Origin of the sequence: Pseudomonas sp. BN415, from assembly GCF_029871195.1 — a bacterium.
In the GTDB taxonomy this organism is placed as follows: domain Bacteria; phylum Pseudomonadota; class Gammaproteobacteria; order Pseudomonadales; family Pseudomonadaceae; genus Metapseudomonas; species Metapseudomonas resinovorans.
In genome coordinates this window covers 1-112,605 of record NZ_SSOK01000057.1, presented here as the reverse complement: position 1 = coordinate 112,605, position 112,605 = coordinate 1, and the positions used below count along the sequence as shown (strand labels likewise).

Below are 112,605 nucleotides of genomic sequence, written 5' to 3'. Positions count from 1 at the left end.
GCCTGAGCATGGCCATTTATCCGGCCGGGCTCTGCAAACGCCTGTGGACGCCCAGAATTTGAGGAATGCCGCCGGAGGTGAGGGCTGATGGATGCTCTATCGGAAACCCTGCGCGTCGTGCGCCTGGTCGGCGCCATTTTCATCAACGCCAGGTTCAGTGCGCCCTGGTGCTACCAGTCGCCGCGTGCCGACTCGGTAGCGCCTTTGCTGGAGCCTGGCGCCGAGCGGGTGGTGATCTTCCATATGATTACCGCGGGTGAATGCTTCGTCGAGCTCGGCCACGCCTCCCCTGTGCACCTGGTGGCGGGTGATGTGGTGCTCTTTCCCCAGGGCCATGCCCATCGCATGACGTCACAGCCCGGACTGCCGCCGGCCACGGGGGGGCGCCTGGACGAGGTGCTGGCCCGCCGGCCGCGACAACTGGCCTATGGCGGGGGTGGCGCGATTACTCGCCTGGTGTGTGGCTACCTGGCGTGCGATGCACGGCTGGCGGACATGCTGCTGGCCGGGCTGCCCCCGCTGGTGCGCGTGAATGTACGGGAATCCAGTGCCGGCCCCTGGCTGGAGGCTTCGGTGCGCTATGCCCTGTCCGAGGCCAAGTCGCCGCGGCCGGGCGGCGAGGGGGTGCTGGCCAAGCTGGCGGAGGTGCTGTTCATCGAGGTGTTGCGCCTGTACATGAACGAACAGGCTGAAGGGCGCACCGGTTGGTTGGTGGGACTGGGCGACCGCATCGTCGGCACGGCGCTCAATGCCCTGCACAGGTGCCCGGCCCAGGCCTGGACTCTGGAAGATCTGGCGCGCACTGCCGGCACGTCGCGTTCGGTCCTGGCAGAGCGCTTCCAGCAGATGGTGGGCAGCTCGCCCATGCAGTACCTGACCCAATGGCGGATGCTGCTGGCCGCCAACCTGCTGCGCCGCAGCAACGCCCCCTTGGCGCGCATCGCCGAGGATGTCGGCTACCAGACCGACACAGCGTTCAGCCGCGCCTTTCGCCGCGAGTTCGGCGCGCCACCCGCGGCCTGGCGGCGCAATCAGCTACGTCGCCAGCCTGCGGGTTAGCTCACTCAATAATTGCTTGGGTGTCCGGCGTGGCGAACGCTTGCGATAGCTTGGGGTAGCGCTGGGAATCAACGGGAGGATAGGTTCTCGCGCATCTTGCGCAGCGCAATGGCGAGTGCATCGGCTTCAGCCCCGGAGAGATTGCGCAGTGCCTCGGCGTGCGTGGCGGCGGCGACCTCGCGAATATCCAGCAGGGCCTGCTCGGCCTTGTCCCTCAGGTAGAGGCGGTAGGCGCGGCGGTCCGCGGGATCGGGCCGGCGCTCCACGAGTCCGGCCTGTTCCAACTGGTCGAGCAGCCGGGCGAGGGTGATGGGCTTGACCTCCAACTGGTCAGCCAGCTCCACCTGGCGGCAGCCCTCGTAGCGCGAAATATGGGCCAGGGCGCGGGCCTGGCTGAGCGTCAGCGTGCTGCCGGTGAGGCGCCGCTCGAAGGACCTGCGCATCAGCCGGGAGACATCGGCGAGGAGAAAGCCGAAGTTCTCTTCACGAGGGGGCATTGGAAGGTCTCCATACGATAAGCGGTGCTGACTATAGGAGCGTGCTCGTGAGGCCGTCAAAAGTCCGAGAACGACGTGATTGCATCACTTACCCGAATGCCGTGCGCGGCTGGCCTGCACTGCCCGATGGGCTGGCACTCGCAACTGCGCCAGCAGGTAGTCGGCGAACGCCGGTGAGTAGGGCTGCAAGGCGATGGCGCGTTCCATGCAGCCCAGCCAGGCAGCGCTGAGGGACTCGTCGATCGGCCATTGGGCGTGAAAGGACGGAATGGAGATGGAACCGTACTTCTCGCTGAACAGCTTCGGCCCGCCCAGCCAGCCGCTGAGAAAGCAGGCCAGTTTGTCGCGGGACAGTTCCAGGCTTTCCGGGTGCAGGCGACGCAGGTCGGCGGCTTCGGGCAGTTCGTCCATCAGGCGGTAGAAGTCGTCGACCAGCCGGCGCAGGCCGTCGATGCTACCGGCAGCCTGGTAGGAGGCGTCGCCGGTGCCAAAGGGGGAGTCGTACTCATGGAAGGGCCGTCAGAAGAGCGAGGCGGGCATCATACTCGCCGGGCCACGGGATGTTCATCCGCCTCGTCGGCGCGCTCTTCGAGGAATTCGGTGGGCTCGGTGCCGTTGGCGTTGAGCTGGAAGATGTGCGACGGCCGGCCCTCCAGATCGAAGAACACCTGGCCGAGGCCGGCGGAATTCCACAGCCGTTCACCGGCCTTGCTGTGTTCTGGCGTGCGCGGCACCACCTTCATCGGGCGGCGCTTGGTGAACCAGTTCAGCGGCGAGCGCGGCGAGTAGAGCCAGCGGTTGAGGCGGTCGAACACATCGAGCAGGCGGCGCGGGAATTCGTTCTTGATGCCGCTGCTGGTGATCTGCCAGATCTTAGGCCCCCGCTGGCGATGGCGGATCAGCACTTCGTAGACAAAGGAATAGTGCACGTCGCCGGAGAGAATCACGTAGGAGCCCGGCGTGCGCGAGTGGCGGAAGATGTTGAGGATCACCTGGGCCGCACCGCGATGGGCCATCCAGTTCTCCGCGTCCACCAGCAGCGGGTGGCCCAGCCAGCTGAACACCCGCTGTACCGTCTCGATCAGCTTGACCCCGAAAACCGGGGCCGGGGACACGATGATGGCCGAGGGGTGGTCCAGCAGTTCCTGCTGCAGCTCGCTCAGTGCTTCCCAGTCCAGCAGGCCGGAGGGGCGCTTGAGGTTGATTTCGCTGCGCCAGCGGCGGGTGCGGGTGTCCAGCACCACCAGCGCCGGTGTAGTGGGCAGCACGTATTGCCAGCGGTTGAAGGTGATCAGGCGGTCGATCAGTCCGTCCAGGGGCGTGCTGTTCAGGGTGTTGTCATCAGCGGCCTTGGCGGCTAGCGACTCGGTGCGGTCCAGCAGTTCGGCGAAGGCGGCCGGATCGTTGCCCCAGCCCTGGCAGAGCATATAGGCCAGCAGTGCATTGCCGATGATGCGCTTGGAGAACGGATGGCCGTAAGCGGTCTGCTCCCACTGGGCGGAGAGGTTCCAGTCGTCGGTGATGTCATGGTCGTCGAAGATCATCAGCGTCGGCAGGTGGGCGAACACGCGCGCGGCACCGGGAAGCCCCGCTCGGAATCCTTCCAGGCGCGACTCTTCCAGGCGGTAGCGCTCGGCTTCCCTGGGCGCCAGGACGGGCATCTGCGGGTCGATCAGCGTCCAGGGCACAGGCGACCAGACCAGCAGGTACATGGCCAGCACTTCGGCCAGGGTCACCAGATGGTTTTCGGCGTTGCTGCTGGTGAAGATGGGTTTTCGCGCACCACCAAAGAAGCGCTCGCGCAGGGTTTCGTTACTTTCCAGCGCGGGCAGCAGGTCGGCCCGGTGGTAGTAGCCGGCAGGGTGCGCATACAGCGCCGTGCTGTCGCTCACCACGGCGCCGTCCAGGCGTTCATCGAACAGCCCGAGTCGTGCAATCAACTGATGGATGGCCCGCAGCATGGGGCCGGCGACGTCGTCGGTGTAAACCTGGTCGCCGCTCAGCATCAGCAGGGCGGGTCGCTGTTCAGGTGCGGGGCCGGCTGCCAGCAGACGATCGGCGCAGAGCAGGCCATCATCCGCTGGGTAGTGCGGCTTGCGGCAGGAGCCATGAAGCAGCTGGTCGATGCGCGAGCGCAGGACGAAACTCGGCTGCCTCGCCTCGCCGTAAATCAGGTGAGGCGCCCACTGGGCAATACCGGCGCCGTCGATCAACAGGTCGTAGTCGATCTGCTGGTCCAGGGGCAGCGAGGTCTCCAGCCGCAGGTCGATCAGGTGCAGGAAGGCGTGCTGGCCAAAAGGAATCACCCGGCAGCAGTCCGCGCCCAGCGAATACGCGACGCCCCCCTCCAGGGAAAGGCGCAGCGTTGGCGCCAGCCGGCGCGAGCCGACCAGCCAGAACACCAGGCGACGGGCCTCGATCCGGCGCAGCATGGGACCGGCGAGAACGGGAGGGAGGTTTTCCTGGGAGAGGGCAGCGGACATTGGAACATCGGGCCTGTGCGAGCGAGCGCTACAGGATACCGCGAGTGGCATCGGGGCTTCGAAAAGGCTTGAAAAAAACTCACCCGAGTAGTGCGTTTAAATCGTTTGGCAGGTTCCGCCTGCGCTTCTAGTATGTTCCGAATACCCCGCGCTGGCGCCTCGGAGCCGCCAGCCACCCAGCCCTGATGGAACGGCCTACCTACGGAGGCACCCCATGCTTCAGGTTCTGCTTGTCGGCTACCCAGGCACGCCACCCGAAGCCCACTCAGGCGCTCCTTGATCAATCCCTTCCCCTGCCTTTGCCTCCGGGGCCGCCGTATCGCCCTGGTGAACCGTGCAATGTCCGTGCAGACGGGCTCCTGATGAAAACCAACAGGAGGCGATATGGCCCTCACCTTGAAAATCAATGGCGCCGAGCACAGCGTCGATGTCGATCCTGATACGCCGCTGTTGTGGGTGCTGCGTGACGTGCTGGGTATGACCGGCACCAAGTTCGGCTGTGGCATGGCCCTGTGCGGCGCCTGCACCGTGCATATGAATGGTGCGGCGGTGCGCTCCTGCCTGATGCCGGTGAGCAGCATGGTGGGTGCCGAAATCACCACCATCGAAGGCATCGGCGACACCGAAGTAGGCAAGCGTGTGCAGGACGCCTGGCTGGCCCAGGAAGTGGTGCAGTGTGGCTACTGCCAGTCGGGGCAGATCATGTCCGCCGCTGCGTTGCTGGCAAGCAACCCCAATCCCGGCGATGCGGAAATCGACGGCGCCATGTCCGGCAACATCTGCCGCTGCGGCACCTACCTGCGCATCCGCGAGGCCATCAAGGTGGCGGCGGGTCCGCAGCCGGCCAAAGGGGAGGGCGCAGCATGAACGACATCCGCGCAATCACCGACCTCGGCCTCAGCCGTCGGGGCTTTCTCAAGGCCAGTGCCGCGGTGGGTGGCGGCCTGCTGATCAGCTTCACCGTGCCGGGCCTGATGGGCGATGCACGGGCTGCAGAGGGTGAATTCAGTCCGAACGCCTACATCCGCATCGATCGCAGTGGCAAGGTGTTCTTCATCATCCAGCCCGTAGAAATGGGCCAGGCCACCTACACCTCGATGCCCGCGCTGATCGCCGAAGAGCTGGAAGTGGCCCTCGACCAGGTGGTGATCGAGCATGCTCCGGCGGACGACAAGCGCTACGCCAATCCCATGCTGGGCTTCCAGGTCACCGGTGGCTCGACATCGGTACCGGCGAACTGGGTCCCCTTGCGCCAGGCTGGCGCCACTGCACGCACCCTGCTGGTGACGGCGGCAGCGCAGCAGTGGTCGGTGCCGGTCGAGAGCTGCAAGGCTGAGAATGGCGTCGTGGTGCACACGGAAAGCGGGCGCAAGCTGGGCTACGGCGAGCTGGTGGACGCCGCCGCGAAGCTGCCGATGCCGGGCGAGGTTGCCCTGAAGGAGCCGGCCCAGTTCAAGCTGATCGGCACGCCGGCCAAGCGCACCGATGGCCCCGACAAGGTCCGGGGCAAGGCCATGTACGGCATCGACGCCCGCCCCGAGGGTGTGAAGGTCGCAGCGCTGACCATCTGCCCGGTCATGGGCGGCACCCTGGCCGAGGTGGACGAGGCGCCGGCCATGGCGGTCAAGGGTGTACACAAGGTGGTGCGGACGAACAATGCGGTGGCGGTGATTGCCGATCACACCGGCGCGGCACGCAAGGGCCTGGCAGCGTTGCAGATCAAGTGGAATGAGGGTGAAAACGCCAAGCTTTCCAGTGCCGACCTGCTGAAGAACATCGCGGAGGCGTCCAAGGCAGAGGGGGTGCAGGCCCGTGCCGAAGGCAATGTGCAGGAGGCCATGAGCAAGGCGGCGAAGAAGGTCGAGGTGACCTACCAGGTGCCGTTCCTCGCCCACGCCTGCATGGAGCCGGTCAACTGCACGGCCCACGTGCGCAAGGACGGTTGCGACCTCTGGCTTGGCATCCAGGTGCCGTCGAGGGCCAAGACCCTGGCGGCACAGCTCACCGGCCTGCCCGAAGAGTCGGTGCAGGTGCATAACCAGCTGCTGGGAGGAGGCTTCGGTCGACGCCTTGAAACCGACTTCGTCGGCCATGCGGTAGAGATTGCCAAGCAGGTGGATTACCCGGTGAAGGTCATCTACTCCCGCGAGGAAGACACCCGCCACAGCACCTTGCGGCCTTTCCACTACAACCACCTGTCCGCCGGCCTGGACGAGCAGGGCAGGCCTGTGGCCTGGACCCACAAAGTCACCGGCGGGTCCATCATTGCGCGCTGGGCGCCGGACCTATTCAAGAACGGGATCGATGGCGATGCCGTGCGCGATGCCTGTGGGCCCTACGGCTTTCCCAACCTCGCCGTGCATTACGTGCGCCACGATCCGCCGAAGGGCATCACGCCCGCCTTCTGGCGGGGCGTGGGGCACACCCAGAACGCCTTCATGGTGGAGGGTTTCATGGATGAGCTGGCGGCGATGAATAAGTCCGACCCCTTCACCTACCGTGCTCCGTTGCTGGAGAAACACCCGCGAGCCCTGAAGGTGCTGGAAACCCTGCGCGAGAAATCCGGCTGGGACTCACCCCTGCCAGCCGGGCACGGCCGTGGCGTTGCGCTGACCTACTGCTTCGGCACCTATGCCGCCCAGGTGGCGGAAGTGAGCGTGGATGCCGGCGGTGCGGTGAAGGTGCACAAGGTGATCGGCGTGGTGGATTGCGGCATTCCCATCAACCCCAACTCGGTGGTGGCGCAGATGCAGAGCGGCACCGTCTTCGGGTTGACGGCAACTCTGTTCGGCAACATCACCTTCAAGGACGGCAGGGTCGAGCAGGGCAACTTCGACAGTTACCGACTGCTGCGTATCAACGAGGTCCCACCCATAGAGACCCACATCATCAACAGCGGCGAGTCTCCCGGTGGGCTGGGCGAAGTGTCCACCGTGATCATCGCCCCGGCGGTGGTTAATGCCATTTACGCCGCGACCGGCAAGCGCCTGCGCAGCCTGCCGATCGACCCGGCGCAGTTGAAGCAGGCCTGAGGCGCAGGGCTCACCGATGCCTCTGGATCGGTGAGCCCGACGTCAAACAGGGAAGAGAATGCCCGTGCGCGACGCTGCGTTGCGGATGTGCTCCTGCATCGCTTTTTGTGCCGGACCGCAGGCGTGGCGGGCGAGGTGGCGGAGGATCTTGCGGTGCTCCTGCCAGGTTTCCATGGCCCGCTCGGGGCGGATGAAGGGGAGCTTCTGGCTCTCCAGGAAAATGTCGTGGCTGGCGGTGATGATCTGCAGCATGGCGCGGTTGCCGCTGGCTTCCAGCAAGCGCCTGTGAAACTCGAAATCGAGGCGTGCGGCTGCCTCGAAGTCGCCGGTACGAAGTTCCTGGCGCATGGCCGCCACATTGGCCTCGAGCTGGTCGATGTCTTCGGCGGTCAGGGAAATGGCGGCCTGGCCGGCGGAGAAGCCTTCCAGCACATAGCGCAGCTGGAAGGTATCCGCAGCCGAAACCTGCTCGGCATAAGGCCAGGAGAAACCCTGGGGCGCGCTGCGCACGGTCGGAGATGGCGTCTGTACAAACACGCCCTTGCCGGGCTGCACGCTGATCAGGCCCAGGGCGCTGAGGGAAGAGAGCGCTTCGCGCAGGGAGGCGCGGCTGACGCCAAGCTGCTCGGCCAGGTCGCGTTGCGAGGGCAGGGCGTCGCCCGCTTGATAACCCCCATCGCGAATCAGTTTCTGGATGGCCTGCAGGGCAATTTCGGGGACTGCGCGAGGGATGGTGTCGAGCATGCTGTTCAGACCAGTCGGTTCGTCGAATGGACACCTTTTACGGCTGGACAGGTGCACTTTGCAAGCCTTGCACCGGCCTGGCGCAAGGCTGAAAGCCGCTGCACAAAAGGGGAACACGGGGTCGATTGACCAAGTAGTCAGCAACTTCAACTGTTCAGACCAGTAAGACCTTGTGCCTGCTGGTTTTAACGATTCAGCCCGGTTTCCCGACCGCGTGCTGGCATGGGCTGTGCACTGGGGTCTGGCAGGAAAATCGTCCTGCCATCTACCCCGAGGTAAGCCCCCATGCGTAAATTCCGGAACCTTCTGCTGGCGACTCTTCTTTGCGGCGGCACGCTGGCCCAGCCCATCGCCCAGGCGGATGCACTGAGCGATATCAGCGAGCGCGGCGTGCTGAAGGTTGCGGTGCCCCAGGACTTCCCACCCTTCGGTTCCGTCGGGCCTGACCTCAAGCCACGCGGCCTGGATATCGACACTGCGCAACTGCTGGCCGACAAGCTGGGGGTGAAGCTGGCGCTGACGCCCGTCAATAGCACCAACCGCATTCCGTTCCTCACCACTGGCAAGGTGGACCTGGTGATCTCCAGCCTGGGCAAGAACCCCGAGCGCGAAGCGGTGATTGATTTCTCCACGCCTTACGCGCCTTTCTACCTGGCGGTGTTCGGTCCCGAAGACGTTGCCATCACCGCGCTCGATGCACTTTCTGGCAAGACCATCAGCGTTACCCGGGGCTCGATCGAGGATATGGAGTTGAGCGCCGTGGCACCCAAGGACGCCACCATCAAGCGCTTCGAGGACAACAACTCCACCATCGCGGCCTACCTGGCCGGGCAGGTTGATCTGATTGCCAGCGGCAGTGTGGTGATGGCGGCCATCGCCGCGAAGAACCCGGCCAAGGTGCCGGCGCTGAAGGTCAAGCTGAAGGACTCTCCGGTTTACATCGGCCTGGCCAAGAACGAGCCGGCGCTGCTGCAGAAGGTCAACGCGATCATCACCGAGGCCAAGGCCGATGGCAGCCTCAATCGCAATGCCGAGAAGTGGCTGAAACAGCCGCTGCCTGCCGACCTCTGAGCCATTGCTGCCGGAGGCCCATCCATGGCGTATCAATTCGATTTCTTGCCGGTGCTGCAGCAGGGTGACCTGCTGCTCAAGGGCGCAATATTCACCCTGGAGCTGACCGTCATCGGGACGTTGCTCGGCGTTGCCATCGGTGTGGTCGGGGCCGTGGTCAGGGCCTGGCGGCTGCGACCGTTCGACTGGGTGTTCGGTGCCTATGTGGAGCTGATCCGCAACACGCCTTTCATCGTGCAGTTGTTCTTCATCTTCTTCGGCCTGCCTTCGCTGGGCATTCGTCTGAGCGAATGGCAGGCGGCCGTGCTGGCGATGGTGATTAACCTCGGCGCCTACTCGACGGAGATCATTCGCGCCGGCATCCAGGCGATTCCCAAGGGTCAACTGGAGGCCGCGGCGGCACTGGCCATGAGCCGGTTCGAGGCATTTCGCTACGTGGTCATCCAGCCCGCGCTGGGCAAGGTCTGGCCAGCGCTGTCGAGCCAGATCGTGATCGTGATGCTGGGTTCGGCGGTGTGCTCGCAGATCGCCACGGAGGAACTGTCCTTCGCCGCCAACTTCATCCAGTCGCGCAACTTCCGCGCGTTCGAGACCTACCTGCTGACCACAGCCCTGTACCTGGTCATGGCCATCCTGTTGCGCCAGGTACTGGCCTGGGCCGGCAACCGCCTGATTATGGGGAGGCGCTGATGGACTTCACCCTTTGGGACATCGTCCGCAACCTGGTCACCGGGCTGCAGTGGACCCTGCTGCTGTCGCTGGTGGCCTTCGTCTGCGGCGGTATCGCTGGCCTGCTGGTGCTGCTGGCGCGCATTTCCGGGAACTTCACGCTGCGCACCCTGGCGCGTGGCTACATCGAGTTGTTCCAGGGCACGCCGCTGCTGATGCAGCTGTTCATGGTGTTCTTCGGCATCGCCTTGTTCGGCATTGACGTCTCTGCCTGGGCGGCGGCGGCGGTGGCACTGACGCTGTTCACCAGCGCTTTCCTCGCCGAAATCTGGCGTGGCTGCGTCGAGTCCATTCCGCGCGGCCAGTGGGAAGCGTCCGCAAGTCTGGCCATGAGCCGGCTGGAGCAATTGCGCCATGTGGTGCTGCCCCAGGCGCTGCGCATTGCCATCGCACCGACCGTGGGTTTCTCGGTGCAGGTGGTGAAAGGCACGGCGGTGACCTCCGTCATCGGCTTCACCGAACTGACCAAGACCGGCGGCATGCTCGCCAACGCCACCTTCGAACCCTTCCTGATCTACGGCCTGGTCTCCCTGGGTTATTTCATCCTTTGCTATCCGCTCTCGCTGAGCGCACGTCACCTGGAGAGGAGGCTGCATGTCCCTGCTTAAAGTTTCCGCACTGCACAAGTACTACGGCGACAACCACGTGCTGAAGGGTATCGACCTCAGCATCGAAGAGGGCGAGGTGGTCGCCATCATCGGTCGCAGCGGTTCCGGCAAGAGCACGCTGCTGCGCACGCTCAATGGCCTGGAATCCATCAACGACGGTGTGATCGAGGTGGACGGCGAGTACCTGGACGCCGGCAGGGCCGACCTGCGCTCGCTGCGCCAGAAGGTCGGTATGGTGTTCCAGCAGTTCAATCTCTTCCCCCACCTGACGGTAGGCGAGAACGTGATGCTCGCGCCCCAGGTGGTGAAGAAACTCGGCAAGGCGGAGGCACGCGCCCTCGCCGAAGAGATGCTGGCCAGGGTCGGCCTGGCGGAAAAGGTCGACGCCTACCCGGATCGTCTGTCTGGTGGGCAGCAACAGCGGGTGGCGATTGCGCGTGCGCTGGCGATGTCGCCCAAGGTGCTGCTTTGCGACGAGATCACCTCAGCCCTGGACCCGGAACTGGTCAATGAAGTGCTGGGTGTGGTCCGCCAACTGGCCAGCGAAGGCATGACCCTGATCATGGTGACCCACGAGATGCGCTTTGCCCGTGAAGTCGGTGACAAGCTGGTGTTCATGCACCACGGGAAAGTGCATGAGGTGGGAGATCCGCGAACCCTGTTCAGCGCCCCGCAGACGCCGGAGCTGGCCAACTTCATCGGCATGGTGGAGCAGTAACGCCCCAACCCCCCATCCGTCCTGCCGGCTGCAGGGTTGCCCGCGCCAGGCCTCTGTCCTGGCGCAGTCATTCGTTCACTCTTTGGTATGACTTTCAGAATCACTACTTCTCCGGTTACCGAGGGACGGGGTGATTGAATAGCGTTGGCCTCCTCGCAATGCCCATCTGGTAGAGGCCAATGAAAACAACAAGAAAGACCTGCACATCCTTCTATCCCCACGCGCTGGCTGCCGCCGTCGCAGCGAGCATCGCGTTTCCGGCGGGAGCGGTGAGCTTCAATGTCGGTGAAATCGAAGGTCAGTTCGACTCTTCCCTGTCCGTGGGGGCCAGCTGGTCCATGCGCGGGGCCGATCCGGATCTGATCGGTGTGAACAATGGTGGGGACGGCCTGTCCCAAACTTCCGACGACTCCCACCTCAACTTCAAGAAGGGCGAGACCTTCTCGAAGATCTTCAAGGGCATCCATGACCTCGAACTGAAATACGGCGATACCGGCGTCTTCGTTCGTGGCAAGTACTGGTACGACTTCGAGCTGAAAGATGAGGACCGTCCGTTCAAGGACATCGACGACAGTGACCGCAAGGAGGCCGCCAAGTCGTCCGGTGCGCAGTTGCTCGACGCCTTCGTCTACCACAACTACCAGATCGCCGAGACGCCGGGCAGCGTGCGCCTGGGCAAGCAGGTGGTGAGCTGGGGCGAGAGTACCTTCATCCAGAATGGCATCAACGCGATCAACCCGATCGACGTCTCCGCGTTCCGTCGTCCCGGCGCCGAGATCAAGGAGGGCCTGATCCCGGTCAACATGTTCTACGTGTCCCAGAGCCTGACCGACAACCTGTCCGCCGAAGCCTTCTACCAGTTGGAGTGGGACCAGACCGTCATCGACAACTGCGGGACCTTCTTCTCCCAGCCGGACGTAGCGGCTGATGGTTGTGACAACAACCTGCGTGTGCTGAGGCAGCGTTCGTCGCTTCCGGCTCCCGCACTGGCGGCTCTCAGCGCTCGTGGCGTGGACGTCGACCAGGAAGGCGTGCTGGTTCCCCGTGGCGCCGACCGCGATGCCGACGACAGCGGCCAATGGGGTGCCGCGCTGCGCTACTTCTTCGAACCGCTGGACACTGAATTCGGCGCCTACTTCATCAACTACCACAGCCGCGCTCCGATCTTCAGCGCATCGTCTCCGTCCCTTGCGGTGTTCGCCGACTCCGCAGGCCTGGGGGCCTTGGCTCCGCTTGCAGTGGCGGGCCGCTCCAACTACTTCATGGAGTATCCCGAGGATATCCGCCTCTACGGCCTGAGCTTCTCCACCACGCTGCCCACCGGCACCGCCTGGAGCGGGGAAATCAGCTATCGCCCGAATGCGCCGGTGCAACTGAACACCACGGACATTCTGTTCGCCGGCGTTGGCCCGCTGGCTTCGCTCAGCCCGGCATTCGCCGCCTTCGGCAATGCCTCGGTACTGGATGGCACGCCAGGCCAGGATCTGCACGGCTATCGGCGCAAGGAAATCACCCAGTTCCAGACCACCTTCGTGCAGTTCTTCGATCAGGTCATGGGCGCCGAGCGCCTGACCCTGGTGGGCGAGATCGGCGTCTCCCACGTCGGCGGCCTGGAAAGCACCCGCAAGGCCCGCTACGGGCGTGACCCTGTCTATGGTCCCGGTCCGCTGGCAGCCACTGGCCCGGTCAACACCTGTGTGGCGCTCAACACCAACACGCTGGGCAGTGCCACCGCCGAAAACGTCAGCAAGTACTGTGAGGACGATGGCTACGTCACCAGTACGGCCTGGGGTTATCGCATGCGTGCGGTGTGGGACTACAACGACGTGTTCGCCGGGGTGAACCTCAAGCCCAGTGTGGCCTGGTCCCACGATGTCGACGGCTACGGCGCCAATGGCGCCTTCAACGAAGGCAACAAGGCCGTCAGCCTGGGCCTGGATGCCGACTACCAGAACACCTACAGCGCCAGCCTTTCCTACACCGATTTCTTCGGTGGCACATACAACACCTCGATCGACCGCGATTTTCTTGCGCTCAGCGTCGGGATGAGCTTCTAAGCGCTGCACCAGAAGTAGAGGACAAAGACCAATGAACAAGAAAAGACTGATGCAATCCGGTGCCTTGGCACTGAGCCTGCTGGCGACCAGCGTCATGGCCAAGGTCTCCCCGGATGAGGCCGCGAAGCTCGGTACCAGCCTGACCCCGATTGGCGCAGAGAAGACCGCTAACGCCGACGGCAGCATTCCCGAGTGGACCGGCGGCTTGCCGCAGACTGCCGGCAGCGTCGATGCCAAGGGCTTCCTCTCCGACCCTTTCGCCGATGAGAAGCCGCTGTTCACCATCACCGCGAGCAACGCCGAGCAGTACAAGGACAAGCTATCGGCCGGTCAGATGGCGATGTTCAAGCGCTATCCGGACACCTACAAGATCCCGGTGTACAAGACCCACCGCAGTGCGGCGCTCCCGGACAACATCTACGCCGCGGCCAGGACCAGCGCGCTGAACACCGAAGGCGTGGATGGTGGTAACGGCCTGAAGGGCTTCAGTGACAGCCGTTACTATGCTTTCCCGATTCCCAAGAGCGGCGTCGAGGTGGTGTGGAACCACAGCACCCGTTACCGCGGCGGCAACATCAAGCGTTACATGACCCGTGTGCAGCCGCAGTCCAACGGCGCTTTCAGCATGGTTCAGTTCACCGACGAGGTGTCGTACCCCGCCAACCTGCCGGACATGGACAAGAACAAGGCCGAGAACGTCCTGTTCTTCTTCATTCAGAACGTCACCGCTCCAGCGCGCCTGGCCGGCAACGTGTTGCTGGTCCACGAGACCATCGACCAGGTCAAGGAACCACGCCTGGCGTGGCTCTACAACGCCGGTCAGCGCCGCGTGCGCCGTGCGCCGCAGGTGGCCTACGACGGCCCGGCGACCGCCGCCGACGGTCTGGCCACCTCGGACAACTACGACATGTTCAACGGCGCACCGGACCGTTACACCTGGGAGCTGGTCGGGAAGAAGGAGATGTACATCCCCTACAACGCCTACAAGCTGGATTCGCCGAGCCTCAAGTACAAGGACATCATCCGTCCGGGCCACATCAACCAGGACCTGACCCGCTACGAGCTGCATCGCGTGTGGGAAGTGGTGGCCAAGCTCAAGACGGGCGAGCGCCATATCTATGCCACCCGCCACATGTACTTCGACGAAGACAGCTGGCAGCTGGCGCTGGTCGATCACTATGACGGCCGCGGCCAGCTGTGGCGCGTCGGTGAAGGCCATGTCCAGCAGTACTACCACAAGCAGGTACCGGGCTATACCGCCGAGACTCTGTACGACCTGATCTCCGGTCGCTACTCGGTACTGGGCCTGAAGAACGAAGAGAAGCAGAGCTACGAATTCGGTGCCACGGCCTCCGCGTCTGCCTACACGCCGGCCGCCCTGCGCCAGGCCGGCATCCGCTGATTCGCAACTGAACGCTACACCCGTGTGACTTGCGGCCCTCCTGGGCCGCTTTTTCGTTAGCACGAGCGGGCATTGCGCAATCTCCTCATGCTCTGCAAGGATGGTCCAATCATCGATCTGGAAGCGCATGTGTCCATGGCACAACCGCCGCTCAATGCCGACCTGCCTCGGCTACCGCCGCTCCATATTCCCCGCCCACGCCTGCGCGATGCCCTGCTGGAGGCCGATTGCCGGTTGCGCCTGCTGTGCGCCACGGCCGGCAGCGGCAAGAGCGTCCTGCTTGGCGAGTGCATGCGTCGGTGTCCGGCCGATACCCGACTGGTCTACCTCGACCTGCGCGGCCAACGCCTGGGCGCGAAGGCTTTTCTGCAGCGCCTGGCGGGCGCGCTGGGCCTGGCGACCGCCGACCTCGACGCGATCCTGCAGCACTTGCATGCGCAGGAACATCCCTGCTGGCTGGTGTTGGATGACTATCCGCGCCTGACCGACAGCGAGCTGGATCGGGCGCTCAACGAACTCATCCTCGGTTCGTCGAATCGCACGCGCTGGTGGGTTGCCGGTCGCCGCCGCCCGCTACTGCAACTGGCTCGTCTGCTGCTGGATGGCGAACTGTTCGAGCTGGGCGGCCATGAGTTGGCGTTCTGCGAAGGCGAGCTGGCCGAGTTGCTGCAACGGATCGGCCATCACTGGCCACGCCCGGCGGTCCTGGGACTGATGGAGCAATCCCAGGGCTGGTGTGCCGGGAGCTGCCTGCGCCTGCTCGGGCTCAAGCCCGGCCAGCAGGCCGCGCTGGATGGCGGCAATGCCCTGGTGCTGGAGTACCTCAGGCGCGAAGTGCTTGATGAACTCCCCGCCGACTGGCTGCAGGCGTTGTTCAGCCTGGCGCAATTTCCGCAGTTCGACCGGGGCCTGTGCGAGCAACTGCTGGGCATGGGCGAGGGCGCAGAATTGCTCGACCGTCTGCTCGAATGTGGCCTGTTCATCGAGCCTGTCGACCAGGAGGGAAAGCTGCTGCGAGTGCAGCGGGCGTTCGCGCCGCTGCTGGCCGAGCAGCTACCCGGCAACCTGGCCAAGTCGCTGTTCCGCAAGGCCTGCCAGTGGTACATCGGCCTGGAGCAGATAGGCCCGGCGCTGGAATATGCGTTCAAGGCTGAACAGCCGGAAGTGGCCGCGAGCCTGATGGAGCGCTATACCCAGGACCGCATGCTGCAGGGGAGCGACTTCGCCTTGCTGCTGGAGTGGCGCCGTGAGTTGCCGCTGTCGATGTTGACCAGCACGCCCCGACTGACTCTGATCAATGCCTGGCTGCTGCTGCTCAGCGGACGACTCGAAGAAGCCCAGTACTTCATCGACGCGCTCGGTCGCTTCCTGCCGCAACCGGATGCGCGCCGGCAGTTCGAGCTGATCGCCCAATGGAAGGCCCTGACTGGCAAGCTGGCGTTTCACCGCGGGGATGCCGAGCAGGCGCGGCCATTTGTGGTTGAGGCGATTGCCGAACTGCCGGAGCAAGCCTGGTGCCAGCGCCTTCTGTGCGAGGTGCTGCAAGTTGAGCAAGCGCTGATCGAAGGTGATTTTCCGCGGGCCCAGTCGCTCAACCGGCAGGCCATCATGCAGGCCCGTGAGCACGGCAGCCTGGCCATCGAAAGCGTGCTCGCCCTGGAGTACGTGAAGCTATTGGAAGTCCGTGGCGAGCTGCTGCGAGCGGAAACCCTGCTGACCCGTCTGCACCAGGAGTTGATCAGCGCCTGGGGTGCCGAGGACAGCCCCATCAAGGGACGCGTGCAATTGCTTCGCGCCAGCCTGCTGTTGCAGCGTGGCTGCTATGCGGAGGCCGAAGCCACTTTCGAATCCGGCGTTCGAGAGTGCCAGGCCTGCGCAGATCCGGCCGCCACCTGGGGCTACCTGGGGTTGGCTGAACTGGATGCATTGCACAGCGACGTCGCGGGCGCCTTTGCGCGCATTGCGGAAGCCGAGCGCCTGATGCAGTACGGCCGCATCAGCGTGCAGCTCTACCAGGGCTTGATTGTGCTGACCAAGGCGCGGCTCTGGCTGCACCAGGGCAATCACGTTCAGGCCGAAAAGGCGTTGCGCATTCAATTGGCCGTAGCCACGCAACTGCCGCCATTTGGCGCGCCAGAGCTGAATGTACGTCTGCGCCTGCTGCTGGCGCGCGCCATGCTGGCTGGCGAAGCAGCAGAGGCTGCAGTGGACAGCCTCGTGACCATCCACAGCTCGGCACTTGCCGAAGGACGGCGTCCGCTGGCGTGCGAAGCCGGGTTCAGCCTGGCGGAGGCGTTGCACCGCTGCAACAGGCCGGCCCAGGCCCGACAGGTGCTGCTGGATGCCCTGGCCATGGCCCGGCAGCTGGGGCTTTCCAGCCTTGAACGGGCATTCAGTCAGCGCAATGCTGCGATGATGCGCTGGGCCGGCAAGGGCGCCGGCAGCGTGGTCGAATGCGAGCCAGTCGCCTTGTTGAGCCGGCGCGAACTGGATGTGCTCAAGCTGATCGCGCAGGGCCATTCCAACCAGCAGATTGCCGAATCCCTGTTCATTTCCCTGCATACGGTCAAGACCCACGCACAGCGCATCAACCACAAACTCGGGGTGGAGCGGCGCACGCAGGCCGTGGTCCGCGCCAAGGAGCTGGGGCTGACCCCATGAGAGGCTCCGAGCTCGTCACACGACTGAGTACCTAGGGCCTGCACCGACTCTTCCTTGTTCCTGGCGCCACGGCGACCCCTGGCGGCCGGGGCTTTTTCGTTTGATAAAACCTCAATCCAAGCCGGTCTTTATATCGTTTGTCGGGCCTTCGTCCGATGTCGACCATAGCGCCTGTCCAGAGCCGTTTGCGCGGCTGAAAACAACAGGAGGTCGACATGAACCCGCTGCCATCCCTCTGGGGGGCCGATAGCCCCTCGCGCCTGCTTGGCTCCCGCCATATCGCCACCGGTGAACGGGTGTTCCCGATGCTGCCCAGTCACTCGCCACTGGCCGATCACTACCAGGTCGAGCTGCTGGCCAGTGAGGGCAGCCTGTACAGCTTCACCATCATCAACCCAAGCCCGAAGAGTGGCCTGGCGCCATTCGCCCTGGGTTACCTGGACCTGGAAGGGCCGGTGCGCCTGTTCGGGCGCATCACCGGCAACGAGCGCCCGGTGATCGGTGGCAGCTATCGCGTCCTGCCCGATGAAACCTATGGCTATGTGTTCGAATCCGTGGAGGCCCGCTCATGAGCCAGATGCACGTAATGGGCGGTGCCATGACCCGCTTTGGCCGCCACCAGGGTGTGATGGCGCCGGAACTGGCGCAGCAGGCGATCATCAAAGCAGTGGTCGACTCGGGCCTCGCACTGAAGGACATCCAGGCGATCTACTGCGCCAACGTTCTCGGCGGCATGATCCTCGGCCAGGTGATCCTGCGTGATCTCGGCCTGGACGGGATTCCTGTCTACAACATCGAAAACGCCTGCGCCAGCGGCGCCACTGCGGTGCACCTGGCGCGCCACGCGCTGCTCGCCGGGCAGTACGAGCGGGTGCTGGTATTCGGTATCGAGCAGCTGACCCAACTGGGTGGCGGCACCATTCCGATGCAACGCAACGATGAGAAGACCGACCTGTTCGCCAAGGCCGGCATGGTGTTGCCAGCGGTTTATGCCATGCGCGCGACTCGCTTCATTCACGAGCGCGGTGCCAGCCCGGCTGACCTGGCCGGTATCGCGGTGAAGAACCGCTACCACGGCTCCCTGAACGAGTACGCCCAGCAGCGCGCCGAAGTGACCCTGGAAGAGGTGCTGGGTTCGCGCATGATCGCCGACCCGCTGACCCTGCTGCAGTGCTGCCCGTCCCAGGTGGATGGCGCCGCCGCCCTGGTGCTGGGTACCACGCCTGGCCCCCATGCGAAGGATGTCCGCGTACTGGGTTCGATCGTGGTTTCCGGCCTGCGTGAAGGTGCCCGCGACGACATCCTCGATGCCGAGATCACTGCCCGCGCCGCGCGCCTGGCCTATGAGCAGGCGGGCGTCGACCCGCGTGAGGTGGGTGTGGTCGAGCTGCACGACGCTTTCACCATCGCTGAGCTTCTTTATTACGAGGCCCTGGGCCTGGCGCCGCATGGCGAAGCCGTCGCTTTGCTGCATTCCGGTGCCACTCGCCTGGGCGGCCGGGTGCCGGTGAACCCCAGCGGCGGCCTGCTTGCCAAGGGGCACCCGCTGGGGGCTACCGGCGTGGCACAGATGGTCGAGCTGATGTGGCAGTTGCAGGGGCGCGCAACAGGCCGTCAGGCGGACAACACGCCCACCATCGGCGTTGCCCAATGCACCGGTGGCGGCATCGCCGGTGTCGATCACGCCGCGTCTTCCGTTCACGTGCTGGGGGTGTGAGATGAGTGCACAACGCTTCCATGAAGGGCAGGTGGCGGCTGTGACCGGTGCCGCCCGTGGTATCGGCCTTGGTATCGCCACGCGCCTGGCGCGCCAGGGCGTGACCGTCTACCTGCTGGACCGCGACGAGGCTGTGCTGACCGAAGCGGTCGCCCAGCTTCGCAGCGAGGGGATGAACGTCCATGGCCTGGCCCTGGACCTCACCGAGGGTGCTGCGGTGGAGCGCGCTTTCGGCCGTATCGCCGAAGCCGGCGCTGGCCTGGACTTCCTCGTGAACAATGCCGGCGTGGTCCGCGACAAGCGCTTCCTGAAGATGACCGAGGACGACTGGGACCTGGTGGTGGATACCAACCTGCGGGCGCAGTTCCTTTGCTGCAAGGCGGCGCTGCCGCTGATGCTGGAACGCAGCTTCGGACGCATTGTCAACCTGTCGTCGCGTGCCTGGCTGGGCGGTTTCGGCCAGGCCAACTACTCCGCAGCCAAGGGCGGGGTGGTGAGCCTCAGCCGCAGCCTGGCCATCGAGTTCGCGGCCAAGGGCATCACGGTCAACACCATTGCCCCCGGCATCGTCGACACACCCCTGTTCCAGGCTTTCGAGCCCGAGGTGAAGGCGCGCCTGAAGGACACGGTGCCGGTCAAACGTATCGGCACGCCGGAGGATATCGCCAACGCGGTGGAGTTCTTCCTCGACCCGGCAAGTGCCTACATCACCGGACAGACCCTCTATGTCTGCGGCGGGCGCAGCCTGTCGTCGGCCAGCGTCTGAGGAGACCGCCATGCCTGTACATCTGCAGATCCTGGGCGCGGTGGGGTTGATCAGCCTCGACCGCCCGGATGCCCTCAACGCCCTGGATATCGAATCCCTGCGCACCCTGCGTGCGCACCTGGAGGAAGTCCGTGACCGCCGCGAAATTCGTGCGGCGATTCTCGCCGGCTCCGGTGAACGCGCCTTCTGCGTCGGCGCCGACCTGAAGAGCACGCGGGTGTCCAACGCGTCCTATGCCGAGGCGCTGTTTCTCGACAAGGAACCGGCGGCCGATGCTGGCTTGTATATCCGCCTGATGGACCTGGCCGACCTCGACCTGCGCAAGCCGCTGATTGCCGCCATCAATGGGCACTGCCTGGGCGGAGGCCTGGAACTGGCGCTGCAGTGCGACCTGCGCATTGCATCCGCCAACGCCGGTTTCGGCCTGCCGGAAGCGGTGGTGGGGTCGATTCCAGCAGTGTCCGGCCTGCATCGTCTACTCAAGGCCGTGCCGCCGGCCCATGCCATGCAGATGGCGCTGACCGGCCAGCGCATCGATGCCGCCCAGGCATTGGCCATCGGTCTGGTGTCAGAGGTTTCGGCCAGTCCGGCAGCACTGCTGGAACGGGCCTTCGCCCTGGCCGAGCGTATCGCCGCCCAGGCGCCGCTTGCGATTCAGGCGCTGCAATCCCTGGCGCGGCAGACGGCGCACCTGTCGGATGCCGACGCCCAACGTCTCACCGAGCTGTACTGGGGCGTGCTGCGGGATACCGAGGACCGCCTGGAAGGGCGCACGGCGTTCGCCGAGAAGCGCGCACCTCAGTACAAGGGCCGTTAGGTCCGGGGAGAGCCGTCATGCATCTGAGCAATCCTTTCTTGCAAAGCCTGGGTGTCGAATTGGTCCACTGGGCCGTTGGCGAGGCCGAGTTCCACATGCCCATCGAGGCGCGTCACCTGAACCGCCAGGGCATGCTGCACGGCGGGCTGATCGCCACCTTGCTGGATGCCGCCTGTGGCTACGCGGGCCTGCACTCGGCCGATGGCGAGGAAGAGGTCCACGGCGTCACGGTGATGCTGAACATCGCCTACCTGAAAGCGGCCCGCTCCGGACGCGTGATCGCCCGGGGCAGGGTCAGCCGCAGTGGCCGCAGCCTTTACTTCGCCGAGGCATCCCTGATGGACGACGAAGGCGAGGTGCTCGCCACGGCCCAGGGCACTTTCAAGCAAGGAGACCGCCGTTATGCTGCGTAATGCCTTGCAAGGCCTGACCGTGCTGGACTTCACCCAGATCGCCGCCGGCCCCACCTGCACCATGCTGCTCGCCGACATGGGCGCGCGGGTGATCAAGATCGAACCGCCGGAAGGCGACCTCGGCCGCACGCTGGGACCGGCCTGGGTGGGGGATTCCAGTGCCCTCTACCATGGCTTCAACCGGGGCAAGCAAGGCCTCTGCCTCGACCTGAAGAATCCCCAGGGATTGGCCGTCGCCAAGCGCCTGGTGGCTGGAGCGGACGTAGTGATCGAAAGCATGCGCCCCGGTGTGATGGCGCGGCTCGGGTTGGGTTTCGAAGCGCTGTCGGCGCTCGATCCAGCGTTGATCTACTGCTCCATTTCCGCTTATGGCCAGCAGGGGCCCTATGCAGACCGCGCCGGCGTGGATGGCATCCTCCAGGCGGACTCGGGGCTCATGAGCCTGATCGGCATCCCCGACGCGCCGCCCTGCAAGGTGCAGGCGCCCGTGGTGGATGTGGTCACCGGCTACATGGCCTGCATGGCCATCCTGGCCAAGCTGCAGGCGCGGCATCAGGGCGGGCAGGGCGGGCATCTGGATGTGAGCCTGATGAACTCCGCCCTGGCATTGCAGCAGTCCTCCATCAGCAGCTACCTGCGTGACGGCGAGCTGCCCACTCCGATCGGCAGCGCTGCGCCTTACTCGGCACCCAACGAAGCCTTCCGGACCGAAGACGGCTGGATGATGGTCGCCGCCTACAACGGCAACCGCTGGGAGCGGCTGTGCACGGTGCTCGGTCACCCGGAATGGGCCGCCGATCCACGCTTCCTCACCTCCGCCCAACGCGTGGTGCATCGGGCCGAGATGCAGGACGCCCTCAATGGCGTGTTCGGCACCCGGGGCACCGAGCATTGGCTGACGCGCCTGCGTGCAGCGGACATCCTTTGCGCCAAGGTGGCCGACTACGGCGACCTGCTGAACCATCCTCAGCTTGCACAGAACGGCATGCTCGCCGAGATCGAGCATCCGCGGCATGGCGTGCTGCGGGTACCCGGTTTCCCGGTGAACAGCGCCGAGGCCGCCAAGCAGCCCTACAAGCCAGCACCGGACAAGGGCGAGCACTCGCGCGAGCTGCTGGCCGAGGTGGGCTTCAGCGAGCTGGAAATAGTACAGATGCTCGAGGCCGGAGCGGTGGTCAACGCGTAGGACGGAAATCGCGCTTCATTTCCACCATTCGGGGCCAGGGTGGGCGCCAACTTATGAAGGGCCATGTCGCGTCTGGCGCGCCTGTTCCAGCAGCCATTGGCGGAAGATGCTCATGTCCTCGCTCTCTGCCCGGTGCCTGGGGGTGAGCAGGTAATAGGTGTAGGCACCCATGTCCACGGTCTGCGGGAACGGGCGCACCAGGGTGCCTTCGCGCAGCTCCTTTTCCACCAGGAACAACTGGGCGATGGCGATGCCCTGGCCGCCGGAAGCCGCTGCATAGGCCATGGAAGAGCTCTGGTAAGTCATGCCGGCGCGGGCGTCCACGGCGCTGCCCACGCCTGCGGCCTGCAGCCAATGGCTCCAGTCGTCCGGTCGGGCGATGGAGTGCAGCATGGTGTAATCGGCCACGTCCGCCGGCTCGTGCAGGCCTGGTCCGATGTCGAGCAGGCTGGGGCTGCACACGGGGGCCAGCACGTTGTCGCTGAGCACGTAGCAGTTGCAGTTGGGCCAGTCTCCCGAGCCGAGTCGGATCGCTGCGTCCAGGTCATCCTTCTGAAAGTCCACCGTGTCCAGCGAGGCGGTCAGCAGCACCTCGATCTTGGGGTTCTCCTGATGGAAACTGGCCAGTCGCGGAATCAGCCATTGCATGGCGAAGGTGGTGTAGGCGCGCACCTTGATCTGCCGGCGCTTGGCGGGGCGCTTGAGCTTGCGGGTGGCGCTGCGAAGTTCTTCGATGATGCGTGCCACTGCCTTGAAGTACTGCTCGCCGGCCGGGGTGAGGGTGATCTGCCGGTGCCCGCGGAGGAACAGCGGCTGTTCCATGTAGTCCTCAAGGGCGCGGATCTGCCGGGAAACAGCCCCTGGTGTGACGTTCAGCTCATCGGCGGCGAGGGTGATGCTGAGGTGCCGGGCAACGGCTTCGAAAGCCCTTACGGCGTTGAGCGGCGGCAGTCTGTCCATCATCGGTTCTTCTTCTTGGACGCGTGGAATGGCGCGGAATCTTACTCTAGTTATGGTTGAGTAAATCTCAAGCGAAAGCCCTGTTTTAATCGTTTGTCGCGGCCTCTGGCGGGTTCCTAGGATCGGCTCCGGACGTATCACAACAACAAGAGAGAGCCGCTCCATGATCACTCCCAACCGGGCCTGCTGCTTTGGCCCGCACACCCTGTTTGCGCTCTTCGGCCTGACCTGTGGTGCCAGCGGCACCGCCAGTGCCGATTTCATCAATGGCTCCAGGGCCAGCCTGGAAATGCGCAACTTCTACCTCAACCGCGATTTCCGCCAGGACGGCGCTGCACAGAGCAAGGCCGAGGAGTGGGCCCAGGGTTTTCTGCTGCGGTACGAGTCGGGTTTCACCGAGGGGCCAGTCGGCGTCGGCGTCGATGCCCTTGGCCTGCTCGGGGTGAAGCTGGATTCCAGCCCGGATCGCACCGGAACGGGCCTGCTGCAATCCGACCGGGAAAGGCCCAAGCGTGCCCAGGACGATTACGGCGAACTGGGGCTCACGGCCAAGCTGCGAGCCTCCAGCAGCCTGCTGAAGATCGGCACTCTGCAGCCCAAGCTACCTGTTGCCCTGTCAAACGACAGTCGGCTGCTGCCGCAGACCTTTCGCGGTACCTGGCTCAGCAGTGCCGAGGTGAAGGACCTGGCCCTGGACCTGGGACGCTTCGAGCGGGTGAACCTGCGCAACTCTTCGGATAACGAGGCGATGCAGGTGTTCAACGGCGGGGCGCGCAACATCGTCCTGGGCCGCAACAAGACCAGCGATGCGCTTGACTTCGCCGGTGCCAGCTACAAGTGGACGCCAGCCCTCACCACTGCGTACCACTACGGCGGACTGGACGGAATCTACCGCCAGCACTACCTCACCCTGGGCCACAGCCTGGACCTGGGCGATGCCGGCTCCATCAAGTCCGACCTGCGCTGGGCGCGGAGCCTCGACGATGGCGGCAGCAATGTCGATAACCGCGCGCTGGGGGCGATTTTCACTTACAAACGAGGCCCCCACGCCCTCGGGATGGGCTACCAGCATATGGCCGGCGATACCGGTTTCGCCTATGCCAGCGGGGCGGATGGATACCTGGTGAACCTGGTGCAGATCAACGACTTCGGCAATGCGGACGAACGCTCCTGGCAGGCGCGCTACGACTTCGATTTCGCCGCGCTGGGCATTCCCGGCCTGACCGTCATGACGCGCTACCTGTCGGGCGACAATGTGCAAGTCACGGGCAGGGCGGAGGAGGGCAAGGAGTGGGAGCGAGATATCGACATCGCGTATGTGGTGCCGAACGGGCCACTGAAGAATCTCGGCATCAAATGGCGCAATGCTAGCGTGCGCAGCAACTTCGGTCCCGATATCGATGAGAGCCGCTTGATCGTCACCTACACCCTGCCGCTCTGGTAATCCGTATCTGCGCAAAGGAACCGGCCCCAGAAGGGGCCGGTTTTTTGCATTTTGTGTAGGGGGTACCGCGTCTCGCTCAATTCGAGGCCGTAGGATGGGTGGAGCTTGCGATACCCATCGATACGAGGTGATGGGTACCGCCGCGCTCGAGCGGAGCGCCGCCCGCCACATCCTGCATGGGCAGTCCCTGGCGCAGGATCAGAGGCGGATGATCACCGACTTCAGCTGGGTGTAGTGGGAGAGGGCGTCGATGCCTTGCTCGCGACCGTAGCCGCTCTGCTTGAAGCCACCACACGGCGTCTGGACGAATCCGCCGCTGTACTCGTTGACCACGATGCGCCCGGCTTCCAGGCCGGCGGCCACCCGGTGCACGCGGCCGATATCGCGGCTCCAGATGCCGGCTCCCAGGCCGAACTCGCTGTCGTTGGCGATGCGCAGGGCATCGGCTTCGTCCTTGAAGGGGATGACGCAGAGGATGGGACCGAAGATTTCTTCCCGGGCCAGGGTCATGTCATTGGTCACGCCGGTATAGACGGTGGGTTCGATGTACCAGCCTTTACCGAGATGTTCGCCGCTGGCCACCTTGCCGCCGATGGCCGGTTTGAGGCCTTCGCGTTCAGCGATTGCGAAGTAACTCTGGATCTTCTCGAATTGCGCCTGGGTGGTGATGGGGCCGGAGGTGGAGTCGAAGTCCGGGCCGACGCGCAAGGCCGCGACCTCGGCCACCAGCTTCTCGACGAAGCGGTCGTGGACGTTCTCCTGCACCAGCAGACGGGTGCCGGCGCAGCACCACTGGCCGCTGTTCCAGGTGAAGGCCGTGGTGGCGCCCTTGGCGGCGGCGTCGAGGTCGGCGTCATCGAAGACGATATTCGCCGACTTGCCGCCCAGCTCCAGGGTCAGCGGCAGGATGCGCTCGGCAGCGATGCGGCCCAGTTCCTGACCCGCGGTAATGCCACCGGTGAAGGAAATCTTGCGCATCAGCGGATGGCGCGCCATCACCGGGCCGATGACGCTGCCCTTGCCGACGACCACGTTGAACACACCGGCAGGCAGGCCGGCTTCTTCAACGGCGATGCGGGCCAGTTCCACCAACGAGGCGGAGGTGTGCTCGGAAGGTTTGGCAACGACCGTGTTTCCGGTGGCCAGGGCCGGTGCAATGGCGCGGGCGGCCTGATGCAGCGGGGCATTCCATGGCAGGATCGCACCGATCACGCCGAAGGGATCGCGGCGGGTGTAGACGTGGTAGTTGGGGCCCTGGTTGATCACTTCGCCGTCCATCACGTTGACCAGGCCGGCGTAGAACTCGAAGTACTGGGCGGTGAGGTCCATCAGCGTGGCCATCTCGCGGCCGGGTTTGCCGGTCTCGGCGCTTTCCAGCTTGCCCAGGCGGTCTTCGCTGCGACGCACGATACGCGCCAGCTCCACCAGGATGCGGCCACGCTCGGAAGGCCGCATGTCACGCCAGGCCGGCAGGGCGTCCTGGGCGGACTGGATGGCGAGCTCCACTTCCTGCGGGCCGCTGTTGGCGACCTCGCCGAGCTTTTCGCCGGTGCGCGGATCGAACTTGTCGACGTAGCGGCCTTCGACAGGCGCCAGGCTGCGCCCGCCGATGTAGCTCTCAACTTTCAAGAACATGCTTCGAGACTCCTCAATTCAAGGCCCGGATCATGATCGGGTGCCATTCTTGTTCGTCGACCCGGGCGCAGGGGGCAGGTTCGGCCTTCGGCTGTGTGCCTTCAAAGGAATTTTCAGCCATCAAGACTTGAGAAAACCTCAAGCGATAGAGTGCCTGGGACGCACGCATTTCCTGGGCTATCGCTTGATTTAAAGTCAAGTGTACTGGGCGGAAATCTCGCTTCACCGCCCCTGCGTGACACTGCATCTTGCTCGCTAACCAGAAGAGAACGCCTTCGGGCGATCAACAACAAAAAGTGTGCTCACGGGAGCGATGCAATGACTAACGACAATAGTGCGATTGGCGGCCTCATGCCGGATTCCATGTCTGCCACGGGCCAGGCTGATACCGGCCGCAAGCTGAACCGGACCGAGAAAAAGGCCATCGTGGCCGCGACCCTGGGCACCATAGTCGAGTACACCGACTGGGTGATCTACGCCACGTTCTCGTCCATCCTCGCCAAGCAGTTCTTCCCGGCCGGCAACAGCCTTACCGCGCTGCTCTCGGTACTGGCGGTGTTCGCCGTGGGCTTCCTCATGCGCCCCATCGGCGGTGCGGTGCTCGGTGTGTTCGCCGACCGCTATGGCCGCAAGAAGGGCCTGACCCTGTCGATCCTGCTGATGTCGCTGGCCTCGCTGGTGATCGGTATCTGCCCCAACTACGAGAGCATCGGCATCGCCGCCCCCATCATCCTGGTCCTGGCACGCCTGACCCAGGGCTTCTCGGCCGGTGGGGAATTCGGTTCCGCCTCGGCCTTCCTGATCGAATCGGCACCGTCTGATCGGCGTGCCTTCGCCGGCTCCTGGCAGTGGTTCGCGATCAACGCCGGCACGCTGGTGTCCTTCCTGCTCGGCTTCGTGCTGGCCTCGGTGGGTAGCGACACGGCCCTGGAAGACTGGGGCTGGCGTGTGGCGTTCATCATCGCTGCGCTGATGGGCGTGCTCACCCTGTGGATCCGGCTGTCGGTGAAGGAAACCGAGGTGTTCAAGTCCCGCGTGGCCAAGAAGGCGGTCGAGAAGCGCCCGATCCGCGACATCTTCACCACACACCGCAAAGACGTGTTGCGGGTCATCGGCGTCGCCATGGCGGGCAACCTGCTGAACTACGTGTGGATGGTGAGCTACCCGTCCCAGGTTCACCTGGTGACCGGCATGTCGATCCGCGAGACTTTGCTGGCCGGGGCCATCGCCGTGAGCGTGTCGCTGCTGCTGATGCCGCTGGTCGGCATGCTGGCCGATCGCATTGGCCGCCGCCCGGTGCTGATCGCCTTTGCCGCCGCGTCCATCCTCTGGGCCTGGCCAAGCTTCGGGCTGCTTTACCAGGGCATCAGCCTGGCCGAGGTGGTGCTGCTACAAACCGTCTCCATGGTTATCCTCACCGGCTTCGGCGCTGCCTCGGCCGTAACCATGGCCGAGCAGTTCCCGGCCGAGGTGCGGGTCACGGGCATCGCCTTGCCCTATGCGCTGTCGGTCACCCTGTTCGGCGGGACTTCGCCCTACATCATGACGGCAGCAGCGGGCGCGGGTTATGGCCATCTGTTCTGGGTCTACGTCGCTGCGGTGAGCCTGGTGAGCCTGGTGGTCTACATCCGCATGCCGGAGATGAAGGGGCAGCCGCTGCGCTGATCGCGCTGGCGGACAGAGAAAGCCGGGCCCGACGGGCTCGGCCTCAAGCCGGATTGTCTGTAGGAGCCCGGATGAGATCCGCGATGCCCCCTTATCGGGGCCATAGGCTAGTCCACGTCCTACGAACGTGGGAAACCGAATACGCCTTACGCCTTCTGCGGCACCCCCTGCCACTTCGCGCGCAGCACCAGCGCAATGCCGCCCAGCACTGCCAGCGAAACCAGCGCCAGGCGCAGGCTGATGGTTTCGCCCAGCAGCAACGCGCCGCCAAGGGCCGCGAGGACGGGGACGCTGAGTTGCACGCTGGCGGCCTGCAGGGCGCCGAGGCCGGGCAGGGCGCTGTACCAGATGGCGTAGCCGATGCCAGAGGTCAATGCACCGGAGAGCAGGGCGTAGACAAGGCCTGGCAGGTCCAGGGTCAGTTGGCCGATGAAGGGCAGCAGGAGCAGGGCGGCGAATGGCAGGGCGCGGATGAAGTTGCCGGCGGTGGCCGCCAGCGGCAGGCCGGCCTGGCGGCCCAGCAGGGTATAGACGCCCCAGGCCAGGCCCGCGAGCAGCATCAGCAGCCCGCCCACCAGGGGCGGTGCTGTGGCGCCGGGTAGCAGCAGCACCACCAGGCCGCCCGTGGCCAGGGTGAAACCCAGGGCCTGTCGAGGGTTCAGGCGCTCGCCGCGCAGCAGGCCGAAAACCACCATGCAGAGCTGCACCGCACCGAACAGCAGCAGCGCGCCGGCCCCGGCATCCAGCTGCAGGTAGGCATAGGAGAACGCGGCGGCGTAGACGAACAGCGCCAGCGCGGCACGCCAATTGCCGGCGCTGGCCAGGGGCGTGTGACGCAGTCGCAGCAACAGCCAGAGCATCAGCGCGCCGGAGGCGATGCGGATGGCCGTGAAGCTCACCGCGTCGATGGCGGTTTCCTTCAGGGCGAGTCGGCAGAGCAGGGAGTTGCCGGCAAAGGCCAGCATGGCCAGTGCGGTGAGCAACAGCGTACGGGCGGCAGGCATGGCTGTCCTTAGGGGGATACCCGTTGGTTCAACGGCGCAGATAGGCGGTGAAGTCGATATCGCTGGCTGAGAGGATGGCCTGTACACGGTTGTGTACGTTGAGCTTGCGCAGGATGGCCGAGACGTGGGCCTTCACCGTGGTTTCGGCGATGTCCAGGTTATAGGCGATCTGCTTGTTCGACTCGCCCTTGGTCATGCGTTCCAGTACCAGGAGTTGCTTGCGGGTCAGCGCCTGCAGCAGTTCCGGTGGAATGCCGGCATCTTCATGGTGGCGGCGAGGCGAGGTCTTCTGGGTACGGATGATGTCGGACGGCAGGTAGACATTGCCGTTGAGAATCTGCTCGATGGCGTCGGTCATTTGCGCGCGGGGCGAGGATTTGGTGATGAAGCCCACCGCGCCGTAGGTGATGGCCTGCAACACCACCTGCTTGTCCTGCTCGGCGGAGACGATGACCACCGGCACGGTGGGGGCTTCGTTGCGCAGGTTGATCAGCCCGTTCAGCCCATGCATGCCGGGCATGTTCAGGTCGAGGAGGATCAGGTCCAGGTCGTCGTGCTCCTGGGTCAGGGCCAGGGCGCTGTCCAGGTCAGCGGTCTCCATCACTTCGCTTTCCGGAAATCCATCGCTGATGACGTTGTGGATGGCTTCGCGGAAGAGCGGGTGGTCATCGGCAATCAGAATCTTGTACACGGCCTTTCACCTCGTTGTTTTCATTATGGTGCGGCAGGCCCGGGCGTGCCCGGTCAGGGGAAGGGCACGGGACGGGCGGGCTTCATCGCGGACGCTCTGTACTTTTATAGGCAGCTATTACAGACCAGTGCCGCTGCTTTTGGAATTCGACGTTGAGAGGGGGAAAGCAGTACCAAAGTAGTAGATGGCACTATTCCGGTGCAGTGCCGGCATGGGCGCAGAGAACCTGGAAGTCGGGCGTGGACAGGCAGGCTCTGGCCGAACGCAGCACGCCACTGTGCACATCGAAGGACAGCTGGAAAGTAGCCAGCACCGGCAGGGTGGTCGTGGAACCACTGGCTGCTCATGGTCGTATGGTAATGGCTCGCCTGAAGTGCGTTTACCCCGCCTTGCGAAGGGCCGCATGCTGGGGGTTGAAGCTCAGAAGCGCAGCCAGGGCGAAGAGAAGTGTCAGCCCCAGGCACACGCCGATCGCCAACCCGTTGAGGCGCTCGTACAACGCGAAACGCACCATCTCCACGGCGTGGCTGAAAGGGTTCAACGCGCAGAGCCAATACAGCCACTCGCTGGCCTCGCGCATCTTCCACAACGGGTAGAGCGCCGAGGACAGGAAGAACAGTGGGAAGATCACGAAGTTCATGACCCCGGCGAAGTTCTCCAATTGGCGGATGCCGTTGGACAGCAGTAGCCCAAGGGCACTGAGCAGCAGGGCTGCCAGCAGCAATGCCGGGAGCGCCGTCAGCAGGCCAAAGACCGGCGGCTGTACGCCGTAGAGCCAGGCGATGGCAAGGAACGCATAGACCTGCAGCAACGACACCAGCGATGTGGCCAGCAAGCGGGACGCCAGGAGAAAGGGGCGGGGCAGGGGGCTTGTGAGCAGCAGGCGCATGCTGCCCATCTCGCGGTCGTAGACCATGGATAACGAGCCTTGCATGCCGTTGAACAGCAGGATCATGCAGGCCAGGCCCGGGACTATGTAAGTGTCGTAGGTGATGTAAGTGTCGTAAGGCTCGATGATGGCAATCCCGAGCGCCGCGCGGAAACCCGCAGCGAACACCAGCAGCCAGAGCAGCGGACGCACCAGGGCGCTGAGAAAGCGTGTGCGTTGCAGCACGAAACGCAGCCATTCGCGCAGCAGTATGCCGCGCAGGCATTGCCAGTAGGCGGCGAGCATATCGAGGCCTCCGGGGCTTTTTGTGGGGGCGATTTCAATCGCAAAGCGGGCCGAAGGGCCGTCATTGGGAGCCGATGGGGACGGCTGCGCCGTCCTTTCGCGAATGAATTCGTCCCCACAACTTGGGTCGCGTCCTTGCTGGGTCATGCCGTTAACCGCTCGAACGCCGCCGCCACACCGCCTTCGCCGAGGCTCGCGGCCTCGCCGTCGGCCACCAGCCGGCCCTTCTGCAGCACCAGCAGGTGATCGGTGGGTTGCAACTCGTCCAGCAGGTGGGTGGTCCAGAGCACCGTCACGCCTTGCTCGCGGCACAGCTGGCGTACATGCCGGTTCAGCCCGTCGCGGCTGGCGGGGTCCAGGCCGGCGCTGGCTTCATCCAGCAAGAGCAGACGCGGCTCGTGGAGCAGGGCGCGAGCGATTTCCACCCGTCGGCGGTGGCCTCCGTTGAGCAAACGCACCTTGTCTTTCCGGCGTGGGCCCAATTGCTGGCGCTCCAGCTCGCGCTCGATGCGCGCATTGGCCAGCCTGCCGGGCAGGCCATGAAGGGCGGCGTGGTAGCGCAGGTTCTGCTCGATGCTGAGGTCCAGGTCCAGGGTGCTCTGCTGGAACACCACACCCAGTTTCGCCAGGGCCTTGCGTGGTTCTCGGCGCAGGGAATGGCCGCAGACGCTGACCTCGCCCTGTTGCAGGTCGTACAGGCGGGTGAGCAGGGCGATCAGGGTTGACTTGCCGGCACCGTTGGGGCCAAGCAACGCTGTGAAGCTGCCTGCGTCGAGCTCGAACGCTACCTGCTCAAGGGCGCGCCGAGGGCCGTAAGAGAACCCTACTCCGGCCAGTTCCAGGGCGCTCATGGGGTCACCACCACGCCCCAGGGGTAACGGCCGACCTTGATCGATTTGGCCACCTTGAGGCTGTCGATATCGATCACCGAAACGTCGCCGCTGATGCCGTTGGTGGCCAGCAAGCGCTTCTCATCGGGAGTAAACGCCAGGTGCCACACGCGCCTTCCCACCAGCAGGTAATCGAGTACCTCATAGGTCTTCGCGTCCAGCACCGCCACATGGTTGGCCGGGCCCAGGGCGACGAAGGCGTACTTGCCGTCGCGCGTCAGCTTGACCCCGACTGGCTGCACCTTGTCGGCATGCACGCCCTTTACCTGGAACTTCAGCACCTTCTGCACCTGACGGCTGGGCACGTCGACGACCGTGACCGTGCCGCCGATCTCGGCCGAGGCCCAGAGCAGCTTGCCATCCGGGCTGAACTCCACATGGCGCGGGCGCTGGTCCACCAGTGTGTTGTCCACCAGTTGCTGGGTGGTGGTGTCGATCCAGTGCAACATGTTGGTGGTTTCGCTGGTGTTCACCGCCCAGTTGCCGTCGGGGCTCACGGCCATACCCTCGGGCTCCACGCCGACCTCGATCTGCGCCAACACCTGCTCGCTCCGAGTGTCCACCACTGTCACCAGGGCGTCGTCCTCATTGGAGATGTACAGCCAGCGGTCATTGGGGTGCAGAGCGAACTGCTCGGGGTCGGCGCCGGAGGGCAGTTCCTTGACGATCTTGCGAGTGGCCAGGTCCATGACCTGCACCGTGTCCGAATCGCTGGCGCAGATGTAGAGCAGCTTGTTGTCGCTGGACAGTGCGAGGCCGCGTGGGCGTTCGCCGACATCCAGGCGGGCGGTGACCTCCAGGCTGTCCAGATCGATAACGCTGACGTTGTTGTCTTTCTCATTGGATACATAGGCAGTGGCGGCCAGGGCCTGGCCTGCGAGCAGCAACAGGGCGGAGCCGATGGCAGTGGCAAGGGGGGCGGGCATGGCGGTTGTCCTTCTTGTTGTTGTCAGTCGGCTGTGGCGAACCGGCGGCACGTGCTTTCGGGGCGGTCGAAGCCGAGGCTGTCCAGTTCGCTGACCGGGTGCAGAAAACCGTCCTGGGGCGAAGTGCTCACCAGGGCGCGGGGGTGGACGAGGGGAATGGGTTGGCGCAACTGGCCATCCCAGTCTCGGTAGCTCAGCTTGCGTCCCTTGAAACCGTCGAGGGGCAGGTCGGAGGACAGGGCGAGGGTGCGGATCGCCCCGGCATCGGCACTTTTCAGGCGGGTCACGGCGCTGGCAATGCTGCGCACGGCAATCCAGGCGGCGAAATCACGGTCGTTCATCCCGCGTCCTGCCAGTGCCTCGAAGCGCTTCTGCAACTGGGCGGCACCGTAGGTTTCCACTGTCTTGTGCCAGCCCGTCGGGGTCAGACCCTGGGTTCCGGCCACCGGGCGCGGGTACCAGGTGTTGTAGGGGAGGTATTCACCGAAATCACCGCGCTCGTCGGCCACCAGTACCACGTCGTACTCGCTGGTTTGGGTGAACAGCGGCATTTCCGCCTGGGCGCTGCGGCGCTGGTCGTTATCGAAGGCCCAGGGTTTCTCGTCGACGATCTTTGCACCAAAACGCCCGGCTGCGCGGCGCAGGGAGCTTGCGTAGGCCAGGTCGTCCGAAGTCTGGCCGATCACCAGCAGCCAGCGCTGCCAGCGGCGCACGGCGAGGAACTGTGCCAGGGCATCGGCCAGCATCGCGCGATTGGGCAGGCTGTGCAGCAGGTTGGCGCGGCACTGCTCGCCGCGCAGGTCGTCCGCAGGGCTGCCGGCGTTCAACAGCAGGCTGTCGGGGAGGGCGTCTGCCAGTTGCAGCACCTGCCCGGCCGGAGCATTGACCACGAACAGCCGCAGTCCCTGTTCATGCAGTGCCCGAGCCCTGGACAGCAGCGCCTCGGGCGTCGGGCTGGGGTTCGCGTCCAGTTGATAGTGGTGCTTGAGGAAGCGTCCGGTGCTGTTGCTGTCGGTGATGGCCAGTTCGGCGCCGCGCAGGCCCGCATCTTCCGGCTCGGGAATCACGTTGGATAACAGCGGGCCGCGCGTGGGCTCCCAGGCCAGGTAACCGATGCGCACCTCCAGGCCTTCATCGGCGCGGATCTCGGTGGCAAGCAGGGCGGCGCTGGACAGGGCCAGCAGATAGGCCAGGCCATGGAGCAGGTAGTGGCGCATTGCAGGGCTCCTTCGAACGTGGAGCCAGCATAGGAAGCGGGAGACGCGCGGAAAATATGCAGAAAGTACCGGTCGGGCGGTACCAAGGTAGTAGAAACCCATCCGTCGATCAGCCCTAGCATGGCAGCACAATAATCAGAGGGAGTTCGCGCCATGCGCATCCTCAAGCATCTGCTGTTGCCTGCGTTGTTGATCCTCAGCCTGCTCGGTTTCGATCGGGCCAGGCCTGCCGACGACCACCAACCGACGGGTGTGCCTGAACAGCGCATTCCCTGGCTGCAGGAGTGAGGCCGGCCATGTCCGCGCTATGGCGCATCAACCTGCTGGTGACCCTGTTCTTCGTGCTGGTGGGGACGGCCAGTCTGGCCCTGCTGCTTCGCCAGGCCGGGCAGGACGTGCGCCGTGAACTGGTGGCCGCCGAGGCGGTGGTCGAGTACCTGCGTGAAGCGGCCCTGCGTGATCCTTCTGCGCTGCAACCTCACCTCACCAGCAACTTGCGCCATGTAAAGGTTAACCGCCCCGACCAGCCCACTGCCGAGCCGACGCCAGGTCCGCTTCAGCGCTGGCTGGCGGACTGGCTCTATCCCATGGCGGAGACCGACGGCCAGACCTTGCGGCTGGCCGATGGCAGTCGCGTACGAATCAGCGTCGACCCGCGCGACGAAGTGGACGAGATTCGCGACTCCCTGAAACAACTGCTGGCTCTGTTCGGCATCGCCCTGGGCCTCAGCCTGCTGGCCATCCGCTGGGCGGTACGGTGTGGCTTGCGGGTGCTGGATGAATTGCTTGGCGCCTTGCAGCAAGTGTCTCGTGGTGATTTGCAGGCGCGCCTGCCGCTGCACTCCACGGCCGAGTCCCGGCATCTGGCCGGCCACTTCAACCAGATGGCGTCCTCCCTGGGACGGGTCAAGGCGGAGAACGCCGAACTTACCCGGGCACTGCTGGCGTTGCAGGAGCGTGAGCGACGGCAACTGGCCCAGGCGCTGCACGACGACCTCGGTCAGTACCTCGCCGGGATTCGAGCCCAGCTCTTCCTGCTGCGCAGCGTGACCGGTCAACTGCCAGTGGTGAATCGAACTGCCCTGGCCCTGGAGAGCAACTGCCAGCACCTGCAGGACGGTTTCCGCGCGCTGGTCCGAGATCTTTACCCGGTGATGCTGGAACGCCTGGAACTGGCCGAAGCCATTCGCCTGCTCGGCCAACAGTGGCAGCAGACCCATGGCATCGCCTGTCACATGCAGTTGGCTGAGGACCTGCCGCCGATTTCCGGCGAAGCCAAGGCCCATCTCTATCGACTGCTGCAGGAAGCGCTTACGAATGTGGTGCGCCATGCCGAGGCGAGCGAGGTGCGGGTGCGCCTGCGCGCCGGCGGGCGAAGGTTGCGCCTGGTGGTGCGGGATGACGGACGCGGCGCCGAGCGCCTCGATGGTGGTGGCATCGGCCTGCGTTCCATGCGCGAACGTGCCCGCTGCCTGGGAGGTGAGCTCAGATTGCTGACGCGTCCCGGCGCTGGCCTGGTGCTCAGCCTCAGCCTGCCCGTGGAGGGGCTTGGATCATGAAAATCCTGCTGGTGGACGACCATGCCGTGGTGCGCCAGGGCTATGCGGCCTTGCTTTGCGCGTTGCTGCCGGAGGTGCAGGTCAGCGAGGCGGGCAGCGGCGAGGACGCCCTGCAGAAGGTGCAGGAGGAGATTCCCAACCTGGTCATCGTCGACGTGGGGCTGCCCGGCATCAGCGGCCTGGAGGTCACTCGCCGGTTGCGCCAGCGCTTGCCGCAGTTGCGCGTGCTGTTCTTCAGCATGCACGACGAACTGCCCCTCGTGCGCCAGGCCCTGGACGCCGGCGCTGCCGGTTACATCACCAAGAGCTCGCCGCCAGAAGTGTTGCTGGAAGCGGTACGGCGCATCCTTGCCGGCCATCCCTATATCGAACAGCCGCTGGCTACCCAGCTGGCGTGCCATCAGACCGATGACCCGCGCTTGCGCGGCATCACCCAGCGCGAGTTCGAGATATTCGTCATGCTCGCCCGTGGCCTGCCTTCTCGCGAAATCGCCGAGCGCCTGTGCATCAGCGGCAAGACTGTGTCGAACTACCTGACTCTGCTGAAGAGCAAGCTGCAGGTGGAATCCCATGCAGAGCTGGTGCACCTGGCGATCGATACCGGTGTTTTGCGGGTAGGGCCGTAGGAGAGGGGCCGCTTCGCAGCCCTTGGTGAATGAATTGGCTCTGTCTGCATTACGTGTTGCAAGAAACTGTATTGCCTGTAGGAGCTGGCTCTTGGACCGATGGTAAATCTCGTGCAACAGCTAACGCAGACATAGCGATTGAAATCGCCCCACAGAAAACCTACACACCTTCAGTGCTGGGCTGGGGCGCTCAATCCCACCCGCTCGGGCAACCCGTGCAGCCTTCCATATTGGTCTCCTGAAAGGTCGCATAGTGCTTGCGGGTGCCAGTAAGGTCGGCGTTTTCCAGGTTTGCCTGACCGATCTTGGCTTCCTGCAGGTTGGCGTCGCGCAGGTCGGCGTCCATGAGGTCGACCTTGCTCAGCCAGGCCATTTCCAGGTCGGCGGCCTGGAGCTTCACCCGGTGCATTTTCGCGCCGGAAAGGCGGGCGAATTCCAGGTAGGCCGCGGAGAGGTCCGCGCCCTGGAACTGCGCGGCCTGGGCGAACATTCCCCAACCTTGCACGGCCACCATGCGGCTGTTGCTGAGGTCCGCCAGGCGCAGGTTGGTCTGTTGCAGGCTTGCCCGGGTCAGGTTGGCGCCGACCAAGCGGGCCTTTTCGAGGTTGGCCAGGTCAAGGCGGGCATGACGCAGGTCGGCGCCTTCGAGGTTGGCGCCGGCGAGGTCCATCTTGCCCAGGTCTTGGTTGGCCAGTTGCGCGCCCCGCAGGTCGGCGCCGGGGCAGCGGCTTTCCGGGGCGATGCGGCAACCGTTGATCACCAGGTCGGCGTCGTCGGCCAGGGCCAGGCTGCCAGCTACGAGCAGGGCGAGCGGCAGATAGAGGTGCAGGTTGTTCATGGCAGGTTTCCGAAGGGAGGCTTGAAAGGAAGCCGGGGCGCTAGGCCCCGGTCCGTCAGTCAACGCTGCGCTGTCTTGTCCCAGCTCGGCAGCTTGAATACCCAGAAGGAACCACCCTGGGCCACCGGCTTGGTCAGCTCGGCCATGTCGCCGCCCCAGAGGGGCACCGCGCCGCCGTAGCCCACGGTCACACCGATGTACTGCTCGCCGTCCTGCTCCCAGGTGATGGGCGGGGAGACGATGCCGCTGCCGGTCTGGAACTTCCACAGTTCCTTGCCGTTCGTGGCGTCGAAGGCCTTGAGGAAGCCGTCGCCGGTGCCGGTGAACACCAGGTTGCCCTTGGTGGCCAGCACGCCAGCCCAGAGCGGCAGACGCTCCTTGTGTTCCCAGGCCACTTTGCCGGTGGTGGGATTCATCGCCCGCAGGATGCCGACGTGGTCGTCATACATGCGCTTGATACGGAATCCCTGGCCGAGGTAGGCCGAGCCCTTCTTGTAGGCCACTTCTTCGGTCCAGTAGTCCTCTTTCCAGTGGTTGGCCGGTACGTAGAACAGGCCGGTGTCCTGGCTGTAGGCCATGGGGTTCCAGTTCTTGCCGCCGAGGAAGGGCGGGGAGACTTCAACCGTCTTGCCGTGCTTCTGGCCAGGCTCCGGCAGCGGCGGGCGCTGGCCCGGATTTTCCACCGGGCGGCCGGTCTTCAAGTCGATATGGCTGGCCCAGGTGATGTTGTCGACGAAGGGGAAGGCGTTCTGCAGCTTGCCGTTGTTGCGATCCACCACGTAGAAGAAGCCATTGCGGTCGGCGTGGGCGGTGGCTTTTACGGTCTTGCCGTTCTTGTCCTTGTAGTCGAAGAGCACCAGTTCGTTGTTGCCGGAGAAGTCCCAGGCGTCGTTAGGCGTGTGCTGGTAGAACCACTTCACCTCGCCGGTGCTCGGGTCTACGCCGACCTGGCCGGAGGTGTAGAGGCTGTCGAAGTCCTTGGGATCGCCACCATCGGCGGTACGTGCCCAGCCGTTCCAGGGCGCCGGGTTGCCGGCACCCACAACGATGGTGTTGGTTTCGGGATCGAAGCTGGCGCTCTGCCAAGGCGCGCCGCCCCCGTGGCTCCAGGCCTCTTTCTTGCCGGTGGGGGAGTTCTTGTCGTCCGGCCAGGAAGGCGCCTTGATGTCGCCAGTGGGCGTACTGTCCTTGCCGTTCAGGCGACCCATGTGTCCCTCGACGAAGGGGCGCATCCACACCTCTTCGCCGGTGTCCGGATCGCGGGCGAAGAGCTGGCCCACCACGCCGAATTCGTCACCCGAGCTGCCGTGCACCAGCAGGACCTTGCCACTCTTCTGGTCTTTCACGATGGTCGGTGCACCGGTCATGGTGTAGCCGGCACCGTGTTCGCCGAACTTCTTGTTCCAGACCACCTTGCCGGTCTTCTTGTTCAGGGCGACCACGCGTGCATCCAGGGTGCCGAAGAATATCTTGTCGCCATAGATGGCCGCACCACGGTTGACCACGTCGCAGCAGGGGCGAATGTCGTCCGGCAGGCGGTGGTTGTAGGTCCACAGGCGGTGGCCGGTCTTGGCGTCGAGGGCGAAGACGCGGGAATAGGAAGCGGTGACGTAGATCACCCCGTCGCTGATGATCGCCTGGGACTCCTGGCCGCGTTGCTTCTCGTCGCCGAAAGAGAACGACCAGGCCGGCGACAGCTTGAACACGTTGTCGGCGTTGACCTTGTCCAGCGGGCTCCAGCGCTGGGCATGGGTGCCCAGGCCGTACTGCAGCACGTCACCGGTCGTTTTGTGGTCGTTGGCAATGTCCTCCCAGGTCACGTTCTGGGCGATGGCGCCGCCGGCGGCGGCCAGGCCGCCGACGAGAAGCAGGCAACGGATGGCCGTGGAAAGCGGGCTGGCAGGGGAGGGTAGCGATCTTGTTGTCATCTTTGCGATTCCCATAGTCGATGGATACGGGGCCAGCTGCTGGCCCGGCGTTTCGAATGGTGGAATTCGCGCTGTCGTCTTGATACGGAAAATCACCCGCGCATGTCGGGAAAACTTCCCAGCCCGGGCATGACTTGGCATTGCTGCCAAAGCCCTTGCCGATACGTTCCGAGGCGTTACGACCAACGAAGGTTGCCGTGACTACGACCAAGGTATCGGTCGCTCGATACCAAGGCGCTACAGCCAGATGAGGTCTCAGGTCTTAGCCTGACAGATAGGGAAACCCGCAAGAGGATTCCATCATGATCGTCATCAAGCACCTTCTGTTACCGCTGCTGCTGATCTGCTGCCTGCTCGAGTTCGAACTGGCCAGGGCCTCCAGCGACCTGGTCCGCCCTGCCATCGACCTGCCAAATCAACGTTTCTCCGTCCCGGCATCCACTCCCGCAGCCGACTGATTGGTCTCGACTCTCCCGCCTCCATAACACCCGTCTTGCTGGTGAATGACCTGGCGTCGTTCGTCAGCAAGCTCGCGCCTGCATGCCTGATGGCGCCAGGGCATTCGTCCGCATGCATCCACCCGCACTACTACCAAGGGAGGAAGGGCAAGCCACCAAAGCAGGATGGGGGCGTCCCCGGGGGCTTCCTAACATGTCTCCACAGCGCTCCCCACGGAGCGCCGCCTTGCCCAGCAGCTCTATGAGGATGTACGTGATGAACAACAACAGCGCACTGCGCGGCCTCGCATTCCTGGCCGGCCTGACTCTCAGCGGAATGGTCCTGGCCCATGGCGACGTGGTGCCCCAGGCCGTGAACACCGAAGGCCTGGAGGCACTGGGCAAGGAGTGGCGCGACGAGAACCCCTACCGCGCGCCCTATCCCCAGCATGACCTTGCCGTCGAGATCGGCTCTTCGGCGTACAACCAGAACTGTGCTCGCTGCCATGGCCTGGAAGCCAAATCCGGTGGTATCGCCCCGGACCTGCGCTACCTGGAAACCGATGCCAGCGGTGACGAGTGGTTCAAGGAGCGGGTGATCAACGGCGCGGTGCGCGACGGTGCGGTGTACATGCCGAAGATGGCCGAGTTCCTCAGCCAGGAAGCCTTGTGGGCCATCCGCACCTACCTGGAAAGCGTGCATGTGGACGAGTGATCGCCATGCGCCTGCTGGTCTTATTGTGCTGGCTGCTGTGCCTGCCACTGGCGCAGGCACAGGTGCGGCCCTATGACGACATCGTCGACTCCGGCTTGCTCCGGGTGGCTGTCTACGAGCGCTTCGCGCCCTATAGCTTCAGGGAGGGCGAGCAGGCGCGTGGTGTGGATGTCGACCTGGCCCGCGCGTTAGCCGACGGCCTCGGCCTGAAACTGGAGCTGCTCTGGGTCACCCCTGGCGAAAAGTTGGATGATGACCTGCGCAACGTCATCTGGAAGGGCCACTACATGCGCCCCGGCGTGTTCGCTGACGTGATGCTGCGGGTGCCCTATGACCGTGATTTCTCGCAGAAGCGCAATGACGTGGGCGAACTGGCTAACGAGCAGGTGGTGATGTTCGGCCCCTACCAGCGTGAGCGCTGGCAGGTGGTTTACGACAGCCGCCGTCTACCCGAAGTGCCAAGCATCGGCGTGTTCCAGTTCCACCCGATTGGCGTGGAACTGGAGAGCGTACCGTCGTTCTACCTCACCTCGGTGCTCGCAGGTCGGCTGTCGCGCAACACCCATCACTATCCGGGGCCTGCGGCAGCCTTCGAGGCCATGCGCAAGGGCGAGGTGGATGCGGTGATGGCCTTGCGCGGTGAGCTGGACTGGCTGAAGCATCAGGCCCACGATCCGCGGATCAAGGACGCCGACAACGCCTACCCCAACCTCGGCCAGCCCGACTGGGACATTGGCATGGCGGTCCACGAGAGCAACCGCCAGTTGGCCAATGCCCTGGAGGAAACCCTCGACGGCATGGTGCGCGACGGTCGAATGGAGAAACTCTATGCGGCCTACGGCCTGCGCTATGAGTTGCCGGGGCTCTATCAGGACGTTCAATAGGCGGAGGTGCGGGATGCACAGGTGTTCGTTCCGCCTCGCTGAACCACTGCCGCTATGATCCGAGCCGCAGCGCCAGCCACCGCTACCCGAAGTATGAAACAGACCCCCTGCCGAGGGTGGATCGCGCAAAGGATTGACATCCCGCCGCCTGAAAGCGGCTCCGCGCGCGCAGCGCCCTCTCCTTCGGAAGAGGGCCGGGTGAGGGAGGCTACACCAGCTCCGCGTGCTTCAACTCGCTCTTCAGGTAGGCGTAGTAGATCGGCGCTGCCACCAGCCCCTGCAAGCCGAAGATCGACTCGAACGCGAGCATCGCCAGCAGCAGTTCCCAGGCCCTGGCGCTGATCTGGCCGCCAACGATGCGCGCGTTGAGGAAGTATTCCAGTTTGTGGATGGCAATCAGGTAGCCCAGGGCACCCAGCGCGACCCAGAGGGATACCGAGAATCCAGCGATGAAGATGAGCGTGTTGGACATCAGGTTGCCGATCACCGGCAGCAGGCCAAGGATGAAGGTCAGCAGGATCAGCACCTTGGTCAGTGGCAGGTGGATGTCCATCAGCGGCAGCACCACTGCGAGGAAGATGCCGGTGAGGGTGGTGTTGACCAGGGAAATCTTGATCTGCGCGAAGACGATGTTGCGGAAGGCGGTGACCAGCAGTGCCATGCGCTCCAGCAGCAGGCGGCTGAGCGGACGCAGGGTCTCGAAATTGGGGATGGGCTGCAGGGCGATGATGGCGCCAAGGATCATGCCGATCAGCATGGTCACGAAGGTGTGTGCCGCGCCCTTGCCCAGCAGTTGCAACTGGCCGACGTGGGCACGCAGCCATTCCATCAGTTCGCGGCGCAGGTCATCGGCGTTGGCCGGCAGGTAGTTCTCGATGGACGCCGGCAGCTGCGCCCGCGCCTGCTCGGTCAGGAGGATGAACTTCTCCAGCAACTGGCCAGGGTTGTGGACTTCCTGGGTCACTACGCCGGCGATCCATACGAAGAAGAGTGTCAGCAGGCTCACCACCAGCATGCCCAGCAAGGCCACCGCGAGCCAGTGGGCGCGGCGGCCACCGGGAATGACCGGTTGCAGGCGGGGTGCCAGAGTGACCACCAGTTCGTAGACCAGCAGGCCGGACAGCAAGGAAGGCAACAGGTGGAACGGCAGCACCAGCAGCAGGCCGATGAGCGCGATGGCCCAGCTGGCCAGGAGCAATTGACGATCTGTGAAGAGTTGCATAGGTCCCGGGGGCCTTGGAAAACGAAGCAGGGGCGGCAGTCTGCCAGTGGGAGGCGCTGCCGCACAATCGGCAGCTGAAGTATGCAGGGACGTGGCGGTATTGCTACCAACGGACGAGGAAAATCCGCACTGTGTCCAATTGTTGGCCTCACGTGGCAAACCAAGAATTTGCGGCAGACCGGGAAAATTTCCCGGATCACAACAACAAGCCCGCAGAGGTAGCCGCAAATGAAGCTCGCCACACCCCACCAGCCTTTCGCCCGGACGCTGCTGTGCGTCGCCATGATGCTCTCGAGCAGCCTGGCCCTGGCCGGCGTCACCGACGAAGACATCCTTGCCGATGCCATGTCCACCGACCAGGTGGTGACCAATGGCCTGGGCTTGCAGGGCCAGCGCTACAGCACCCTGGATGACCTCAACAGCAACAACGTGCAGCAACTGCGTCCCGTGTGGGCGCTGTCTTTCGGTGGCGAGAAGCAGCGCGGCCAGCAAGCCCAGCCGTTGGTGAAGGACGGTGTGATGTATGTCACGGGCTCCTATTCCCGGGTGTTTGCAGTCGACGCGCGCACCGGCAGGAAACTCTGGCAGTACGATGCCCGCTTGCCCGACGGCATCATGCCCTGCTGCGACGTGATCAACCGTGGCGTGGCGCTCTACGACGACCTGGTGATCTTCGGCACGCTGGACGCCAAGCTGGTGGCCCTGAACAAGGACACAGGCAAGGTGGTTTGGCGCAAGACCGTCGCTGACTACAAGGCGGGCTACTCGATCTCGGCCGCGCCGCTGGTGGTCAAGGGCAAGTTGATCACTGGCGTCGCCGGTGGCGAGTTCGGCGTAGTGGGCAAGATTGAGGCCTACAACCCGAAGAACGGCGAGTTGCTCTGGACCCGTCCGACCGTGGAAGGTCACATGGGCTACGTCTACAAGGACGGCAAACAGGTCGAGAACGGTATTTCTGGCGGCGAGGCCGGCAAGACCTGGCCGGGTGATCTTTGGAAGACCGGCGGCGCCGCTCCCTGGCTGGGCGGCTATTACGATCCGGAGACCGATACCCTGCTGATCGGTACCGGCAACCCCTCGCCGTGGAACTCCCACCTGCGTCCGGGTGACAACCTGTACTCGTCTTCGCGCTTAGCGCTTAACCCGGAAGATGGCTCCATCAAGTGGCACTTCCAGACGACCCCGCACGATGGCTGGGACTTTGACGGCGTGAACGAGCTGGTGTCCTTCAACTACCAAGACGGCGGCAAGACCGTGAAGGCTGCCGCCACCGCCGACCGCAATGGCTTTTTCTATGTACTGGACCGCACCAACGGCAAGTTCATCCGCGGTTTCCCTTTCGTTGACCAGGTGACCTGGGCCAAGGGGCTGGACAAGGAGGGCCGCCCGATCTACGACGACGCCAAGCGTCCTGGTGCGCCGGGCGCCGATGGCAAGCACGGCAGCTCGGTGTTCGTGGCACCGTCCTTCCTCGGCGGAAAGAACTGGATGCCCATGGCCTACAGCCAGGACACCGGCCTGTTCTACGTGCCGTCCAACGAGTGGGGCATGGACATGTGGAACGAGAACATCGCCTACAAGAAAGGTGCGGCCTACCTGGGCGCCGGCTTCACCATCAAACCGCTGAACGAGGACTACATCGGCGTGCTGCGTGCCATCGACCCGAAGAGCGGCAAGGAAGTCTGGCGCTACAAGAACTACGCGCCGCTCTGGGGCGGTGTGCTCGCCACCAAGGGCAATCTGGTGTTCACCGGTAACCCTGAGGGTTACCTGATGGCATTCGACGCCAAGTCCGGTAAGAAACTCTATGAGTTCAATACCGGCTCCGGTGTGATCGGTTCGCCCATCACCTGGGAAATGGACGGCGAGCAGTACGTCTCCGTGCTCTCCGGCTGGGGCGGTGCCGTGCCGCTCTGGGGCGGCGAGGTGGCCAAGCGCATCAAGGACCTGAACCAGGGTGGCATGCTCTGGACCTTCAAGCTGCCGAAAGAGGCGGTGGTCGCCAAGCGGTGATGCGCAGCAAGGCCCGCTCCGGCGGGCCTTGTCTTGTTCATGTAGGCGTACCGCAGGATGGGTGGAGTCCGCGAAATCCATCGACCACCCAAGATGGGTTTCGCTTCGCTCTATCGCATCCTACGCAACTGCACGGGTTGCCCGGACGGTGAGTGATCCGGCTACACCCACGGTTCTACGACCAAGGAACCATGTCGCCTGACGGCGATTCGCCGCTTAATACCCGAAAACAATGACAACAAAGGGACAAGCGATGCGCTACTGCCTGATCCACAACCTCCTGATTATCGTCATCGCCGGTGTAATGGCCTTTACCGGCCTGCCGCCCTGGCTGGGTGTCCTCCTTCTGCTGCCCGTACCCTGGCTATTTCGACCGAAGACGATGGCCGCGCAGGCCAATGCGGAGGAGGGCGCCGACATCGCACGGCTGACCCGCGACCTGTCCCGCAGCACCAGCCACAACGCCCTGTCCGCCGCCGGGGTCGCCTGGTCGGTGGACCGCCTGGCCGAACGCCTCAAATCCCAGTTGCAGGCCGCCGAGCGCATCGTCGGCAGCGCCGAGGTGATGATCGCGACCGAGGCCGCCACGTCCGAACTCAGCCAGCAGGCCTTCGCCGCCGCCCATGGCGCACGTCAGAGCAGTGATGAAGGCCGCGAGGTGCTGCATCAGGCGATAGCGCTTATGCACCAGCTCAGCGCCCGTGCCAGCGCCAGCCGCGAGCTGATTGCGGCCCTTAGTCAGCGCAGCGAGGAAATTCAGCAGGTGGCCCAGGTCATTCAGTCCATCGCCAGCCAGACCAATCTGCTGGCACTGAACGCCGCCATAGAGGCCGCGCGGGCTGGGGAGCATGGCCGGGGTTTTGCCGTGGTGGCGGACGAGGTGCGCGGTCTGGCCGGGCGAACCGCCAGCGCCACCGGCGAAGTGGGGCAGATGGTGGCCGACATCCAGCGGCAGACGATGCTGGTGGTGGAACAGATCCAGCAGCTTTCCACCGATCTGGATGCGGGCGTAGGGCAGGTGGAGCTGACTGGCCACCAACTGGAAAAGATTGCGGGCCTGGCCGCCGCAGTGGAAGGGCAGGTGGACGAAATCGCCCGAGGCGCCCGGACCAACCGCGACCAGCTTGCGGGCTTGTTCGAGGCCGTGGGGCAGATGCGCAGCGACCTGGGTGTCAGTGATGAGCAGACCCGCCGCCTGGCTGATGCCGCCAGCCAACTGGAAGCACAAGCAGAGACCATCAGCGAACGCCTGGCCGAAGTGGGCCTGGATGACTACCACCAGCGGGTCTACGACCTGGCCCGGCAGGGCGCGACGTCCATCGCCGAACGTTTCGAGCGGGATGTGCGGGACGGCCACATCAGCCTCGATGACCTGTTCGACCGTCGCTTCCAAGTGGTGCCCGGCACCTACCCGCAGAAATACAGCTCGCGCTTCGACCGCTACACCGACCAGGTCCTGCCGGACATCCAGGAGCCGCTGCTCGAACGACATGAGGGCCTGGTGTTCGCCATCGCCTGCACCCAGGAGGGCTATGTGCCCACCCACAACCTGGCCTTCAGTCAAGCGCCCAGCGGCGACCGCGAGCAGGACATGGCACGCAGCCGCAGCAAGCGGATGTTCAGCGACCGCACCGGCATCCGCTGTGGCAGCCACCAGCAGCCGCTGCTGCTGCAGACCTATACCCGTGACACCGGCGAGCTGATGCACGACCTCTCGGTGCCGATCATCATCCACGGGCGCCATTGGGGTGGCTTGCGCCTGGGCTACCGGCCCGAGCAGGCCGCTGCGACACCGGCTCCGCGCAAGGGCGCTCTGGCAAGGGCCTGAGGACGGGCCAATTACTACCAAATGAGGAGGGTGTCTGTGCCATGGGCGCATACCGGGGAGTGCAGGGCGCTGACTAAGATCGATCTACAACCTGCCCAACCGGGTGGGCACCGACCAGAGAGAGCAACGCCATGATCTATGCACAACCCGGCACTCCGGGCGCCATCGTCAGCTTCAAGCCGCGCTACGGCAACTTCATCGGCGGCGAGTTCGTACCGCCGGTGGGTGGCCAGTACTTCACCAACACCTCCCCCGTGAATGGCGAGGTGATTGCCGAGTTCCCCCGTTCCGGCGCTGAGGATGTCGAGAGGGCGCTGGATGCCGCCCACGCCGTGGCTGACGCCTGGGGCAAGACCTCCGTGCAGGACCGTGCGCTGATCCTGCTGAAGATCGCCGACCGTATCGAACAGAACCTGGACGTGCTGGCCGTCACCGAAACCTGGGACAACGGCAAGGCCGTGCGCGAGACCCTGAACGCCGACGTACCGCTGGCCGCTGACCACTTTCGTTACTTCGCCGGCTGTATTCGCGCACAGGAAGGCAGCGCCGCCGAGATCAACGAGCACACTGCTGCCTATCACTTCCACGAGCCGCTGGGCGTGGTCGGGCAGATCATCCCGTGGAACTTCCCGCTGCTGATGGCCGCCTGGAAACTGGCCCCGGCGCTGGCTGCCGGCAACTGTGTGGTGCTCAAGCCTGCCGAGCAGACCCCGCTGTCGATCATGGTGCTGGCGGAGATCATTGGCGACCTGCTGCCGCCTGGCGTGCTGAACATTGTCCAGGGCTTCGGCAAGGAGGCCGGCCAGGCGCTCGCCACCAGCAAACGCATCGCCAAGATCGCCTTCACCGGCTCCACCCCGGTGGGTGCCCACATCCTCCACTGCGCGGCGGAGAACATCATTCCGTCCACCGTGGAACTGGGCGGCAAGAGTCCGAACATCTACTTCGAAGACATCATGCAGGCCGAGCCCGAGTTCATCGAGAAGGCGGCCGAAGGCCTAGTGCTGGCCTTCTTCAACCAGGGCGAGGTGTGCACCTGCCCGTCGCGCGCGCTGGTGCAGGAATCCATCTACCCGGCGTTCATGGCCGAGGTGATGAAGAAGGTCAACGCCATCAAGCGTGGAGACCCGCTGGACACCGACACCATGGTTGGTGCCCAGGCCTCGCAGCAGCAGTTCGAGAAGATCCTCTCCTACCTGGAAATCGCCCAGCAGGAAGGTGCCGAGCTGCTGGCCGGCGGTGCGGCCGAAAAACTGGAGGGCGGCCTCGCCAGTGGCTACTACATCCAGCCGACGTTGCTGAAGGGGCACAACAAGATGCGCGTGTTCCAGGAGGAAATCTTCGGCCCGGTGGTGGGCGTTACCACCTTCAAGGATGAAGCCGAAGCCCTGGCGATTGCCAACGACACCGAGTTCGGCCTGGGCGCTGGCGTCTGGACCCGCGACATCAACCGCGCCTACCGCATGGGCCGTGGCATCAAGGCCGGGCGCGTGTGGACCAACTGCTACCACCTGTACCCGGCCCACGCCGCGTTCGGTGGCTACAAGAAGTCCGGCGTCGGCCGTGAAACCCACAAGATGATGCTCGACCACTACCAGCAGACCAAGAACCTGCTGATTAGCTACGACATCAATCCGCTGGGCTTCTTCTGATCTACGATTGATTCGGTGGCGCGCAGGTTCGGGCGCCACACTCCCTTTGTCGATGATGCCCTGCCAGCGGGACTGCGCACACGAATCCCATGCCCGCCAGGGTTTACTCGCAACGCGGCTTCGGCCGCGTTTTTTCTTGGCGACCCTGTAGGAGCCAGCTTGCTGGCGAGCGGTGCCACGACCTTCGCGAGCAAGCTCGCTCCTACACAGCTAGCTCGGCCTGACGCATGGCCTGCCGGTCCCCAAAAGCCCTACCAAATCACGAGCGTATCTCCTCCGAAAGTACCATTCGGGCCTCTCCGGCCTGGTGATTAACTGGACTTGCCGGAATCCTCCGGCGCCATAACAAGAGGATGGCTCCATGTGGACTAAACCCGCCTTTACCGATCTGCGCATTGGTTTCGAAGTGACCCTGTACTTCGCCAACCGCTGATCCGCATCGCCCCGGCCCTGCCGGGGCCCCCGCCCAGGGCTATTCCCATGCATATCCAGATTCTCGGCTCGGCCGCCGGTGGGGGTTTCCCCCAGTGGAACTGCAACTGCCACAACTGCCGTGGCGTGCGCAGCGGCAAGGTCCGCGCCCAGCCGCGCACCCAATCTTCGATTGCCATCAGCGCCAACGGCGTCGACTGGGTACTGTGCAACGCCTCGCCTGATATCCGTGCCCAGCTGGAGGCCTTCCCGCCACTGCAGCCGGCGCGCCGTGTGCGCGACACGGGTATTGCGGCGATCATCCTGATGGACAGCCAGATCGATCACGTCACCGGCCTGCTCAGCCTGCGCGAAGGCTGTCCGCACCAGGTCTGGTGCACTGAGATGGTCCACCAGGACCTCAGCACTGGCTTCCCGCTCTTCACCATGCTCAGTCACTGGAATGGCGGGCTGGCATGGAACCCCATCGACCTCGCCAGCCCAGGCTTCGAGATTCCCGCCTGCGCTGGGCTGCGCTTCACCGCGGTTCCCTTGCTGAGCAGTGCGCCGCCGTATTCGCCGCACCGGGGCAACCCGCACCCGGGTGACAACATCGGGCTGCTGGTGGAAGACCTGAATACCGGCGGCAATCTGTTCTACGCCCCCGGCCTTGGTCAGATAAACGAAACCTTGCGCGACTGGATGCACCGCGCCGACTGCCTGCTCGTGGACGGCACCCTGTGGCGTGACGACGAAATGCGCCATTGCGAGGTAGGCGACAAACTCGGCAGCGAGATGGGCCATCTGCCGCAGAGCGGTCCGGGCGGGATGATCGAGGTGCTCGACGGCATTTCGGGCCCGCGCAAGGTGCTCATTCACATCAACAACACCAACCCGATCCTCGACGTCGATTCCCGCGAGCGCGCCGAACTGGGCCGTCACGGCATCGAAGTGGCCTGGGACGGCATGAGCATCGAGTTGTAAGGGAGCCCGAGATGAACCAGACAGCCATGAGCCCCGCCGAGTTCGAGCAGGCCCTGCGCGCCAAGGGCGCCTGCTACCACATCCATCATCCCTATCACCGTGCCATGTACGAAGGCCGTGCCAGCCGCGAGCAGATCCAGGGCTGGGTGGCGAACCGCTTCTACTACCAGGTGAACATCCCGCTGAAGGACGCCGCCATCCTGGCCAACTGCCCGGACCGTAATACCCGCCGCGAATGGATTCAGCGCATCCTCGATCACGACGGTGCCCCCGGCGAGGAAGGCGGCATCGAGGCCTGGCTGCGTCTGGCCGAGGCCGTCGGGCTGGACCGTGAGCAGGTGCTGTCCCAGGAACTGGTGCTGCCGGGTGTGCGCTTCGCCGTGGACGCCTACGTGAACTTCGCCCGCCGCGCGAGCTGGCAGGAGGCCGCCAGCAGTTCCCTGACCGAGCTGTTCGCGCCGCAGATCCACCAGTCGCGGCTGGACAGCTGGCCGCAGCACTATCCCTGGATCGACCCGGCCGGCTACGACTATTTCAGGAAGCGCCTGAAGGAGGCGCGCCGCGACGTCGAGCATGGCCTGCGCATCACCCTCGAGCACTACCGCACCTTTGATGCCCAGCAGCGCATGCTGGAGATCCTGCAATTCAAGCTGGACGTGCTCTGGAGCATGCTCGATGCCATGAGCATGGCCTTCGAGCTGGAACGTCCACCGTTCCACACGGTGACCCGTGAACGGGTCTGGCACCGGGGGATTGCCCTATGAGCGACTTCGACATGCATCAGGTACCCAACCTGCGGCGGGGCTTCCGCCTGCAATGGGAACCGGCCCAGGGCTGCCACGTGCTGCTGTATCCGGAAGGCATGGTGCGGCTTAACGAGAGTGCGGGAGAGATCCTGCGCCTGGTGGATGGCCAACGTTCGGTGGCGCAGATCGTCTTCGACCTGCGTCGGCGTTTCCCCGACGTACCCGGCCTGGACGAAGACATACTGGCGTTCATCGAGGTGGCCCATGCCCAGTTCTGGTTGCAACTCGAAGCCTGAAACCCAGCCGGGGCCACCGTTCTGGCTGCTGGCCGAGCTGACGTATCGCTGCCCGCTGCAGTGCCCGTACTGCTCGAACCCCCTCGACTTCGCGAAACAGGGCGAGGAACTGACGACCGCCCAGTGGATCGAGGTGTTCCGCCAGGCCCGCGAGCTGGGCGCGGCACAACTCGGCTTCTCCGGTGGCGAGCCGCTGGTGCGCCAGGACCTGGAAGAGCTGATCCGTGCCGCGCGGGAGCTGGGCTACTACACCAACCTGATCACCTCCGGCATCGGCCTGACCGAGGCGCGCATGGCGGCCTTCAAGGACGCCGGGCTGGACCACATCCAGATCAGCTTCCAGGCCGCCGATGAAGAGGTGAACAACCTCTTGGCCGGCTCGCGCAAGGCCTTCGCCCAGAAGCTGGCCATGGCTCGCGCGGTGAAGGCCCAGGGCTACCCGATGGTGCTGAACTTCGTCACCCATCGGCACAACATCGACAGCATCGGGCGAATCATCGAGCTATGTCTGGAGCTGGAAGCGGACTTCGTCGAACTCGCCACCTGCCAGTTCTACGGCTGGGCCGAACTGAACCGCGCCGGCCTGCTGCCGACCCGCGAGCAACTGCAGCGCGCCGAGCGCATCACCCATCAATACCGGGAAAAGCTGGCGGCACAGAACCACCCCTGCAAACTGATCTTCGTCACCCCGGATTACTACGAAGAGCGCCCCAAGGCCTGCATGAACGGCTGGGGCAATCTGTTCCTCGACATCACCCCGGACGGCACGGCGCTGCCTTGCCACAGCGCGCGCCAGTTACCGGTGCAGTTTCCCAATGTGCGCGAGCACAGCCTGCGTCACATCTGGTACGAGTCCTTCGGCTTCAACCGCTTCCGTGGCTACGACTGGATGCCCGAACCCTGCCGGTCGTGCGACGAGAAGGAGCGGGACTTCGGCGGATGCCGTTGCCAGGCCTTCATGCTGACCGGCGATGCCAGCAACGCCGATCCGGTCTGCGCCAAGTCGGCGCACCACGGCAAGATACTGGCGGCACGGGAAGAAGCGGAGCACGCTGCCAAGGCCCTGGAGCAACTGACCTATCGCAATGAGCGCACCTCCAAGATTATCTGCCGCGCTTGAGTACCGTCCTTTTGGTTTCTGGGACAGTGACTGGAGCGCGGAACGTGCCGTGGCGGCGAGCCGTGACTTCGCGGAGCTGCGCTGGGGGCCTGCGGGGCTGTTCTGGAGCCGGTTCGACCCCGCGGATGGCCGTACCACGCTCTGGCGCTGGCAGGCAGGCGTAGCACGGTGCCTCACGCCCGCCGCCTTCTCCGTGCGCAGCCGGGTTTACGAATACGGTGGCGGCGCTTTCTGCTTGCTCGACGAGGGCGTGGCGTTCGTCAACGAGGCGGACCAGCAGATCTACGTCCAGGCGCTCTCCGGCGTGCCTGCCGCGCTGACCGGGAACCCGGGTTGCCGCTACGGCGATCTCTGGCCGGGTGAGCGGGCCGTACTGGCAGTGGAAGAAGACCGAGGCGTTCACCGGCTGGTGTCCATCGCCCTGGAGGGTGGGCACCGTCAGGCACTCGTCGAGGGGGCCGACTTCTACGCCGCACCGCGCATCAGCCCGGATGGCCAGTCCCTCGCCTGGATCGAATGGTCCCGTCCCGCGCAGCCCTGGACGCAAACGCGCCTGTGCCTGCGCCGACGCCAGGATTGCGAGTGGATGCCGATTGAAATCGTTGCCGGCGGGGAAGGTGGGGAATCCCTGCAACAACCGCGCTTCGACGACGAAGGCCGCCTGCACTGCCTCAGCGATCGTAATGGCTGGTGGCAGCCCTGGAGACTCGATGTGCAGGGGTGGCGGCCGCTTCCAGCGGTGCTGGCCGACCACGCGCCCGCACCCTGGCAACTGGGGGCCTGCAGCTATCTGCCGGAGACCGGCTTGAGGAGCTGGCTGGTCGACGGCCAGGGCTACCTGGCTGGCGGCAACGGCGTCCTGCTGGCAACCGGGTTCAGCCGCTTCCGCCAACTCGCGGCGGATGAACGGAATGACTACTGCATCGCCGCCGGAGCGCAGAGCGCCAGCGCCGTGCTGGCCATCGACCGGGATAGCGGTGCCGTACAGGTGCTGGCCGGCGGTGAGTGCGGGCTGGCGGAAGAAGAAGTCTCCACCCCCCGGCCACTGCGCTTTGCCGTCGGGGCAGGGGAGTGGGCCCATGCGTTCTTCTACCCACCCCACAACACTCGCTACCTTGGCCCCGAGGGTCAGTGCCCGCCGCTGCTTGTGTTCTGTCATGGCGGACCGACTTCGGCCTGCCACCCCGTGTTCGATCCACGTATCCAATTCTGGACCCAGCGTGGCTTCGCCGTCGCCGACCTCGACTATCGGGGCAGCAGCGGTTACGGCCGTGCGTATCGCCAACGCCTGGCCGGTGCTTGGGGCGAAGTGGATGTGGAGGATGCCAAGGCTCTGCTTGACCATCTGGCCGGACAGGGGTTGGTGGATCGGCAGCGGGCCTTCATCCGGGGAGCCAGTGCCGGCGGCTTCACCACCTTGCTTTCCCTGGTCGGGGACACGCCCTTCCGTGGTGGCGCCAGCCATTACGGGGTGAGCGACCCACTGGTACTGCGGGAGAGGACCCACAAGTTCGAGGCCGATTACCTGGACTGGCTGATCGGTGACCCCGAACGGGATGCCGAGCGTTACCGGAAGCGCACGCCAGTATTGAGGGCCGGCGAGATCGGTGCGCCGGTGATCTTCTTCCAGGGCGGCCGGGACGCGGTGGTGGTGCCGGAGCAGACCGCTGCCATGGTCACGTCGCTACGCGCGGCCGGGCGGCAAGCGGAGTGCCATGTCTATCCCGAAGAGCAACACGGTTTTCGCCGGGCTGCGAACCTTGCCCATGCCCTGGAGGCCGAGCTGGGGTTCTATCGAGGCTTGCTGTGCCAGGCAGCAGAAGACATGCATTGGCTATAGGGACAGCGCCCAAGGTCTGATTGAAATGACCGGTGAATGAAGTAGGCTGGTTCCTACTCACCTCATAACTACAAGAAAGAGCTGCTTGATGCGTCACGATATCAGTCTGCTTCGCAAGTTCGTTTCTCCCGAAATCATTTTCGGCGCCGGCTGCCGGCACAATGTTGGCAACTACGCCAGCACGTTCGGCGCACGCAGGGTCCTGGTGGTGTCCGACCCCGGGGTACAGGCCGCCGGTTGGGTCGCCGACGTGGAAGCCAGCCTGCAGGCCCAGGGCATCGACTACTGCCTGTATACCCAGGTATCGCCGAACCCACGTGTGGAAGAGGTGATGCAGGGGGCCGAGGTCTACCGCAGCCTGGGGTGCAACGTGATCGTCGCCGTGGGCGGCGGCAGCCCCATGGATTGCGCCAAGGGCATCGGCATCGTTGCCGCCCATGGCCGCAGCATTCTCGAATTCGAAGGGGTGGACACCCTGACGGTGCCCAGCCCGCCGCTGATCCTCATCCCGACGACCGCCGGCACCTCGGCGGATGTGTCGCAGTTCGTGATCATTTCCAACCAGCAGGAACGGATGAAGTTTTCCATCGTCAGCAAGGCGGTGGTGCCGGATGTATCGCTGATCGACCCGGAAACCACCCTGAGCATGGACCCCTTCCTGTCCGCCTGTACCGGGATCGATGCCCTGGTCCACGCCATCGAGGCATTCGTCTCCACGGGCCACGGTCCGCTCACTGACCCGCATGCGCTGGAGGCCATGCGCCTGATCAATGGCAATCTGGTAGCAATGATCGCCAACCCCCAGGACATCGCCCTGCGCGAGAAGATCATGCTCGGCAGCATGCAGGCGGGCCTGGCATTCTCCAACGCCATCCTCGGCGCCGTGCATGCCATGTCCCATAGCCTGGGCGGCTTCCTCGACCTGCCCCACGGTCTGTGCAACGCGGCGCTGGTGGAGCATGTGGTGGCTTTCAACTACAGCGCCGCGCCGGAGCGCTTCAAGGTCATTGCCGAGACGTTTGGCATCGACTGCCGTGGCATGACCCAGAATCAGGTGCGCCAGCGTCTGGTGGAGCACTTGGTGGCACTGAAGCATTCGGTGGGTTTCCACGAAACCTTGCGCCTGCATGGCGTCGGCACCTCGGATATTCCTTTTCTCTCGCGCCACGCCATGCACGATCCCTGCATCCTCACCAACCCGCGCGAGTCCAGCCAGCGGGATGTCGAGGTGGTGTATGCCGAGGCCCTCTGACGATCAACGGGATGCCCTGACCGGGCTGCTGGGGCTCGGCAGTCATTCCGCGCGCAAGAGCCACTACCCCGAGCTGCTGGCCCGCCTGGAAGAGCTGGAGACCGAACGCAATCGCTACAAATGGCTGTTCGAGCACGCGGTGCACGGCATCTTCCAGGCCAGCCTTCAGCAGGGCCTGCGTGCCGCCAACCCGGCGCTGGCCTGGATGCTGGGTTATGACTCGCCCCAGGACTGCCTGTTCTGCCTGACCGACCTGGGTAGCCGCCTGTTCGCTGGCGGTCCCGAGGAACTGGCCGCTATCCGCCAGTCGCTGCAGCGTGAGGGTGGCTTGTTCGGCTACGAAACCCGCCTGCTGCGCAAGGATGGAAGCCATGTGGACGTGCTGATGAACCTGCTGCTAAAGCCGGATGAGGACGATCTGGTGGAAGGCTTCGTCGCCGATATCACCGAGCGCATTCTCGCCCAGCAGCGCCTGCAAACCCTTAATGACGAACTGGAGCAGCGCGTGCTGGAGCGCACTCGCGAACTCCAGGCCCTGAACGAACAACTGCGCGAGGCACGGGACGCGGCAGAGGCCGCCAACCTGAGCAAGGACAAGTACCTGGCGGCGGCCAGCCACGATCTGCTGCAACCACTGAATGCGGCACGTTTGCTGGTTTCGACCCTGCGCGAACGCCAGCTCCCGGTATCTGAGAGGCAACTGGTGGAGCGGACTCACCAGGCGCTTGAGGGGGCCGAAGACCTGCTGACCGACCTGCTGGATATTTCCAAGCTGGACCAGAGCGCGATCAAGCCGGATCTGGATGTCTATACCCTCGACGAGGTTCTGGCCCCCTTGGCCTCTGAGTTCCAGAGCGTCGCCGATGCGGCTGGCCTTGGGCTGCGGGTGCGCATCCCGCGCCTGTGCATCAATACCGACTTCCGTCTGCTGACGCGCATCCTGCGCAACTTCCTCAGCAATGCCTGCCGCTATACCGAACGAGGGCGCATCCTGATGGGCGCGCGGCGCCGGGGTGATCGGCTGCGGCTGGAGGTATGGGACAGTGGCCGGGGCATTCCGGCGGACCAGCTGGAAGCGATCTTCCTCGAGTTCAACCAGCTGGACGTGGGTCGCGCAGCCGAACGCAAGGGCGTCGGCCTGGGCCTGGCCATAGTCGACCGCATCGCCAGCATGCTGGGGTATCGGGTGGCGGTGCGCTCGCAGTTGGGGCGCGGCTCGGTTTTCAGCATCGAAGTGCCCGTGGCCCAGGCGCATGCTGCCGTGCGCGCTACCGTAGAGACGCGGCCCCTGGCTGGCGACCCGTTGCCCGGCCAGCGCCTGCTGGTGGTGGACAACGAGCCGGACATCCTCGAAAGCATGTCGGCGCTGCTGGGGCAGTGGGGTTGCGAAGTGCTGACGGCCACCGACCTGGCCGGCGCCCTGAAGGTACTGCAGGACCAGGCGCCGGACCTGATCCTGGTGGATTACCACCTGGATCACGGCGTCGTCGGTTGCGATGTGATCCTGGCCCTGCGCCAGCGCTTTGCCCGGGACCTGCCGGCGGTGATCATCACCGCTGACCGCAGCGACCAGTGCAGGCGCACGTTGCAGGACCTGCGGGTGCCCCTGCTCAACAAACCGGTCAAGCCGGGCAAGCTGCGCGCGGTGATCAGCCAGTTGATCGGCGCGGCAGACTGACGGCTAAGCCTTGGTGCATTGCGAGCCCGGACCGGCAGATCCTGATCGAGTTCCCAGCGCCTTCCGCTAGTTGATCGCCTCATAGGGCAGCCCGACATAGTTCTCCGCGATGGTCCGGCGGCCGGCCTCGGAGCCGACGTAGTAGTCCAGCTCGGTCTGCTGCATACGTCGGCCGAAGGCGTCGGTGTCGGGGAAGCGGTGCAGCAGTGAGGTCATCCACCAGGAGAAACGCTCGGCCTTCCAGATGCGTCGCAGGCAGATGGACGAATACTGCTCCAGCAGGTCGGTACGGCCGTCGCCGTAGACCTTCACCAGGATGCGGAACAGGGTGTTCACGTCGCTGGCGGCCAGATTCAGGCCCTTGGCGCCGGTCGGGGGGACGATATGGGCGGCGTCGCCCAACAGGAAAAGGCGGCCGTACTGCATGGGTTCGACCACGAAGCTGCGCAGCGGGGCAATGCTCTTCTCGATGGAGGGGCCGGTGACGAGTTTCGCCGCGGTCTGCTCGGGCAGGCGGTTTTTCAGCTCTTCCCAGAAGCGCTCATCCGACCAGTCCTCCACCTTCTCGTCGGCCGATACCTGCACGTAGTAACGGGTGCGGGTGGGTGAACGCATGCTGCATAAGGCGAAGCCGCGTTCGTGGTTGGCGTAGATGAGTTCGTCGTTGACCGGAGGGGTGTCGGCCAGTACGCCCAGCCAGCCGAAGGGGTAGACCCGCTCGAACTCCTTGAGCACGCCGGCAGGGATGGATTTGCGCGACACGCCGTGGAAGCCGTCGCAGCCGGCGATGTAGTCGCAGTCGAGGCGGAGGGTTTCACCGTTCTGCTCGAAGGTGACGTAGGGCGCGGCGGATTTCAGGTCGTGGGGCTGGACGTTGGTGGCGTTGTAGAAGCTGCGCGCACCACAGGCGACGCGGGCTTCCATCAGGTCGCGGGTGACTTCGGTCTGGCCGTAGATCATCACCGTCTTGCCGCCGGTCAGGCCCTTGAGGTCGATGTGCTCGCGGCGGCCGTCGAAGGCCAGCTCGAAGCCGTCGTGCACCAGGCCTTCACGGTCCATGCGCTCGCTGACGCCGGCTTCGCGCAGCAGGTCGACCATGCCCTGTTCGAGCACCCCTGCGCGGATGCGGCCAAGGACGTAGTCCGGGTTCTGGCGTTCGATGATGACGTTGTCGATACCGGCCTTGTGCAGCAACTGGCCGAGGAGCAGGCCGGACGGGCCGGCGCCGATGATGGCGACCTGAGTCTTCATTGTTATTGTCCTCTTGAAGAGTTCCGGTGGCCGGCGCAAGGCAGTCGCGGCTCACCTGTAGTTTGGGTGCGCCTGTATTTTTTGTGGATCGCCATCGGCTTTGAAGGCAATATCCAACGCCTTTCATGGATTTTTCGTGGATTCATGCGGTTGGAGGTTCAATGACCAGACACGCCCACGCTCCGGTTCCGGTGTTCAAGCTCTATGGCGAAACCACCGCCTGGCCGACGCCGGACCTGATCCATTGGGAGTCCATCGAGTCGCGCAGCCGCCTGCATGAATGGGAGATCAAGCCGCACCAGCACGGTGACCTGGTGCAGTTGCTCTATGTGCGATCCGGCCGCGCCGAACTGGAAGTGGAAGGGCAGGTGAACCGGGTCGATTGTGCGTCGCTGCAGGTGGTGCCAACCCTGTGCGTACATGGCTTCCGCTTTTCCGACGATGTCGACGGCCATGTGCTGACCTTGGCGTTGCCGCTGGTGGAGCAGGTGGCCGGATTGCTGAACAGCCAGGCGCTGCTGACGCCTGCCTGTTTCGCGGCCGGTGACAGCCAGCCTTACCTGGACACGTTGTTCGAAGCCATCAGCCACGAGTACGCGCAACAGGCGCCGGGCCGCGAACTGATGCTGCAGTCGTTGATCAGCGTGCTGCTGGTGTGGATCGGCCGGCGCTCACTGGCGCAGTCACAGTCCGACGCGCAGCAGCAGGATCGGGGCAGGCTGCACCTGCAGGCATTCACCCATGAGTTGGAGCAGCACTTTCGCGAACACCTGCCCATCGAGCAGTACGCTCAGCGCCTGGGCATCAGTGCCGCCCACCTCAATGCCCTGTGCCGGCGCCTGGCCGGGCAATCGGCGCTGCAGATGATCAACCAGCGCCTGCTGCTGGAGGCCAAGCGTTGCCTGGTCTACACGGCGATGACCATCAATCAGGTGTCGGACAGCCTGGGCTTTTCCGAGCCGGCGTACTTTTCCCGCTTCTTCAAGCGCGGCACGGGACAGTCACCGAAGGCGTTCCGTATAGCCCGTTGAGTATTGGGGCGAATTCATTCGCTATGTCTGCGTTGGCTGTTGCGAGAGATTCATCATCGGGCCAAGAGCCTTGTGGGAGCTGGCTTGCCCGCGAAACGGGGCCATTCGCTGGCAAGCCAGCTCCTACAGGCAATGCAGCTCCTCGCAACACGTTTTCGCCCCTTCAGGTTCAAGAGCGTCCGACGTCAACCTTGATACCGCCGCGCGATCAGGTGATCGATGGACAGTACTCCAGGTCCCTGGCTGACCAGCAGCAGCAGGCTCGCGGCCCAGACGCCGTGGGTCGGGTAGGCGTCCGGGTAGACGAAGGTCTGGATCACCAGGGTCATGCCGAGCAGAGCCAATGCCGAGAAGCGCGTCGCCAGGCCGAGCAGGATCAGCAGCGGAAAGAAGTGCTCGGAAAACGCCGCAGCATGGGCCGCCAGTTCAGGCGAGAGCAACGGCAGCTTGTACTCATCGGTGAACAGCGGAATGGCCGAGGTGGACAAGTGGGGGATGCCCAGTTGGAAGGTGCCGTCCACCAGGTCGATGGCCAAGCCTTCCACCTTTGTCTGCCCGGACTTCCAGAAGATCGCGGCAATCGAGAAACGGGCGACGAAGGCCACCAGGCTGTACGGAACCCGCTTGCACAGCTCGATGGCCTGGAGCACCAGTTTCACCGGCAAGTGGCTGTAGTGGATCTGGAGGGTGGCGTTCATTGCGTCTGACTCCCGCAGTTGAGGGTGAACCGGGTGATGGCGCCGCCTGACAGAAGGCGTGCCAGGGTGGAAGCGAGATCGAAGTCGGCATCGATGACCAGTGCTGCGCCCACCGCTGGCCCGAGTGGGCTGCCAGCACCAAGGGCCTGGATGAATGCGCTGGCGCCGGGGCCGATCAGGCTGACTTCAACCTCCAGTCCGTTGCGCAAGACCAGTGCACATTCGGGCCGATCGGGGCTCACCTCGGCCAGTTCGAGCAGCCCCTGGTGGGCGGCCCAGAGTGAAGCGATGGCGTAGTCGGAGCGAATCACCGCCACTGAGGGATGCAGCCAGAGCTGCATGCCGGGCAGTCGTTCCGCGGCTGACAGGACAGCGGCAAGGCCGGCCCCGTCCAGGGGTGGCAGGTCAGCGGCGTGATAGGCGTGAACCTGCGCCAGCTCCAGCCGCGCCGTATCCGCCAGGTAAGGCAGGCTGTCGGCCGGCGGAAATGTCGCAATGAAGTCGGGGAACTCGCCTCCGTAGAACGCCAGAAGTGGAGACCGGGGTGGTACAGCTTGCACGTACAGGCGGGCCATGCCGGCGAAGAAGGGTTCGCCCACCAGTTGCCTGACGACCGGGAACGTGTCGGCCAGGGCACCGATCAGCGACGCCAGCACATTGTTGCGGTACACCGCGAAACGCCGTGCCGGGTCGGAGCCGTTCCGGGCATGTAGCCCAGTCGGGCAGGGCAGCTCCGGGTCGAGCAGGGCGCAAGCGAAGGCATTGGCGTTCATGCTGCTTTCTCCTGGCGCAGCAGCTGTTCGGCATAACTTGCTTCGCGCACGAGGGTCTCCAGCGGGGGGATGTCGTTGTCCCGTTCGATCAGGGTGGGCACTGGGCCCAGGCGTTTCAGGGTTTCGCCATAGAGGGCCCAGACGGCGGCGTCTACCGCGGAACCGTGATGGTCGATCAGCAGGCGCGCGCCGGCGGCGTCGAGATCCTCGGCAAAACCCGCCAGGTGAATTTCACCTACCGCATGCAGGGGCAGGGCAGCCAGGTAGGCGCTGACATCGCGGTTGTGGTTGACGCAGGACACATAGGCATTGTTCAGGTCCAGCAGCAGGCCGCAGCCAGTCCGTTTCACCACATCATTGATGAAATCGGCCTCGTCCAGGCTGGAGCTGTCGAATTCCAGGTAGGTGGCCGGGTTCTCCAGCAGCATCTGCCGCTGCAGATGGTCCTGCACCTGGTCGATGTGCCGGCAGACGCGCTCCAGGCTGGCCTGATCGTAAGCCAGTGGCAGCAGGTCGTTGAGAAAGATGTCGCCATGGGTGGACCAGGCCAGGTGCTCGGAAAAGGACGCCGGTTCATAGCGTTCGATCAGCACGGCCAAACGGTTCAGATGGGCGGTGTCCAGCGGCTGGTCGGCCCCGATGGAAAGGCCGACGCCGTGGATCGAAAGCGGATAGTCCTGGCGGATGAGCCCGAGGTAGTGGTGGAAGGGGCCACCCGCGACCATGTAGTTCTCGGCGTGGATTTCGAAGAAGCCCAGGCCGGGTCGGCTATCGAGCACATCCCGATGGTGCTGGGACTTGAGCCCGATACCGGCCCGCGCCGGCAAACTTCCGGCAGGAGCGTGGAGCGGTGAGGAGTGGGTCATGGTGAGTGCTCCCGCCGGTGGTGGTCAGCCCTTCTTCTCTTCCTTGAATTCCTGCAGTTGACCGAAGCCGGTGGGCGAACTGGGGGACGCGGTTTTCTCGCAGGTGCCGGTCGGTACGTACTTCCAGGCGTTGCCCTGGTAATCCATCTTCGCGGTGCCTGCGCAGGAGGTGCCGGCGCCGGCGGCGCAGTCGTTCTTGCCTTTCATGGCGATGCCGAAGCACTTTTCGTTGTCGGCGGCCTGGGCAGCCACAGGGGCCATGGACAGGCCGATGGCGGTGCTCAGGGCAAGGGCGAGACCGGTTGCGGATACGACACTGGCAGTCGAGGTTTTCATGCTTGTTCTCTCCGTTTCTGATGGGACGACTGGGGCAGGATGCCCTGGTTGGCGGGGCACGTCCGGTTGCCCGGGCGTTGCAAGTACCGCCTTCGAGACAGGAGACAAAGGAGGTCGGACCGCGTTACATCACGGCACGAGATTTTTTCCGGCATTGCTCTCCGGGCTGCGCCGCGCCGCCGCTTTTAGACGGGTGCGGCAGCGCCCTGATAGGCCGTCGCCACCATCGCCGTGTCCACATGATTGATGGTGGCGATGATGCGTTCGGCGTCGCACAGGGCCGGCGCCATGGCCCAGCGGTGGGTGCGGTCGTTACCGATGCGGAGCATGCCGGTGTGGCTGCCGAGATCGTTGTCTACCTCGGGGACGGGGTCGTAGAAGCCCAGGCTGTAGCGAAGGCGGCGGATATTCGCCGCCGTCCCGGTGAGGAACAGCCAACCGGGACGTGCGCCCTGGCGTTCGGCGTAAGACCTGAGCACGTCGACGGTGTCCAGATCCGGTTGCAGGCTGATGGAGTAGAGGAATACTTCACGGCCAAGACGCTCGCCGAGCAGCAGTTGAAGCCGGCGCAGGTTGGCGATCATGGCCGGGCAGCTGCCTTCGCACTGGACGTACATCATGTTGATCGCCACCACCTTGCCGCGCACCAGGTCGTCGTAAAAACGCAGCTGGCGGCCGTCATGGGTGTGCACAGGGACATTGGGCAAGCGACTGTCGGTCTTGCGCGTCGAGGATTGCGACATCGGGGCAAGGCTGTAACCCAGGGCGCCGCCGAGGGCGGCCAGGCCCAGCCCGCCGATTACCATGCGTCGAGTGTTCATGGCTGACCTCCCGGGTTCGATGATCCACTGGGAACCCTGCCGTCCACGGGCGACGGCCCACTGGTGTCGGTCTCGATGTCGAAGCGCGCCATCATGGCGTGGTCCTCGTGGATCAGGTTGTGGCAATGAAGGGGGTACTTGCCGAGGAAGTCGCGGAAGCGCAGGAACACCCGCACGGTCATGTCCTCGCCTATCACGTAGACATCCTTGCGCCCCTGTTCATGGAGCGGCACTGGCACGGCGCGACCAAGCACGGTCTTGCTGATGATCCGGCCTTCTTCGAAGTGAACGTGGATGGGGTGGTCCCAGCCGTCCTCGGGATTGACCAGTTCCCAGATTTCCGCGCTGCCCTGGCGAAGGCGTGCGTTGACCCGGTTGGGGTCGAAGAAGCGTTCGTTGATGGCCCACAGGCCTTTGTCGCGGTCGAACACCCAGCGCCGTATCGGCGCCGCGGCGATTTCCTCCGCGCTTAGCGGACGCAGTTCGCGGAGTCGGTCGGGCACCTGGCTGACATCGGCCTCGGGAGGCATGTGGTCGACGATGAACTTGAGCACCTGTACGCCGGGTTTGCGTACGTCCTTGGGTTGCCGGGTGTCTTCGGGTCGGTGTGTGAGGCGGTTGACCAGATAGAGCTCGGTACCCAGCGGATAGGCAGAAAAGTCGACCACTATGTCGCCGCGTTCGGCCACGCCCAACCGGACCCGGGTCTGATTCCGCAGGGGGGCCGGCAGCAGGTTGCCGTCATTGGCGATGTAGATGAAACGCTGGTCGCGGTTGCGGCGATCCACCAGATAGAACTCGTAGAAGCGGCTCGGTCCAGTGTTGAGTAGACGCAGGCGGTACTTGCGCGCGGCGACCCGGAGCACCGGTTCGATAATGCCGTTGACGGCGATCTTGTCGCCGAGCACACCCTCCGGGTTGACCTGGTCCCAGAACAGGAGGCCGTCGGGGGTGAAACGCTTGTCGCCGAAGCCCAGCGGATAGTCGTAGGGATGGCTGGGCAGGCGCAGTGCAGCGGGGTTGGGGTCGTGCTCGTTGCCGGAGTCGACGTCATCGAACAGCAGGTAGAAGCCAAGCAGGCCCTTGTAGACGTTGGGTGCGGTGAAATCCATGGTGTGGTCGTGATAGAAGAGGGTGCCCAGGGCCTCTCGCGGGTCGCCGATGCCGTTCTGTAACTCGTCGAAGCCCGCGTAGATATTGCCGTACAGGTGGTCGAGGTATTCCCCGGGGGCAGACAGTGTCGGCCCTGCCTTGGTGGCGCTGTAGAAGTCGCCGGGGAAGCCGTCGCTTTCCGATCCGCTATGGGCGTTGTGCAGGTGGGTGGCGATTTCCGGCGTGCCGAATCCCACGTGGTCGGCAGGCAGGCGATTGCGGATGCGTACGACTATGGGTTCGCCATAGCGCGCGAAAATTACCGGCCCGGGTGTCACAGCTTCCGCTTCGTTACCCTGGAAACCCCATATCGGCTGGCGCGGATAGGCGTCGTTGAACAGCCATTCCGGGTTCTGCCGAGCCACCAGTTCGTAGGTCACCCGCCAACCCAGTTCACCCCAGCGCTGGTGCGCCGCACGGCCGGCCTCTCCGGCCGCGACATTGGCCTGCTCAGTGGGCGCGGGGTCCAGGAGTACGGGTTGTAGCGGAGTGACCCGTTCCGGTAGTTCGAGGGTCCAGGGAATGGTAGGAGGGCTGGGCGGGATGACCGGAGGGGCTTCCTCGTCATCGTCGTCCTTGCCCAGGCTGGCCAGTGAGCGCCCTATCCAGGGGGCAGTTGCTGCCGCCGTGGCGAGCTTGAGGAACGTTCTGCGGGAATCACCGGACGCAGGATGGATGGGGTAGGGCCTGTTCATGGGACGCCTCCTCCCCCAAGTGATTCTTGTTATTCAGGGCACGGGGCGACGCAGCCCAGCACGCCATGCCGTCATGCCGTCATGGAGTGCTGGGCTTGTTGTCAGCTCTCCGATGATATCACTCTGAAATCGCGGGGAGTCAAAAGGCTGACGGTTGGCCAGGCACCCCCCATGGATCGGGCCCCCGGTGCGCTTCGTCGCGTCTCTGGCCCTCCTGTCAAAGGCGCCATCGCGGCGCCTTGACTCCTGTTCCAAGGCCACAAAACTGAGGCGGCAGGGTCAGAAAAAAAGAACTGCCGATACGCCAACACTCAGCCCTGAATCATCACTCTGGCAACAATGACAATTGCTTCGGCTAGGGGAGGCAGTCATGTGTCATTCAGTTGAGGTCAGTGGGCTTTACACCGCCGAAGGGAGCCGGCAACTCATCAATTATCCCGACGCTGATGCTGCGTTGCCGATTCACGACCCAATGCGTGGCGTGGTGTGGATTCCCTGGGGACGCCGCAGCCAGGAGCACGGTGAACTGCCGGTCACGGGCTGGCTGCTGGGGGGTGGTTCGCTGCCCGATGGCTGGGACCGATTCAGCCCGGCCACGGTGCTGGCGCGGGTGACGCGCTTCATGGAAATAACCCGCGAAGGCGAGCCATGCTGGTTCAAGGTGGAGGACGGCAAGTCGCTGCAATGCGTACTGCTGCGTCATGGTCACGAGCAGCGGGTGTATGTGGTCACCACCGAAACGCCCAACGAACAGCACCGCAGTTGGCCGCTGACGCGCGGACACGGTGGAAGGGGGCGGTTGCATCCGGCGTGAACCGTGGGGGTGAATTCATTGGCAAAGGGCGGTGCAGCTTCCCGCTTGGAGGCTTGCAGGCGGAGCTTCGGCCTGCTCAGTGAATGCCCTCGTGCAGCACGCTAGAGGCGTTCCGGCGCCGTTCTGTTTTAGTGAACACTTTCTTCTCGATTATTCGTTTTACGTGAATCGGTCGCTGCCTTACTTTCGCCGCAAGACTGATCGCGAGCCCTGATCGGCTCTCACGTACAACGAGGACAGCATGACTACGCCTGCCGCCATCTCCCGTAACCCCGCCACTGGCGAAGAAATTGCCCGCTATCCCTACCAGGATGCCGCTGCCCTGGAGGCCAGCCTGGCGTCCGCCGAGCGTGGCTTTGCGGTCTGGAGCCAATACAGCGTCGAAGCGCGCGGCGCAGTCCTGCTGCGTATGGCCAAGGCCCTGCGCGACAACGCCGAGTCCATGGCACGGATGACCACCACTGAAATGGGCATGCCGATCAGCCAGTCCCGTGGCGAGATCGAGAAGTGCGCCAAGCTCTGCGAGTGGTACGCCGAGTACGGCCCGGCGATGGTTGCCGACGAGCCGACCCTGGTAGAGGACGACAAGGCCGTGGTTGCCTACATGCCGCTGGGCCCGGTATTGGCTGTGATGCCCTGGAACTTCCCGATGTGGCAGGTGATGCGCGGCGCGGTGCCGATCATCTTCGGTGGCAATGGCTACGTGCTCAAGCATGCGCCCAACGTCATGGGCTGTGCCCGCCTGCTTGGGGCTGCCTGGGCCGAAGCCGGTCTGCCGGAAGGCGTGTTCGAAGTGATCAACGTCGAGCCGCCGCTGGTATCGGTCGCCATTGCCGATCCGCGTATCGCCATGGTCGCGGTGACCGGCAGTGTCGGCGCGGGTGCCGCCATTGCCTCCCAGGCTGGTGCGGCACTGAAGAAGTGCGTACTGGAGCTGGGCGGTTCGGACCCCTTCATCGTCCTGGCTGACGCCGACCTGGACCAGGCGGTGAAAGCCGCTGTCACCAGCCGCTTCAACAATGCCGGCCAGGTCTGCATCGCGGCCAAGCGCATCATCCTCGAAGCACCTATCGCCGAAGCCTTTACCGAACGTTTCGTGGCGGCTGTCGAGGCACTGCAGATCGGCGATCCGCAGGCTGACTCCACCTTTGTCGGCCCCATGGCGCGCTTCGACCTGCGCGACGAGCTGGACGGGCAGGTTCAGGCCACTCTGGCTGAAGGCGCGACCCTCTTGCTGGGCGGCCACAAGCTGGAAGGTACGGGCAACTACTACGCGCCCACCGTCCTCGCGGACGTGACACCGGACATGACCGCCTTCCGAAAGGAAATCTTCGGCCCGGTGGCGTCGCTGATCGTCGCCCGTGACGCCGAGCATGCGGTTGAACTGGCCAACGACAGCGAGTTCGGCCTGGGTGGCGCGCTCTGGACGGCTGATGCTGCCAAGGCGCAGAAGCTGGCTCGTCGCATCGTAAGCGGCGCCGTGTTCATCAACGGCTTCACCGCCTCCGACCCGCGCGTGCCGATTGGTGGCGTGAAGAAGAGCGGCTACGGTCGCGAACTGTCCCACTTCGGCCTGCGCGAGTTCCTCAATGTGCAGACCATCTGGCGCGATCGCGGCTGATCGACCGGGACGGATGAAGAAAGGGGCTGACTGGTTCAGCCCCTTTTTCATTTGCGATGCCCTTGGCGAATGAATTGGCTATGTCTGTATTACGTGTTGCCAGCAGATGCATTGCTCCTACAAGGCTCTCGGCGCGCTGGTGAATCTCTCGCAACGGCTAACGCAGAGCCAATTCATTCGCCCCCCCCACATCGCCAATTCGCGCGAATACCGGCAGGCCAGTCGCGTGACCCTTGGTCAGGTGAAACGTCCCGGTCAGGTCGCTGTGCTATATCCGGGAGTGAGCAAGGCATGGCACGTGCCAACCTCAAGTTGAGCTTTCCCGCCACGCCCGCGAGGCCTGCCGACCCCGTGGCCCCGGGCCTTCAACGGAGGTAGACCCCATGAGTTCCCTGCAATGCGTTCATCGCAACCACACCATCGTCGCCGACGTTTTCGAGCACCCGGGCATTCCCACGCCCTGGGCTGCCGGTTGTCACATCATCGCGCCTGACGGGCAGAGCACCCGGCGCATCGCCTTGCCGGTGAGGTATTCCTTCCTCGCGGAACTGGACAAGGCACAGCAGGCGTCCATCGCCCATGGCAAGTGGCTGGTGGATCAGTACCTGGACCAGGGGCGCGAGCTCTTCCCGAAGGTGGCCTGAACGCGCGGGGCAGGGAGGCCCCTTGTCTGACGCCATTGCGCCCCGATCTCTGAGGGGCGCAATGCCAGCGCGGACGATTTGCAAGGAGCCACTCCATGACCGATTGCCGCCATGACCCCGGCCTGGTCGGCGTCATATGGCTGCGGTGATCCTCAAGGCGCGGGCTATCTCGGCAGCCGGAAGGCCTGATCAGGCCGCATCATCACAAGGCTGGTGCTCGCGGCAAATCAGCTCGATGGACGGGCGGGCCAGGGGTTCCAGGGTCAGCCCGCAGAAGGGCTCCCCGTCCCGCTGCTGGTGGAAGCGGCAAGTCTTGCACAGACCGAAGCCCGGTACGTCCACCTGACGCTGGACGGTTCGCAACAGTTCCCCCAGCAACTCCTCCAGCGCCGCAGCGTTCGGCCCCATCTCGTCAAGGGCCTGGGTCAGAAATGCAGGCGGCGTCACCGTTGCCAGCAGCTCCCGCGCCGCAGGCGTCAGGTCCAGGTGCACGCTGCGCTTGTCCTGCAAGTCCTGGCGTTTCTCGATCAGCCCCCTGGCTTCCAGCGCCTTCAAGGATTGCGACACCGTGCCCTTGGTCAGCCCCAGGTATTCGGTGACGGCCAGCGGCGTGTCCGAGTAGTGGTTGCAGCGCGCCAGGTATTCCAGCGCACTGAGTTGAACGGGCTGCAGGTCCGCCAGCAGCGGGTGCTCGCGGTGCCAGATGCGCATCAGGCTGGTCAGTCGTTCAAACAGATCGAATAGGGTGGTCATGTTCACCTCCTTCGATAAATAGTATCGAGTAAAAACTATATTGACAAAGGGGTGTTCGCAGGTAATCTGGGTAACGTATCGATTCGATACCAAATTAACCAGGAGACCGAAAATGACTACCGCTCGCTACTACCACGCCGGCTGCCCGGTTTGCGTTTCTGCTGAACAGACCCTGCTCAATCTGCTCGCCCCTGAAGTGAGGGTGGAGGTGGTGCACCTTGGCGAGGCCCCCGCCCGCGTCGCCGAAGCGGAAGCTGCCGGCGTGAAATCGGTTCCCGCCCTGGTGGTGGACGACCAGGTCCTGCACATCAATTTCGGCGCCGCGATTGCGGACCTGAAGTGAGGGGCGCGTCGACATGCAGGTGAAAGTCTTTGATACCCATGTCCGTACCCGCGATGGCCGCTACCTGCACTTCGACGTGCTCACCAGCGGCGGCGACAAGTTCCGGGCCAGCCAGTACGCCGGTGAATGGCTGGCCAGCCAGGGCGTGCATGACGCCGATATCGCCGCCAGCGAATGCCTGTTCTGCCACAGCGAGATCGCCAGCCCGCAGGTGGCCGAAGCCATCGGCCAGCACGGCTACTCGATCATTCCACTGCAAGGTTGCTGAGGAGGTTAACCATGTATCAACCCCTGGATTGCGACCTGCACGACTTGCTGGAAATCGCCTGCCTCTATCGCTACCTCCTGCGGGTGGAGCTGGTGGATGGCGGCGGATTCGAGGCCAGGGCGCTGACGACCCACACCAGCGCGGAGAAGGAGGAGTTCTTCGTGCTGGAAGTGGAGGATGGTCCCTGTTCCGTGCGCATGGATCGCCTGCTGGCCATCACTCCGCTGGAGGCGGGCGCACGTTTCGGCCGCGTGGAACTGGCCGGGAAGGTGTGCGCGGTCTGAGATCCCCGTGCGCTATGCGCATCGGCCATGGCCCTGCAGCCCGCCCTTGCGCTAGCCTTCGCAGGCAAGACGTCAAAGGACCGGGACCCCACCGTTGAACATCGATACCCGCATCAAATTCCGCCACCTGCTGTGCTTCCTCGAAGTGGCCCGTCAGGGCAGCCTGGCCCGTGCGGCGGACCAGCTTGCGGTGAGCCAGCCGGCTATCTCCAAGACCCTCAAGGAGCTTGAAGAAGTCCTTGAGGCCAGCCTGTTCGATCGCAGCAAAAGCGGCGCCAGCCTAACCGAGGCGGGGCTGGCTTTCATGCGTTACGCCGGGCCCTGCGTGCAAGCGCTACGTGACGGAGTGAACAGCCTGCGCGAAGGCGAATACGCCGCCGGTACCGTTCGTCTCGGCGTCCTGTCCACCGTCGAAGGGCTGCTGGTTCCCGAGGTGGTGAAGCGTCTGCACCAGAGTCATCCCTCTCTGGTGGTCAGCGTGCTCACGGGGCCGGGCGCCTATCTGCTGTCGCAGTTACGTGTGGGCGAGCTCGATCTGGTGGTCGGCCGCATGACCGACAGCCCCGAGATCCACGGCCTGACCTTCGAACACTTGTACAGCGAATCCATGACCCTGGTGGTCAGGGCCGGTCACCCATTGCTGGAAGAAGGTGCTGACCGCCGCTCCCTGGACGGCTTCCCCCTGGTGCTGCCGCTCGCTGGCACCACCATCCGCAAGCACGCCGATGGCTTCTTCGTGCAGAGCGGCATCAGTCCGCCACGCCAGCGTCTGGAAACCCTGTCCCTGGCCCTGAGCCGACGTTATGTATTGAACGGCGACGCGGCGTGGATCGCGCCGCTGGACGCCGTGCGCCTGGACCTGGCAAGCGGCGAACTGGTGGAACTGGACCTAGGGTTCAAGGAGCCCGGTGGCTCGGTGGGGATCTGCAGCAATGCCTCTTTACCGCTTTCACTGGCGGCACACTGGGCCGTGGAGACGCTCCGGGAGGCGGCATTGGACTATCGCGAGGGGCGGCTTACATAACCATTTGGTTATGGAATGCGGTCGGGATTTCAATTTTCCGTGGGCCTCTGCTGGATGAAACTGCGTTCCACGGCCTGCATGGGCCGCCCGACAAATCCAAAAAGAGGAACCCGTGATGTCCGATGCGGAAAAAAGCCGTTTCGTCATTCGTGACCGAAACTGGCACCCGAAAGCCTTCACGCCCGATTACAAGACGTCCGTTGCCCGCTCTCCGCGCCAGGCGCTGGTGAGCATCCCGCAGTCCGTTTCCGAGACCAGCGGCCCGGACTTCTCCCACCTGAAGATGGGGCAGCACGACAACGACCTGCTGCTCAACTTCAACAACGGCGGGCTGCCCATCGGCGAGCGCATCATCGTTTCCGGCCGGATTGTCGACCAATACGGCAAGCCGGTACCGCATACCCTGGTGGAAATGTGGCAAGCCAACGCCGGCGGCCGCTACCGCCACAAGAACGACCGCTACCTGGCTCCCCTGGACCCGAACTTCGGCGGCGTCGGCCGTGCCCTGACCGACAGCGACGGCTATTACTACTTCCGCACCATCAAACCGGGTCCGTACCCTTGGCGTAACGGCCCCAACGACTGGCGCCCGGCGCACATCCACTTCTCCGTCAGCGGCCCGTCCATCTCCACCCGCCTGATCACCCAGTTGTATTTCGAAGGTGACCCGATGATCCCGATGTGCCCCATCGTCAAGAGCATCGCCAACCCCGATGCGGTGCAGACCCTGATCGCCAGGCTCGACATGAGCAACGCCATCCCCATGGATTGCCTGGCCTATCGCTTCGACATCGTCCTGCGCGGCCAGCGCAAGACCCACTTCGAAAACCGCTGAGGAGACGCCCGCATGCCTATCGAACTGCTGCCGGAAACCCCCTCGCAGACCGCCGGCCCCTACGTACACATCGGCCTGGCCCTGGAAGCGGCCGGCAACCCGACCCGCGACCAGGAAATCTGGAGCCAGATGGCCAAGGCAGATGCCCCCGGCCAGCACATCCTGTTGTTGGGCAACGTCTACGACGGCAACGGCCACCTGGTGCGCGACTCCTTCCTGGAGTTCTGGCAGGCCAACCATGAAGGCGTCTACGACAGCGCCTTCGACCTGGAAAAGCCGTTCAACTGCTTCGGTCGCACCGCCACCACCTTCGACGGCGGCGAGTGGACCTTGCACACGGTCAAGCCGGGCGTGGTGAAGAACGCTGCCGGCGTGCCCATGGCGCCGCACATCAACGTGTCGCTGTTTGCCCGCGGCATCAACATCCACCTGCAGACCCGCCTCTACTTCGATGACGAGTCTGCCGCCAACGCCGCCGATCCGGTGCTCAACCTGATCGAGCAGCCGCAACGCCGCGAAACCCTGGTGGCGCACCGCTGCGAGGTGGATGGCAAGTTGGCCTATCGCTTTGACATCCGCATCCAGGGAGAAGGGGAAACGGTGTTCTTTGACTTCTAGGGAACCCGTATTCGATGGGCAGGCCGAAGCCGTCGGCCGGCGTATCGAACGGCACTTCGAAGCCCTGCTGGAGGCCCGGGGTTACCGGGCCGACGCAGCGCAACGCACAGCCATTGGCCACCTCGGCCAATGGCTGGAGTCGTTTCTGGCTGGCAAAAAATCCTGGCTGCGGCGCCTTCCCGCCGGGCTCTACCTTTGGGGCGGAGTAGGGCGCGGCAAGAGCTTCGTGATGGATGCCTTCTTCAGCGCGGCGCCGCTGTCCGCCAAGCGCCGCGTGCACTTCCATGCCTTCCTCCAGGAGTTGCAGGAACGCATGCGCAACTTCGCCGGGCAGCCCGATCCACTGGTCCTCGCCGCCAGGGCGCTGGCAGCGGAAACGCGACTGCTCTGCTTCGATGAATTCCACGTCCATGACATCGGCGATGCCGTGCTGCTCGGGCGCCTGCTCAAGGTGCTGGTGGAGGAGGGCGTTGGTATGGTCTGCACGTCCAACTACGACCCGGATGGCCTTTGTCCGAACCCGCTGTATCGCGAGCGATTCAAACCGGCGATCGCGCTGATCGAAAAGCGCTTCGACGTGCTCAATCTCGATGGCGGGGAGGATTACCGCCTGCGGCGCGGGGAGTTCGAGTCCTGGGGCTCCTATGGCTGGCCTTCGTCTGCCTTTGAAACAGGCTGGATTGACCGCCAGTTGGGGCTGACCTCAGGCGCCGAACGTGATGCCGTCATTTCCGTCAACCACCACCCCTTGCGCCTGCGGGCGGTAGAGGGGGAGTGCGCTTGGCTGGATTTCGACGAACTGTGCCGACGGCCTCATTCCAGTGCCGACTTTCTCTGGCTGAGCCGACGCTTCCGCCACCTCGCCATCAGCACCGTGCCTTGCCTGGGTGAAGAAGCCATCGACGTGCAACAGCGCTTCGTCAATCTGATCGATATCGCCTACGACGCCGGTACGTGCCTGCTGCTGGTCAGCGAAGCCAGCCTGGACGACCTCTGTCGGGGTAAACCCCATATGGACTTCTCCCGCACCCGCAGCCGGTTGCAACAGCTCAGACCGGTCCGGCCGCGCGAGGATCACTGACTACTGAAGAGCCCTGAATGCTCCAGATCCTTGGTATCACCGCTCCCATTTTCATCCTCATCGGCATTGGCTATCTGTCGGCTCGTGGCCGGCTGGTCAGCGCGGAGCAGGTGCTGGGCATGGGCAAGTTCGTCATCACCTTCGCACTGCCGGCCCTGGTGATCCGCGCACTGCTGGAAAAGCCCTTGGACGACGTGTTCGACGCCACCTACCTGCTGGCCTATGGCATCGGTTCACAGGCGGTGTTCTGGTGCGGATTCCTGTTTGCGCGACTGGTGCGCAAGGACAGCCTGAGCGGCAGTGCCCTGAGTGGCCTGGGCATGTCGGTGTCCAACAGCGGATTCATCGGCTACCCCATCGTCGCCATGGTGCTCGGCTCACCGGCTGCAGTCGCGCTGGCGCTGGGCATGCTGGTGGAAAACCTGCTGATGATTCCCCTGGCACTGGCTATCGCCGAGTTGGGACGGCAGAACGGTGGCGGACTGCGCGCAGCCCTGCTGGATACCTTCATGCGCCTGCTGCGTAACCCGGTGATTATCTCCATCAGCATCGGCCTGGCGCTGGCCCTTTTGGGCGTGCGTTTGCCGAGCGTGCCGGCCAAGGTGATCGAGATGCTGGCGATGGCTTCAGCGCCGGTGGCGCTCTTCGTGATCGGCGCCAGCCTGAACGGCCTAAGAGCTGGCGGCCTGGTGAAGGACGTAGCCCAGCTCAGTATCGGCAAGCTGCTGCTTCACCCGCTGGCGGTCATGCTCAGCTTCCAGTTGCTGCCCCCGGTCGACCCGGTGTTGCGGGTCGCGGGCGTGCTCTTCGCGTGTTCGCCGATGATGAGCATCTACCCCATCCTCGGCCAGCGCTTTGGCCTCGAAGGTCGCTGCGCCGCCGCGCTGGTGGTATGCACCGTGCTGGCTTTCGTCACCATCAGCGGCTTCATCGGTGTGCTGACCTGAGGTGAGGTCTGCCCTTGAGATCCTCTGGGGCTGCTTCGCCGCCCTTCGCGAATGAATTCGCCCCCACAGGTTTAGCGCTGCGCTGACTATCCTCTCCAGATCACCCGCACGAGCGTGCGGTCACCCTGGACAGAGGAGGCGGCGATGAGCAAGCAACTGAGCGCGGAAGGCCTGGACCTGCTGTTTCGCCAGGCACGGACCTACAGTGCGTGGCAGGACAAACCGGTGAGCGACGACATCCTGCGTCAGCTCTACGACTTGATGAAATGGGGTCCCACCAGCGCCAACTGCTGCCCGGCGCGCATCCTCTTCCTGCGTACCCCCGAGGCCAAACGCCGTCTGCTGCCGGCCCTGGCGCCGGGCAATGTGGACAAGACCATGGCGGCGCCGGTTACCGCCATCATTGCCTATGACCTGAAGTTCTACGAGCAACTGCCCAAGCTCTTCCCGCACACCGATGCACGTGCCTGGTTCGCCGATACACCGGAGCTGGCGGGGCTCACCGCGCGGCGCAACAGCTCGTTGCAAGGGGCCTATTTCATCATCGCGGCCCGGGCCCTCGGGCTGGACTGCGGGCCCATGTCGGGATTCGACAATGCCATGGTGGACCATGAGTTCTTTCCGGCGGATGGCCACGCCAACGCCTTCCAGCTGGAACACTTCCCGGACAGCCAGGTGAAATCGAGTTTCCTCTGCAACCTGGGGTATGGCGATCCATCGAAACTGCACGCCCGTGCGCCGCGCCTGGATTTCGACGAGGCGTGCAAGCTGTTGTAGGGAATGGAGCCCGAGGAAGTGTGGGGGCGATTTCAATCGCTGGGCAGAACACAGGTCTGCCCTTCGGAATTGAAGGGATAGCTGTGCTGTCCTTGGCGAATGAATTCGCCCCCACATGGCACGCCGGGGTGTTGACGTTTGCCGCGCTGGGGGGGGATTGCGGCTGCGCCTCTTGAGCGAAGCCGTTGCCGGGCGCCGAGGTACCTGATCAAACCGGGGCGCCGGTTGGCGGCGGCAAAAGTAAGAGCCGAAGGCATTCGGGTCAATTGCGATTATCGAACTTTGGTTCGATAATCGGCCGGACTTGCCGTGACCGCGATCCATCAAGGACAACAAGAATGACTGAAGAACTGCGCGCCCCGCTGCCTCCCCTGGCCCCGCCGATCATCGCCTCGCCAGCCAAGCGGATCGAAGCCTTCACCGGTGATCCCAACTTCATGACCTCGCTGGCTCGCGGCCTGGCGGTGATCCATGCGTTCCAGGAGCGCAAGCGCCACCTGACCATCGCCCAGATCAGCCACCGCACCGAGATCCCCCGTGCTGCCGTGCGCCGCTGCCTGCATACCTTGATGAAGCTGGGCTATGTCACCACCGACGGGCGCACCTACTCGCTGCTGCCGAAAGTCCTGACCCTGGGCCACGCTTACCTGTCCTCGACCCCGCTCGCGGTTACCGCCCAGCCGATCCTCGATCGCCTCAGCGACCAGCTCCACGAAGCCTGTTCCATGGCCACCCTGGAAGGTGACGAGATCCTCTACATCGCTCGTTCGGCGACGCCCAACCGGCTGATCTCTGTGGACCTCAGCGTTGGCAGCCGCCTGCCGGCCTATTGCACCTCCATGGGCCGGATTCTCCTGGCAGCCCTGGATGACGCCGCCCTGGACGACTACCTCGAACATGCCGACCTGCAGGTGAAGACCAGCCGCACTGTGCACACCGTCGACGGCCTGCGCGCCAGCATCGCGGAGATCCGTCGTCAGGGCTGGGTGATCATCGACCAGGAGCTGGAGATGGGCTTGCGCTCGGTAGCGGTGCCAGTCCGTGATTCCGCCGGCCAGGTGCTGGCCGCGCTGAACGTCGGCACCCATGTCGGCCGCGTCAGCCGCCAGGAGCTGGAAACGCGATACCTGCCTGCACTGCTGGAGGCGAGCAAGGACCTGAGTACGCGGTTGTTCCACTGATCCTCCGCAGGACCGCTTTTTTGTGGGGGCGAATTCATTCGCTAAGGGCAGCGCAGCGGCCCCTGAAGCCACGGGACAGACCTCCGGTCTGCTTAGCGATTGAAATCGCCCCCACAAGGACCAGCATTGCCCGGCAGGCATCTCGGTCAATCACTGTTCGACTATCGAACGCTTTGCCGATTATCGAATTGAACCGCCAGGCGACTCTTCGTAAGGTCTGCACAGCCGCGCCACCAGCCAGCGCGGCTAATAACAACAATGAGAGTTCGTTCCGGTGAAGGCCTGTACTTGCCGGACACACCCTCATTCCTGTCCAGTCCGAGTCTTCCCCGTCAGAGGCCGCATAGAACGGCCCGCATGCGGAGGAGGGCCATCGCAGGAATCCTTGCATGACCAGCCCAGCCCATCTGCCCGCCACGGGCACCCTCGACGTTCAATCCTTCATCAACGCCCAGCCGCTATCCACCTACCAGTGGCGCGTTGTGCTGTTGTGTTTCCTCATCGTCTTCCTCGACGGCCTGGATACCGCCGCCATGGGCTTCATCGCCCCGGCGCTGACCCAGGACTGGGGCATCGACCGCGCCAGCCTCGGCCCGGTGATGAGCGCCGCGCTGATCGGCATGGTGTTCGGGGCGCTCGGCTCCGGCCCCATGGCCGACCGCTTCGGTCGCAAGGTGGTACTGGTGACCGCCGTGTTCCTGTTCGGGCTGTTCAGCCTGATCTCGGCCTTCAGCGCCAACCTCGAACAACTGCTGATCCTGCGTTTCCTCACAGGCCTGGGACTGGGCGCCGCCATGCCCAATGCCACCACGCTGCTCTCGGAGTACACCCCGGAACGTCTCAAGTCGCTGCTGGTGACCAGTATGTTCTGCGGCTTCAACCTCGGCATGGCGTCCGGCGGCTTCGTGTCCGCCTCGATGATCCCGGCTTACGGTTGGCACAGCCTGCTGCTGCTCGGCGGCATCCTGCCGCTGATCCTGGCTGTGGTGCTGCTGCTTTGGCTGCCGGAATCGGCGCGCTTCCTCGTGGTCCGCAACAAGGGCGATGAAAAGGTCCGCAAGGCACTTGCGCCCATAGCGCCCGGTGAAGTGGCAACTGCCACCGGCTTCAGCGTGCCGGAACAGAAGACCGTGCAGAGCCGCAACGTCTTCAAGGTGATCTTCTCGGGCACCTACAGCGCCGGGACCCTGCTGCTCTGGCTCACCTATTTCATGGGGCTGGTGATCGTCTACCTGCTCACCAGCTGGCTGCCTACCCTGATGCGTGACAGCGGCGCCAGCATGGAGCAGGCCGCTTTCATCGGTGCGTTGTTCCAGTTCGGTGGAGTGCTCAGCGCCGTGGGCGTGGGCTGGGCCATGGACCGCTTCAACCCGCACAAGGTCATTGGCGTGTTCTACCTGATGGCCGGCGTCTTCGCTTATTTCGTCGGCCAGAGCCTCGGTGAAGTGACCCTGCTGGCGACCCTGGTGCTGCTGGCGGGCATGTGCGTCAACGGCGCGCAATCGGCCATGCCGTCCCTGGCGGCGCGCTTCTATCCGACCCAGGGCCGTGCCACCGGCGTGTCCTGGATGCTTGGCATCGGCCGCTTCGGCGCCATCCTCGGCGCCTGGATCGGCGCGACCCTGCTGGGCCTGGGCTGGAACTTCGAGCAAGTGCTGACGGCGTTGGTCGTGCCTGCCGCCATTGCCACGACCGCCGTGGTGATCAAGGGGCTTGTCAGCCACGCCGACGCGACTTGATTTCGCCGACGCATTCGTAACCGTTTATCTCCACTTGAGGCGTGTAGGAAAAGGCTCACATAGAATCGCGGTAACGAGGATCGCGGGCGCTTGCCAACCAGCATGACGCCCGCGACATACAACAACGACAAGAGTGCCTGGTATGGATAGTCGCCTGCTGAGTGAGCGCAGTAGGGTGTTCGAGCGTGCGGACCCCTACGCTGTGTCCGGATATGTGAACCAGCACGTCGGTTCGCACTGCATTCGGTTGCCCGCTGCCGGCCACCCCGAAGCCAGTCTCAACCACCGCAAGTTCGCCAACCTCGACCTCTGCCGCATCAGTTACGGCGGCGCCGTCCGCGTCACCTCGCCCGCGCTGGAAACCATCTACCACCTGCAGATTCTCCTCAGCGGCCACTGCCTCTGGCGCGGCCACAAGCAGGAGCACTACCTGGCTCCCGGCGAGCTGCTGCTGATCAATCCTGACGACCCGGTGGACCTGACCTACTCGGACGATTGCGAAAAGTTCATCCTGAAAATGCCGACCACGCTGCTCGAGTCCATATGCGACGAGCAGCGCTGGCACCGGCCCAGCGCCGGTGTGCGCTTCTTGCAGAACAACTACCGGCTCGATGAACTGGAAGGCTTCGTCAACCTGCTGGCGATGGTCTGCCAGGAAGCCGAGGCCAGCGACGTGCTGCCGCGGGTGCAGGAGCATTACGCGCAGATCGTCGCGAGCAAGATGCTCAGCCTGATGAAGACCAACGTCAGCCGCGAGAGCCTGGGCTGCCAGGAGGCTTCTTTCGATCGCATCCTGGCCTACATCGAGCACAACCTGAAACAGGACATCAGCAGCGAATTCCTCGCCCGCCAGGCCAGTATGAGCCTGCGCTCCCTTTACGCGCTGTTCGAGCGCCACCTGGGCACCACGCCCAAGCACTACATCCGCCAGAAGAAGCTGGAACGCATCCGCGCCTGCCTGGCCGACCCGAGCTGCAACGTGCGCAACGTCACCGAGCTGGCCCTGGACTACGGCTTCCTGCACCTGGGACGCTTCTCCGAGAGCTACAAGAGCCAGTTTGGCGAACTGCCTTCGGACACACTGAAGCGGCGCGGGCTGTAACCGCTCCTGCTTTTCTGTGGGGGCGAATTCATTCGCCCCCACAAAGCATCGCGCTCCGTACCATCGCCTCGCTACATCCACCACCGCTTTGCACAAAACGGATAGCGATCTGCAAAAAGCGGATATTGCCGATTTCTCCGCATCCCTAACCTGACCTGGCCTGAACAATAACAACGGAGGCCCTGGCCATGTCCCTGGGATTCGATTTTCTGCACTCCCTGCTTGAGGAAGATAAGGAGAAGGGCATCTACCGCTGCAAGCGGGAGATGTTCACTGACCCGCGTCTGTTCGATCTGGAGATGAAGCACATCTTCGAAGGCAACTGGCTGTATCTCGCCCACGAGAGCCAGATTCCCGAGAAGAACGACTACCTCACCCTGACCATGGGGCGCCAGCCGATCTTCATCGCGCGCAACAAGGACGGTGAGCTCAATGCTTTCCTCAACGCCTGCAGCCATCGCGGCGCGCAGCTCTGCCGGCACAAGAGCGGTAACCGCTCCTCCTATACCTGCCCCTTCCACGGCTGGACCTTCAACAACTCCGGCAAGCTGCTGAAAGTGAAGGACCCGGCCGAAGCCGGCTATCCGTCCAGCTTCAACTGCGAAGGCTCCCACGACCTGACGAAAGTGGCCCGTTTCGAGTCCTATCGCGGCTTCCTCTTCGGCAGCCTGAATGCCGACGTGAAGCCCCTGGTCGAGCACCTGGGCGAGTCCGCCAAGATCATCGACATGATCGTCGACCAGTCCCCTGAAGGCCTGGAAGTCCTGCGCGGGTCCTCCAGCTATATCTACGAAGGCAACTGGAAGCTGACCGCCGAGAACGGCGCCGACGGCTACCACGTGAGCTCCGTGCACTGGAACTACGCCGCCACCCAAAACCAGCGCAAGCAGCGCGAAGCGGGTGAAGAGATCAAGACCATGAGCGCCGGCAGCTGGGCCAAGAATGGCGGCGGTTTCTATTCCTTTGATCACGGTCACCTGCTGCTCTGGACCCGCTGGGCCAACCCCGAAGATCGCCCGCTCTACGAGCGCCGCGATGAACTGGCCCAGGACTTCGGCAAGGCTCGCGCCGACTGGATGATCGAGAACTCGCGCAACCTCTGCCTGTACCCGAACGTCTACCTGATGGACCAGTTCAGCTCGCAGATCCGTATTGCCAGGCCGATCTCCGTCAACCAGACCGAAATCACCATCTACTGCATCGCGCCCAAGGGCGAGAGTGCCGAGGCGCGTGCCAAGCGCATCCGCCAGTACGAAGACTTCTTCAACGTCAGTGGCATGGCCACCCCGGATGACCTGGAAGAGTTCCGCTCCTGCCAGCTGGGCTACCAGGGCAACCGTGGCTGGAACGACATGTCTCGCGGCGCCGAGCACTGGGTGGAAGGCGCAGACGCCGCCGCCCAGGAAATCGACCTGCATCCGCTGCTCTCCGGCGTGCGCACCGAAGACGAAGGCCTGTTCGTGCTGCAACACAAGTACTGGCAGGAAACCATGCTCAAGGCCGCCGCGGTCGAGCAGCAACTGATCCCTGTGGAGGCCGTGCAATGAGCATCTCTTACGACGCCGTGCGCGACTTCCTCTACCGCGAAGCGCGCTACCTCGACGACAAGGACTGGGACAACTGGCTGGAGCTTTACGCCGCCGACGCGACCTTCTGGATGCCGTCCTGGGACGACCGCGACGAACTGACCACCGATCCGCAGACCGAAATCTCGCTGATCTGGTACGGCAACCGTGGCGGCCTGGAAGACCGCGTTTTCCGCATCAAGACCGATCGCTCCAGCGCGACCATGCCGGACACCCGCACCTCCCACAACATCAGCAACATCGAGATCCTCGACGTGGCCGATGAACAGTGCCGGGTGCGTTTCAACTGGCACACCCTGAGCTTCCGCTACAAGACCGTGGACAGCTACTTCGGCACCAGCTTCTACACCCTCGACGTGCGCGGCGAGAGCCCGTTGATCAAGGCGAAGAAGGTGGTCCTGAAAAACGATTACGTGCGTCAAGTCATCGACGTCTACCACATCTAGGGTGCCTGCCATGTCCCATAAAATCGCACTGACCTTCGAAGACGGCGTCACCCGTTTCATTGACGCCACCCCCAGCGAAACCGTGGCCGATGCGGCCTATCGCCAGGGCATCAACATCCCGCTGGACTGCCGTGACGGCGCCTGCGGCACCTGCAAGTGCTTCGCCGAAGCCGGCCGCTACGACATGGGCCAGGACTACATCGAAGACGCACTGAGCGAAGACGAAGCCGCACAGGGCTACGTACTCACCTGCCAGATGCGCGCCGAGAGCGACTGCGTGGTGCGCGTGCCGGCGTCTTCCGACGTCTGCAAGACCCAGCAGGCCAGCTTCGAGGCGAGCATCAGTGCGGTCCGCCAGCTGTCCGACAGCACCATCTCGCTGTCGATCAAGGGCGATTCCCTGAGCAAGCTGGCCTTCCTGCCGGGCCAGTACGTCAACCTCAAGGTTCCGGGCAGCGAGCAGACCCGCGCCTATTCCTTCAGCTCCCTGCAGAAGGACGGCGAAGTCAGCTTCCTGATCCGCAATGTGCCGGGCGGCCTGATGAGCAGCTTCCTCACCGGCCTGGCCAAGGCCGGCGATAGCATGTCCCTGGCCGGGCCCCTGGGCAGCTTCTACCTGCGCGACATCCGCCGTCCGCTGCTGCTGCTGGCCGGTGGTACGGGCCTGGCGCCCTTCACCGCGATGCTGGAAAAGATCGCGGAAGAGGGCAGCGAGCACCCGCTGCACCTGATCTACGGCGTGACCCACGACTTTGATCTGGTGGAGATGGACAAGCTGGAAGCCTTCGCCGCGCGCATCCCCAACTTCACTTTCAGCGCCTGCGTGGCCAATCCGGAAAGCAGCTACCCGCAAAAGGGCTATGTGACCCAGCACATCGCGCCCAAGCACCTCAACGACGGCGACGTGGATGTCTACCTGTGCGGCCCGCCGCCCATGGTGGAGGCGGTCAGCCAGTACATCCGCGAGCAGGGCATTTCGCCGGCGAATTTCTATTACGAGAAGTTCGCCGCCAGCGCTGCCTGATCCCACGCGATTTTCGGTAGGAGCGAGCTTGCTCGCGAAGGATTCGCACCGAGTTGTTCGCGAGCAGAGCTCGCTCCTGCAAAAGCCATCTGAAGAGGCTGCCATGAGCAAGAGATTCCACGACAAGGTCGCGCTGGTCACCGGCGCGGCGCAGGGTATTGGCCGCCGCGTGGTCGAAAGGCTGGCGGAGGAGGGAGCACGGGTGGTTGCCGTGGATCGCTCCGAACTGGTGTTCGAACTGCTGGACGAGTTGGGGCCGGGCGCCGAAGTGCTCGCCCTGACCGCCGACCTCGAGCAGTTCGCCGAGTGCCATCGCGTGGCTGCTTGCGCGGTAGAGCGCTTCGGCCGGCTGGACATCCTCATCAACAACGTGGGCGGGACCATCTGGGCCAAGCCCTACGAGCATTACCAGCAGCACGAGATCGAGGCCGAAGTGCGTCGCTCGCTGTTCCCGACGCTCTGGTGCTGCCACGCCGCGCTTCCCTACATGCTGGAGCAGGGCGCGGGCGCCATCGTCAACGTGTCCTCCATCGCTACCCGTGGGGTGAACCGCGTGCCCTATGGCGCGGCGAAAGGTGGGGTGAATGCGCTGACCGCCTGCCTGGCCTTCGAGAACGCCGAACGTGGCATTCGCGTCAACGCCACCGCACCCGGTGGCACCGAAGCGCCGCCGCGGCGCATTCCACGCAACGGTGCCGAGCAGACCGCGCAGGAGAAAGTCTGGTACCAGCAGATCGTCGACCAGACGGTCGACAGCAGTCTGATGAAACGCTACGGAACCATCGACGAACAGGCCGGCGCCATCCTTTTCCTGGCCTCCGACGACGCCTCCTACATCACCGGCGTGACCCTGCCGGTGGGTGGAGGTGACCTGGGCTAAGAACGCCGTGGCGATGGGTTTCGCAGGCTCTACCCATCCCACGCAAGTCCGTCGCGACACAAACGCCTTCGTAGGATGGGTAGAGCGGAGCGAAACCCATCTGGTTGATAGCGAGGAATGATCGGCCGGGCACTGTCACGCGCCCGGCCTGCGGTTTCTACACAACAAAAACAAAAGAGACAGATGCCATGCGAAAACTCGATGTACACGAGATTATCGACAACGCGCGCTTCACGCCCTTCCACTGGATGGTGATGTGCTGGTGCGCCCTGCTGCTTATCTTCGACGGCTATGACCTGTTCATCTACGGCGTGGTCCTGCCGGTCCTGATGAAAGAGTGGGGCCTGACCCCGCTGGAAGCCGGTGCCCTGGGCAGCTATGCGCTGTTCGGGATGATGTTCGGCGCGCTGTTCTTCGGCCCCCTGGCCGACAAGATCGGCCGCAAGAAAGGCATCGCTATCTGCTTCGTGCTCTTCTCCGGGTTCACCGTCCTCAACGGCTTCACCAGCACCCCCACGGAATTCGGTATCTGCCGGTTCATGGCGGGCCTGGGCATCGGCGGGCTGATGCCTAACGTGGTGGCGCTGATGAACGAGTACGCGCCGAAGAAACTGCGCAGCACCCTGGTCGCCATCATGTTCAGCGGCTACTCCCTGGGCGGCATGCTGTCCGCGGGCGTGGGTATCTACATGCTGCCGCGCTTCGGCTGGGAGGCCATGTTCTTCGCCGCCGCCGTGCCGCTGCTGATGCTGCCCTTGATCCTCTGGTACTTGCCGGAGTCCGTCGGCTTCCTGCTGCGCCAGGGCCGTGTCGAGCAGGCCCGTGCGATCCTCAAGCGCGTCAACCCGCAGCTGTCCATCGGTGAGCAGGACGAACTGCTGCTGAACGAGGTGAAGGTCAAGGGCGCCCCGGTACTGGAACTGTTCCGCGAAGGCCGCGCACTGCGCACCCTGATGATCTGGGTGGCGTTCTTCTGCTGCCTGCTGATGGTCTATGCCCTGAGCTCCTGGCTGCCGAAGCTGATGGCCAACGCCGGGTACAGCCTGGGGTCGAGCCTGTCGTTCCTGCTCGCCCTGAACTTTGGTGGCATGTTCGGCGCCATTGCCGGTGGCTTCCTCGGCGACCGCTTCAATCTGCCGAAGGTGGTCGCGGCCTTCTTCATCGTCGCGGCCATCTCTATCAGCCTGCTCGGCTTCAAGAGCCCGACCCCGGTGCTCTACCTGCTGATCGGCATCGCCGGCGCTACCACGATCGGCACGCAGATCCTGCTGTACGCGACCGCCGCGCAGTTCTACGGCCTGGCGATCCGTTCCACGGGCCTCGGCTGGGCCTCTGGCATCGGCCGCAACGGCGCCATCGTCGGTCCGCTGCTGGGCGGTGCGCTGCTCGGCATCAACCTGCCGCTGCAGCTGAACTTCATGGCCTTCGCCATCCCCGGTGCAATCGCCGCCCTGGCCATGTGCTTCGTCCACTTGCAGCAATCCCGGGTTCCGCCGCTGGCGACTGCTGCACAGGGTTAAGCCTGACCACGAGTCGCAACACTGGCCGGGAGGCAGCATGCGCACCTTGTTCAAGGACTGTTCATTGTCCGCCGTGGTGGCGGGATTCATCGCCACCATGATTTCCTACGCCGGCCCCCTGGTCATCGTGTTCCAGGCGGCGGAGAGCGGCGGCATGCCGGCCGAGCTGCTGTCTTCCTGGGTGTGGGCCATCTCCATCGGTAGCGGGGTGCTGGGGATCGTCCTCAGCCTGCGCTACCGGGTGCCGGTGATCATCGCCTGGTCGGCGCCGGGCTCGGCACTGCTGGTGTCGATGCTGCCGGGCATCAGCGCCGCTGAGGCGGTGGGCGCCTATGTGATGGCCAACGCCATCATCCTGCTGGTGGGCTTGTCCGGCGCCTTCGACCGTATCGTCGGCAAGCTGCCGGCGGCCATTTCGGCGGCGATGCTGGCGGGCATCCTGTTCAGCTTTGGCACCCGGCTGTTCACCTCCCTCAAGGACGAACCGGCGATGGTGATGGCGATGTTCATCACCTATCTGGTGGTGCGGCGACTGTCCCCGCGATACGCGGTGATGGCCGTGCTGCTGGTGGGCTGTGGCATCGCCGCCGGCAGCGGCCAGCTCAACACGTCGGCCCTGGTGATCGGCTTCGCCACCCCGGAATGGGTGACGCCGCAATTCAGCTGGCACGGGTTGTTCAACATCGCGCTGCCGCTGGTAATGGTGGCCCTGACCGGCCAGTTTGTGCCTGGCGTGGCCGTGCTGCGCAATGCCGGTTACCCGACTTCGGCGAGCCCGATCATTTCCGCCAGCGGCCTGGGCAGCCTGCTGCTGGCGCCCTTCGGTTGCCACGGTCTGACACTGGCCGCTATTACCGCGGCAATCTGCACCGGTCGCGAGGCCCATGAAGACCCGGCGAAACGCTACGTCTCCGGCGTGGTGGGCGGTGTGTTCTACCTGTTGCTGGGCATCTTCGGCGCGACCCTGGTATCGATCTTCACCGCGTTACCCAAGGAGCTTATCGCCGCGCTGGCGGGGCTCGCGCTGTTCGGCGCCATCGCCGGTGCGCTGGCCGGCTCCATGGCCGTGCCGGAGGACCGCGAGGCGGCCCTGATCACCTTCCTGGTCACAGCTTCGGGCATGTCCTTCCTCGGACTGTCGGCTGCGTTCTGGGGGCTGATCTTCGGCATCTTCGCGCACCTGCTGCTGACGGCCCGCCGCGTACCCAAGGTTTCAACGGAACGGGAGGAGGTGCTCGAACCCAATCCCTGACCTGAACCGGTGATGGAACAACTGCGGGAGCTGTCCGTAGCCATCGCCACACCTTCCCCGACTTGTGTGCATGGCCCCGAAAGAGGGTCGGCGGGGAAGCTTTGTCCCAATAAAAACAAGAGCGACGAAATGACCAACACCACGAGCAAGCTTTCCGTAATCCTTTGCGCCGGCGTAAGCGCCGGTTTCGCCCAGGCCGCCGAGTCCGGTTTCATCGAGGACTCCACCGCGACCCTGCAAGCGCGCAACTACTACTTCAGCCGCGACTATTCCGACATTGTCGGCCCCAACAAGCAGTCCAAGGCCGAAGAATGGGCACAGGGCTTCATCCTCAACTTCAAGTCCGGCTACACCCAGGGCCCACTGGGCTTCGGACTCGATGCCATCGGCACCCTCGGCATCAAGCTCGACAGCAGCCCCGACCGGGTCAACACCGGCCTGCTGCCCGTACAGGAAGACGGCAAGGCCGCCGATGACTACAGCCGCCTGGGCGTTGCGGGGAAGATGCGCTTCTCCAAGACCGAGCTGAAAGTGGGTGAGCTGCAACCCAACCTGCCGGTGCTGGTGTTCAGCGATATTCGCCTGCTGCCGCCGAGCTACCAGGGCGCCAGCATCACCTCCAACGAAATCGCCGGGCTGACCGTGCAGGGCGGCCATCTCACCAGCACCAGCCTGCGCAACGAGGCGGGCGACGACAAGATGCAGGCCATGCTCGGCCACTTGCCGCAGCGCCAGGCCTCCAGCGACGCCTTCAACTACGCGGGCGCCGACTACGCCTTCAATGCCAACCGCACCACGCTCAGTGCATGGTATGCGCAGCTGGAAGACATCTACGACCAGCGCTTCTTCGGCCTCAAGCACAGCGAACCGGTGGGCAATTGGGTACTGGGCGCCAACGTCGGCTATTTCGACTCCAGCGAAGACGGCAAGAAGCTCATCGGCGAGATCGACAACCAGGCTTTCTTCTCGTTGCTGTCAGCCAAGCGTGGCGGCCATACCTTCTATGTCGGCTACCAGGCGATATATGGCGAAAGCGCCTTCCCGCGCGTATTCGCCAACGTCAGTCCGCTGGGTAACGAAGTCCCCACCTACGAGTTCGCCTTTGCCGACGAACGCTCCTGGCAGGTTCGCTACGACTACGACTTCGCCGCCCTCGGCATCCCCGGCCTGGTGGCCAGCACCCGTTACATCACCGGCGACAACGTGGATACCGGCCAGGGCTTCGAGGGCAAGGACCGGGAGCGCGACCTGGACATCAGCTATGCCTTCCAGAGCGGCGCCCTCAAGGGCCTCGGTGTGCGCGTGCGCAACGTAATGGCTCGCTCCAACTACCGCACCGACATCGACGAGAACCGGCTGATCCTGTCCTACACCTGGACACTGTTCTGACATCGAGTGCCGCTGCCCGGAATGGGCACGGACTGCTTTACCTGTAGGGGCGATTTCAATCGCCAAGCGGGCCGGAGGCCCGCCATGTTCAGGCCCAGATGGGGCAGCTGCGCTGCCCTTGGCGAATGAATTCGCCCCCACAGGTTCTTGTACCCGCGATGTAGAAGGAGCTTTTTAATGCCCCGCAAACCCCTCGCCGCACTGCTGCTTGTCAGCGGCGGCGTGCTTTCCCTGATCGCCTTCCTGCTGACCAGCGGATGGCTGATGGCCCTGGCGCTGGGCGCTACCGTTGCCGCTGGCCTGCTGTATCACTTCCAACCGGCAGAGGTGGTCGAAGTGCGTGTGGACGTACCGGTAGAGCCCGTCGTGCAGGTGATCGCCGCTGCCGAGCCGCAGCCGGTGCGCATCCCCTCCAACACTCATCTGCAAGCACCCTTGGGCGAACTGCTCGATGCCATCCTCCATTGCGAGTCCGACATGCAATATGCCAACTCGCTGGCGCGCGCCGCCGGCGAGAAGGTCCAGCTGGGCGCGGAAAGCATGCAGGCCACCGCCGGGGCCATTGGCGAACTGGATGCCTACATGGCGCACATCGGCCAGGTGTTCAATGAGCTGGGTAGCCAGTCCATGCGCATCGGCGCCATCGTCGGCAGTATTCAAGACATCGCAAAACAGACCAACCTGCTGGCGTTGAACGCGGCCATCGAGGCGGCCCGCGCCGGTACGCACGGGCGCGGCTTTGCCGTGGTGGCGGACGAGGTACGCAACCTCTCGCTGCGCGCCAATGAATCCAGCGGGCAGATCCGCTTGATCGCCGAGGGCTTGCAGAAGGCAGCGGTCGATGCGAGGGAGGGGATGGAACACGTCAGCGGTTCGACCCGTGCGGGGTTGGAGAAGTCCGCCGCAGCCTTGCATGCCATGGTTGAGATGCGGGCGGGTGCGGCGGCGCGGGTCGAGATCGTCGAACGGATCGTCCAGCGCCTCGCGGGGCAGCGAGGGCTGGCGCAACGGATGGTCGGATTACTGGAGGAAGGCACCTGACAGGTGCCTTTCCCGGTCACGCGTCGACGTTCACCACTACGCGACCACGCACCTTGCCGGCCAGCAGGTCTCCGGCCACGGCAATGGCATCGCCCAGGCCGATTTCGCGGGTGATGGCGTCCAGTTGGACGAGGTCCAGGTCCCTTGCCAGGCGATCCCAGGCTTCGATGCGCTCGGCGCGCGGGCGGGTGACGCTGTTGATGCCCAGCAGGCTCACGCCACGGAGGATGAAGGGCGCCACGCTGGAGGGAAAGTCCATTCCCTGGGCCAGGCCACAGGCGGCCACGGCGCCGTCGGCACGCAAACCGGCGCAGACATTCGCCAGGGTGTGGCTGCCCACCGAGTCGATGGCGGCGACCCAGCGTTCCTTGCCCAGCGGGCGGCCCGGCTCGGAGAGTTCAGCGCGGTCGATGATCTCGGCGGCGCCCAGGCCCTTCAGATAGTCCACTTCATGGGTACGGCCGGTGGCCGCGACAACGCGATAGCCGAGGCGAGCGAGCAGGGCGATGGCGAAGCTGCCGACGCCACCGTTGGCGCCGGTGACCAATACGTCACCCTGGCCGGGTTTCAGGCCGTGGCGCTCCAGTGCCAGCAGGCAGAGCATGGCGGTGTAGCCGGCAGTGCCGATGGCCATGGCCTGGCGCGGGGTAAAGGCGCTGGGCAGCGGGATCAACCAGTCACCTTTCAGGCGGGCCTTCTGCGCCAGTCCGCCCCAATGGGTTTCACCCACGCCCCAGCCATTGAGCAGTACCGAGTCGCCCACCTGGTAGTCCGGGTGGCTGCTGCTCTCCACCGTGCCGGCCAGGTCGATGCCCGGCACCATGGGGAACTGGCGCACGACCGGGCTCTTGCCGGTAATCGCTAGCCCGTCCTTGTAGTTCAAGGTGCTGTAGGCCACGCGTACCGTGACATCGCCCTCCGGCAACTGCGCTTCATCCAATTGGGCATTGCAGGCGCGGTAGCCGGCCTCGTCCTTCTCGATCAGGATTGCGTTGAACATGCTCACACCTCTAATTAGACCAGTCGTCTATAAATAGGCCTGAAAAACCGCGCTGCCCGGACGGGCTAGCGCGGCAATCCGGCCATGAAACCTTTGAAGAACACATCCAGCGGAACGTTGTCTCGCGTCAGCCGGGCTCGCAACACGGCGCCTTCCCAGCCGATCCAGAAGAACGCCGCAAGCCCTTCGCAGTCCGCTTTCGCCGACAGCTCACCGGCTGCACAGGCTTCGCGCAGGCAGTGGGCCAGACGGTCCTGCCAACTGCAGAGGATGGCCTCCAGTTCCAGGCGGAAACCTTCTGGCAGGATGGCCACTTCCTGACCCAGGTTGCCCACCAGGCAACCTCGGCAGAACGCGTGGCGGAGCATGCCGGCCTTGGCGTCCTCGACGAAGTTGCAGAGGCGTTGCAGCGGGGGCACGTCTTCTTGCAGCAGGTAACGGTCGAGCTTGTGGGCGAAGTAGCCGGCATAGCTCTCCAGCACCGCCTGCCCGAAGGCTTCCTTGCTGTCGAAGTAGTGATAGAAGGAGCCCTTGGGCACGCCCACGCGCTTGAGCACCGCGTCGATGCCGGTGGACATGAAACCCTGCTCGGTCAGGATTTCCATGCCGCAGCGGATCAGCGCGGCACGGGTATCGGCGAAGTCGCGGTCGACCTTGGGCGGACGGCCACGGCGGGGTTTGGGATGCAGATCGGTCATGGGGACTGGATATTAGACTGATCGTCTAGAAGGTCAAGCGCGACGAAGGTCGAAAATTGGGGGCCGTACTACTGTGGGGGCCAATTCATTCGCTGAGGGCTGCGCAGCAGCCCCTGGCTTTCGTTGGCAGGCCTTCGGCCTGCTTCGCGAATGAATTCGCCCCCACACAAAAGCCAGACCGCGTCAGAAGGTCAGGCTGGAATATCTCCCAGCACCTCCCGAATCCGCTGGGCGATGTAGCCGGCATGGGTTTCCAGCGCGAAGTGCCCGGTATCCAGCAGCTCCACCACCGCATTGGGATTGTCGCGCTTGAAGGCTTCGGCGCCCGGTGGGATGAAGAAGGGATCGTGTTCGCCCCAGATCACCAGGGACGGCAACCGGGTATCGCGGAAAAATGCCTGGAACGCCGGGTAAAGCTTCAGGTTGTTGGCGTAGTCGAGGAACAGGTCGAGCTGGATGTCCTTGTTGCCCGGACGCTCCAGCAGCAGGGCGTCGAGGTAATAGGATTCCGGGGCGACCAGCGCAATGTCCTTCACGCCATGCACGTATTGCCAGCGGGTGCCGTCCAGGTTGAGCACGGCATCGTGCACCACCTGGCGGCGTTCCGCGTTGTTGGGCTCGGCCCAGTAGGCGCGGATCGGCTCCCAGGCATCACCCAGGCCCTCCAGGTAGGCGTTGCCGTTCTGCGACACCAGGCCGGTGACCCGCTCGGGGTGGGCCAGGGCCAGGCGCAGGCCGGTGGGCGCGCCGTAGTCAAATACATAGAGTGCGTAGCGCTTCAGTCCCAGCTCGTCGACGAATGCGCCAAGGGTGGTGGCCAGGGCATCGAAACTGTAGTGATAGGCGCGCTCTGCCGGCACCTCGGTAAAACCGAAGCCGGGCAGGTCCGGCGCGATGATGTGGAATCTGTCAGCCAGCAGCGGGATCAGGTCGCGGAACTGGTGGGATGAACTGGGGTAGCCGTGAACCAGCAGCAGGGTTGGGGCGGCGGGATCGCCAGCTTCGCGGTAGAAGACACGAACGCCGTCGGCTTCGACGAATTGGTGGCGAACGGGAAAATGAACGAGGGGCGAGGTCATGGCTGGGCACTCCGTAACTTATAAAATGGATAATAGCGGTTACTGCGGAGCGAGTATGAGTCATTCGCGTAACCTGTCAATTTGAAAATACAAGTTACACATGCCATTTGTCGTAACTGTTCATGTCGTCTTTGTATGGTTACAATTCCGGCAATCACTGTCCGGAGAGTCGCCATGACCACCGTCGCGTCCCCAGCCCCTCTCGAACCCTTCGTACTGGCCGACCACCCGGTGCTCGACCTGCTCAACACCCTGGCTGCGGTGGATGGCGCCGCGTACGAGTTCTGGCAGAGCGATGCGGACGTCCAGGCATGGCTGGCCCGCACCGGTTGGAACCTGCCGCAAGCGCGCTACGCCAAGGGCGAATTGCTGCAGGCCGCATTGGCCCTGCGCGAAGCCGTGCGCGAGCTGGTGGAGCAGCGCAAGTCAGGCGGTAGGGGGAATCCCGAGGTGCTCAACCGTTTCCTCGCCGGGCCCAGCCATCTGCGTCTTGATTGGCCCGCCGATGGTGAGCCTCGTGTGGAAACGGTGCGGGCGGCAGGCACCGCCGAGCAGTACCTGGCACCACTGGCGGAAGCGGCGGCGGAGCTGCTGGTGGCAGGCGATTTCAACCTGGTACGGGTCTGTGAACACCCCGACTGCGTGCTCTGGTTCTACGATCGCACCAAGTCCCACCGTCGCCGCTGGTGCAGCATGGCGCTGTGTGGGAACCGGCATAAGGTGGCCGAGTTCCGCAAGCGCAAGCAGACTTAAGGGTAGGGCGACTCCGCTCAGGCTCGAGCGTGAGCGCATTTCCTGCGCGCTTGGACGGAACCTGTTGACGAGGTGGCGGAGCGCTTTGCCGGTGCGCTGAGGACGGCGGTGCAGCGCCTGTAACCCACAGGCCTCTCGTAGGCTGGTGTGGGCCACGTCAGTCTTCGCGCAGCGAAGCCCAACGGACCAGGATTCGATTTCGCACGTTGGGCTGCGTGGCCTCAGCCGAAACCTACAGAAGCCAGGGCGCGACCGGCCTCAATGCCCTGTCAGCTCACCTAGCAATTCTTCCTTGAACTTATGTAGCAGCGGTGCTGCACGATCACGCGGATGAGGCAGGTCGACCTTGATCTCGTGCTTGATCCGACCCGGATGAGAGTCCATGACGATGACCCGGTCGCCCAGGTAAAGCGCTTCCTCAACATCGTGGGTCACCATGATCATCGTGCTGCGCTGCTGCACCCAGATACGTTGCAGTTCACGTTGCAGGTGCACGCGGGTGAGGGCATCGAGGGCGCCCAGGGGTTCGTCCAGCAGCAGGATCTTCGGCTTGGTGATCAGTGCTCGGGCGATGGCCGCACGCTGCGCCATACCACCGGAGAGCTGGTGCGGATAAGCATTCTCGAAGCCGGTGAGGTTCACCAGGGCGATGTGCTCGGCGACCAGTCGGTTCTTCTCCGCCTTCGACAGCTTGTGGTTCTTCAGCGCCAGGCCGATGTTCTTCTGCACCGTCATCCAGGGGAACAGGCGGTGGTCCTGGAAGACGATGCCGCGCTCCAGGCTGGTGGCGACGATGCGCTCGCCGTCCAGCAGGATGTCGCCCTGGTACTCGGCTTCCAGGCCGACGATCAGGCGCAGCAGGGTGGACTTGCCGCAGCCACTGGCGCCGACGATGCTGACGAACTCGCCGGGATTGACCTTGAGATCCACGCTCTCCAGCACCGGCAGGCTGCGGCCTTCGATGCTGTAGGACTTGGACAGGTCGCGGATTTCCAGGGCGCCTGGCAGGGTTTGCTCTTCGGTAGCCGGAGTGAGCTTGGGAATGGCTGTCATGTTGGTCTCAGCGGAGGTTGCGCCAGCGCAGCAGGTGGCTGGCCAGACGGGTGAAGAGAAGGTTCATCAGGTAGCCGAGCAGGCCGATGCAGAGCACGCTGAGGACGATCACGTCCATGCGCGAACCGGCTTCGGCGTTCATCATCAGGTTCCCCAGGCCGGCGCCGGAGGAGAGGAACAGCTCGCTGCCCACTGCCGTGACCCAGGCGAACGCCAGGGCGTGCAGAACGCCGGTGGCGATGCTCGGCAAGGCGGCCGGCAGCAGCACATGGAAGAACTGCTGGAAGGGCTTCAGTTCCAGCACCCGACCGACTTCACGCAGGCGTCGGTCGACGTGGCTGAATCCTTCATAGGTATTCAGCACCATGGGGTAGAAGGCCGCCAGCGACACGATGAACACCTTGGAGAACTCGCCATTGCCGAACCACATGGCGATCAGCGGAATCCAGCCGAGCATCGGGACCTGGCGGATCGAATGCAGCAGAGGACCGATCAGGCGGTCGGCGACGCGCGATAGCGCCATCAGCACACCCAGCGCCACGCCGAAGAGAATGCCGAAGAACAGCCCGCTGCTGGTGCGCGCCAGGCTGGCGAACATGTTGACGAACAGTTCACCGCCGATGATCAGGGCCACCAGGCTCTTGCAGATATCCGCCAGGGGCACGAAGGCGTAGGCGCCGGACGCATCCTGGCGCGACATGAATTCCCAGCCGGCCAGTAGCAAGGCCGGAAGCAGCAGGCCGCGCAGGTGACGCAGGGAAGAAAGGGACAGGGACATGGATGCCTCCTAGCGGGTTTTCCAGCGGAACAGGTGTCGTTCGAGCAGACGGAACAGGAAGTCGAGGGAGAAACCGACGACGCCGGCCATCACCACTCCAACCATGACCACATCTATGCGCAGCATCTGCCGGCTCATTTCGATCATCTGCCCCAGGCCACTGTCGGCGGCCAGTAGCTCGGCGGCCACCAGCACGACCCAGGCGCGGGTCAGGCTGATGCGCAGGCCTGTGAGGATGGGCGGTGCGGCGGCAGGCAAGGCGACTTCGCGGATCAGCGTGGGCCAACGCAAGCGGTAAACCTCCGCCACCTCGAAGTAGCTGCGTGGGATTGCCTTGACGCCCTCACTGGCGGCCAGCGCCACCGGGAAGAACGCAGCCTTGGCGACGATCACGATCTTGAAGGTTTCCTCGATGCCGAAAAACAGCACGAACATCGGGATCAGCGCGATGCTGGGAATCTGCCGCAAGGTATGGAACAGCGGCCCGCAATAGGCCGTGACCGTTTTCGATAGCGCCATCAGCACGCCGAACAGCAGGCCGGCCAGGGCGCCTATGGTGAAGCCCAGGGCGAGACGCGAGAGGCTGTTCAGCAGGTGTTCCTGCAGCTCGCCGCTGGCCAGCAGCTCATCGAAGGCTTGCAGCACGTGCAGAGGGGGTACCAGCAATTGCTGGGGGAAAAGGCCGGTGTCGGCTACCACCACCCAGAGTGCAAGCAAGGCGGCAGGGGAAATGAGCCAACTGGCCCGGCTGGAGAATCTTTTAAATCCAGGATGCATCTTCAATTCTCGTTCAGCAGGGAAAGGGAAGCGCGGTTGCGACGTTGTGCCAGGAACCAGCAGGCGAGGGCGGCGAGCAACACCAGCGGAATCCAGCAGAGGAACAGGCGGTCCAACCCCAGTGCTTGGCCGAGCAGGCCGCCGAGCATGGCTCCACTGAAACCACCGAGCATGCCGGCCAGGTTGAACAGGCCGGAAATCTTGCTCTTGTCCATACGGTGCTCGCTGAGTCGGCCCATGTTCACCAGGTGCACCAGCGAACCGGCGATGCTCAGCAGTACCGCACCCAGTGCCAGGAGTGCGTAGTGGTGGGCCGTACCCAACAGCAGCAACGCAGCGATAGCAGCCGCCAGGGCCACCAGGTAGGCGGTGCCACGCCCGCTGCGTTGCACCAGATAGCCAAGACTGAACAGCGCGACGACCGAAGAGATGCCCTGGACCATCAGCAGGCTCACGGCCTGGGTCTGGGAAAGTCGGGCCACGTCCATCGCCAGCAGGAGGATGAAGGTGCCGAACAGGGCGCCGGTGGAGTTGCCGAGCATCTCCAGCAGGCAGCTTTCGGCGATGTCGGGGTTGGCCAGCATGGCCTTGACCTGCTCAAGGAAATTGCCGCCATCCACTGACGCACCGGCCTCCTGCGCGGGCCCGCTTTCCCCGCCCCAGAAGCCCAGGCTGTAGACCGCCATCAGACCGAAGCACAAGCCAATCAGGGCGAAGGCCAGGGCATGGCTGGTGGTGCCGGTCAGCCAATTGCCCAGCAGCGGACCGAGGATGCTCATGCCCACCGTCAGCGACATGCGATACCAGCCGGCCTTGGCTAGGCCGATATGCCGGAGTTGCTGGAGGAAGGCGCTGTTCATGGCGACGATGCGGAACGGGATGCAGAAGCCGATCAGCAAGCGCGCAGCGGCCAGCCACAACCAGTTGGCAAAGAGCGGGATGGCCAGGTTGAGCAGCATCGGACCGAGGCTAGCCAAGAAGTAAACCCGGCGGGTGCCGTAGCGTGCGATCACAAATCCGGCGGGCAGGGTCAGGAACACCATGCCGAGGGACTCCATGGCCGAGATGATGCCGATCTGCATGGTGTTGGCGCCGATCCCGATCGCGTAGAGCGTGGTGACGATCTTGGCCATGCCGATGGTGGCGCCGCTGAAGGCCGCGAGGAACATGAAGTTGACGAGAAAGCGCGGGTTCAAGGCTGGGGCTTTCCTGTGTCTGAGGATGGTAGGGATTGCATGCGCAAGGTCCTGATTACGAAGGCAAAGTGACTTTGCAGCATGTGTGCCAGAGGTGCTTGAGTGCTGCGAGTACAGCAGCGATGCGGGTTCCGGGGATGGGGCAGGGTGCGTTTCGCAAGGCATTGCTGCTGGTGCAGCAGCAGGGTGCTGGTGGGGCAGCAGTCGGGACGCAGGGCGCGTCTTCGCGAATTTGCACACTAGGAAGGGCAGGACTGCGTCCTGCTTGGCGAATGAATTCGCTCCCACAGGAAAAGCGTTGCACGAACAGCCCCCCCTCCCGAAAGCGGGAGAGGGGGTGAGGGTGTTACGGGCTACCTCGCAGTAATCACCGCGAGCTTGGTGATCCCTGCCCGCTCGATGGAGGCCATGGCGCGGGCCACGGCGCCGTAGTCCACCTGGTCGTCGGCCTGCAGTTGCACGCGCAGTTCCGGGTCCTTGGTCTTGGCCGCTTCCAGGCTGGTCTGCAGCAGGTCGGGCTGGATCTCGTCCTTGTTGATGAACAGCTTGCCGGTGCCGTCGATGCTCACCACCAGCGGGTCCTTCTGCTCGGGCGGGGCCACGGCCTCGGTCTTCGGCAGGTTGATCGGGATGGCGTTGGTCAGCAGCGGCGCGGTGACGATGAACACCACCAGCAGCACCAGCATCACGTCCACCAGCGGGGTGACGTTGATCTCGGAAAGGACTTCGTCGTTGTCCTGGGTGGAGAAGGCCATGTCAGGACGCCTCCTTCACGGAGCCCGCGGCGCGTGCCGGGACGGGATTGACGAGCAGCTTGAAGGCGCTCTTCTGCGCCAGCAGGTAGAAGTCGTGGGCGAAGTCGTCGAGGTCGGCGGCGGTGAGCTTGAGGCTGCGGAGGAAGTAGTTGTAGACCAGCACCGCCGGCACCGCGACGGCTATGCCCACGCCGGTGGCGACCAGCGCCGCGCCGATCGGGCCGGCTACGGTTTCCAGGCTGGCCGAGCCGGCTGCGCTGATGCCCTTGAGGGCTTCCATGATGCCCCAGACGGTGCCGAATAGGCCGATGAAGGGCGAGGTGGAACCGATCGAGGCGAGTACCGCCAGTCCGGACTCCAGGGAGCGTCGCTCACGCTGGATCTGCTGGCGCAGGGCACGCTCCAGGCGGTCCTGGTGGTTGATTGCCTGGCTCAGGTCGCCGGGTGGGCCGCCCTGCACCTGGATCGCGGCGAAGCCGGCCTGGGCCACGTGGGCGGCGGCACCGGCATGCTGCTGCAGCTGATCGGCGGCGCTGTCCAGGCTGGTGGCGCTCCAGAAGCGCTTCTGGAACTGGCGGTCGCGGTGCTTCAGGCGGGCGAACTGGATGCCCTTGACCAGGGCCAGGCCCCAGGTGACGACGGAGAAGCCGATGAGCAGCCAGATCACCAGGTGCTCGATGGAGGCGAAGGGGTTGGTTAGCAGGTCCATGGTGAATTCCTCTCTACAGGCAAAGTCGCTGAATCAGTTCAATTTGAAATCGATGGGCACGCTGACCCAGCCGTCGCGGGCGATGTCGCCCTGCTTGGCCGGCACGAAGGTCCAGCGCTTGACTGCACGCACTGCGGCTTCGTCGAGCAGTTCGCGGCCGCTGCTCTTCTGCACCTGAACCTCGCTCGGCAGGCCGCTGGCGAGTACATGCACGCGCAGCAGCACGGTGCCTTCCCAACCGCGCCGCTGGGCGAAGGCGGGGTACTCCGGCGCCGGATTCTTCAGGTAGCCGGCGTTGGCCGAGGGCGGTGTCACCGGAGCCGGGGCGGGCGGTGCCGGTGGCGCGGGCGGGGCTTCGGCCTTGGGCGCTGCGGGCGGCGGTTCGACCGGTTTGGCCACGGGTTTCGGCGCGGGCTTGGGCGGCTGCGGTTTCGGCTTGGGTTTAGGCACCGGTTTGGGCGGCGGCGGCTTCACCGCCAGTTCCTCCACCACCGGGGGAGGCGGCTCGATCACCGGTGGCGGCGGCTCCGGGGGCGGCGGTTCCACCACCGGCGGCGCCGGGGCGGTGAACTCGATGGTCATGGGCGGAATCTGCGGCGGTACTTCCGGCAGCGGCGGCGTGGGTTTCTGGCTCAGCCAGTGCAGCACGGCGCCATGCAGGACCAGGGCGAAGGCACCCAGCAACCAGGCTTCGCGGCGGCTGAGCACGCGGCTGTCGCCGGGGCTGCGGAAGACCGTGCGGTCCAGCGCCTGGCGTACCGGGACGCCGAGGTCGCGGACATCGGCTGGCCGATGTCCTCCCGACCACGGCGCGTCAGCATGGGGGGCGGTATGTAGGGCGTGGCTCATCGCCTGACAACTCCTGTCGACAAAGGTATCAGGCGATTTTCCGGGCCGGAGCCGCCACGGCGCCGAAGATTGGCGCCGCACGTTCCGCGGCGAGCTGGATACGGGATTTCAGCGCGTCGTTGGCGATCTGGTAGTTGTCGAAGTCGGCCTCGGCGGCGTAGACGCCGATGGGCAGGGTCAGCGACTGGAAGAAGCTGAACAGCGGACGCAACTGGTGGTCGAGGACGAGCGCATGGCGTTCGCTGCCACCGGTGGCAGCGAGCAGGACCGGGGTATCGACCAGCGCGTTCTGGTCGATCAGGTCGAACAGGTGCTTGAACTGGCCCGGATAGGTGCCGCGATAGACCGGAGTGGCCACCACCAGCAGGTCGGCATTTTCGATGGCGCGCAGCTCATGCTCGACGGTTTCCGGCAGTTCCTTGCGGGACAGCGCGCCGCCGACCGAGCGGGCGATGTCGCCCAGTTCGATCAGGTGACTCTGGATGGGCAGGTGCCGGCCCAGTTCGGCGACGATGGCCTGGGTCAGGACCAGGGTGCGGGAAGGACGGAAGGTGCTGCCGGTGACAGCGACCACTTTGATGGGAGTGCTCATGACGAATTCCTGATGGTGTTGCAAAGGTGGAATTGTCACGAGCAAGAGCCGTACCAGGCGCGCAAGCCCTGTAAACACGCGGGTTTGCGGTGAGGGTGTTGAAATCCAAGCAGCAGAGCTGCTGGAAAGGTGCTGCTGTGGAAGCAGTCGTGCCGCGTGCATCGGGGGAAATCCGCATTCGCGAGCAGAGCTCGCTCCTACAGGGTTCCCGGCCAGCACCGATTGGTGAGGATAATCCGTAGGAGCGAGCTTGCTCGCGAGCAAGCTCGCCCCCACATGATGACCTCAGAAGTCGTAGCTGACGCTGGTGTAGTAGAACGCCCCCTGGGCGCCTTCCGGCGAGGTGATGCTGTACTTGGGCACGCCATAGAGCTGCGGCCCTTCCAGCTTGTCCGGATGGCTGTCGAAGAGGTTGATGGCGCCCACCGACACCTTCAGGCCCTGCTCGAAGGTGTAGGACAGGTCCAGGTCGGTCACCCACTGCGGGCTGAACGTCTGGTCCAGGGCCGGGTTGGTGGCATTGCGCGCCTGCCATTCCCCGTAGCGGCGCTGGGCCAGGGTCAGGCCCCAACCCTCATAGAGCCAGGTGGCGCTGAGGGTGAGCTTGTTCTCCGGGGTGCCGTCCTCGATCAGGCCCTGCGTGGTGCGGCCGATGATCTGCGAACCCCTGATGCTGCCGACGTCACGCAGCTTGGTGATACGCGTGTCGGTCTGGCTGAATCCGGCGTTGAGGTTCAGGCGGCCGAACTGGCGCAGGTCCCACTGGTAATTGCCGGTCAGCTCGACGCCCTTGGTCCGTGTATCGGCCACGTTGGTGTAGAAGGCCGCGCTCTGGATGCTGGAGTAGGGTGTGCCGGCGAAGATCGGCGCCACCACGGAAGCGGGCAACTGGTCGGAGAGGGTGATGCGGTTTTCGATGTCGATGCGGTAGGCGTCGATCGTGAACGACGCATTAGGCAGTGGTCGCCACACCAGGCCGAGCGAGTAGTTGGTGGATTCCTCCGGGTCCAGTTGCTTGCCACCCAGCAGGGCGGCTTCGGGGCTGTCGGCGCGCAGGGTGCGTTGTTGCACCTCCACCCAGTTGCCACTGCCCGGCGGTTGTTCCACCACCTGGACGCTGAACGACGACAGCCCGCTCTGCACCAGCGACGGCGCGCGATAGCCGGTGCTGGCAGTGGCCCGCGCGGCGATTTCGGGGGTGAACTCGTAGCGCAGTGAGAGCTTACCGTTGGTGGTGCCGCCGAAGTCCGAGTAGTCCTCGGAGCGCACGGCAACGCCGGCCTGGAGCTTGTCGGTGAGCTGGCCTTCGAGATCGACATAGGCGCCCCAGACTTCGCGATCCAGGGATACGACGTCGACGTTGGTGATGCCCGAGTAGTAACCGGGGATACGTCGTCTGGTGATCGGGTCGACGGTATTGAACAGCGGTCCGTTCTGCCAGCCAGCAGCCTCACCGGCGCTCAGCTGGAAGTTTTCCTGCCTCCAGGCGAGGCCAGCGGAAACGGTCAGCGGCTTGACCAGCAGGTCGGTGGGGAAATCCCTCACCCAATCGAGGGTCAGGTTGGTCTGGTCGGCTTCGCGGGTGCCGGTGTAGATGGACTCCGGACTGGTCGTGCCCCAGCTGGGGTTGATGGTGTTGTGGTCGGTGGATTCCACCTCGTTGTTGCCATAGCTGAGTGCCAGGTCGAAGTTGCCCAGGGCTTCATCCTCGAAGCGCAGGCCACCAGTGGCCGCATAGTCTTCCAGGCGGTAGCGGGTGATGGGCACGCGGCCGTCCGGGTAGCGCGCCAGGGCCACGCTGCCGTAGTTATTGCGCAGGGTGGTGGGTGGGTCGAAGAAGTTCTCGGCGTCGGTGTTCTTGTGGGCGTAGGAGGCGAAGCCATAGGCACTCAGACCGCCACCCAGGCCGATCTCACTGTTGGCGACGAGGTTGTACTGGTCCTCGACCTTGCCTGAACCCCAGCGCCAGGTGCGATTCGGGTTGTTCTGTTCGCGCGGTGTGTTGGTGCTGGTGGAACCGGGATAGAAAATCCGGATGTCTGGGTTGGTGTCACTCGCCGGGTCCTGGTTGCCGGCGTCGAAGGAAAGGGTAAGGAAGCCGTCGTTGGGCAGCTCGAAACCTTTCCAGCCACTGGCCTTGCGTTGCAGGCCGTCGCCCTTGTCGTAACCGCCGAAGCGGTAGCCGACGTTGCCACCTTGATCGGCACTCTTGAGGACGATGTTGATCACCCCGGCAATGGCGTCGGAGCCGTACTGGGCGGCGGCGCCGTCACGCAGGATTTCCACGCGCTGGATGGCCGTGAGCGGAATCAGGCTGAGGTCCACGGCGGCGGCGCCGCGTCCGTTGACCAGGCTCTGGCGGGTGACGTTGGCACTGGTGTGGCGACGCTTGCCGTTGACCAGCACGAGGACCTGATCCGACGCCAGGCCACGCAAAGAGGCCCCCTGGGCGATGGAGCCGGCGAAGGCGCCCTGGGGCGACTGCGGGAAGTTGAAGGACGGCGACAGCGCAGTCAGGGCGCCGGACAAGTCGCTGGCACCGGTTTCCTGAAGTCGTTCACCGGAGAACACATCCACGGGGGCGGCGCTTTCCAGCGCGGTGACGTCACTGCGGCGGGTGCCGACCACGACCACTGTGTCGAGTTGGTCATTGCTTTTGGCGGCAGCGCCGGTTTCAGCGGCCTGGACCGGAACACAGGCATTGGCGACGACCAGCGCAATCGCGCTGGCCAGTTGGTTGAAGCGAAACATCCGTTATTACCCCTGTTGGCAAGGAATCCTGATTAGGTGAAGCAGGGCGCTTGTCCGCACCTCTTGTTCCTGCCTTTGAGCAATGGCTGTGCCATGTGTAAAAACCAAAACAATTCAATGGCTTGCGAACGGTGTGCTGGGTGGCCAGCAGGGCATTGGCTCAGCTCAAGCAGTCGGGAAGCAGTGGGGTAGCAGTGGGGTAGCAGTGGCTCTTTGCGGGGATCGATGGGTATCGCTTCGCTCAACCGCATCCTACGGAGCCAAGTCGTAGGATGGGTGGAGGCCACGATACCCATCATCGGAAGCCAGCAAGGGACCACTGGAAACGAAAAAAGGGGCCGCAATGCGGCCCCTTTTGGGTGGAACGGCGCTTCGATCAGAAGCGGCTGGTCAGGCTCACGCCAACGGTGCGCGGGTCGCCGTAGGTGATTACGTACTGGCCACTGCCCACGGCGCCGTTCGGGCGGCCGTGGACCTGGTAGCGACGGTCGGTGAGGTTGTTGACGAAGCCGGTGACGCTGATCTGGTCGTCCGGGGAGAACCAGGTCAGGCGTGCGTTGGCCAGGGTGTAGTGCGGCTGGCTGAGGGTGTCTTCGCTCTGGCGGTCGGCGAGGAAGTACTCCTTGCCGCGGTAGCTGACATCGCCACCGGCCACCAGCTTGCCGCTGCCATCCAGGGGGATGGTGTAGTCGGCCCCGAGGGACACCACCTGCTCTGGCGAACGCACGAAGCGGTTGCCGCTGTAGTCGGCAGTGACCGCGCCGGTATTCGGGTTGACGTTCTTGAAGTCGGTGTACTCGGTGTCCAGGTGCGACAGCGCGGCACGCAGGTGCAGGCGGTCGGTGGGCTGGGCTTCCAGTTCCAGCTCTGCACCCTTCACCTCGCCGGCGGCGCCGTTGGTGAGGGCGGTGGTGAGCACGCCGTTGTTCACCGTCAGCAGGTTCACCTGGATGTCCGTGTAGTCGTAGTAGAAAACGTTGGCGTTGGCGGTCAGGCGACCGTCGAACCACTCCGACTTCAGGCCGATTTCGTAGGCATCCAGTTCTTCCGGGTCCACCGTGGTGAGGCCGGAGAGGCCGCCGGAGAGACCGGTGTTGAAGCCGCCGGAACGGAAGCCGTGCGCATAGCGGAAGAACACCCGCAGGTTCTCGTTGATGCGGTACTCGGGCGTCAGGTCGTAGGTCCAGGCGTCCCAGGTCTTGTCCTTCTGACTATTGCCATTGTTGTCGGCGCCCAGCACCGGAACCAGCGCGCCATTGACGCGGCGCAGCTGCACCAGGTTCAGATCGATATCCTTCTCCTCCTGCGTCCAGCGCAGGCCACCGGTCACGCTGAAACGCTCAGTGAAGTCGTAGGTGACGTTGCTGAACAGCGCGTAGCTGTCGGTCTTGTGGTCGTAGCTGAGGTCGCGGTACACGGTGCCAACCTGGTTGGTGCCGGTGCCGTTGGGGCTGGTGCCCGGCAGGATCTGCCGAACCTGGGCGCTGTCCAGGTCCTCGTGGAAGTAGTGCGCGCCGAGCAGCCAGCGCAGAGACCTGTCTTGCGGCGAGGAGAAGCGGAATTCCTGGGAATACTGGTTGTACTCGTTGTCGGTGTCGGTACGGCCGTTGACCTCGTAGGGCGTGTAGTCCGCGTCGATCAGCGACTGATTGCGGATGTAGTCGTAGGCGGTGATGGAGGTGAACTTGTAACCGCCCAGGTCCCAATTGAGGGTCAGCGACGAGCCATCGTGGTCCAGCTTGTAGTCTTCGTTGACGTTGATCTGGATCTTGCTGCCATGGGGCCGCACGTAGCCGACGTTGTAGTAGCGGCCGACAGGTAAGGAGCCGTTGCTTCCGTCGCCCTTGAACTCGCGGCCGTGGATCTTCCACAGGGCTTCCAGGTCCGGCGTCAGCTGGGCGAGGAACTGCACGCGGAAGGCTTTCTTGTTGACGTCCCCGTAGGTTTGGTCAGCGGTGAGGTTCTTGGTGAATCCATCGCGCTCTTCGGAATAGATCGCGACGCGGCCGGCCAGGCGTTCGTCCACCAGACTGCCGCCGACGGCGCCGGTGAGGATGCGTTCGTTCTTGCTGCCGAAGCCGATGGTGCCGTAGCCGTCGGTATCGAAGTCGGGCTTCTTCGAGATGATGTTCACCGCGCCGGCCGTGGTGTTCTTACCGTACAGCGTGCCCTGCGGGCCACGCAGGATCTCGATGCGCTCCAGGTCGTAGAGCGGGCCGCCGCCGGCGATGGGCGCGTTCAGGTAGACGTCATCGGCGTAGATGCCCACGGGGTAGACCGTGGCGGCACCGGTATCGCCGGTACCCAGGCCACGGATGTACCAGCGCGGACGGCCGTCACCGTCCGGATTCTTGGCCGAAGCGTTGGGCACGAAGGTGGTGATATCGCCTATGGCGCGTACGCCGTCGGCAGTGATGCTGGTGCCATCCACCGCGGATACGGCAACCGGCACTTCCTGCAGGGTTTCCTCACGGCGCTGGGCGGTGACGGTCACGGTTTTCAGTGCGGTGGTGCGGCCTTCTTCCCCCTGTACGGCCTTGGCCGGTTCGGCGGCGTACGCCTGGCTACCACTGGCAGCACCTGTCAGAAGCAGGGCAACCCATATGCCCCGGGTGATTGGATTGAGTTTATGCATGGTCCCTCCCAATTAAATTAAAAGTTGAAGGCGTGACACTCTGAAGTGGACTTGTCTGGTGTCTTGCCGACTGCCTGTAAGTTATTGAGCAGGGACTGTGCCAAGTTTCTGTTGCTACCTCTAAAATACTTTATAAATAGCTTATAATATAATGAAAATGCGCGGTTTATAGGATTTATAGAGATGTTTTGAGTTTTTCAGGCGGACAACTAATGGGCTTGCTGTACTGTTCAGTGGGAGAACTTGAAGTGACTTGCGTAAGTTTCAGCAGCGTTGCTGAGGAAGTGCTGATTTAGCAGCAGTGAAGTTGTTGCTGCTGCTCCTGCAGCAGCAACGCTCTTCAGACCGCCAGGCGGGAGGTGGCGCCGATGACTTGCTCGAACACGCTCAGATCGATCCAGTCGCGTACATCGAAACGACGGGGTATGAATTCCCAACGGTGGAGGAAGTCGGTGAAGTCCTGCAGGGCTTCGATCGAACGCTCATCCAGCGTCGTGCGCAGACGGCGATGGGCATCCTCGCCGTAGGCGGTGGCCACCCAGAACTCGCTGGTGTTCAGCTCGCGAGCGAGAAAGCGCCGGGTCTCGTCCGGGTTGGCCCAGGCCCATTGCTCCGTGCGCAGCACCGTATCGACGATGCGAACCGCCGCATCGAAATGATTTTCCAGCAAGTGCTGGTCGACAGTCAGGGTACGCGGCGTGCCGTTGTTGGAGCGGATCAGCGGGTCCGGGTGCGAGCCGGTGTCGACCACTACCCGCAGGCCGAACTCATGGGCCAGGTGAACCGCGTGCGCGCCCTTGAGGAAGATCGCGTCGATGTCACCGCGCAGCAGGCCGATGAGTTCGTTGTTGCGTCGGCTGACGCGACTCACCCCAAGGCTCACTTCGGCGCCGTACAGGTGCTGCTTCTGTTCGTCGCTGTAGGTGCCGCCGTAGGGGTAGTCCACCAGCTCAACGTCGGAGACCGACAGGCCATCCAGGCGCAGCGCATTCTCCAGGCCACGCAAGGCCTGTGCGCGGGTGAAGTCGATCTGTACGTTGGCCCACTTGGGCAGGCCGAAGCGACGGTTCTTCAAGTCGCGGATGCTGCGCACGCCGCTGTCCTCGGTCGTGAGGATGAGCTGCACTTCATCGCTCCACGACAAGCCCAGCACTCGGGTCTGCACGCCACTGGAGTAGGCCCATATGGCCGGGATGTTGCCGCCATGGCGGACGGAGTTGGGCAAGTGATGGTCGTAGTGGGCCTCGCGCACTTCCCGTTCGCTGGATTCGCGCAAGGACTGGATACGGGTGCCGAAAGGTCGGAATACCTCCGCCAGGCGGCCGGATTGCACGGCGATGCCAAGCCCGGTGGGAACCGGGCTGTGGGTGTACCAGAGGGTATCGAGTGAATTGCTCATGGGGAGTTTCGGTTCTCGGGTTCGGGGCGGTCAGCTCGCCAGGGCGGAGCTTGCGTTACGCAGGGTTTCCAGCGGCCGGGGATCGATCCACTGGCGGACATCGAAACGTTGCGCAGTGAACTGCCAGCGGTGGAGGAAGTCGGTGAAATCCTGCAGGGCGGCGATGGCGGTTTCGTCCAGGGCGGTGCGTAGGCGCAGGTGGGCGTCCTCGCCGTAAGCCTGGCTGACCCAGTACTCGCTGCTGTTGGTTTCGCGGGCGAGGTAGCGGCGGGTGTCCTCAGGGTGGGCACCGGCCCAGGCTTCGGCGCGCAGGACCGAATCGAGAATGCCGACCGCGACCGGGAAATGCTGGTCGAGCAGGTTGGCATCCACACTCAGGGTGCGCGGCGTGCCGTTGTTCGAGCGGATCAGGGGCTCGGGGTGGGAGCCGGTGTCGATGACCGTGCGCAGGCCGAACTCATGGGCCAGTTGGGCGGCATGGGCGCCCTTGAGGAAGATCGCATCCACCTCGCCGCGCAGCAGACCGACCAGTTCCGCGTTACGACCCTCGGCGCGGCGTGCGCTGACCGGGGTGCCGCCGACATCCTGCACCTGCTGATCACTGAAGGTGCCGCCATAGCGGTAGTCCACACGCTCCACATCCTTCACCTCCAGGCCTTCCAGCTTGAGCGCGTTTTCCAGGCCGCGCAGGGCCTGCGCCCGGGTGAAGTCGATCTGTGCGCTCGCCCAGTCGGGCAGGCCGAAGCGCCGTCCCTTGAGGTCTTTCACGTTGTGGATGCCGCTGTCCGGACGGGTGAGGATCAGCTGTACCTCGTCGGCCCAGGACAGGCCAATGACGCGCGTGTCGCGCCCGGCCGCGCGGGCCCAGATGGCCGGGATGTTGCCGCCATGGCGCACGGAATTGGCCAGGGTGTGGTCGAAGTGGGATTCGCGCACGGCTTGGTTGTCGGACTCACGCAGCGACTGGATGCGGGTACCGAGGGCGCCGACGCTGGACTCCAGCCAGCCTTTCTGCACGGCGATGCCAAGCCCGGTGGGCACCGGGCAACGGGTGTACCAGAGGGTATCGAGTGGTTGGCTCATAGGGTCTTCCTTGGTGTCAGGCGGTGGCTTTGAGGGGCGAACTGGCTTGCTGCGCTGCGGGTGTGCGCAGCAGCGGCAGCACTTCCTGACCGATGCGCAGAGCTTCTTCCAGGTGCGGGTTGGCGGCCAGGATGAAGGTCGAGAAGCCTGCGTCGCGGTATTCGGCGAGGCGCTCTGCAATGTTCTGGTGGCTGCCCACCAGGCCCACGGTCGGCCCCGGCTTGGCCTTGGCGAAACCGGCCCAGAGGTTGGGGCCGAGGATCAGGTCGTCGAAGCCGTTGATGTCCTTGTGGTAGGCGGTCTGGCGGGCCGCACCAACCGAGTCGGAGCCACTGGTGAACTGCTTCACCTGCGAGCTGCCTTTGCCTTCCAGGCGCTCGAACTGGCTGCGCAGGTCGCGCCAGGCGGCCTCTTCGGTTTCGCGGGCGAACAGGTCGACACGCAGGCCGAAGCGCACACTGCGGCCTTGCTTGTCCGCCAGTTCGCGCACACGGTCGATGTGCGGCTTGAGTTTGTCTACCGGCTCGGCCCAGTTCAGGTAGACATCGGCGTGACGTGCCGCGACGTCCAGCGCGGCGTCAGAGAAACCGGAGAAGTACACGCCGGGCTTGCGTTCGTTGTGCAGTCCCTGGGGCAGGGAGCCGTTGTCCAGGCGGTAGATATCGCCCTCGTAGGAGAAGCGCTCGTTCTCCCAGAGCCCCTGGATGATGTCGAGGAATTCGCCGGTGCGCTTGTAGCGCAGGTCGTGTTCGAGGAAGTCGCCGTTGGCGCGTTGGCTGGCCGGATTGCCGCCGGTGATGATGTTCCACTCCAGGCGGCCACGGCTTAGGTTCTGCAGGATGGCGGCCTGCTGCGCGGCGTAGGCCGGCAGCGTCCAGGTGGCCTGGAAGGCGATCAGAAACTTGATGCGACGGGTTTCGCGAGCCAGTGCGGCGGCGGCGATCCACGGCTCGGGGCCAGTGGGCAGCAGGGCGCCCTCGAAACCGGCCATCTCGGCGGCTTTTGCGACTTGGGCGATGTAGTCGATGTAGGTGAAGTCATCCGGCGTTCCGTCGGGCAGCAGGCCCGGGGCAATGTCGCCTGGCCGGCGCAGCGAATTACCGCGATTGTGCTTGTCGGTGCTGAGTTGGGGGCCGTCGGTGCCGAGCGGCAGGCGCCAGAAGAATTCGGTGCTCATGTAAGCTCCTGAGAGTTGGAATTGCCGAGTTGTATCCAGGATTAGCAACCCCCATGCCACGCACCTTGGCCAGGCTGCAACGCCCACCAGCTCTGGCTTTCGGCGCTGCTGATGAAACGCCGCGGGTGCTGATTGCGTCTCCAGCAGCAGTCGCCCAGCAACTGCTGTCCGGCAGGCAGCAGATTGTGCCAGCGACCAGCGCCGGCCCCTCGTGCTGCGCGGGCTGGAGGTGCTGGCACAAGTCCTGCTCTGAGGCTTTCACGCCGTGTAAACGGCCGGCAACGGAGGACCGTTGCGACCCTTCCCGGACAGAAACAGGACCGCTTCCATGACTCAGACAACCCAAGCCCTCGACAGCGTCATCCTCGACCAGGTGGTACAGGCCAAACGAGATTTCGAGAAAGCCTTCCGCGTGCTGAAGGAGACCCGCACCATCACCGCGACCAACACGCTGCAGGCCTACCTGCGGGTACGCGCCAGCGACCTGGTGATCGCCCTGCGCGCGCCCAGCCCATGGGCCGATGACCAGAGCATCCGCGCCTCGGTGGTCAGCCATGACGGCACCGTCCACCTGGACGAGAACCTGGCCCCCGGCAGTGCCCTGGAGGCCAGCAAGGAAGCCGGCAGTGGCAAACGCTATGCGCTGGTGTTCCAGGAGCGCCCGGAGGTCAATCTGGTGGTTCATGTGCACACGCCGTACCTCGGTGGCTGGGCCGGCGCCCACCGCGTGCTGCCGTTGCGCTATGCCGCCTCGCAACGGGTGACCCTGGCCCGTGAACTGCCGATCTACATCGACCGCCGGCAGTCCGAGCCGTCCTTCATTGTCGAGACCATCAGGGCCAACCCGCACACGCCGGGACTGCTGGAAGCCAATGGCGGCGCCACCTTCTGGGGTGAAGGTATCCTCCCGGTGGCCAAGCTGATCCTGCTGGTGGAAGAGGGCGCCTACTTCCAGGCCCTGGCGGAAAACCTCGGCGGCTCCCAGGACTTCGGTCCGGGCGTGCTGGAGCAGCAATGGAAAATGACCGGCCTCTGGGACGAGGGCCGCAAGTTGTTGGAACGAGCGGCCTGACGCGGCAAGGAAAAATGCCCGGCGGATGCCGGGCGTTTTCATAGATCCCGTAGGTTGGTCCGAACTACGCGAGGTCCAACGAACAGGCCACGCATCGATGGGTTTCGCTGCGCTCTACGCCAACCTGCGGTTGCGCGGTACCTGGAGCAGCGAGCTTGCTCGCGACAGATCGCGCTCGGGTTGTTCGCGAGCAAGCTCGCTCCTACACGCCGCAACAGACGGCGAACTGAGGGGCGCCGTCCTTGGCGCGAAACAGGTTTCAGAGTTCGTTCTTGTAGACCTTGCCGCCCTTCATCACCCATTGGACCTTTTTCAGCACGCGGATATCGGCCAAGGGATCGGCGTTCACGGCGATGATGTCGGCATAGCGTCCGGCGTCGAGGCTGCCGATGTCGTCACTGGCGCCCAGCCATTTCGCGGGGGTGACGGTGGCCGCCTGGATCGCTTGCAGCGGCGTCAGTCCGGCTTCCACCAGGTAGTGGAACTCCACAGGGTTGGTGCCGTGCGGGGTGATGGGCGCATCGGTGCCATAGATGATCGGGATACCCGCCTTGATCGCCTTGCCGATGTTCTGTTTGTGGATGGTCCCGGTCTGCTTCAGCACGGCCAGGTTGTACTGGTTGGCGCCGGCTTCCACGGCATGTTCCAGGGCCAGGCTGTCGATGGCCAGGGTCGGGACGATGGGAATGTTCTTCTGCTTGAGCAGCTTCAGGCCTTCGTCGTCCACCAGGGAGGCGTGCTCGATGCTGTCCGCACCCAGGCGTGCGGCCAGACGGATGCCATCGGCGCCGTGGGCGTGCACCGCAACCTTCTTCCGGTAGCGGTGGGCGGTGTCGATCACGGCCTTCAGCTCTTCCTCGCTGAACTGGGTCACTCGCGGATCTGTGCCGCTCATGAAACCGCCGGTGATGCAGACCTTGATGAAGTCCGCGCCGTACTTGAACTGCTGGCGGACCTTGCGCTCGAAGGCCTCGGCGCCGTTGGCCACGCCCGGACCGTCCTGATCCTCTTCGGGCGTACTGACCTGACCCGAGCAGTGGCCGCCAGTGGTGGTCAGCAGGGTGCCTGCGTCGTAGATGCGCGGGCCGGGAATGTCGCCGTCTGCGATGGCATCGCGCAGGGCGATGCCGGTGAAGGCTCGACCGCCCATGTTGCGCAGGCTGGTGAAGCCGGATTCCAGGGTGGCCTTGGCCTGTTTCGCGCCAGCCAGGGCGCCACGGGCGGTGCCGATGCGCGGGCCGAAGCCGCCCAGGTGCACGTGGAAGTCGATCAGTCCCGGCAGCAATGTGCTGTCGCCGAGGTCGATCTGGCGCGCCTCGGGCGGGATCGGCAGCCCCTGTCCGACGGCCTTGATGCGGTCGCCTTCGACGAGTACCACGGGGTTGTCCAGCACCTTGCCGGTGTTCACGTCGATCAGGTGGGCCGCCTTGAGGGCCAGCAACTCAGGCGGTGCCGGTGGTGCCTTTGGAGCGTCGGCCTCGGAGGCCTGGACAAGCCCGGCGAGCAGTATGGCGGAGGAAGCCAGCATGAGCCGGCGGCTGTTGCGAACAGCGTTGTTGAGTAGCGATGACATTTTCCGATCCATGAAAAGCCCGCGCGCCACGGCATGAACATGGCGGCGGGAAAGGGAGCCCGATAAGGCTGTATGAAAACTGTCGGGCGATGTTTTCGCACGGCCTGCCGTAGGGAGAGGAGATGGTAATCAGCGCCGGGTAGCGCCTTCCTTCTGCTTGGCCTCGAGGATGGCGGTGTACTCGCCCGGATCCACGCCGTTGAGGTAGTAGTTGCCAACGTGGTGCAGGCGCCAGCGGATCGGGTCGTGGGTGGTGTGAACCCGCGCGTTGCGCCAGTAACGGTCGAGGTTCCACTTGGTCAGCGAGGCGCTGGCACCGAGCAGGGAGAAAATATCGCTGGAAATCTTCAGCGAGGCGCTGTCGGAGTGAGCGCGCGCCGTGGCCACGGAGAGGATCAGTTCGTCCTGTAGTTCCTTGTTCTCCGGGTCTTGGTCATGGCGATCGAATACGCGTGCGGCATCGCGCAGCAGGGATTCGGCAGCGCGTAGGGCGACGGCGTATTCACCGATCTGGCGGATGATGTGTGGCTCTTCGCTGGCATTCTCTACGCCACTCTCGACCCAGGGGCGCGACTGGTTGCGCAGGTACTGCACCCCGGCATCCAGGGCGCCGGCGGCAATTCCGGTATCGATGGCTGCGTGGAGGATCTGCGGGAAGCTCAGCCAGGTGCGCTTCATCGGTCCTTCACGGCGCGAGACATAGCGCTCATCCAGCTCGATCTCGTTGAAGATCACGGTGCCGCTGACGGAATTGTTCTGGCCAAAGGCCTCCCAGTCATCCACCAGCGTCAGGCCGGGTGTATCGCGATGCAGCAGTACGCCGACGCCACCGTCATCGGAGGCAGCGGTCAGGGAAATCCATTCCGCTAGGTACGAACCCGTGGAGTAGAACTTGCTGCCATTGAGCACAAGCTTGCCGTCGGCGCGGCGCTCCACGCGGGTCTTGAGGGCGAACTTGTTCTTGCCGCCGACTTCCGCCAGCGCATTGCCGAAGCGTTTGCCGGCCAGTACATCGGCGATCACCCGCTCACGTACCTCCTGCGGGTAATTGGAGGTCAGCAGGCCGCGCAGCATCACGTTGTGGATCTGCAACAGCTGCCCGACGCCACCGTCCGCCACGGAGATGATCCGCACAGTTTCAACGATGGTCTCTACCGAGGCCCCAAGACCGCCATTGGCCTTGGGTACACCTACGGCTGTAATGCCGCTCTGCGAAAGCAGATCGGCCTGGCGGCGCGGCAGTTCGCCATTGTGCGCAGGGTTTGCAGCGATCTCGGCGATTTCCTTGGCCACCTCTCTTGCCGCATCCAGTGCTTCAGTCTCGCTGCGCAGGATGCGCACCGCGCTGGGCGCTTCGCGGGTAGCCAGGCTGCGTTCGGCCGTACTCATGATTCCACCTCTGTCGATTCATCTGTCTGCATGCCTGGCTGCGCCGGGCGATTGCGGTGGCTTGAGCAGCTTCTGTGCCAAAGGTTGGGAAACGAGGTAGAGGCCAGGAGCGGCGCGGCTTCCACATTTCAGGCTGGGGGTTGGTGAAGCATCCCTTGCTGATCTGGCAGCAGCATTAGGATGGCGGCTGCTTCAAGGCCAGCAACGCACGAGCAGTGCTGCTGGCCTGACAGCAGAAGTGGCTCGGCTCGATTCATACGACCCCATCAGCCATGGGCCGTGTGGTGCTTGGCACAGGCATTGCGATGCACTTGCAACGGCCAGTGAAGGCCGCATTGTTCGTTCAATCCGGAGTGCCTCATGACTATCGCCGTTGCTTCGCCCACCGCTCGCCAATCCACCCTCGAACAGATCTGGTTCACCCGCTGCCCGGTGCCCACGGCTTCGGGTATCGCGTACAAGCTCGGCTGGCTGACCGAAGAGTTCGCCGCCGATGGCCTGCCGGTTTCCACCCTCCAGGAGGCTCGCCAGCTCGGCCATCACCACTACGATCACGAGCTGCCGGGGCTTTTCCGCGAGGGGGGCAACATTCCTGCCCTGGCAGCCCGTGCAGCGGGGGCGCCGAGCCGACTGATCGGCCTGACCTGGATCGAGGAATGGCAGACCATCCTGGTTCGTCCCGACTCCGGGATTCGCAGCCCCGCCGACCTCAAGGGCAAGCGTCTGGCGCTGCCAGCCTGGTCGGACAGCCGCGGCGGCAGCATTGCCCGAGGCATGAGCCTGCATGGCTACAAGGGCGCCCTGGCATTGGCCGGCCTGGGCTTCGACGACGTGCAGCTGGTGGAGGTGGCGCTGCTGGACCAGGCGGTCGCACGCACGCCGGAAGAGGGCCTGCAGCGCCTGTGGTCAGGGCTGGATCACCTGGTGCGTGGCGAGGTGGATGCGGTCTACGTGAAGGGCGCCTCCGCCGCCGATGCAGCAAGGCGCCTGGGGTTGGTGGTGGGCATCGACCTGGACCGCGTGGCGGGGCCGCGCTACCGCATCAACAACGGCACGCCGAGGCCAATCACGGTCCACCAGAGTCTTCTCGACCAGCACTTCGACCTGGTGGTGCGCTTCCTCGCCCAGACACTGCGGGCCGCCGAGTGGGCCAGCGACAACCGCGATGCCCTGCACAGCATCCTGCAACTGGAAACCCGTGCCGGCAGCGCGGGCGTGGCCGAGGCCTATCGCGACGACTTCCACACCACACTGGCGCCGGACCTGTCGGAGCAGCGCCTGGAATACCTCGGAATCCAGAAGGACTTCCTCAACCTGCATGGCTTCCTGGAGCGGGATTTCGATATCGCCGAGTGGGTGGACCCGAGGCCGTTGCAGGCAGCCCATGATCTCCTGGCGGTACGTCGCAGGGGTTGATGGGTATCGCAGGCTCCACCCATCCTACGAATACTCTCCGTAATTGGATGGACTCGCCCTCGCCGAGGCGTCGAGCGCGCCACGGTGGCACCCTACGATAACCACCGACAGCGAGGGCAAGGCCATGCAAAAGCGTACGACGAAACCGCAAGCTGCACACCCGGAAACGCTCTCTCTGTGCACGACAGTCGCTGTTGATCTGGCCAAGCAGGTGTTCCAAATCGCCGGCGAAGAGGCGCACGGAGAGCTGGTGTACGAAAAGCGTCTCCAGTCGCGCGAGGCGTTCTCGAGGTTTTTGTACCAGATCGCCAAGGGCGCGACGGTCTTGCTGGAGACCGGGCCGGGCGCACAAGCCTGGGCAAGACAGGTGCAGGCCCTGGGTTGTCAGGTGCGCTTGTTACCCGCACAGCGAGTCGCCGAGCACCGCAGTGGTGCCAAGAACGATCGCAACGATGCGCAGGCGATCTTGCGCGCCGGACGCGATACCACCATCCATGCCGTACCGGTGAAAACCGTGGAGGCCCTGGCCATGCAGGCGGCGCATCGGGTCAGACAGGGCTACCTACGGCGCCGGACGACGCTGGGCAATCAAATCCGGGGGCTGCTGCTCGAGCATGGCCTGGCGATCCCGCAAGGCGCTGCAGCGCTCAGCGACCGCGTGAGCCGGATTCTGGAGGATGCCACGTTGCCGCTGCCAGACCTGCTGCGTGAGCTGATCGCCGATATGCAGGCGGAATGGCAGGCGCTGGAAGGCCGTCTCCTGCTGCTGACCAAACGGCTGGAACAATGTGCACGCGCGGACAAGACCGCCTCGCGACTGATGAGCGTGCGCGGGGTTGGGCCGATCATCGCCACTGCCCTGGTCGCCAAGCAGGTCAAGCCCGCGTGCTTCCCGAATGCACGCCAGTTCGCGGCCTACTTTGGCCTGGTACCCGATCAGCACAGCAGCGGGCAGAAGGTTCGGCTCGGCAAGATGAGCAAACGCGGTGATGGTTATCTGCGCAGCCTGATGGTCGAGGGCGCCCATGCGGTGCTCCGCACGCTCAAGGCTGACTCCGAGGAAGTGGACGACCGTCGGCTGAACCGCTGGATGCAGCGGCACGGACGCAAGGGGGCGGCCATACGTCTGGCCAACCGCAACTTGCGTATCGTCTGGGTGCTGCTGCAGTCGGACGCCCGCTACTGCCGTAATCCCTCTGTCCAACCGGGAGCAACGATAGCCGAATAGATCCCACGAGATCCCGCCACCGAGGCGCTGAGCGCCTCAACCGCTGCTGAGAACATTGACCCCAGGTCAGACCGTCGCGCGATGATGCCTGCCATCCTACTGGCCCCTAAGCCTCTTCGTAATTGGCACGGCGCGAGCTCAGACAATGTTGGCCCGGAGCCCCTTTGCGGCTCCCTTGCTGAGGCCTGATACATAGATGCAACCGGGTTTCTCTGTTCAAAGCGGGTTGACAGTAAAAGGCGAGTCCATACATAGG

General features: G+C 64.3%; 105 protein-coding genes. 63 read left to right on the top strand and 42 right to left on the bottom strand.

The features are described from left to right. Positions 1-87: 87 nt before the first annotated feature. Entirely contained in the window at positions 88-1,059 is a 972-nt protein-coding gene (locus E8F20_RS16430) for an AraC family transcriptional regulator (RefSeq protein ID WP_280284666.1), read from the top strand. A gap of 68 nt (positions 1,060-1,127) precedes the next feature. On the opposite strand, the gene E8F20_RS16425 is transcribed toward E8F20_RS16430, so the two are convergent. The 3 genes from E8F20_RS16425 to E8F20_RS16415 all read right to left on the bottom strand — a co-directional run bounded on the left by E8F20_RS16425 (position 1,128) and on the right by E8F20_RS16415 (position 4,039). Further along, positions 1,128-1,556, bottom strand: a complete 429-nt coding sequence (locus E8F20_RS16425; protein ID WP_280284665.1) for a MarR family transcriptional regulator — start codon at positions 1,554-1,556, stop codon at positions 1,128-1,130. Between the two features lie 84 nt (positions 1,557-1,640). Then, on the bottom strand, positions 1,641-2,009 hold the full coding sequence (locus E8F20_RS16420) for a group II truncated hemoglobin (RefSeq protein ID WP_280284681.1): 369 nt from the start codon (positions 2,007-2,009) through the stop codon (positions 1,641-1,643). Positions 2,010-2,095: 86 nt separating this feature from the next. Then, positions 2,096-4,039, bottom strand: coding sequence for an alkaline phosphatase D family protein (locus tag E8F20_RS16415; RefSeq protein ID WP_280284663.1), 1,944 nt, complete (start codon positions 4,037-4,039; stop codon positions 2,096-2,098). Between the two features lie 384 nt (positions 4,040-4,423). Between E8F20_RS16415 and E8F20_RS16410 the strand changes: the two genes are divergently transcribed. Continuing rightward, the gene (locus E8F20_RS16410; RefSeq protein ID WP_028627987.1) at positions 4,424-4,906 is read left to right on the top strand and encodes a (2Fe-2S)-binding protein; all 483 of its coding nucleotides are present in this window, start codon (positions 4,424-4,426) and stop codon (positions 4,904-4,906) included. Continuing rightward, on the top strand, positions 4,903-7,071 hold the full coding sequence (locus E8F20_RS16405; RefSeq protein WP_280284662.1) for a xanthine dehydrogenase family protein molybdopterin-binding subunit: 2,169 nt from the start codon (positions 4,903-4,905) through the stop codon (positions 7,069-7,071). Before E8F20_RS16410 ends, E8F20_RS16405 begins: the two co-directional genes overlap by 4 nt. A gap of 42 nt (positions 7,072-7,113) precedes the next feature. Here E8F20_RS16405 and E8F20_RS16400 read toward each other — a convergent pair whose 3' ends face one another. Beyond that, complete coding sequence (locus E8F20_RS16400; RefSeq protein WP_280284661.1) at positions 7,114-7,815, bottom strand: FadR/GntR family transcriptional regulator; 702 nt, start codon at positions 7,813-7,815, stop codon at positions 7,114-7,116. A 285-nt stretch (positions 7,816-8,100) separates the two neighbouring features. Here E8F20_RS16400 and E8F20_RS16395 point away from each other — a divergent pair, with 285 nt between their 5' ends. The 13 genes from E8F20_RS16395 (at position 8,101) to E8F20_RS16335 (ending at position 21,960) form a co-directional block, all read left to right on the top strand. Further along, a complete protein-coding gene (locus tag E8F20_RS16395; RefSeq protein ID WP_280284660.1) occupies positions 8,101-8,886 on the top strand; it encodes a transporter substrate-binding domain-containing protein in 786 nt (261 codons plus the stop codon). A gap of 24 nt (positions 8,887-8,910) precedes the next feature. Continuing rightward, the gene (locus E8F20_RS16390; protein ID WP_280284659.1) at positions 8,911-9,576 is read left to right on the top strand and encodes an amino acid ABC transporter permease; all 666 of its coding nucleotides are present in this window, start codon (positions 8,911-8,913) and stop codon (positions 9,574-9,576) included. After that, positions 9,573-10,223 carry an amino acid ABC transporter permease gene (locus tag E8F20_RS16385; RefSeq protein WP_028627982.1) on the top strand — a complete coding sequence of 217 codons (651 nt, stop codon included), beginning with the start codon at positions 9,573-9,575 and terminating at the stop codon, positions 10,221-10,223. The genes E8F20_RS16390 and E8F20_RS16385 overlap by 4 nt, the downstream gene beginning before the upstream one ends. Continuing rightward, positions 10,210-10,941, top strand: coding sequence for an amino acid ABC transporter ATP-binding protein (locus E8F20_RS16380; protein ID WP_280284658.1), 732 nt, complete (start codon positions 10,210-10,212; stop codon positions 10,939-10,941). Before E8F20_RS16385 ends, E8F20_RS16380 begins: the two co-directional genes overlap by 14 nt. Positions 10,942-11,120: 179 nt before the next feature. Then, positions 11,121-12,998, top strand: coding sequence for a DUF1302 domain-containing protein (locus E8F20_RS16375; protein WP_280284657.1), 1,878 nt, complete (start codon positions 11,121-11,123; stop codon positions 12,996-12,998). A 31-nt stretch (positions 12,999-13,029) separates the two neighbouring features. Continuing rightward, entirely contained in the window at positions 13,030-14,400 is a 1,371-nt protein-coding gene (locus E8F20_RS16370) for a DUF1329 domain-containing protein (RefSeq protein ID WP_137821544.1), read from the top strand. Positions 14,401-14,472: 72 nt separating this feature from the next. After that, positions 14,473-17,061, top strand: coding sequence for a LuxR C-terminal-related transcriptional regulator (locus E8F20_RS16365; RefSeq protein ID WP_280284656.1), 2,589 nt, complete (start codon positions 14,473-14,475; stop codon positions 17,059-17,061). A 215-nt stretch (positions 17,062-17,276) separates the two neighbouring features. Next, on the top strand, positions 17,277-17,633 hold the full coding sequence (locus E8F20_RS16360) for an OB-fold domain-containing protein (protein ID WP_280284655.1): 357 nt from the start codon (positions 17,277-17,279) through the stop codon (positions 17,631-17,633). Then, complete coding sequence (locus tag E8F20_RS16355) at positions 17,630-18,778, top strand: thiolase family protein (protein WP_280284654.1); 1,149 nt, start codon at positions 17,630-17,632, stop codon at positions 18,776-18,778. The genes E8F20_RS16360 and E8F20_RS16355 overlap by 4 nt, the downstream gene beginning before the upstream one ends. A gap of 1 nt (position 18,779) precedes the next feature. Beyond that, entirely contained in the window at positions 18,780-19,544 is a 765-nt protein-coding gene (locus E8F20_RS16350) for an SDR family NAD(P)-dependent oxidoreductase (RefSeq protein WP_280284653.1), read from the top strand. Positions 19,545-19,554: 10 nt separating this feature from the next. Next, positions 19,555-20,361 carry an enoyl-CoA hydratase-related protein gene (locus tag E8F20_RS16345; protein ID WP_280284652.1) on the top strand — a complete coding sequence of 269 codons (807 nt, stop codon included), beginning with the start codon at positions 19,555-19,557 and terminating at the stop codon, positions 20,359-20,361. A gap of 17 nt (positions 20,362-20,378) precedes the next feature. Next, on the top strand, positions 20,379-20,774 hold the full coding sequence (locus E8F20_RS16340) for a PaaI family thioesterase (protein WP_280284651.1): 396 nt from the start codon (positions 20,379-20,381) through the stop codon (positions 20,772-20,774). Beyond that, entirely contained in the window at positions 20,764-21,960 is a 1,197-nt protein-coding gene (locus E8F20_RS16335; RefSeq protein WP_280284650.1) for a CoA transferase, read from the top strand. Before E8F20_RS16340 ends, E8F20_RS16335 begins: the two co-directional genes overlap by 11 nt. A gap of 51 nt (positions 21,961-22,011) precedes the next feature. Here E8F20_RS16335 and gcvA read toward each other — a convergent pair whose 3' ends face one another. Next, a complete protein-coding gene (gene gcvA, locus E8F20_RS16330; RefSeq protein WP_280284649.1) occupies positions 22,012-22,923 on the bottom strand; it encodes a transcriptional regulator GcvA in 912 nt (303 codons plus the stop codon). 160 nt (positions 22,924-23,083) lie between these two features. On the opposite strand from gcvA, the gene E8F20_RS16325 reads away from it, so the two are divergent. Beyond that, the gene (locus tag E8F20_RS16325) at positions 23,084-24,364 is read left to right on the top strand and encodes an OprD family porin (protein WP_280284648.1); all 1,281 of its coding nucleotides are present in this window, start codon (positions 23,084-23,086) and stop codon (positions 24,362-24,364) included. A 198-nt stretch (positions 24,365-24,562) separates the two neighbouring features. Here the strand turns inward: E8F20_RS16325 and E8F20_RS16320 are convergent, their stop codons facing one another. Then, on the bottom strand, positions 24,563-25,999 hold the full coding sequence (locus E8F20_RS16320) for an aldehyde dehydrogenase family protein (RefSeq protein WP_280284647.1): 1,437 nt from the start codon (positions 25,997-25,999) through the stop codon (positions 24,563-24,565). Positions 26,000-26,317: 318 nt separating this feature from the next. On the opposite strand from E8F20_RS16320, the gene E8F20_RS16315 reads away from it, so the two are divergent. After that, the gene (locus E8F20_RS16315) at positions 26,318-27,664 is read left to right on the top strand and encodes an MFS transporter (protein WP_280284646.1); all 1,347 of its coding nucleotides are present in this window, start codon (positions 26,318-26,320) and stop codon (positions 27,662-27,664) included. Positions 27,665-27,810: 146 nt separating this feature from the next. Here E8F20_RS16315 and E8F20_RS16310 read toward each other — a convergent pair whose 3' ends face one another. The 7 genes from E8F20_RS16310 to E8F20_RS16280 all read right to left on the bottom strand — a co-directional run bounded on the left by E8F20_RS16310 (position 27,811) and on the right by E8F20_RS16280 (position 33,566). After that, positions 27,811-28,668 carry a DMT family transporter gene (locus E8F20_RS16310; protein ID WP_280284645.1) on the bottom strand — a complete coding sequence of 286 codons (858 nt, stop codon included), beginning with the start codon at positions 28,666-28,668 and terminating at the stop codon, positions 27,811-27,813. Between the two features lie 28 nt (positions 28,669-28,696). Continuing rightward, positions 28,697-29,359 carry a response regulator transcription factor gene (locus tag E8F20_RS16305; RefSeq protein ID WP_028627975.1) on the bottom strand — a complete coding sequence of 221 codons (663 nt, stop codon included), beginning with the start codon at positions 29,357-29,359 and terminating at the stop codon, positions 28,697-28,699. A 190-nt stretch (positions 29,360-29,549) separates the two neighbouring features. Then, entirely contained in the window at positions 29,550-29,672 is a 123-nt protein-coding gene (locus E8F20_RS16300; RefSeq protein WP_280284644.1) for a hypothetical protein, read from the bottom strand. A gap of 66 nt (positions 29,673-29,738) precedes the next feature. Further along, the gene (locus tag E8F20_RS16295) at positions 29,739-30,533 is read right to left on the bottom strand and encodes an ABC transporter permease (RefSeq protein ID WP_280284643.1); all 795 of its coding nucleotides are present in this window, start codon (positions 30,531-30,533) and stop codon (positions 29,739-29,741) included. 143 nt (positions 30,534-30,676) lie between these two features. Continuing rightward, complete coding sequence (locus E8F20_RS16290; RefSeq protein ID WP_280284642.1) at positions 30,677-31,384, bottom strand: ABC transporter ATP-binding protein; 708 nt, start codon at positions 31,382-31,384, stop codon at positions 30,677-30,679. Next, positions 31,381-32,349, bottom strand: coding sequence for a YVTN family beta-propeller repeat protein (locus E8F20_RS16285; RefSeq protein ID WP_280284641.1), 969 nt, complete (start codon positions 32,347-32,349; stop codon positions 31,381-31,383). Before E8F20_RS16285 ends, E8F20_RS16290 begins: the two co-directional genes overlap by 4 nt. A 23-nt stretch (positions 32,350-32,372) precedes the next feature. Next, complete coding sequence (locus E8F20_RS16280; RefSeq protein ID WP_280284640.1) at positions 32,373-33,566, bottom strand: ABC transporter substrate-binding protein; 1,194 nt, start codon at positions 33,564-33,566, stop codon at positions 32,373-32,375. Positions 33,567-33,719: 153 nt separating this feature from the next. On the opposite strand from E8F20_RS16280, the gene E8F20_RS16275 reads away from it, so the two are divergent. The 3 genes from E8F20_RS16275 to E8F20_RS16265 are packed head-to-tail and all read left to right on the top strand — an operon-like array spanning position 33,720 to position 35,751. Beyond that, positions 33,720-33,854, top strand: a complete 135-nt coding sequence (locus E8F20_RS16275) for a hypothetical protein (protein ID WP_280284639.1) — start codon at positions 33,720-33,722, stop codon at positions 33,852-33,854. 8 nt (positions 33,855-33,862) lie between these two features. Further along, positions 33,863-35,125 carry an ATP-binding protein gene (locus tag E8F20_RS16270; RefSeq protein ID WP_280284638.1) on the top strand — a complete coding sequence of 421 codons (1,263 nt, stop codon included), beginning with the start codon at positions 33,863-33,865 and terminating at the stop codon, positions 35,123-35,125. Then, positions 35,122-35,751: a response regulator transcription factor gene (locus tag E8F20_RS16265; protein ID WP_280284637.1), complete on the top strand. Its 630-nt coding sequence runs from the start codon at positions 35,122-35,124 to the stop codon at positions 35,749-35,751. Before E8F20_RS16270 ends, E8F20_RS16265 begins: the two co-directional genes overlap by 4 nt. A 190-nt stretch (positions 35,752-35,941) precedes the next feature. On the opposite strand, the gene E8F20_RS16260 is transcribed toward E8F20_RS16265, so the two are convergent. Both E8F20_RS16260 and exaA read right to left on the bottom strand, forming a co-directional pair. Next, entirely contained in the window at positions 35,942-36,589 is a 648-nt protein-coding gene (locus tag E8F20_RS16260) for a pentapeptide repeat-containing protein (protein ID WP_280284636.1), read from the bottom strand. Positions 36,590-36,648: 59 nt separating this feature from the next. After that, the gene (exaA, locus tag E8F20_RS16255; protein WP_280284635.1) at positions 36,649-38,517 is read right to left on the bottom strand and encodes a quinoprotein ethanol dehydrogenase; all 1,869 of its coding nucleotides are present in this window, start codon (positions 38,515-38,517) and stop codon (positions 36,649-36,651) included. Positions 38,518-38,819: 302 nt separating this feature from the next. Between exaA and E8F20_RS16250 the strand changes: the two genes are divergently transcribed. The 3 genes from E8F20_RS16250 to E8F20_RS16240 all read left to right on the top strand — a co-directional run bounded on the left by E8F20_RS16250 (position 38,820) and on the right by E8F20_RS16240 (position 40,553). Beyond that, positions 38,820-38,975, top strand: coding sequence for a hypothetical protein (locus E8F20_RS16250; protein WP_280284634.1), 156 nt, complete (start codon positions 38,820-38,822; stop codon positions 38,973-38,975). A 256-nt stretch (positions 38,976-39,231) separates the two neighbouring features. Next, positions 39,232-39,669, top strand: a complete 438-nt coding sequence (gene pedF / locus E8F20_RS16245) for a cytochrome c-550 PedF (protein ID WP_280284633.1) — start codon at positions 39,232-39,234, stop codon at positions 39,667-39,669. Between the two features lie 5 nt (positions 39,670-39,674). Next, a complete protein-coding gene (locus E8F20_RS16240; RefSeq protein WP_280284632.1) occupies positions 39,675-40,553 on the top strand; it encodes a transporter substrate-binding domain-containing protein in 879 nt (292 codons plus the stop codon). Between the two features lie 208 nt (positions 40,554-40,761). On the opposite strand, the gene E8F20_RS16235 is transcribed toward E8F20_RS16240, so the two are convergent. After that, complete coding sequence (locus E8F20_RS16235; protein ID WP_280284631.1) at positions 40,762-41,775, bottom strand: hypothetical protein; 1,014 nt, start codon at positions 41,773-41,775, stop codon at positions 40,762-40,764. Between the two features lie 228 nt (positions 41,776-42,003). Between E8F20_RS16235 and E8F20_RS16230 the strand changes: the two genes are divergently transcribed. The 11 genes from E8F20_RS16230 to E8F20_RS16180 all read left to right on the top strand — a co-directional run bounded on the left by E8F20_RS16230 (position 42,004) and on the right by E8F20_RS16180 (position 55,595). Then, positions 42,004-43,788: a PQQ-dependent methanol/ethanol family dehydrogenase gene (locus E8F20_RS16230; RefSeq protein WP_280284630.1), complete on the top strand. Its 1,785-nt coding sequence runs from the start codon at positions 42,004-42,006 to the stop codon at positions 43,786-43,788. Between the two features lie 253 nt (positions 43,789-44,041). Next, positions 44,042-45,616 (top strand): methyl-accepting chemotaxis protein, encoded by a 1,575-nt coding sequence (locus E8F20_RS16225; RefSeq protein ID WP_280284629.1) that lies wholly within the window; start codon positions 44,042-44,044, stop codon positions 45,614-45,616. Positions 45,617-45,747: 131 nt separating this feature from the next. Further along, positions 45,748-47,268 (top strand): aldehyde dehydrogenase family protein, encoded by a 1,521-nt coding sequence (locus tag E8F20_RS16220; RefSeq protein ID WP_280284628.1) that lies wholly within the window; start codon positions 45,748-45,750, stop codon positions 47,266-47,268. Between the two features lie 361 nt (positions 47,269-47,629). Then, on the top strand, positions 47,630-47,701 hold the full coding sequence (gene pqqA / locus E8F20_RS16215) for a pyrroloquinoline quinone precursor peptide PqqA (RefSeq protein ID WP_072432761.1): 72 nt from the start codon (positions 47,630-47,632) through the stop codon (positions 47,699-47,701). Positions 47,702-47,748: 47 nt separating this feature from the next. After that, the gene (pqqB, locus tag E8F20_RS16210) at positions 47,749-48,663 is read left to right on the top strand and encodes a pyrroloquinoline quinone biosynthesis protein PqqB (RefSeq protein WP_280284627.1); all 915 of its coding nucleotides are present in this window, start codon (positions 47,749-47,751) and stop codon (positions 48,661-48,663) included. Positions 48,664-48,674: 11 nt separating this feature from the next. Continuing rightward, complete coding sequence (pqqC, locus tag E8F20_RS16205; RefSeq protein WP_280284626.1) at positions 48,675-49,427, top strand: pyrroloquinoline-quinone synthase PqqC; 753 nt, start codon at positions 48,675-48,677, stop codon at positions 49,425-49,427. Beyond that, positions 49,424-49,705, top strand: a complete 282-nt coding sequence (pqqD, locus tag E8F20_RS16200; protein ID WP_137821523.1) for a pyrroloquinoline quinone biosynthesis peptide chaperone PqqD — start codon at positions 49,424-49,426, stop codon at positions 49,703-49,705. Before pqqC ends, pqqD begins: the two co-directional genes overlap by 4 nt. Then, positions 49,674-50,825: a pyrroloquinoline quinone biosynthesis protein PqqE gene (pqqE, locus tag E8F20_RS16195; RefSeq protein WP_280284625.1), complete on the top strand. Its 1,152-nt coding sequence runs from the start codon at positions 49,674-49,676 to the stop codon at positions 50,823-50,825. The genes pqqD and pqqE overlap by 32 nt, the downstream gene beginning before the upstream one ends. Continuing rightward, a complete protein-coding gene (locus tag E8F20_RS16190) occupies positions 50,791-52,665 on the top strand; it encodes a prolyl oligopeptidase family serine peptidase (RefSeq protein ID WP_280284624.1) in 1,875 nt (624 codons plus the stop codon). The genes pqqE and E8F20_RS16190 overlap by 35 nt, the downstream gene beginning before the upstream one ends. Positions 52,666-52,753: 88 nt before the next feature. Beyond that, a complete protein-coding gene (gene ercA / locus E8F20_RS16185) occupies positions 52,754-53,917 on the top strand; it encodes an alcohol dehydrogenase-like regulatory protein ErcA (RefSeq protein ID WP_280284623.1) in 1,164 nt (387 codons plus the stop codon). After that, entirely contained in the window at positions 53,901-55,595 is a 1,695-nt protein-coding gene (locus tag E8F20_RS16180; RefSeq protein ID WP_280284622.1) for a NahK/ErcS family hybrid sensor histidine kinase/response regulator, read from the top strand. The genes ercA and E8F20_RS16180 overlap by 17 nt, the downstream gene beginning before the upstream one ends. A gap of 66 nt (positions 55,596-55,661) precedes the next feature. Here E8F20_RS16180 and pobA read toward each other — a convergent pair whose 3' ends face one another. Then, positions 55,662-56,846 carry a 4-hydroxybenzoate 3-monooxygenase gene (pobA, locus tag E8F20_RS16175; RefSeq protein WP_280284621.1) on the bottom strand — a complete coding sequence of 395 codons (1,185 nt, stop codon included), beginning with the start codon at positions 56,844-56,846 and terminating at the stop codon, positions 55,662-55,664. Positions 56,847-57,007: 161 nt separating this feature from the next. Here pobA and E8F20_RS16170 point away from each other — a divergent pair, with 161 nt between their 5' ends. Next, positions 57,008-57,877 carry a helix-turn-helix domain-containing protein gene (locus E8F20_RS16170; RefSeq protein ID WP_280284620.1) on the top strand — a complete coding sequence of 290 codons (870 nt, stop codon included), beginning with the start codon at positions 57,008-57,010 and terminating at the stop codon, positions 57,875-57,877. Between the two features lie 185 nt (positions 57,878-58,062). On the opposite strand, the gene E8F20_RS16165 is transcribed toward E8F20_RS16170, so the two are convergent. The 6 genes from E8F20_RS16165 to E8F20_RS16140 form a co-directional block, all read right to left on the bottom strand. Further along, positions 58,063-58,575: a DoxX family protein gene (locus E8F20_RS16165; RefSeq protein ID WP_280284619.1), complete on the bottom strand. Its 513-nt coding sequence runs from the start codon at positions 58,573-58,575 to the stop codon at positions 58,063-58,065. Continuing rightward, positions 58,572-59,348 carry a DNA-binding domain-containing protein gene (locus E8F20_RS16160; RefSeq protein ID WP_280284618.1) on the bottom strand — a complete coding sequence of 259 codons (777 nt, stop codon included), beginning with the start codon at positions 59,346-59,348 and terminating at the stop codon, positions 58,572-58,574. Before E8F20_RS16160 ends, E8F20_RS16165 begins: the two co-directional genes overlap by 4 nt. After that, positions 59,345-60,214 carry a DUF692 domain-containing protein gene (locus tag E8F20_RS16155; protein WP_280284617.1) on the bottom strand — a complete coding sequence of 290 codons (870 nt, stop codon included), beginning with the start codon at positions 60,212-60,214 and terminating at the stop codon, positions 59,345-59,347. Before E8F20_RS16155 ends, E8F20_RS16160 begins: the two co-directional genes overlap by 4 nt. A gap of 24 nt (positions 60,215-60,238) precedes the next feature. Continuing rightward, positions 60,239-60,550, bottom strand: a complete 312-nt coding sequence (locus E8F20_RS16150; protein WP_137823821.1) for a DUF2282 domain-containing protein — start codon at positions 60,548-60,550, stop codon at positions 60,239-60,241. A 185-nt stretch (positions 60,551-60,735) separates the two neighbouring features. Then, positions 60,736-61,371 carry an SCO family protein gene (locus E8F20_RS16145; RefSeq protein WP_280284616.1) on the bottom strand — a complete coding sequence of 212 codons (636 nt, stop codon included), beginning with the start codon at positions 61,369-61,371 and terminating at the stop codon, positions 60,736-60,738. Continuing rightward, on the bottom strand, positions 61,368-63,218 hold the full coding sequence (locus tag E8F20_RS16140) for a multicopper oxidase domain-containing protein (RefSeq protein ID WP_280284615.1): 1,851 nt from the start codon (positions 63,216-63,218) through the stop codon (positions 61,368-61,370). The genes E8F20_RS16145 and E8F20_RS16140 overlap by 4 nt, the downstream gene beginning before the upstream one ends. A gap of 370 nt (positions 63,219-63,588) precedes the next feature. On the opposite strand from E8F20_RS16140, the gene E8F20_RS16135 reads away from it, so the two are divergent. The 3 genes from E8F20_RS16135 (at position 63,589) to E8F20_RS16125 (ending at position 66,297) form a co-directional block, all read left to right on the top strand. After that, positions 63,589-64,032, top strand: coding sequence for a hypothetical protein (locus E8F20_RS16135; protein ID WP_280284614.1), 444 nt, complete (start codon positions 63,589-63,591; stop codon positions 64,030-64,032). A gap of 241 nt (positions 64,033-64,273) precedes the next feature. Then, the gene (locus E8F20_RS16130) at positions 64,274-65,653 is read left to right on the top strand and encodes an aldehyde dehydrogenase family protein (RefSeq protein WP_280284613.1); all 1,380 of its coding nucleotides are present in this window, start codon (positions 64,274-64,276) and stop codon (positions 65,651-65,653) included. Positions 65,654-66,036: 383 nt separating this feature from the next. Next, positions 66,037-66,297 (top strand): hypothetical protein, encoded by a 261-nt coding sequence (locus E8F20_RS16125; protein WP_280284612.1) that lies wholly within the window; start codon positions 66,037-66,039, stop codon positions 66,295-66,297. 189 nt (positions 66,298-66,486) lie between these two features. Here E8F20_RS16125 and E8F20_RS16120 read toward each other — a convergent pair whose 3' ends face one another. Next, positions 66,487-67,056 (bottom strand): MarR family winged helix-turn-helix transcriptional regulator, encoded by a 570-nt coding sequence (locus E8F20_RS16120; RefSeq protein ID WP_280284611.1) that lies wholly within the window; start codon positions 67,054-67,056, stop codon positions 66,487-66,489. 106 nt (positions 67,057-67,162) lie between these two features. Between E8F20_RS16120 and E8F20_RS16115 the strand changes: the two genes are divergently transcribed. The 20 genes from E8F20_RS16115 to E8F20_RS16020 all read left to right on the top strand — a co-directional run bounded on the left by E8F20_RS16115 (position 67,163) and on the right by E8F20_RS16020 (position 86,387). Continuing rightward, complete coding sequence (locus E8F20_RS16115; protein WP_280284610.1) at positions 67,163-67,393, top strand: glutaredoxin domain-containing protein; 231 nt, start codon at positions 67,163-67,165, stop codon at positions 67,391-67,393. Positions 67,394-67,406: 13 nt separating this feature from the next. Next, positions 67,407-67,661 (top strand): DUF2024 family protein, encoded by a 255-nt coding sequence (locus tag E8F20_RS16110; protein ID WP_280284609.1) that lies wholly within the window; start codon positions 67,407-67,409, stop codon positions 67,659-67,661. Positions 67,662-67,672: 11 nt separating this feature from the next. Then, positions 67,673-67,945: a Rho-binding antiterminator gene (locus tag E8F20_RS16105; RefSeq protein WP_028627946.1), complete on the top strand. Its 273-nt coding sequence runs from the start codon at positions 67,673-67,675 to the stop codon at positions 67,943-67,945. A gap of 94 nt (positions 67,946-68,039) precedes the next feature. After that, positions 68,040-68,969 carry a pca operon transcription factor PcaQ gene (gene pcaQ / locus E8F20_RS16100; RefSeq protein WP_280284608.1) on the top strand — a complete coding sequence of 310 codons (930 nt, stop codon included), beginning with the start codon at positions 68,040-68,042 and terminating at the stop codon, positions 68,967-68,969. Positions 68,970-69,084: 115 nt separating this feature from the next. Continuing rightward, a complete protein-coding gene (gene pcaH, locus E8F20_RS16095) occupies positions 69,085-69,804 on the top strand; it encodes a protocatechuate 3,4-dioxygenase subunit beta (RefSeq protein WP_280284607.1) in 720 nt (239 codons plus the stop codon). Between the two features lie 12 nt (positions 69,805-69,816). Beyond that, positions 69,817-70,422, top strand: coding sequence for a protocatechuate 3,4-dioxygenase subunit alpha (pcaG, locus tag E8F20_RS16090; protein WP_280284606.1), 606 nt, complete (start codon positions 69,817-69,819; stop codon positions 70,420-70,422). After that, the gene (gene zapE / locus E8F20_RS16085) at positions 70,412-71,503 is read left to right on the top strand and encodes a cell division protein ZapE (RefSeq protein ID WP_280284605.1); all 1,092 of its coding nucleotides are present in this window, start codon (positions 70,412-70,414) and stop codon (positions 71,501-71,503) included. The genes pcaG and zapE overlap by 11 nt, the downstream gene beginning before the upstream one ends. Before the next feature lie 17 nt (positions 71,504-71,520). After that, the gene (locus E8F20_RS16080) at positions 71,521-72,450 is read left to right on the top strand and encodes an AEC family transporter (RefSeq protein WP_280284604.1); all 930 of its coding nucleotides are present in this window, start codon (positions 71,521-71,523) and stop codon (positions 72,448-72,450) included. Positions 72,451-72,594: 144 nt separating this feature from the next. Beyond that, complete coding sequence (locus E8F20_RS16075; protein ID WP_280284603.1) at positions 72,595-73,227, top strand: malonic semialdehyde reductase; 633 nt, start codon at positions 72,595-72,597, stop codon at positions 73,225-73,227. A 338-nt stretch (positions 73,228-73,565) separates the two neighbouring features. Further along, a complete protein-coding gene (locus E8F20_RS16070; RefSeq protein WP_280284602.1) occupies positions 73,566-74,408 on the top strand; it encodes an IclR family transcriptional regulator C-terminal domain-containing protein in 843 nt (280 codons plus the stop codon). Between the two features lie 389 nt (positions 74,409-74,797). After that, on the top strand, positions 74,798-76,147 hold the full coding sequence (locus tag E8F20_RS16065) for an MFS transporter (RefSeq protein ID WP_280284601.1): 1,350 nt from the start codon (positions 74,798-74,800) through the stop codon (positions 76,145-76,147). A 142-nt stretch (positions 76,148-76,289) separates the two neighbouring features. After that, positions 76,290-77,249: an AraC family transcriptional regulator gene (locus tag E8F20_RS16060; protein WP_280284600.1), complete on the top strand. Its 960-nt coding sequence runs from the start codon at positions 76,290-76,292 to the stop codon at positions 77,247-77,249. A 188-nt stretch (positions 77,250-77,437) separates the two neighbouring features. Then, entirely contained in the window at positions 77,438-78,796 is a 1,359-nt protein-coding gene (gene benA / locus E8F20_RS16055; RefSeq protein ID WP_280284599.1) for a benzoate 1,2-dioxygenase large subunit, read from the top strand. Continuing rightward, positions 78,793-79,281, top strand: coding sequence for a benzoate 1,2-dioxygenase small subunit (benB, locus tag E8F20_RS16050; RefSeq protein WP_280284598.1), 489 nt, complete (start codon positions 78,793-78,795; stop codon positions 79,279-79,281). The genes benA and benB overlap by 4 nt, the downstream gene beginning before the upstream one ends. Positions 79,282-79,291: 10 nt before the next feature. Continuing rightward, the gene (gene benC, locus E8F20_RS16045; protein WP_280284597.1) at positions 79,292-80,305 is read left to right on the top strand and encodes a benzoate 1,2-dioxygenase electron transfer component BenC; all 1,014 of its coding nucleotides are present in this window, start codon (positions 79,292-79,294) and stop codon (positions 80,303-80,305) included. A 103-nt stretch (positions 80,306-80,408) separates the two neighbouring features. Next, entirely contained in the window at positions 80,409-81,185 is a 777-nt protein-coding gene (locus E8F20_RS16040) for a 1,6-dihydroxycyclohexa-2,4-diene-1-carboxylate dehydrogenase (protein ID WP_280284596.1), read from the top strand. Positions 81,186-81,373: 188 nt separating this feature from the next. Further along, positions 81,374-82,705: an MFS transporter gene (locus E8F20_RS16035; protein WP_280284595.1), complete on the top strand. Its 1,332-nt coding sequence runs from the start codon at positions 81,374-81,376 to the stop codon at positions 82,703-82,705. A gap of 37 nt (positions 82,706-82,742) precedes the next feature. After that, positions 82,743-83,957, top strand: a complete 1,215-nt coding sequence (locus tag E8F20_RS16030; protein WP_280284594.1) for a benzoate/H(+) symporter BenE family transporter — start codon at positions 82,743-82,745, stop codon at positions 83,955-83,957. Positions 83,958-84,086: 129 nt separating this feature from the next. Beyond that, positions 84,087-85,346 (top strand): OprD family porin, encoded by a 1,260-nt coding sequence (locus E8F20_RS16025; RefSeq protein WP_280284593.1) that lies wholly within the window; start codon positions 84,087-84,089, stop codon positions 85,344-85,346. A 177-nt stretch (positions 85,347-85,523) separates the two neighbouring features. Beyond that, positions 85,524-86,387 (top strand): methyl-accepting chemotaxis protein, encoded by an 864-nt coding sequence (locus tag E8F20_RS16020; protein ID WP_280284592.1) that lies wholly within the window; start codon positions 85,524-85,526, stop codon positions 86,385-86,387. Between the two features lie 16 nt (positions 86,388-86,403). On the opposite strand, the gene E8F20_RS16015 is transcribed toward E8F20_RS16020, so the two are convergent. The 3 genes from E8F20_RS16015 to E8F20_RS16005 form a co-directional block, all read right to left on the bottom strand. After that, positions 86,404-87,387 (bottom strand): MDR family oxidoreductase, encoded by a 984-nt coding sequence (locus E8F20_RS16015; protein ID WP_280284591.1) that lies wholly within the window; start codon positions 87,385-87,387, stop codon positions 86,404-86,406. A 65-nt stretch (positions 87,388-87,452) separates the two neighbouring features. Beyond that, the gene (locus E8F20_RS16010; RefSeq protein WP_280284590.1) at positions 87,453-88,085 is read right to left on the bottom strand and encodes a TetR/AcrR family transcriptional regulator; all 633 of its coding nucleotides are present in this window, start codon (positions 88,083-88,085) and stop codon (positions 87,453-87,455) included. A 191-nt stretch (positions 88,086-88,276) separates the two neighbouring features. Further along, positions 88,277-89,164: an alpha/beta hydrolase gene (locus E8F20_RS16005; RefSeq protein WP_280284589.1), complete on the bottom strand. Its 888-nt coding sequence runs from the start codon at positions 89,162-89,164 to the stop codon at positions 88,277-88,279. A 174-nt stretch (positions 89,165-89,338) separates the two neighbouring features. Between E8F20_RS16005 and E8F20_RS16000 the strand changes: the two genes are divergently transcribed. Beyond that, positions 89,339-89,917 (top strand): ABATE domain-containing protein, encoded by a 579-nt coding sequence (locus E8F20_RS16000; RefSeq protein ID WP_280284588.1) that lies wholly within the window; start codon positions 89,339-89,341, stop codon positions 89,915-89,917. Positions 89,918-90,175: 258 nt separating this feature from the next. Here the strand turns inward: E8F20_RS16000 and E8F20_RS15995 are convergent, their stop codons facing one another. The 13 genes from E8F20_RS15995 to E8F20_RS15935 all read right to left on the bottom strand — a co-directional run bounded on the left by E8F20_RS15995 (position 90,176) and on the right by E8F20_RS15935 (position 105,671). After that, on the bottom strand, positions 90,176-90,970 hold the full coding sequence (locus E8F20_RS15995; protein WP_280284587.1) for an ABC transporter ATP-binding protein: 795 nt from the start codon (positions 90,968-90,970) through the stop codon (positions 90,176-90,178). 7 nt (positions 90,971-90,977) lie between these two features. After that, on the bottom strand, positions 90,978-91,748 hold the full coding sequence (locus E8F20_RS15990) for an ABC transporter permease (RefSeq protein ID WP_280284586.1): 771 nt from the start codon (positions 91,746-91,748) through the stop codon (positions 90,978-90,980). A 9-nt stretch (positions 91,749-91,757) separates the two neighbouring features. Beyond that, positions 91,758-92,525: an ABC transporter permease gene (locus E8F20_RS15985; RefSeq protein ID WP_280284585.1), complete on the bottom strand. Its 768-nt coding sequence runs from the start codon at positions 92,523-92,525 to the stop codon at positions 91,758-91,760. A 2-nt stretch (positions 92,526-92,527) separates the two neighbouring features. Then, complete coding sequence (locus tag E8F20_RS15980) at positions 92,528-93,721, bottom strand: MFS transporter (protein WP_280284584.1); 1,194 nt, start codon at positions 93,719-93,721, stop codon at positions 92,528-92,530. A 353-nt stretch (positions 93,722-94,074) separates the two neighbouring features. Continuing rightward, on the bottom strand, positions 94,075-94,476 hold the full coding sequence (locus tag E8F20_RS15975; RefSeq protein WP_120653681.1) for a biopolymer transporter ExbD: 402 nt from the start codon (positions 94,474-94,476) through the stop codon (positions 94,075-94,077). A gap of 1 nt (position 94,477) precedes the next feature. After that, positions 94,478-95,185, bottom strand: coding sequence for a MotA/TolQ/ExbB proton channel family protein (locus E8F20_RS15970; RefSeq protein ID WP_280284583.1), 708 nt, complete (start codon positions 95,183-95,185; stop codon positions 94,478-94,480). Positions 95,186-95,218: 33 nt separating this feature from the next. Then, a complete protein-coding gene (locus tag E8F20_RS15965) occupies positions 95,219-96,034 on the bottom strand; it encodes an energy transducer TonB (protein ID WP_280284582.1) in 816 nt (271 codons plus the stop codon). Between the two features lie 28 nt (positions 96,035-96,062). Beyond that, on the bottom strand, positions 96,063-96,626 hold the full coding sequence (gene msuE / locus E8F20_RS15960; protein ID WP_280284581.1) for an FMN reductase: 564 nt from the start codon (positions 96,624-96,626) through the stop codon (positions 96,063-96,065). Between the two features lie 285 nt (positions 96,627-96,911). Then, complete coding sequence (locus E8F20_RS15955) at positions 96,912-99,377, bottom strand: TonB-dependent receptor (protein ID WP_280284580.1); 2,466 nt, start codon at positions 99,375-99,377, stop codon at positions 96,912-96,914. 376 nt (positions 99,378-99,753) lie between these two features. Continuing rightward, positions 99,754-102,012 carry a TonB-dependent receptor gene (locus tag E8F20_RS15950; protein WP_280284579.1) on the bottom strand — a complete coding sequence of 753 codons (2,259 nt, stop codon included), beginning with the start codon at positions 102,010-102,012 and terminating at the stop codon, positions 99,754-99,756. Positions 102,013-102,352: 340 nt separating this feature from the next. Further along, positions 102,353-103,411 carry an ABC transporter substrate-binding protein gene (locus E8F20_RS15945; RefSeq protein ID WP_280284578.1) on the bottom strand — a complete coding sequence of 353 codons (1,059 nt, stop codon included), beginning with the start codon at positions 103,409-103,411 and terminating at the stop codon, positions 102,353-102,355. A gap of 30 nt (positions 103,412-103,441) precedes the next feature. Then, positions 103,442-104,494, bottom strand: coding sequence for an ABC transporter substrate-binding protein (locus E8F20_RS15940; RefSeq protein ID WP_280284577.1), 1,053 nt, complete (start codon positions 104,492-104,494; stop codon positions 103,442-103,444). 16 nt (positions 104,495-104,510) lie between these two features. Further along, the gene (locus tag E8F20_RS15935) at positions 104,511-105,671 is read right to left on the bottom strand and encodes an LLM class flavin-dependent oxidoreductase (RefSeq protein ID WP_280284576.1); all 1,161 of its coding nucleotides are present in this window, start codon (positions 105,669-105,671) and stop codon (positions 104,511-104,513) included. A 328-nt stretch (positions 105,672-105,999) separates the two neighbouring features. Between E8F20_RS15935 and E8F20_RS15930 the strand changes: the two genes are divergently transcribed. Further along, positions 106,000-106,743 (top strand): class II aldolase/adducin family protein, encoded by a 744-nt coding sequence (locus E8F20_RS15930; RefSeq protein WP_280284575.1) that lies wholly within the window; start codon positions 106,000-106,002, stop codon positions 106,741-106,743. Between the two features lie 259 nt (positions 106,744-107,002). On the opposite strand, the gene E8F20_RS15925 is transcribed toward E8F20_RS15930, so the two are convergent. Both E8F20_RS15925 and E8F20_RS15920 read right to left on the bottom strand, forming a co-directional pair. Continuing rightward, the gene (locus tag E8F20_RS15925; RefSeq protein WP_280284574.1) at positions 107,003-108,316 is read right to left on the bottom strand and encodes an amidohydrolase family protein; all 1,314 of its coding nucleotides are present in this window, start codon (positions 108,314-108,316) and stop codon (positions 107,003-107,005) included. Between the two features lie 129 nt (positions 108,317-108,445). Then, positions 108,446-109,705, bottom strand: a complete 1,260-nt coding sequence (locus E8F20_RS15920; RefSeq protein WP_280284573.1) for an acyl-CoA dehydrogenase family protein — start codon at positions 109,703-109,705, stop codon at positions 108,446-108,448. A gap of 360 nt (positions 109,706-110,065) precedes the next feature. Between E8F20_RS15920 and E8F20_RS15915 the strand changes: the two genes are divergently transcribed. Beyond that, on the top strand, positions 110,066-111,121 hold the full coding sequence (locus E8F20_RS15915) for an ABC transporter substrate-binding protein (RefSeq protein WP_280284572.1): 1,056 nt from the start codon (positions 110,066-110,068) through the stop codon (positions 111,119-111,121). A 124-nt stretch (positions 111,122-111,245) separates the two neighbouring features. Next, positions 111,246-112,349, top strand: coding sequence for an IS110 family transposase (locus E8F20_RS15910; protein WP_280282091.1), 1,104 nt, complete (start codon positions 111,246-111,248; stop codon positions 112,347-112,349). Positions 112,350-112,605 lie beyond the last annotated feature (256 nt).

What these genes read in the sequence shown, in the direction of transcription:
- E8F20_RS16430 (WP_280284666.1), top strand. Translation starts at nt 88, where the DNA reads ATGGATGCTCTATCGGAAACCCTGCGCGTCGTGCGCCTGGTCGGCGCC.
- E8F20_RS16425 (WP_280284665.1), bottom strand. Translation starts at nt 1,556, where the DNA reads ATGCCCCCTCGTGAAGAGAACTTCGGCTTTCTCCTCGCCGATGTCTCC.
- E8F20_RS16415 (WP_280284663.1), bottom strand. Translation starts at nt 4,039, where the DNA reads ATGTCCGCTGCCCTCTCCCAGGAAAACCTCCCTCCCGTTCTCGCCGGT.
- E8F20_RS16410 (WP_028627987.1), top strand. Translation starts at nt 4,424, where the DNA reads ATGGCCCTCACCTTGAAAATCAATGGCGCCGAGCACAGCGTCGATGTC.
- E8F20_RS16405 (WP_280284662.1), top strand. Translation starts at nt 4,903, where the DNA reads ATGAACGACATCCGCGCAATCACCGACCTCGGCCTCAGCCGTCGGGGC.
- E8F20_RS16400 (WP_280284661.1), bottom strand. Translation starts at nt 7,815, where the DNA reads ATGCTCGACACCATCCCTCGCGCAGTCCCCGAAATTGCCCTGCAGGCC.
- E8F20_RS16395 (WP_280284660.1), top strand. Translation starts at nt 8,101, where the DNA reads ATGCGTAAATTCCGGAACCTTCTGCTGGCGACTCTTCTTTGCGGCGGC.
- E8F20_RS16390 (WP_280284659.1), top strand. Translation starts at nt 8,911, where the DNA reads ATGGCGTATCAATTCGATTTCTTGCCGGTGCTGCAGCAGGGTGACCTG.
- E8F20_RS16380 (WP_280284658.1), top strand. Translation starts at nt 10,210, where the DNA reads ATGTCCCTGCTTAAAGTTTCCGCACTGCACAAGTACTACGGCGACAAC.
- E8F20_RS16375 (WP_280284657.1), top strand. Translation starts at nt 11,121, where the DNA reads ATGAAAACAACAAGAAAGACCTGCACATCCTTCTATCCCCACGCGCTG.
- E8F20_RS16370 (WP_137821544.1), top strand. Translation starts at nt 13,030, where the DNA reads ATGAACAAGAAAAGACTGATGCAATCCGGTGCCTTGGCACTGAGCCTG.
- E8F20_RS16360 (WP_280284655.1), top strand. Translation starts at nt 17,277, where the DNA reads ATGAACCCGCTGCCATCCCTCTGGGGGGCCGATAGCCCCTCGCGCCTG.
- E8F20_RS16355 (WP_280284654.1), top strand. Translation starts at nt 17,630, where the DNA reads ATGAGCCAGATGCACGTAATGGGCGGTGCCATGACCCGCTTTGGCCGC.
- E8F20_RS16350 (WP_280284653.1), top strand. Translation starts at nt 18,780, where the DNA reads ATGAGTGCACAACGCTTCCATGAAGGGCAGGTGGCGGCTGTGACCGGT.
- E8F20_RS16345 (WP_280284652.1), top strand. Translation starts at nt 19,555, where the DNA reads ATGCCTGTACATCTGCAGATCCTGGGCGCGGTGGGGTTGATCAGCCTC.
- E8F20_RS16340 (WP_280284651.1), top strand. Translation starts at nt 20,379, where the DNA reads ATGCATCTGAGCAATCCTTTCTTGCAAAGCCTGGGTGTCGAATTGGTC.
- E8F20_RS16335 (WP_280284650.1), top strand. Translation starts at nt 20,764, where the DNA reads ATGCTGCGTAATGCCTTGCAAGGCCTGACCGTGCTGGACTTCACCCAG.
- gcvA (WP_280284649.1), bottom strand. Translation starts at nt 22,923, where the DNA reads ATGATGGACAGACTGCCGCCGCTCAACGCCGTAAGGGCTTTCGAAGCC.
- E8F20_RS16325 (WP_280284648.1), top strand. Translation starts at nt 23,084, where the DNA reads ATGATCACTCCCAACCGGGCCTGCTGCTTTGGCCCGCACACCCTGTTT.
- E8F20_RS16320 (WP_280284647.1), bottom strand. Translation starts at nt 25,999, where the DNA reads ATGTTCTTGAAAGTTGAGAGCTACATCGGCGGGCGCAGCCTGGCGCCT.
- E8F20_RS16315 (WP_280284646.1), top strand. Translation starts at nt 26,318, where the DNA reads ATGACTAACGACAATAGTGCGATTGGCGGCCTCATGCCGGATTCCATG.
- E8F20_RS16310 (WP_280284645.1), bottom strand. Translation starts at nt 28,668, where the DNA reads ATGCCTGCCGCCCGTACGCTGTTGCTCACCGCACTGGCCATGCTGGCC.
- E8F20_RS16295 (WP_280284643.1), bottom strand. Translation starts at nt 30,533, where the DNA reads ATGCTCGCCGCCTACTGGCAATGCCTGCGCGGCATACTGCTGCGCGAA.
- E8F20_RS16290 (WP_280284642.1), bottom strand. Translation starts at nt 31,384, where the DNA reads ATGAGCGCCCTGGAACTGGCCGGAGTAGGGTTCTCTTACGGCCCTCGG.
- E8F20_RS16285 (WP_280284641.1), bottom strand. Translation starts at nt 32,349, where the DNA reads ATGCCCGCCCCCCTTGCCACTGCCATCGGCTCCGCCCTGTTGCTGCTC.
- E8F20_RS16280 (WP_280284640.1), bottom strand. Translation starts at nt 33,566, where the DNA reads ATGCGCCACTACCTGCTCCATGGCCTGGCCTATCTGCTGGCCCTGTCC.
- E8F20_RS16275 (WP_280284639.1), top strand. Translation starts at nt 33,720, where the DNA reads ATGCGCATCCTCAAGCATCTGCTGTTGCCTGCGTTGTTGATCCTCAGC.
- E8F20_RS16270 (WP_280284638.1), top strand. Translation starts at nt 33,863, where the DNA reads ATGTCCGCGCTATGGCGCATCAACCTGCTGGTGACCCTGTTCTTCGTG.
- E8F20_RS16265 (WP_280284637.1), top strand. Translation starts at nt 35,122, where the DNA reads ATGAAAATCCTGCTGGTGGACGACCATGCCGTGGTGCGCCAGGGCTAT.
- E8F20_RS16260 (WP_280284636.1), bottom strand. Translation starts at nt 36,589, where the DNA reads ATGAACAACCTGCACCTCTATCTGCCGCTCGCCCTGCTCGTAGCTGGC.
- exaA (WP_280284635.1), bottom strand. Translation starts at nt 38,517, where the DNA reads ATGACAACAAGATCGCTACCCTCCCCTGCCAGCCCGCTTTCCACGGCC.
- E8F20_RS16250 (WP_280284634.1), top strand. Translation starts at nt 38,820, where the DNA reads ATGATCGTCATCAAGCACCTTCTGTTACCGCTGCTGCTGATCTGCTGC.
- pedF (WP_280284633.1), top strand. Translation starts at nt 39,232, where the DNA reads ATGAACAACAACAGCGCACTGCGCGGCCTCGCATTCCTGGCCGGCCTG.
- E8F20_RS16240 (WP_280284632.1), top strand. Translation starts at nt 39,675, where the DNA reads ATGCGCCTGCTGGTCTTATTGTGCTGGCTGCTGTGCCTGCCACTGGCG.
- E8F20_RS16235 (WP_280284631.1), bottom strand. Translation starts at nt 41,775, where the DNA reads ATGCAACTCTTCACAGATCGTCAATTGCTCCTGGCCAGCTGGGCCATC.
- E8F20_RS16230 (WP_280284630.1), top strand. Translation starts at nt 42,004, where the DNA reads ATGAAGCTCGCCACACCCCACCAGCCTTTCGCCCGGACGCTGCTGTGC.
- E8F20_RS16225 (WP_280284629.1), top strand. Translation starts at nt 44,042, where the DNA reads ATGCGCTACTGCCTGATCCACAACCTCCTGATTATCGTCATCGCCGGT.
- E8F20_RS16220 (WP_280284628.1), top strand. Translation starts at nt 45,748, where the DNA reads ATGATCTATGCACAACCCGGCACTCCGGGCGCCATCGTCAGCTTCAAG.
- pqqB (WP_280284627.1), top strand. Translation starts at nt 47,749, where the DNA reads ATGCATATCCAGATTCTCGGCTCGGCCGCCGGTGGGGGTTTCCCCCAG.
- pqqC (WP_280284626.1), top strand. Translation starts at nt 48,675, where the DNA reads ATGAACCAGACAGCCATGAGCCCCGCCGAGTTCGAGCAGGCCCTGCGC.
- pqqD (WP_137821523.1), top strand. Translation starts at nt 49,424, where the DNA reads ATGAGCGACTTCGACATGCATCAGGTACCCAACCTGCGGCGGGGCTTC.
- pqqE (WP_280284625.1), top strand. Translation starts at nt 49,674, where the DNA reads ATGCCCAGTTCTGGTTGCAACTCGAAGCCTGAAACCCAGCCGGGGCCA.
- E8F20_RS16190 (WP_280284624.1), top strand. Translation starts at nt 50,791, where the DNA reads ATGAGCGCACCTCCAAGATTATCTGCCGCGCTTGAGTACCGTCCTTTT.
- ercA (WP_280284623.1), top strand. Translation starts at nt 52,754, where the DNA reads ATGCGTCACGATATCAGTCTGCTTCGCAAGTTCGTTTCTCCCGAAATC.
- E8F20_RS16180 (WP_280284622.1), top strand. Translation starts at nt 53,901, where the DNA reads ATGCCGAGGCCCTCTGACGATCAACGGGATGCCCTGACCGGGCTGCTG.
- pobA (WP_280284621.1), bottom strand. Translation starts at nt 56,846, where the DNA reads ATGAAGACTCAGGTCGCCATCATCGGCGCCGGCCCGTCCGGCCTGCTC.
- E8F20_RS16170 (WP_280284620.1), top strand. Translation starts at nt 57,008, where the DNA reads ATGACCAGACACGCCCACGCTCCGGTTCCGGTGTTCAAGCTCTATGGC.
- E8F20_RS16165 (WP_280284619.1), bottom strand. Translation starts at nt 58,575, where the DNA reads ATGAACGCCACCCTCCAGATCCACTACAGCCACTTGCCGGTGAAACTG.
- E8F20_RS16160 (WP_280284618.1), bottom strand. Translation starts at nt 59,348, where the DNA reads ATGAACGCCAATGCCTTCGCTTGCGCCCTGCTCGACCCGGAGCTGCCC.
- E8F20_RS16155 (WP_280284617.1), bottom strand. Translation starts at nt 60,214, where the DNA reads ATGACCCACTCCTCACCGCTCCACGCTCCTGCCGGAAGTTTGCCGGCG.
- E8F20_RS16150 (WP_137823821.1), bottom strand. Translation starts at nt 60,550, where the DNA reads ATGAAAACCTCGACTGCCAGTGTCGTATCCGCAACCGGTCTCGCCCTT.
- E8F20_RS16145 (WP_280284616.1), bottom strand. Translation starts at nt 61,371, where the DNA reads ATGAACACTCGACGCATGGTAATCGGCGGGCTGGGCCTGGCCGCCCTC.
- E8F20_RS16140 (WP_280284615.1), bottom strand. Translation starts at nt 63,218, where the DNA reads ATGAACAGGCCCTACCCCATCCATCCTGCGTCCGGTGATTCCCGCAGA.
- E8F20_RS16135 (WP_280284614.1), top strand. Translation starts at nt 63,589, where the DNA reads ATGTGTCATTCAGTTGAGGTCAGTGGGCTTTACACCGCCGAAGGGAGC.
- E8F20_RS16130 (WP_280284613.1), top strand. Translation starts at nt 64,274, where the DNA reads ATGACTACGCCTGCCGCCATCTCCCGTAACCCCGCCACTGGCGAAGAA.
- E8F20_RS16125 (WP_280284612.1), top strand. Translation starts at nt 66,037, where the DNA reads ATGAGTTCCCTGCAATGCGTTCATCGCAACCACACCATCGTCGCCGAC.
- E8F20_RS16115 (WP_280284610.1), top strand. Translation starts at nt 67,163, where the DNA reads ATGACTACCGCTCGCTACTACCACGCCGGCTGCCCGGTTTGCGTTTCT.
- E8F20_RS16110 (WP_280284609.1), top strand. Translation starts at nt 67,407, where the DNA reads ATGCAGGTGAAAGTCTTTGATACCCATGTCCGTACCCGCGATGGCCGC.
- E8F20_RS16105 (WP_028627946.1), top strand. Translation starts at nt 67,673, where the DNA reads ATGTATCAACCCCTGGATTGCGACCTGCACGACTTGCTGGAAATCGCC.
- pcaH (WP_280284607.1), top strand. Translation starts at nt 69,085, where the DNA reads ATGTCCGATGCGGAAAAAAGCCGTTTCGTCATTCGTGACCGAAACTGG.
- pcaG (WP_280284606.1), top strand. Translation starts at nt 69,817, where the DNA reads ATGCCTATCGAACTGCTGCCGGAAACCCCCTCGCAGACCGCCGGCCCC.
- E8F20_RS16080 (WP_280284604.1), top strand. Translation starts at nt 71,521, where the DNA reads ATGCTCCAGATCCTTGGTATCACCGCTCCCATTTTCATCCTCATCGGC.
- E8F20_RS16075 (WP_280284603.1), top strand. Translation starts at nt 72,595, where the DNA reads ATGAGCAAGCAACTGAGCGCGGAAGGCCTGGACCTGCTGTTTCGCCAG.
- E8F20_RS16070 (WP_280284602.1), top strand. Translation starts at nt 73,566, where the DNA reads ATGACTGAAGAACTGCGCGCCCCGCTGCCTCCCCTGGCCCCGCCGATC.
- E8F20_RS16065 (WP_280284601.1), top strand. Translation starts at nt 74,798, where the DNA reads ATGACCAGCCCAGCCCATCTGCCCGCCACGGGCACCCTCGACGTTCAA.
- E8F20_RS16060 (WP_280284600.1), top strand. Translation starts at nt 76,290, where the DNA reads ATGGATAGTCGCCTGCTGAGTGAGCGCAGTAGGGTGTTCGAGCGTGCG.
- benA (WP_280284599.1), top strand. Translation starts at nt 77,438, where the DNA reads ATGTCCCTGGGATTCGATTTTCTGCACTCCCTGCTTGAGGAAGATAAG.
- benB (WP_280284598.1), top strand. Translation starts at nt 78,793, where the DNA reads ATGAGCATCTCTTACGACGCCGTGCGCGACTTCCTCTACCGCGAAGCG.
- benC (WP_280284597.1), top strand. Translation starts at nt 79,292, where the DNA reads ATGTCCCATAAAATCGCACTGACCTTCGAAGACGGCGTCACCCGTTTC.
- E8F20_RS16040 (WP_280284596.1), top strand. Translation starts at nt 80,409, where the DNA reads ATGAGCAAGAGATTCCACGACAAGGTCGCGCTGGTCACCGGCGCGGCG.
- E8F20_RS16035 (WP_280284595.1), top strand. Translation starts at nt 81,374, where the DNA reads ATGCGAAAACTCGATGTACACGAGATTATCGACAACGCGCGCTTCACG.
- E8F20_RS16030 (WP_280284594.1), top strand. Translation starts at nt 82,743, where the DNA reads ATGCGCACCTTGTTCAAGGACTGTTCATTGTCCGCCGTGGTGGCGGGA.
- E8F20_RS16025 (WP_280284593.1), top strand. Translation starts at nt 84,087, where the DNA reads ATGACCAACACCACGAGCAAGCTTTCCGTAATCCTTTGCGCCGGCGTA.
- E8F20_RS16020 (WP_280284592.1), top strand. Translation starts at nt 85,524, where the DNA reads ATGCCCCGCAAACCCCTCGCCGCACTGCTGCTTGTCAGCGGCGGCGTG.
- E8F20_RS16015 (WP_280284591.1), bottom strand. Translation starts at nt 87,387, where the DNA reads ATGTTCAACGCAATCCTGATCGAGAAGGACGAGGCCGGCTACCGCGCC.
- E8F20_RS16010 (WP_280284590.1), bottom strand. Translation starts at nt 88,085, where the DNA reads ATGACCGATCTGCATCCCAAACCCCGCCGTGGCCGTCCGCCCAAGGTC.
- E8F20_RS16005 (WP_280284589.1), bottom strand. Translation starts at nt 89,164, where the DNA reads ATGACCTCGCCCCTCGTTCATTTTCCCGTTCGCCACCAATTCGTCGAA.
- E8F20_RS16000 (WP_280284588.1), top strand. Translation starts at nt 89,339, where the DNA reads ATGACCACCGTCGCGTCCCCAGCCCCTCTCGAACCCTTCGTACTGGCC.
- E8F20_RS15995 (WP_280284587.1), bottom strand. Translation starts at nt 90,970, where the DNA reads ATGACAGCCATTCCCAAGCTCACTCCGGCTACCGAAGAGCAAACCCTG.
- E8F20_RS15990 (WP_280284586.1), bottom strand. Translation starts at nt 91,748, where the DNA reads ATGTCCCTGTCCCTTTCTTCCCTGCGTCACCTGCGCGGCCTGCTGCTT.
- E8F20_RS15985 (WP_280284585.1), bottom strand. Translation starts at nt 92,525, where the DNA reads ATGCATCCTGGATTTAAAAGATTCTCCAGCCGGGCCAGTTGGCTCATT.
- E8F20_RS15975 (WP_120653681.1), bottom strand. Translation starts at nt 94,476, where the DNA reads ATGGCCTTCTCCACCCAGGACAACGACGAAGTCCTTTCCGAGATCAAC.
- E8F20_RS15970 (WP_280284583.1), bottom strand. Translation starts at nt 95,185, where the DNA reads ATGGACCTGCTAACCAACCCCTTCGCCTCCATCGAGCACCTGGTGATC.
- E8F20_RS15965 (WP_280284582.1), bottom strand. Translation starts at nt 96,034, where the DNA reads ATGAGCCACGCCCTACATACCGCCCCCCATGCTGACGCGCCGTGGTCG.
- msuE (WP_280284581.1), bottom strand. Translation starts at nt 96,626, where the DNA reads ATGAGCACTCCCATCAAAGTGGTCGCTGTCACCGGCAGCACCTTCCGT.
- E8F20_RS15955 (WP_280284580.1), bottom strand. Translation starts at nt 99,377, where the DNA reads ATGTTTCGCTTCAACCAACTGGCCAGCGCGATTGCGCTGGTCGTCGCC.
- E8F20_RS15950 (WP_280284579.1), bottom strand. Translation starts at nt 102,012, where the DNA reads ATGCATAAACTCAATCCAATCACCCGGGGCATATGGGTTGCCCTGCTT.
- E8F20_RS15945 (WP_280284578.1), bottom strand. Translation starts at nt 103,411, where the DNA reads ATGAGCAATTCACTCGATACCCTCTGGTACACCCACAGCCCGGTTCCC.
- E8F20_RS15940 (WP_280284577.1), bottom strand. Translation starts at nt 104,494, where the DNA reads ATGAGCCAACCACTCGATACCCTCTGGTACACCCGTTGCCCGGTGCCC.
- E8F20_RS15935 (WP_280284576.1), bottom strand. Translation starts at nt 105,671, where the DNA reads ATGAGCACCGAATTCTTCTGGCGCCTGCCGCTCGGCACCGACGGCCCC.
- E8F20_RS15930 (WP_280284575.1), top strand. Translation starts at nt 106,000, where the DNA reads ATGACTCAGACAACCCAAGCCCTCGACAGCGTCATCCTCGACCAGGTG.
- E8F20_RS15925 (WP_280284574.1), bottom strand. Translation starts at nt 108,316, where the DNA reads ATGTCATCGCTACTCAACAACGCTGTTCGCAACAGCCGCCGGCTCATG.
- E8F20_RS15920 (WP_280284573.1), bottom strand. Translation starts at nt 109,705, where the DNA reads ATGAGTACGGCCGAACGCAGCCTGGCTACCCGCGAAGCGCCCAGCGCG.
- E8F20_RS15915 (WP_280284572.1), top strand. Translation starts at nt 110,066, where the DNA reads ATGACTATCGCCGTTGCTTCGCCCACCGCTCGCCAATCCACCCTCGAA.
- E8F20_RS15910 (WP_280282091.1), top strand. Translation starts at nt 111,246, where the DNA reads ATGCAAAAGCGTACGACGAAACCGCAAGCTGCACACCCGGAAACGCTC.